Genomic DNA, 115,343 nt, shown 5'->3' with positions numbered 1-115,343 from the left:
GTGGCACCGTTGAGGTAGCGGGTAGCGGAGGTCGGGTACCCCTTGGCCAGCGTGTCGTAGACCCAGGACGCCTGTTCCTTCGTGGCGTCGGGCGTGGCCGACCAGGCGCCGCTGTACTCGGCTGTGACGCGGTTGTCCCAGTCGTAGCTATACGACATGACCTGGCCGCGGGAATCCGTGCTTTGCAACAGATTTCCGGCGATGTCGTATTTGTCGAGACTGCTCGGCCCGACGTTGGGGTCGGTCCGGGTCGTCGGGCGGCCAAGGAAGTCGTATCCGTAGGACCAGGTGTTGCCGGCGGTGTCCTTGACGGACTCGACCTGGCCGTCGGGGGTGTAGGTGTAGCGGGTGGTGGCGTCGGCAGCCCGGACGGCGTCCGCGGTTCCCTGGTGCCAGAGCGTGCCGCCTGCGCTGGAGACGACGGCCGCAGTGGAGTCGTTGCGCACCTGGAAGGTTGCGCCAGTGGTGGCGGTGAGACCGGTGGTCCACTTGGACGTGCCCGCCGTGGTGCGGACGACGAGGTTTCCGTCAGTGCCGAACTGAGCGAAGGCGCCGGGGTTGCCGCTCGTGCCGCTGGACCAGATGGTCGTCCCGGTGGCCAATGCGCTGAGGACCAGGTTTCCGTCCGCCTGCATCGTCAGCCGTACGCTGTCGGAGGTGAGCGAGGTGCCGGACGGGATGGTCTGGCCGGCGGCGAGAGTGACGGTCGCACCGGTGTTCTTCACCACGTTGCTGGTGATCTGCCCCAGCGCGTTGGTGAAGCTGGCTGTGGTGCGGCCGCCCACGGGTGCGGTGGTGTCGGTCTCGTCGGCACCGCGATAGGTGGTGGCGGTGTGCCACTGCTGGACGGCCTGGTGCCACAGCGTGCTGGTGACCGCGCGGCCTTCGCCGTCGTATTCGGTGGTGGTCTCCGAAGGGACTTCGTTCTCGTTGGCGGCCCACAGTGTGGTGCCGGGGACCGCGGTGGGTTCGGAGTACGGGGCGTACGACACCGTCGGCCAGCCGTGGGAGTCGTAGAAGGTGTCGGAGATGATCCGGCCGGAGTTGCTGTCTCCGGCAGCGGTGCTCTGCGTCTGGCGGGACTGGAGCATCCCGTCGTAGATCGCGATGGACGTTGCGTAGGTGCCGTCCTCGCGCAGCGTTTTCGTGGTCACCGTGGACGGGGCACCCGGAGAGGTGATCGTGCCCCCCGGGGCGGCCACCGCGCCCGGGTTGATCGAGTAGGCGAACGTCATGTCCGCGCTCTGTCCGCCGTCCTTGTCACGGCCTGGTAGCCAGACCGCAGTGCGTCGGCCAAGTGCGTCGTAACTGATGTCCGTGACGCGGTTGTTGGCGTCGATGTCCTCGGTCGGCACACCGCGCAGCGGATCGAGTGTGGAGACCTCCTTCCACCGTTGCGCGTTGTAGGTGGTGATGCCGACGGCGTTGGTGTTTCCGCCTGCGGAGGTCCAGGCCGGTGTGAAGTCGGTATGAGTGTCCTGGCCGGTGATGTCGAGCGCATCGACGGCGCGGCCGGCGCCGTCGTACACCGTCGCCATGTCCGTCTGCCAGTTCTCGGTACTGCCGTTGTATCCGGTGGAACTACGCACGGCCGAGATCCGGCCGACAGCCGAGGTGCCGCTCTGGTCGAGCCGCGCACCACATCGCGCCAGACGCACAGGTACGGCTCGGCCAACCACGGTCAGGCTCCGCACACCCGACAAGCAACCGCCCGCCCGCCGATAGGTCGCGACCTGCAGCTTCGCCGGCCGCGCCCCTGTGATTCCCAAGCTCAGAGCGCGGGTTCGATTCCCGTCATCCGCTCCATTACCAAAGCCCCGGGTTTACCGCCCGGGGCTTTTTCTCGTTGTCCTTCATTCCACGTCCGACCCCGGACCGCGTAGCGCGCCCTGATGAACAAGCCGCTGTTCCAGGCCGCCCATTGCATGTGCGATTCCCTCGATGAGGTCGGTGACCTCCCACATGGGCCGACCATCGCTCACTCCGAATGCCAGCAACGCCTCGTGAGCGCGCTCGACCGCGACGCGCTCCGTCGTCGGCCACTGCGTCAATTGCGCCCCAGAAGCGAGTCCGGAGGCGACGTCATGGCGGGGGCGCCGAAGTGATCCGCAGGGTGTTTTCAGTGGGGGGGCGGCCAGGTGAGGGTGTAGCCGGTGGCGCGGTCGAAGGTCACTTCGACGGCCGGGGGCGGAAAGCCGAATTCGCGGGCGCTCCATTCGGCGACGGCCGCGGCGGCGGCCTCCGGCTGGTAGTCGGTCGGCATGTAGTCGAGCGTGTTGACCTCGATGACGACGAGGTCGCTCTGGTGTGAGCCCTCGATTTGCGCGGCCACCTGACGGAGGCCGAACTCAAGCTGGGTCACGTCCTCTTCGGTGGCCGCGTCGTCGAGGACGTGCAGCCACACGTGATCGGTGACCCGGCGTGCGCCGTCGGGCGGCGTCGGCGGCGTCGAGACGGCGGCGGAGAGTTCGGCGTACAGCGCCCAGGGACCGAGGATCTTGCGGTAGACGAAGGGGCTGGGACTCAACGGAACTCCAGGCTTGTCGGATGTGCTGGTCATGACTGGTCACACGGCTGGTCGCAGCTCGTCAAGGCGGTCGGCCCCTAGTCGAATGTGAGGTGGCCGAAGACGGATTTGTCGAAGAAGTGCTCGGGGCCCATGCCGGTCGGCCGGGTGATGTACTCCAGCCCGTGGTCCGTTTTCCCGGTGTCGGACATCAGGCTGTAGCGGTCGAGGAACGCCTGCGCCTCGTCGTCGGTCATCTGTGAGATGTCGACCTTCTTGAGCTTGGCGAAGTCCTTCTCGTGGATGGTAAACCGCATGAGTTCGAGATCGGCGTTCTCCGACCTCCGGAGTTTGAGCGCCAGGTACTTCTCCGCTTCGGCACGCGACCCCCAGGAGTAGACGCCCGGACCGAAGTGAGCGCGATGCATTTCCAGCGGCCAGGGCTCACCCGTGCCGCGCAGCCGCGCCGCGTCGTCGAGTCCCTGGACGGAGAAGAACTCCAGGCATTTCAGCCCCAGGGGATCGCACCATGACAGGGGATTCGGCACGTACGCGTAATGGTTGGGTCCGGGATCGAGCCCGAGCGGATCCGGGCTGAAGTAACCGCCCACTTCCGGGTCGTAGTAGCGGAAGACGTTGTAATGGAGACCCGTCTCCGCGTCGAAGTACTGGCCGGGGAAGCGCAACGGGCACTGGACACCGTCGGCGGCGTCGGGCGGGCGGACGCCGTAGAGCGTGCCGCGGGCCCGCCAGACCACATCGCCGTCCGGGTCGACCAATTCGGTCGGTGAACCGACCAGATCGGTGACGATCGCGTAGAAACGTGCGTCGATGTCGCTCTGCGGCGAGTCGGCGGTCAGAACCCGCTCGGTCTGGCAGACCGGTTGATGACTGCCGGGCAGGGCGTCCCAGGTCGTGACGGCGACCGTGCCGTCGCCAGAGCCGGAGCCGGAGCCGGAGGCGGTGGAGACGATCTGCTCGGCCAGCTGCATACCGTCCCAGACGAAGTCAGTCCTGCTGACGACCGTGCCGTCCTCGCCGATCCCGAGCTTCGCCGTACGGCGCCCCAGGGGGTCGTACAGATACCTCCAGCGGATCCCGTCGGGCGTGCGCACCTCGACGAGCCGGTCCTCGGCGTTCCAGAGGAACCGCCAGGCGGTCGTGGTCCCCGAGAGCGTCCTGCGCACGCGGCGGATCACCCGGCCCTGCGCGTCGTGCGCGTACGAGGTCCGGCCCGCGCGCCTGATCAGCGTGCCGTCGTACACACGGTCGCCGGTCACGGCGGAGGCTTCCGCGGCACCGTTCGGGCTGCTGTCCCCGAGCCGCCCGGTGTCCCACTGACCGACCACGACGTTGCCCAGCGCGTCGTACGCGTATCGCTCGGTCCAGCTCTCGGCGGACACCGCGGTGACCCGGCCCATCGCGTCGAGGGTGAATCCGCGTCCGCCCGCCGCGTCCGTGACGCGGATGACGTGGTCGTCCGCCCCGTATGCGTACGTACGCCGGGCGGCCGGCGTCCCCGGCCCGTCCGACGAGCCCCCGCGGCTCACAGTCAGGGAGGCGAGGCGACGGTTGCTGTCCCACTCCTGCCGGATCCTCACCAGGCCGCCGTCGAGGACCCGTTCGGTCTCCACGCCGCCCACGTCATATCCGAACGTTATGTGCCGGCCGGAGGCGCGCAGGGCCGTGGGACGCATCCCCGTGTCCCACTCCCACGTGCTCACCGCGCCGCTCGGGGTGCGGCGCTCGGTCCGACGGCCGAGCCGGTCGTACGTGTTGGTCAGCGTGCGGCCGTTGACGGTCTGCCGAACCGCCCGTCCAAGGGCGTCGTGTTCGAGCAGCAGTTCCGTGTCCGCGTTGACGGCACGAGTGAGCCGGTCGATCGGGTCGTACTCCATGTACGTGACGCTGTCGCCGTCGTGCCACTCGACGGCGCGTCCGGCGGCATCCCTGACGTAACGCGTAGCCTCACCGGCGCCGTTGATCCGCTCGACGAGCTGGCCCGCGGCATCGTGGACGTACCGGACCGTCCGGCCGTTGAAGTCCGTTTCGCCGCGGAGTACACCGCGCGGATCGTAGTCGTAGGTCCACTGCCGGCCGGTGGCGTTTGTGACCGAGGTCAGCCGCAGTTCGGTGTCGTAGGCGAACCGCAGGGTCGTGCCGTCGGCGAGGGTCTTCGTCATCAGACGGTCGAAGGACCCGACGTCGAAGCGCGTCACAGTCCCCTGCGGATCGGTGTGCCGGACGAGATTGCCGTCGGCGTCGTGAATCCACTCTTCCGTCGTCCCGTCGGGACGCGTCCGGCCGCGAAGCTTGCCTTCCGGCGTCCAGTTGAGCGTCGATTCCGCGCCGAGGGCGTCGACGATCCCGATGATCCGGCCGAACGCGTCGTAGCTGTAGCCCGTCACCGCGCCGTCGACGTCGGTGGTGGCCGTCGGCAGGCCCGCGCCGTTCGGCGTCATCTCGCGAACGCCCCCCAGGGCGTCGGTGATCCGGACGAGCCGACCGCGCGTGTCGTAGTCGCGTCCGGTGACAGCGCCCAGCGGGTCGACCGTACGGATCAGATTGCCGCGCTCGTCGTATTCGTGGCGCCACTCGGCGCCGTCAGGCAGCGTGACCGTCTCCGGCAGCCCCAGCGGGCTGTACCTGACCGTGGTCACGGCGCCGTCGGGCCGGGTGAAGCGGGTCAGGCGGCCGGCCTCGTCGTGGGCGTAGCCGGTGCTGCGGCCCAGGGCGTCGGTGCGGGACAGCAGATTGTCCCGGCGGTCCCATGTCCGGACGGTGGCGTTGCCGAGGGGATCGGTCGTACGGACGAGCTGGCCCAGCTCGTTGAACTCGTACGTCGTGGTGTGCCCGAGCGAATCGGTGACGCGTGTGGTGCGGTTCGCGGTGTCGTAGGCGTAGTCGTAGGCGAGCACGTTTTCCGAGCCGGCCGTACGGACACAGCGGCCTTCCGTGTCGTACTCGTACCGGTACCTCGTGCCGCCGCGGTCCTCCCAGCCGGTGACACGATGATGGTCGTCGTAGCTCAGGCGGAACGGCAGAGTGGAGGAGTCGATGATCTCGGTGAGGTCGCCGCGCTCGTCGTATCCATAGCGGAGCACAACCGGCCGGTCGGCGTCGCTCAGCAGCCTGAGCTCGGTTATTCGCCGGTCCTGCGTCGTCAGACCGACGCGATAGCCAGCGCTGTGCCGGATCTCGTGGGGGACGCCTTCCGCCGTGTGGAGGACATCGATGACGTTCCCATTGCGGTCCGCGACGGACGTGAGCGCGAGTTCCGCCGGGGGGCCGCCCGGCAGCGCCCGGAAGCCAAGGATCTGGCCCTGACCCGGGCGCGTGATGCGCATCTCCCCGCCCGGAACACCGTCCCAACGCAGAGGCCAGCGAGGCCCCTCGGCCGGGAAGACGTCCCAATCCGGGTTCGGAATCGGGTAATAGAGGACCATTCCGTCCTCGGATGTGTACTGCGCTCCCTGATCGTCCAGGACGAGACGCTGATCCAGGCCGGAAGCCCACGACGTGCCGAACCACCGGCCCGCACGATAGGACGACACATGGTGCCGTTCCAGCACCAGCGGAAGAACTCCGGGCAACTGCATGTCCACCGCGGACATGACCATTTCGCCGGTCGCGATGTCGATCGGATCGCCGCACCTGAAGCGCCTGAACATGCGGACTGCGGTCTCGCGCATGTCCCGCAGGGCGGCGCCGCCTTTGCGGATGCTGTTGGCGATGTTCTCCAGGGCCTTGCCGGATTTGAGGAGGGCGGGGAGTTCGCGGGCCATTTTGAGGAGGCCGCCGGCGGTGGTGAGGCCCTTGAACATCGGGATGCAGTCCAGCGCCGCGAACAGGACGTCCCAGAGGCTGGCCTGGCCCTTGAGGTATTTCATGACGGTGTCGGCCAGGACCAGGACGGCGGCGGCCAGGACCAGCCAGGCCAGGGGGCCGCCGATGATCAGGACGACGATGCCCAGGACCGCGACGATGACCTTGCAGACCGCGATGATGTCGTCCCAGTGGTCCGCGACCCAGTCGACCGCCTTCTCCCACCAGTGCTTGTTCCTGATCCCCGCATCCGACGCCTCATGCAGCGCGTGCTGCGCCGTCGAGGCCGCGTCGTCCCGCAACTGGGCCGCGTCGGCCGCGAGTTGCTTGGCCGCGTCCAGCTTCGCCTGCGCATTGTGGACGGCGGTGGAGGCGGTGGTGTGGGCGCTGTTAGCGTCCGTGGCATTACGGGCCGCCGCACGCACCTCCTCCGCCGACGGCGGCGGCACGTCCGGCTTCGGGTCCTCCTGATACTGCCTGGACTTGTCCTGGGCGCGCTTCACCCACGCATCAGCGTTCGTGAGCTGCGACTTGGCGGTGTCCAGCTCCTGCCGCGCCGTGCGCCCCTGCGCCAGCGCCCGGTCCGCGTCCCCCTGCGCGGTCTCCAGCTTCGGCCAGTAATCATCCAGAGCCCCCGACGCGAGGCGGTAGGACCGCTCCAGCTTGTCCAGCTCACCGGGAAGATCCCCGAACTGCTGCCGGTACGCGTCCCCCGACAGCCCCGCCCACTCCTGCACCACGGTGTCACCGCTCAGGCCCCGCACCGACCGCAGCGCCGAGGCGACATCATCGGCGAAATCCCCCAGCTTCCGCGCGAGTTCCTTCACCTCGAACGGATCACCCGGCACCGGATCCCGGTCCAGATCCAGCACATCCCAATCCGTCGGACGCCCCGTCACCCCGCCAGCACCCCCATCGTCAGCCTCGGCGAACAGCCATTGTTCCACCCGATGTCTGTGACAGCAGAGGTACGTGAGCAACCCGCCTACGATCTGGTCCCATGCGGACCGGACCCGCAACATCTCAACCGTTCTCGCGAACAGCGATCGCCACACATCCCCTTCGCACGGAACTGGGCCATGTTCGAGATCGCTCCCTCAGAGCGCGGGTTCGATTCCCGTCATCCGCTCCATTGATAGGGCCCCAGGTCCGAATTCTGGCACGATGCGTCGGAAGCGGTCTTGTTGGAGAAGCCGGATGATCTCGGTCGCGGTGCCAGCGGCATCGAAATCTTCAAGGCCTCTTCGGCCAGCCTGTACGATCCGTTCTTCTGTCGAAGTCCTGACATTAAGAAGGGTGCTGGGCGAAGCCCATGGAGCTTGCCCGTGCAGCCATTGGACGAGTCGGGTAAGGCGTGCGGACCTCAGCGCTCCCGCTAGAGGTGACGCACCGCTCAAACTGCTCACCGACTCTCTGAGGATGAGATCGAGAGCGTTGGCCAGTCGGTGAAGGGGGAGGCCGTGCTCGCTCAACATCAGATGAAGCGCAGCATCGGGATCGACGGTACCCGTGACACCGCCGGTCCGAGGAATCGGCAACTCCGCCACGGTGCCGATCTCGATTTCGTCGCCGCCTCCGTCGAGCACCAGGTCAACACGGGAGGCTCGCTTGGGTTCATCGATTGGAACGGCGGCATAGTCTTCGACAAATCCAGTCGACCCGATGATCAGGATCGGGTGATTGAGCAGCAGGCCCACGAATCCGACCTCCACCCGACCGCACCTTACGTAAATCTCGCCCGGCCACGCATGGCCTCGACCGAGAAACCTGCAAACCGATCAGTTGTGTCGCATTCGTGAACCAGGCACGGCTTGTCCCCGCCGGCACATCATCCCTGATTCCTCCCAGTCCCGCTCTTCGAGAGCGCCAAACGGGACGTGCTCCATTCGACCACGCAGTGGCCGACCTCAAATCGGCGAGTTGCCCCTACCGGTGAGCCAAAACCAACTCATCAATGGTAATACCGATGGCGGTCGAAATATCCATCATGACAGCTCGCGCGCCCGCCTCCACGCTTTTCGTCCCGGTGACGATGTCTTCAATGATCTCCGGAACCCCACCGAAGGAGTTCGCGGAAATGGCCGGGTGCAGCCACTTCATCCATTCTTTGACGGATTCAACTCCATATCGAATACGCGCCGCCGAGACGTCTTCCGACGATGCCATGGACAGAATCCTCAACGCCGCCACGAGGCGCTCCTCCGGGTAATTATGCCCGGCAAGTACCCGGTCGATCTGCGAAATGGAGGAAACCTCGGCTGATGAAGCCACGAATCCCTCTCGACTTCTCAGGTCCGGCCAGCTCTCCTGGCTCGGATCGATGACGACCGTCACGTCCGTTGCCGCGTCCCACGCGTCGGTACCGACCGACACCAGGGTCGAGGACCCCGAGCTCACGGCCGGCCATGCGAAAAACGGCTGCTCCGAGCTCTCTCTGAACGTCAGATATCCGGTAGCGAGGAGCAGTCGACCGGTGAAGACCGGTCGGGGTGCGACTGGTGAAGTCCCACGCCACACTCCTACCCTCACCGGTGCGATCTGAGCACGAGTAGCGACCATGACATGCTTTTGATCACTCACCGGAGGAGAGTCCACCAATAGGTCGAACTCCGGATCCTCGCCTGACCCAATCACCAGAAGGCCGTGATTCAGGATCACCTCGATTTCGCCGATTTTCATATTCTTCTCCCAGTCAATTCCTTCGCCTATCCACCCGAAACGTGTGAACGCGCAAGCTCCATCAACTCTTCGTAGTTCCCCTTGGGTTCGTAGATCTGGTGGTTTCTTCCGATGCGAGCCAGAACTTGCACCGCCCTGCTCTGGATTCCGCTGCACACAGAGCAATGACTGAAAACGCGGTAGCTGAAGCCGACGGGACTGACACTGACAGGCGGCTGGTGATCGCCGATCTTCACCGGGCCGGCACCGGGCTGCGTATCGCCGCAGGTGTGGCAGACATCATCTTGAACTGCGTCTCGAATTTCTTGGGGCAAGGGGTCCGGTTCCGTCGTAGAAATTCCTTCGCCGCTCGCATGGGGTCCGACGGAAAGGGTATCCAATTGCTCCTGAGTGATCTCTACGTCGCAGTTGTGGACCAGGACTGATGTGGCCCCCGCCAGCACATAGTACGAGTGCTACGCGACCCCTCTCTACCTGCGTTTTCGCAGGTAGAGCGACTTTCGGTGTCTCGCTGGGGTACGGGGTCGGCCGGGGTTGTTCGTGGTTGTTGCCGTCACTCCTGCCGTCGGCGGTGTAGACCAGTCACGTGATCCGGGGGCCTCGGCGGCTTGGCCGTCGAGGCCCCCGTTGGGCGAACGGCTTGCCTCGCGCCCCGATGGTCGGGCAACCCGGGGCGGAGGGGTCGGGCGACGGCGGGTTGTCGGGAGCTTCGCTCCCCGCTGGAGGCAGCCTCGGCCACCGCCCTCGGTGACCGCGGCGACGGACGTGAGGGTCGGCCCCCTGGCTGGCCCTCTGTCTGCGATCCGGCCGTAGGACGGTCGCAGGCGACAACTTGCTCCGCCACGGGGCAAGGAGTCCTTACGCCACAACTTGCTGCCTGCGGGCATCGGTCGGGACCGCACCCTCGGCGCGGGCCCGGTCTCCGCCGACACCCCGCGTCGGGCGTCGGGTGCTTGCCCAGTGACGAGTCGGTCGGCGACGGTCGGCGAGCTCCGGCGGACAGGGCCCGCCTTGAACCTCGTAGAGAAAATCTGGACGCACCCCGGCCCCTGGCACGTCCTGCGGCCGACAGATCAGCAGCCTCGCTCGGTGCCGCCCGCTTCAAGGGCTTCGACGCGGGCACGCAGGGCGGTGAGCTGATCAATCGTCTCGGCCAGTGCCAGCTCCAGTGCCTCGACGCGCGCCGCCGTCCCGCCGACGGGCGTGCTCCCCGCCTCCCCGTCACCTGAGTCGCCGTCGATGCCGTCGATGCCGTCGTCGGGGTGGGCGACGAAGGCTCCCTTGCCAGGGCGGGAGATCGCGTAGCCGTCCTGCTTCAGCAGGGCCATGGCCTTCTGCACGGACAGGCTGGAGGCCCCGTACTCCGCCATCAACACGGCCTGCGTCGGCAGCGCGTCCCCGGGCTTCAGCTCCCCGGAGCGGATCCGCTCCCGCAGGGCCTCGGCGATGACCTCGAACGTCAGCAACACCGTGCCGCCAGCCGGTCTACGCCCGCGCCGCCCCACTGTCACCGCAGGTCACCCGCCCTCTCTGCGCCACTACCACCGAAATCCGGCCCGTCCAAAACGGAAGACCGGGGCCACAGTACCCGCGTCCCCACCGACCACCGAAACAGATGAGGAGGGATGTACTTGAATGCGCGCGTGAAGCGATGCTACCTTCACGCACCGCCGCAGAACAGCACCGCTGACCAGGCCAGACGTCCCCGGCCCACCATCCGCGCCCGCCATAACGCGCACCGCGCCCACGTGCGCCGACCACCCGGGTCGCCCCTCAATCGCCTCTCCTCTTCTCCCGACTCCTGCCGGAGGTCTGTCCCCATGCCCGCACAGCTCCAACTCCCCACCCCCGCAACCACCTTCACTCCCGCCAGCACGGCGTTCGCCGCACCGGCGCGCACCACCAGCCCCGACACGTCAGCGAACAGGAACTCGGCGCTGGAACGCCGGGCGCGGCTGACCGCCAGGCTGGCCAAGCTCGCCGCCGCCGGACACCTCGCACCCTGGCCCGGCAGATCGGCCCACTGGGCGGCTGCGCACGCCCGATCCGGATGACCGGTCACCGCACCCGCATGGACACCGCCACCGGCCAGATCCTCGACCACCTCGACACTCGCCGCCTCCCAGCCGGGGAACTCCTGCTGCGCTGCGGCAACCGCCGCGCCACCCGCTGCCCCTCCTGTTCGCACGTCTACCGCTACGACACCTACCAGCTCATTGCCGCCGGACTACGCGGCGGCAAGGCCGTCCCGGCCACCGTCTCCACCCACCCACGCGTCTTCGCCACCCTCACCGCCCCCGGCTTCGGCCCCGTCCACAACCAACCCGGCGCGTCCCCGTGCACCTGCGGCACCCGGCACACCGACGGCGACCCGCTGCTAGACCCGCAGCGGTACGACTACACCGGGGCGGTGCTGTGGAACGCCCACGCCCCCGCCCTGTGGGCCCGCTTCACCACCCACCTCCGGCGCGAGATCGCCCACGCCGCCGGACTCACCCAGCGCACCCTGCGCCACCACGCGACCCTGTCCTACGCCAAGGTCGCCGAGTACCAGAAGCGCGGGCAGATCCACTTCCACACCGTCATCCGCATCGACGGACCCACCGGCCCCACCAGCACCCCACCCGCCTGGGCCACCACCGGGCTCCTCGACCACGCCGTCCGCGCCGCCGCAAAGCGCAGCCGCGTTCAGCCTCAACGGCCCTCCCAGGCAGGGAGGGCCGACCTGGCACAGGGTTCGGAGCCTTCGGTGTTCCGATTCGGGCAGCAGATCGACGTCCGGGCGATCCGCAGTACCGACTTCACCGGCGACGGAACCCCCACCGACCGGCACGTCGCCGCCTATATCGCCAAGTACGCGACCAAGGGAGCCGAGACCACCACCGGCACCCTCGACCGCTAACTGCGGTTCCTGGCCGAACTCGCCCAGCACGACCTCACCGACCATGCGCGCCGCATGATCCACACCGCCTGGCACCTCGGAGCCCAGCTCCGGCATGCCCACCTGCGCCTGCGGCAGTGGGCCCACATGCTCGGATTCCGAGGCCACTTCTCCACCCGCGCCCGCCACTACTCCACCACTCTCACCCAGCTCCGAGCCGATCGCAGCGCCTGGCGCACCCGCCAAAACGATGCCCAGGAGCGGGCAGGTGAGGGCGGGCCGGTCACTGACCAGCGCAGTGACCGCGCTTACCTGACCGCCGGTCACACCGACCCCGACGCCGGTCACCCCAGCGGTCACCACGCGCAGAGCGGGCGACGCGCCGGCACGGACACCACCCTGGTGATCTCGCACTGGCAGTACACCGGCAGCGGCCTCCTGCCCGAACTCGCCCACCTCGCCGACCTCCTGGGCGCTGCCCCGAAGCCCCTACCTGAGCAAGCTGCCCGCCCCCGGCAGGCGCGACGCCCCGGTGACCGGGCCGGTCACTCCGGCGCCCCGCTGACCGCCCCTGTCCGGAGTGCGGTGACCGGGTGACCGCCGACGCCGAGCTCCTCACCGTGCCCGAGGTCATGGCGCGCCTGAAGATCAGCCGCTCCAGCGTCTACGACCTCATCCGCACCCGCCAGCTCGCCTCCCTCACCATCGGCCGCGCCCGCCGCATCCCCACCCACGCCCTTGACGCCCTCGTCCACCACCAACTCGAACAGGCAGCCTGATGACCAACCCCAACACCAACACCACCTCCACCAGCAGCACCGGCACCGGCTCGCGCAGGGTCCGCGCTAACGGCGACGGCACCGTCTACCAGCGCAAGGACGGCCGCTGGGAAGCCGCCGGATACGTCCTCGCCGCAGGCGACACCCGCAAGCGCATCCACGTCTACGGGAGCACGAGGAAGGAGGCGCTGGCTCTGCTGACGGAGAAGGTCGCCACCAGCAACCGCGGCATCGCCGCCCCCTCGGCGCAGGGCAGCGTAGGGGCGTTCCTCACCTACTGGCTGGAGACCGTCGCGGTCCACCGGCTCCGGGAGAACACCCACACCCGCTACACCGCCTGCGTGCGCCTGTACGTCATCCCCGGTCTCGGCAGGAGGAAGCTCGCCAAGCTCACCGCCAAGGACGTCCGCACCTGGCTCGACCACCTCCGCACCACCTGCAAGTGCTGCACACGCGGCCTGGACACCGCCCGCGACCAGCCCCAGTGCTGCGCGGCCGGGACCTGCTGCCGCAAGCGGCTCTCCCCGCTGACGCTGGCCTACGTGCACTCCGTGCTCAAGTCCGCCCTGGAGCACGCCGTCCGCGAAGAGGAGATCCCCCGCAACGTCCGCATGGGCACACCCCGACCCCGCCGCTTCGAACCCCTCACCACAGAGGAAGCCCGAGCGTTCCTCGCCGCCGTCGACGGACGCCGACTCAGCGCACTGTTCGAACTCGCCCTGCACACCGGACTGCGCAAGGGCGAACTCCTCGGCCTGCGCTGGGAAGACCTCGACCTTGCTGGCGGAACCGCCAGCATCCGCCGCACCTTGCAGCGCACCAACTCCGGCGGCCTGACCGCACTGCCGACCAAGACCCAGAGCTCGGAACGGCGCATCGCCCTACCCACCGAATGCCTGCACTCCCTCGAACAGCACCGCGACCGGCAGCGCCAGGAGCGCGAAGCGGCAGGGGCGGGCTGGAAGGCGAGCGGCTACGTCTTCACCCGGCCCGACGGCAGCCCGATCGAGGGCACCACCCTCACCCGCCACTTCAACGCCCTCCTTCGCCGAGCCGCCCTGCGACGCATCAGGTTCCACGACCTCCGACACTCAGCAGCCACCCTCCTCCTGGAGCAGGGCGTCGAACTCGTCGTGATCAAGGAGCTCCTCGGTCATGCCCACATCGGGGTGACCGCCACGGTATACGCCCACGTCCGGCTCCGCCTCCAGCGCGACGCCATCGACCTCCTCGGCAACGCCCTCCGCCACCCCGCCCAGCCCGCCGCTGGATGCGACGACAGCGACGAACCACCCACTTGTGCAGCACCCGTCCGCTGACGTTGCCGTCAACTACTGCCGTCAGAGACCCTCAGCGGCCCCACTGGAAAAAACAGTGGGGCCGCTGCAATTCCGCTCAGTACTATCTTGACAGTCTCGAACGCGTTCTACTCGTACACGACTGCCGCACGAAAGATTGCTGCAATCAACGCCCAGTCGGGCACCTCAGGAACCGGCTCGCCGATGACATTCTTAAAGAATCCGTCCATCGATTTAGTCCAACGCGCGGAGGCGTCCACAAAGTCCGAGGTGGATGGATTCTGCAGTTCCAATTTTCCATCGCGCAGAAGGATTGCCAGCCCTTGCAGGTATTTGGCGAGATCCTCGCGCGTGTTGACTACGTTCAATGCTGGGTCCGGCCAGTTCACGGCCACTCCACTGGGTCGAAGTGCTGAATCAAGATCGATGCCCCGTCATTTTTAGTGGTGAACTTCCACGCCTCCCCTGCGATTTCTTCGGGAGTCGCCATCCGGAACGGCATCTGAATCCCAGCCTTCTGAAATGCAACGAGCCGCCGATTGTCCAACGAGAAGAGATTTCCATCCTTGTACTGAAGTCTCACCGTGGGAAGATCTTCTGGCTTAATATATCCAGATCGCAGACCGGCCGCCGTCTGCTCAATCGTCTCTCCACTGCCGAAACGTGGGCTGACAGTATCCTGCGAAAACCTCACCAGGCTCGGGTCGATTGTCCCGTTGCAATTGTGCACCAGCACCGGCGTGCTACCGGCGAGTACATAGTACGAGTGCAGGTTCGCGACCGTGAGGTCGTACGTCACTGCCGTCGTGTGGTAATTGCGGACCGCGGTGACGACGGCGGTGGTGCCGTCCGACTGGCGGAGGTGGGCGCCGGGGGTGAGGTGGGAGGCGTCGGTCCACTGGGAGGTGGTGACGTTCCAGAAGGGGTGGTGCCAGGTGGTGGTGAGGACGGCCACCGCCGCGGTCTTCCGGGCCGCCCCCGACGCCGACTTCGGCGCGGCCGCCGGCTTCGACGGCGCGATCGTCAGGGCCGTGAAGTCGTGGTCCGTGGTCGTTTCAGCGTCCGGCCGTATTCGTCGACGGTGCTGCTGGACATGGTGACGAACGACGGCGTGGAGCCGCTGTACGAGGCGGCGTTCTGCTTCATCGTCACGGAGCCCGCCGTCGGCGCCGTGCCGAAGGCGGTTGAACCGTCGTAGTAGGTACGGGTGTCGGAGACGGCGTCGCGCGGGAGGACGGGCGTCGTGGCGCACTTGACGGCGACGGTGGTGTTCTCGTCCGGGGCGTCGAGGATCCAGGCACTGGTGCTGTCGGCGTATGTCGTGGTGACGCACTGGTCGTCGGCCGCCGTGGTCACGTCACCGAGGTCGTCGGTCCTGGTGACCCGGCCGTACGAGTCGTGGGTGTAGTCGGTCTCGGTCTCGCCGGTTCGGCCGTCGGAGTAGGGGGTGTAGACGCGTTCCCTGCTCTGACCGGTGAGATAGGAGTTCTGGGCGGGCAGCGTGTCGCCCAGGCTGTGGGTCGCCCGGGAGGCCGAGGTCCACGGGTCGGTGACGGTGTCGGTGATCACCTTGCCGCTGCCGGCGCCGTCGTACTGGACGGTTTCGTACGCCATGCCGGCGTACTGGTCGAGATCGGTGACCGCGGGGTCGCCGCGCGAGTCGGTGATCGTGGCCGAGCGGGTGCCCTTGTTCGGCAGGGTGTCACCGTCCATGCCGCGGAAGTACGTGTAGTCGCTCTCGGTCACCGGGTCGGGCGCGTTGCCGGTGGTGACCTTCATGCCCTGGAAGCCGCGGAACTGGTTCCAGGTCCCCTCGTTGGCGAGCGTCAGCGGTCCGTCGTCGTAATACCAGGTCAGGGAGAGCAGAACGCCGTTGACGCCCGCGGCCTCGGCGTCGCTGCGGGGCAGCACCCGTACACCGACAGAGACCGGTGCCGCGGAGTCCGCTCGGTCGGCCGCGGAGCAGGTGCCGGTCGCCGCTCGCTTGCCGTTTCGGCTGTCGTGTCCGCCGGGGCCGATTCACAGCGGAAGGGACCCGGCGCGCCTGGCGAACCGCGCACCTCGCGCGTGGCGGCCAGACGGTACGGTCCGTCGGCGGCGCACTCTCCACCGTGCTCGCCGGACCGGGTGCCGCTCTCATCGGCATCACCGCGGCCCTGGCTGTCCGGGGCGGACCTGCCGCACGTGAGGTGTCGGGTCCGTCGAGCCGCCGGAGGGGGTGGAGGGGTCGGAGGGGTCCGGGGGGGGTCACGGTGCCTGGGGGCCGCGGGCGGCGGCTTGGTCCAGGAGTTCGGGAAGGTCTTTGAGGCGGTCGAGGCCCTGGACGGCGCGGGCCGTGCGGTGATTGGCGGACAGCCGGGCCCGGTGGCGGTGGAGGAAGGCCCAGTAGCCGGTGCTGTAGGGGCAGGCGTGGTCGCCCACGCGGTCGGTGGGACGGTAGGCGCACGGCCCGCACAGGTCGCTCATCCTGTGGAGGTACGCGCCGCCGGAGGTGTACGGCTTGGTGGTCATCAGGCCGCCGTCGGCGTACTGCGACATGCCGACGACGTTGGGCAGCATGACCCAGTCGTAACCGTCGACGAAGCAGCGGTGGAACCAGTCGGTGACGGCCGCCGGATCCCAGCCGTCCTGGAGGGCGCGGCTGCCGAGCACCATGAGCCGGGGGATGTGGTGGGTCCACCCGGTGTCCCGGACCTGGGCGAGGACGGTGGACAGGCAGTTGGCGGTGACGGCGTCGGCGTCCAGTTCGAGGAACCAGTCGGGGAGCGGGGCGTGGTGGCGCAGCGCGTTGCGGTGCCGGTAGTCCTCGCCGAAGTGCCAGTACACCTGCCATACGTACTCCCGCCAGCCGGCGATCTGCCGGACGAAGCCCTCGACGCTGTTGAGCGGCGCGTCACCCGCGCGGTACGCGGCCTCGGCCCGCTCGACGCATTCGGCCGGGTCGAGGAGTCCGAGGTTGAGCGGTGCGGACAGCAGGCTGTGGCTCATCACCGGATCGGCGGCCAGCATGGCGTCCTCGTACCGTCCGAAGTCCGGCAGCCGGTGCGTGAGAAAGCGGCGCAGCGCCGACAGGGCTTCGCGGCGGGTGGCGGGGAAGAGCCGGGGGCTGTCGCGTCCGACGAAGGACACCTGGCCGTCGCGCTCCCACCGGTCGAGGTCGTGGCGGACCTCGTCGTCGATCTCGTCCTCCTCCGGCCGCGAGGGACCGGCCACCATCAGGGTGTCCCGGCCGCGCGGCGGCGGCTCACGGTTGTCGTGGTCGAGATTCCACCGGCCGCCCGCCGGCCCGTCCCCGTCCATGAGGAGGTCGTGCCGCTCGCGCACCCAGCGGTAGAAGCCCTCCATCCGCAGGCTGCGACCGTCTCGGCGTCCGGCCCACTCCGCGAATTCGGCCCGAGGCACCAGGAAGCCCTTCGCGGGCAGCACGTCCACCCGCTCCAGCGACGTGACCAGGGCCAGCGCAGCGCGCGAGGTGGGGTGGCAGACCGTGAGCCGATCCCTGCCGCCGCCCGGCACCTCGGCCAGCGCCTCCGTATACGTCTCGGCGCGTACGTACGTCACCCGGTCGCCCAGTTCGGCCGCGCGGTGCCGCATCGCGGACAGCACCAGATGCGCCTTGGCGCGGTGGAACCGGCGGCGGCGCAGCACCGAACGGGCCTCGATCATGATCACCGGCGCCTGGGCGTCGGGGCCGCCGTGCCGGGGATCGAGGAAGTGGGGGCCGAGGTGGTCGCCGAACAGCCAGTGCGGTCGCGGTTCCATGGGGGTCTCCTCTCGCGGCGCCCGGGTGCTCCGCGCGGCGGGTCGGTGCTCCACAGGTCGGTGCTCCACGGGGCTGCGCTTCCCGCGGCGGGTCGATGCTCCGCGCCGGACCGACGCCGAGCCGACGGGCGCGGAACTTTCGTACGCCCGGGCCGGTTCCCACGACAGCGAGCTCGGGTCAATGGGGCCGCGCCTACGCACGGACCGTCCCTTCGGCCGATGCTGGCAGCCTCCGCGCGGGTCCTGCGCGCCGACACTCCGGCGCGACCGGACTCCGGAGGGCCGAGACGTACGCCACCGGGTCGCTCCTCACCGCCCCGCCGGGCTCGGCCCTGACGACCGCCCCTGGACTCGGGCCCGTAGGCTCGGACGTGTCCGTCCGCCGCGATGTCCGCCGGACGCGCCGCCGACCACATGCGGCGCGGGCCCGCCCCCGCGCGTACCGTTCGAACGGCCGACACGGATACGGACACGGACACGGACACGGATCAGGCCGAGGGCAGGAGGAGCGCCGTGCCACAGCCCCCGGCCGACTCGTCCCACCACCGGCCGGACCTGCCGGACCGGCCCGATACGGCCGGCGCTCCCGGCCCTCCCGAGCAGCAGACCCTCTTCGGGTGGGAGGACACACCGTCCGCCGCCCCGCCCGACGACGGCGGATTCCGGGACAGCCCGCAGGCCCGACGAATGCTGGACGTACGGCAGGTGTACGCCGAGCCGGCCGCGCTCGCCTCCCCGCGTGGCCGGCAGATCATGGCGCGGCTCCCCGGCGTCCCCGTCACCGAGGTGGCGGGCCACTGGCGCATCCCCTCCCTGCACGGCAACGAGGGAAACGTCTCCCGCTGGGTGCGCGTCAAGACAGAGACACTCGTCCTGGGCGTGAAGCGCACCCTGGAGACGCGCCCCAACGGCAGATCGGCCGACTGGATCGCCCCCGGCGCCTCCAACGGGTGCGCGATGGCCTGCGCCTACTGCTACGTACCGCGCCGCAAGGGATACTCCAACCCGATCACGCTGTTCACCAACGTCGAGGCGATCATCGCCCACGTCCGGCGGCATGTGCGGACGCAGGGCCCCAAGCGGGAGCCGAACCAGTGCGACGCCCACTCGTGGGTCTACGACATCGGCGAGAACGGCGACTGCTCGGTCGATGCCCTGGTCTGCGACAACACCGCCGACTTCATCGCCGCTTTCCGCGCCCTGCCCACCGCCAAGGCGTCATTCGCCACTAAGTTCGTCAACCCCGACCTCCTGGCGCTGGACCCGCGGGGCCGTACCCGGGTGCGTTTCTCGCTGATGCCCGAACGCGACTCGCGCCTGTTGGACATCCGCACCAGCCCGGTCGCGGAACGCGTCGCCGCGGCCGCGGACTTCCTCGACGCGGGCTACGAGGTCCACTTCAACCTCTCACCGGTCGTACTGCGGCCCGGCTGGCAGCGGGACTGGGCCGATCTGCTCGCCAACCTCGACGATGTCCTGCCCGTCCGGGTGAAGCGGCAGGCTGCCGCCGAGGTCATCCTGCTGACCCACAACCAGCAGTTGCACGAGGTCAACCTCGGCTGGCACCCGCGCGCGGAGGACCTCCTGTGGCAGCCGGACGCCCAGGAGGTCAAACGCTCGGAGAACGGCGCGCTCAATGTCCGCTACGCGCGCGACGTCAAGCATGGCGCCGTCGTCCGGCTCCGGGAGCTGATCGCGACGCACGCCCCTTGGCTACGGGTCAGATACGCGTTCTGAAGGCCGACCCCTCCGCCGCCGGTCCCTCCCGGTGGAAGGTCACTTCGACGGTTGGGGGCGGAAAGCCGCATTCGCGGGCGCTCCATTCGGCGACGGCCGCAGCGGCGGCCTCCCGCTGGTAGTCAGTCGGCATGTAGTCGAGCGTGCCTCTTCGGTGGCCGCGTCGTCGAGGACGTGCAGCCATACGTGATCGGTGACCCGGCGTGCGTGAGCGCGACGCATTTCCAGCGGCCAGGGCTCACCGGTGCCGCGCAGCCGCGCCGCGCCGTCGAGTCCCTGAACACGCTCGGTCTGGCCGACCGGTCGATGACTGCCGGGCAGGGCGTCCCAGGTCGTGACGGCGACCGTGCCGTAGCCGTAGCCGTAGCCGTAGCCGGTGGAGACGATCTGCTCGGCCAGTCGCGTACGTACCGCCCCAGACGAAGTCCGTCCTGCTGACGACCGTGCCGTCCTCGCCGATCCCGAGCTTCGCCGTACGGCGCATGACCGGCGTGGCGGTCGGCCAGGACGAGGAGCAGTCCGCTCCTTTGATAAGCGCCAGGTCGAGGAGCTGGGGCCATTTGCGCTGAATCCGTCGCGGCGGGCGGCGATGGGAGCGATGAGTTCGGCCGCGGGCAGCAGTCTCAGTGGTGCAGGCAAGCGATGGGAGCAGAGATGGGCAAGCTGAAGCAGGTGGCCGACGGTGTCTGGGTGCGGCAGAGCGACTGGGTCTGGTCCAATTCGATCGTGGTGCGCGGCGAGGACGGGCTGGTCCTGATCGATCCCGGCATCGACGGTTCCGAGTTGGACCAGCTCGCCGATGATGTGGACGGGCTCGGCGTTCCGGTGGTGGCCGGGTTCTGCACTCATCCGCACTGGGACCATCTGCTGTGGCACTCCCGGTTCGGCGATGTGCCGCGCTACGCGACCACCGCCGCCGCCCGCGTTGCCGGTCAGGCCCGGGAGCGGGCGCAGGCGATGGCGGCGGAGAGCGCGTCCGGCGTACCCCTCGACCTCGTCGCGCTCGTCACCCCGCTGCCCGCCGACGGCGGAGCGGTGCCGGGCCAGGTCATCGAGCACCAGGCGCACGCTGTCGGCCACGCCTCGGTCCTGCTGGCGGACCGCGGCGTCCTGCTCGTCGGCGACATGCTCTCCGACGTCCTGATCCCGCTCTTCGACGCTCGCCAGGACGATCAGGTGGGAGCCTACGAAAGCGCTCTCGACCGGCTGGCCGAGGCTGCCGGGCAGGCCGACGTCGTGGTCCCCGGCCACGGCTCCGTTGCCGAAGGCCGCGAGGTGGCGGCCCGCTTCGCCGCCGAGCGTGCCTACATCGACGCGCTCCGGCGAGGAGACGACCCGGTCGACGCGCGCCTGGGCCCGCACGCGGACTGGCTCGCCCGTCCTCACCGGGCCAACATGGAACAGGCCCGAGGCCGATAGGACCCGAACCCCCGGCGGGCCGACCGGATCGGCACCCTGGCCAAGCGGTCGGCGCGGAACTCCCCGCCGACGTCGCCATCGCCCCGTTCGCACCGCACGCAGCGGTTAAATGGCGGGTCAGAGGAAGGTGTTGTCCGCCTGCCACCCGTCGCTGATCTTGAGGTGGGGCTTGAAGGGGGCGGCGGGGTTGCCGGTGCCTTCGTAGCACCAGAGGCCGGTGGGACCGGTGGCGATGAGGTCGTCGTGGCCGTCGAGGCGGAGGTCGCCGGTGCCCAGGAGGTGGGTGTAGGCGTTCCAGCCGGGGCCGACCAGACTGCGGGCGTCGTAGTACGCGGACGAACGGGCCCCTGGCACCGGGGATGAGCCACAGTTCGCCCTTGGCGTCCCGCCCGAAGATGCTGGGGACCGGGCCGCACGTCGGCAGTGAGGCGCAGGGTCTGCGTGGCGCCGACGTACTGCCACCCTTGAGGGTCGCGGACCTCGATCGTGCCGACGAGGCTGCCCGCGGGCAGGCCCCAGGCCGCCTTGAAGCTCAGGTACTGCGACTGGGCGATGCCGGCGCGCCAGTCGACCGGCGGAAGGTCGATGCTCAACGACCCGTCGGCACCCGGCCCCCAGGGCTTGACCGCGTAGTTCTGTCCGTCGGCGCTGAACGGACCGTAACGGCGTTCTCGAGCTGCTCGGGCGTGTATCCGGCTGCGGCGATCTGGGCTGCCGTAAAGACCACTTGGGTGCTCGTCGTATGCCCGGACGCCGGGCTCAACCAGACGATCCGGATGTTCAGCCGCTCGGTCACGGCGTGCGGCGCCCCGGTGGCGATCTGCGGGCTCGCGCTGTACGAGGTGACGCCCCCATCAGTCCAACTGGGCGTGAAATACGGCTGATTCACGATCAGGTCGCTCGTCGAGCGGTTGGTGGAGGAGTCCGCGATGTCCTTGCCGGTCGCACCGTCCACCAACTGCGCCTGCACCATGATCTGTCCGTACACCGGGTACGCGGCGCTGATGTGCAGATGCGTCGTGCCCGCCGTCATCGGCGTGCCCCGGCCCCAGTGCGCGGCGGCGCCGGGGGCCGGCTCTAGGATTGGCTGACCCGTACATGTCCGCTATCGGCGCCGGGATGGCGCGGGCGGCAGGGGTACTCGTTTTCCTTGGGGGGATACACCGAGTGAGACTTCGCGCTCTTCTGCCTGCCGTGACGGCCGGCGCACTGCTGACGGCCGCGCTCGCGCTTCCGGCGACCGCCGCCGACTCCGGGACGGCGGCGCCGTACGACGCGGTGCCGGGTGCCACCGCGAGCCCGTCCGGCGCGGCGAGCCCCGGTCCGACGGACACGCCGACCGCCACCGCGACCGGCACGCCCACCGGCACCGCCACGCCCACCGGCACCGTCGGCGACACGCCCACGGACCCGCCTGCGCCTACGGACCCGCCCACGGACGCGCCCACACCCACGCCCACGGACACCGCGAGTCCGGAGCCGTCAGGGAGCGGGACGCCCGACCCGGCCGAGACCGCCCCGCCCCCGCACCGCTTCCAGGTGTACAGAGTCGGCAACTCCTGGTCCGACCACTGGAAACTCTCGGTGTCCGTGTACAGCGACACCTCGGCGGTCGCGGGCATCACCGCGCACTACCGTCCGCACGGTGCGCCCGCGGACGCGCCGGACGCCGGTACGACATCGGCCTTCGTGACCAGTCCGTACCTCGACAACGACCGGACGGCGGCGCAGCGCATCGCCCTTCCCGCGATGGGCGTCTACGACATCTCCGTGGACATCACGGACAGCCGGGGAGAGGTCGAACACTTCCCGGACGCGGGCCAGTTCACGTACGCGGCGCAGGTGTCCGTCGGGAAGCTCTCGGCCGACCGCGGCTCGGTGGACTACGAGCACCGCTCGTACGCCGTCTCGGCCCCGGTCACCGTCACCGACCCCAGCACGGGCGCGGCGCTCGACCCGGCCGGTGTGTCGGTCGACCTGACCAACCCGGACCTCGGGGGCGGTGTGGATACGGTCGCCGTCGCCACCGCGCGGGCGGACGGGCGGGTCAGCGCGCCGGTCACGGTGAAGGGCGACGTCACCTACCGGACGGTGGGCGCCGACGGCACCGCCACCGCGGGCTACCCGTACTTCCTCGACGGCAGCGACCAGACCCCGCTCACCGTGCCGGCGAAGGCGGAGACCACCCGGATCCGCGTCCTGAGCAAGACCGACGTCAACGTCCCCCGGGGCGGCCGGACCACGATCACGGGCGTGTACGAGCGGAAGGCCGGGTCCGCGTGGGTGGGCACTCCGGGCCAGAAGATCTACACCCAGGGACCGGCGTACTTCGACGCCACGGCCAGGACCAGGGCCGACGGCACCTTCACCGTCACGACCGGCACCGCGGGCTCGTACTACTTCTGCAACTACTGGAACTACGACCCCTTCCTCCTGCCCACCGACAACAGCACGACGCCGGTCCACGTGCACATCCCCACGCCCAGCCGCGTCACCCCGTTCCGCGTCAGCGAGGACGAGTACGGCGAGGCGGTGATCGACGGCCATCTCGACCTGTACGGATCGGAGTTCGCGAACAACACGCACTCCATGACGATCCAGTACTCGTCCAACGGCAAGTCCTGGCACACCGTCGGCACCACCCGGATCGGCCGCCAGGGCCTCCCCGGCGACGAGTTCATGACCTACGCGACCTACGGCGGCCAGGCGAACGGCTACTGGCGGGCGTACTTCCCCGGCACCCCGGACTTCTCGCCCTCCTACAGCGCGGCCGTCAAGATCTACCGCACCCCCACCCGCGTCACCGGCGGCAAGCCCAGCCGCACCACGGTGCGCAAGAACACCTACGTCACCTTCGGCGGCCACCTCCAGCAGCGGAGCACCTCCGGCAAGTGGTCCGGAATCTCCCGCAGTTACGCGTACCTGGAATTCCGGCCCGCGGGCAGCAAGACCTGGCACTACGTCACCCGCGTGAAGACCGACTCCAAAGGCGCCTACCACCTGCGCGGCAAGTCGACTCGCAGCGGCACCTGGGTCGTCGTGTGGTTCACCTCCGACAGCCGCCACATCGACTCCAACGGCCCGGAGACCTACGTCCGCGTGAAGTAGGCGGCTCCGGTCCGAGCAGTTACCGCGACGGCGCCAACTGGGGTCGGCCCGCCGCGGTCCCGTACCGGTCCGCTCGATGCACCCGCAACGGTCGCGGGACGGACCGGGCCCGCTCGGACCGGCCGCGTCGGCGCAGCGGTTGGAGAACACCTGTGGTGGCGACTCCTCACTCATCCGCTTAGATCAAATGACGGGGCGGGTTCGGATGGGGTGCGCAGAGAGTGCCGGGGGACGGTGTGGGTGGCGCGGCCTTGGGTGAGGACGGGGGCGATGGGGGCGGCGGAGGGGGGCCAGTCGGTGACGGCGGGGGCGGTGAGGGGGAGGGCGGCGCCGAGGCGGGGGGCGAGGGGTTGGGCGGATTCGGCGACGGTCGGGGCGGTGCGGAGGCGTGCGGGGGTGGTCCAGCCGAGGAGGTCGGTGGGGTGGGGGGCCAGCAGGCGGCGGTCGCGGCGGTACGCGACCAGCACCACGTCGTCGTCGCCGAGGCCGTCCGCGGTGAGCCGCCGTACGGCGTCGGCCGGGTCCTCGTCCCGCTCCACCACCGGCGCCGGGGTGGCGTGGTCGCCGACGGTCGGGCCGTCGGCCGGGGCCGGGCCTCGGAAGCCGTTGGCGGTGAGCCAGTCGTCGTTGAAGTACGTCGACAGGTAGGCCCGGCCCGAGTCCGGCAGCAGGGCCACCACGGTGTCGTCCTCGGTGAGGTGTTCGGCCACCCGCAGGGCCGCCGCGAGCGCGACGCCCGACGAGCCGCCCGCGAGGATGCCCTCGGTACGGGCCAGCCGCCGCACGGCGTCGATCGCGTCCTGGTCCCCGACGGCGAGGTAGCGGTCGATCACGGCGGAGTCGAGGGCGAGCGGCCAGACGTCGGCCGTGGCCTCGGGGTGCAGGAAGTGGCCCGCGCCCTCGATGTACTTCTGGCTGCCGTCGCCGCCCGCGTACATCGAGGTGACGGGGTCCGCGCCGACCACCCGGACCCGGCCTCCGCTCACCTCCCTGAGGTAACGGCCGGTCCCGGAGATCGTGCCGCCGGTGCCGACGGTGGCGACGAAGTGGGTGACCGCGCCCTCGGTGTCCGTCCAGATCTCGGGGCCGGTGGTGGCGTAATGGGCGGCCGGATTGGCCGGGTTGTCGTACTGGTCGACGAACCAGGCGCCCGGCGTCTCGGCGGCGAACCGCGTGCCCTGCGAGCGCATGCTGTCCGGGTGGTCGCGCGGGACGAAGGCGTCGACCAGCCGCACCTCGGCTCCGTAGGCGGCGAGTTGGTCCCGCTTCTCGCGCGAGGTCGCGGAGCCGGTGAAGACCACCGTCCGGTAGCCGAGGTGGGCGGCGGCCAGCGCCAGGCCGATGCCGGTGTTGCCGCTGGTCACCTCCACCACGGTGCCTCCCGGACGCAACGAGCCGTCCGCCTCCGCCCTGCGGAGCATCGACAGCGCCGCCCGGTCCTTCACGCTGCCGCCGGGGTTGTGCCACTCCGGTTTGACGTACACGCGCGGGCGCAGTCCTTCGGCGGCGCGGGTGAGGCGGATCAACGGTGTCCCGCCGATGGCGTCGAGCACCGACTCGTATCTGGCCATGCGATCTCCTTGAGTGGTGGGCGCCGGGAGGGGGCGGGAGCGGGGTCAGCGGCACGGCCCGCACACCCGTACGCCGATCCGCTCGTACGCCGATCCGCCCGGTGCCTGCCGTCACCGCCGTGCCGTCACCGCCCCGCCGTCACAGCCGTGCCGTCACCGCCCCGCCGTCACAGCCGTGCCGTCACCGCCCCGCCGTCACAGCCGTGCCGTCACCGCCCCACCGGCACCGGCCCCGCCGCCCGCTCGGCGTCGCGCCGGGCGACCTCCGCCCGTACCAGCGGAATGACGTGGCGGCCGAAGTCGATGGCGTCGCCCAGCAGGTCGTAGCCGCGCGCGGAGATGATATCGACGCCGAGGTCGATGTAGTCGAGCAGCGCCCGCGCGACGGTCTCCGGCGTGCCGACCAGGGCGTTGGAGTTGCCCGCTCCCCCGGTGACCGCCGCGGTACGGGTCCACAGCGCGCGGTCGTAGCGCTCGCCCTGCTCCGCGATGCCGATCAGCCGCTGCGAACCGGTGTTCTGCGGGGCGTCGCCGCCGCGCCGCCGCCACGCGCCCGCCGCCCGGCGCTGCTCGATGGCGGCGACCGTGCGGTGCGCCTTCTCCCAGGCCAGTTCCTCGGTGGGCGCGATGATCGGCCGGAAGGCGACCTGGATACGCGGCGGGGTGCCGCGGCCCGCGGCCAGCGCGGCGGCCTTCACCGCCTCGATCTGCTGGGCGGTCTCGGCCAGCGGCTCGCCCCACAGCGCGTAGATGTCGGCGACGGCGCCACCGGCGGCGTACGCGGCGGCCGACGAACCGCCGAAGGAGACGTCCGGGTGCGGCTGTCGCACCGGGAACACGTCGGAGACGTAGTCGCGGAAGCGGTAGTGCGCGCCCTCGTGATCGAACGCCTCGTGCTCGGTCCACACGCGTTTGACGATCTCGATGTACTCACGAGTGCGCGCGTACCGCTCGTCCTTGCTCAGGACGTCGCCCTCGCGCTGCTGCTCGTGGTCGCTGCCCCCGGTGATGAAGTGCACGGCGAGCCGGCCGTCGCTGATCGCGTCGAGGGTCGCGAACTCCCGTGCGGCGAAGGTCGGATACGACACGTTGGGGCGGTGCGCGAGCAGGATCTCCAGGCGTTCGGTGCGCGCGGCGATGTACGCCGCGGCCGTACCGGGCTCCGGCGAGGCGGAGCTGTACGCGAACAGCACCCGGTCCCAGCCGTGGTCCTCGTGGGCGCGGGCGAGTCGCAGCGTGTAGTCCTTGTCGAAGGACGCGCCGCTGCGCGGTGTGGTCTCGGAGCCGTCGTTCGTGGCGGCGATACCGAGGAATTCGACGGGCACGGCAGGGCCTTTCGTCGGGGTGGACGGGCGGTGGCAGATGGTCAAATTCGGTGACAAGCGGTGACAGTCGGGAGGAGCGGAAGGCGAACCGGGCGTCTCACGAGGGCAGTTCGAGCCCCAAGTTCTCGCGCAGCGTCCTCCCGGCGTAGTCCTCGGCGACGACCTTCCGCTTGCGCAGTTCGTGCAGCAGGCCGTTGACGACGAAGTCGTGCTCGCGCGGGTCGGCGAGGCCGCCGAGCGTGATGACGTCCAGCACTCCGGCCCGGAAGCGCTCCTCGACCGCGTCGGCCAGTTGCTCCGGCGTGCCCGCGGCGGCCCAGTGGCCGGTGTCCTGCGCGGCGACGATCAACTCCCGCAGCGTGTAGCCCTGTCGGGCGTATCCGACGAAGATGTCGACCCGGCCGCGCCGCCGGTTCACCGACGTGACGTCCGGCAGCAGGCTGTCCGGCAGCTTCGCGTCCAGGGGCAGTTCCGAGAGGTCGACGCCGCCGCCGAGCATGTCGGCCACCTGCGCCCGGCCGCGCTCGAAGTCGATCGACTCGCGCCGCTCGCGCACCAGTCGGCGCGCTTCCTCCTCCGTCGCGCCGTAGGTGGCGTGGAAGGAGCTGAAGATCAGCGGCAGTCCGCCGGGGCGGCCGAACTCCGCCGCCTGGGCGCGGATGCGGCGGGTGAAGTCCAGCGCGACGTCCAGCGTGGGCAGCGAGGTGAACACCACCTCGGCGTACCGCGCGCCCAGTGCCCGGCCCGCTTCGGACTGCCCGGCCTGGAACTGCACCGGGCGGCGCTGCGGCAGCGGCGGGATGTTCAGCGGACCGGCCACCGAGAAGTACGGGCCGCGGTGGTCGACGGGCCGGACCTTGGCGGGGTCCAGCACCGCCGCGCCGTCCGGTCCGCGGGTCAGCGCGCCCGGTTTCCAGCTGTCCCAGAGCGCGTTGACGACCTCGAGCGTCTCCGCGGCGCGCGCGTAACGCTCCTCGGGGCTGGGCAGCGCGCCGGGGCCGAAGTTCTCCTCGCCGAGCGAGGAGGTCACCAGATTCCACGCGGCCCGCCCGTTGCTGACGTGGTCGAGCGTGCCGAACAGGCGCGCCAGGTTGTACGGGTGGTGGAAGGTGCTCGACACGGTCGCGATCAGGCCGATCCGCGACGTGACCTGGCTCAGGGCCGACACGAACACCAGCGGCTCCTGCGAGCCGATCGCGCCCTGCGCGCCGAAGCTCAGCAGGTCGGCGGTGAACAGCGCGTCGATCCGCGCCGCCTCGGCGAGCGCCGCGACCCGCACGGCGGTGTCCAGGGTGGACCGCTCCGGATCGACGGCCAGGTCGTACGTCTCCGACACACCGCCGGCCCCGGTCACGGTCTTCAGCGTCCTCGGAGGCTGCGCGCTCACAGGTCGTCCCTTCTCACCGGCGGCGACGGCACCGGTGCGTCATGTGGCTGAGGATCGGGGTCTTCTCCGGCGCGGGCCGACGGGCAGCGCGGGTGCCCGCCCCTGTGCGCGGACGTGCTGCCGCGAGGTGCGGAGGCGCGCGAAAACGCGCGGCGGTACCCGGAGAAGAGGGGGAGAAAGCCGTCGTGGACGGCGGATCGTCAGCGACAGAGCGTGGTGTGGATCCGGCACAGATCGACGTGCCGACGCTTCGTCCGGCCGGGCCGCAGAAGGGCGGCCCCGACCGATACGGCGCGCGATCCCTTCACGACGACTCCGATCGGCCCGGCCGTGAAAGCCGGGCACAGCGACGCGGCCGGGAGAACGCTTGGGCCGCGTGATGCGGGTTGACGGTGCGGAATGAACGTACGTGCCAGGTGGCGGGCCTTGTCAAGACCCCCCCCCGGGCGGCGGCGGGCGGTCGTCACCGCCGAGAACGCCGTGGGGCCCGCCGAAAAGTCGCTTCGACGGGCCCGTGCCGCGCGGCGCGCGGAGTGCTCCGCGCGGCGCGCTCCGGTTCGGGTGCCGCCCGGCGGTGACTCTCCGGGCGGTCCCGGGCTTTACACAGCCGGTGCCTGTTTTTACAGCCGGTCCCGGGCTCTACAGCCGGTGCCAGGTTTTACAGGCGGTCCCAGGCTCTACGAGCGGTCCTGGCCTCTACAGGGCGACGATTCCCTCGCCGCCGACGGCGTCCGGGACGATGACGGTGCCGACCTTGTGGAGCGAGCCGTCCCGCTCGACGCGGAAGGCGTCGACACCGCCCGTACCGCCGGTCTGGACGTACAGGAAGTGCTCGTCGGGGGTGACGGCGGAGTCCGTGGAACCCGCGCCGGTCGCGGTGGTGCCGAGCGGTTGGAGCGTCGCCCGGCGGGTCTGCCGGAAGCCGGAGACCGCGTTGCTGCCGGCGTTGGAGGCGTAGAAGCGGTCCCCGGCGCGGGAGATCCAGCAGGTGGCCTGCTCGCCGGTGAGCGCCTTGTCGAGCCGGACGACGTGGCCGTCCTCGCGGACCGCGAAGGTCAGCACGGCGTTGGTCCCCGCGTCGGTGACGACCAGGCGGCCACGGCTGTCGAAGGTGAAGCCGAAGGGGACCGCCCCGTTCTCCACGTTCACGACGGGACGGGCGGACGGGGCGCCGGACGGGCTCACGCGGAAGACGTCGACGCTGCTGCCGCCGGCCTTCGTGGTGACGATCAGTCGGGACCCGTCGGGGGTGAAGGACACCTGGCCGGGGGTGTGGGTGAACTCCGGCGCCGTCGTGGTGTCGAGGCGGAGCTCCCGCCTCCACCCGCCGACGCGCTCCAGCCTCTTGCCCCCGGCGATCCGGTAGCCCTGGACGGAGCCGCCGTCGCGGGCGTTGAGGACGTAGACCCGGTCGTTGTGGACGGTGAGGCTGACGGGGAAACGTCCGCCGGAGGTGATGACCTGCTCGCGGTGGAGCCTCTCGCCGTCGACCGAGAAGACGGTGACGGTGTCGCTGCCCGCGTTGACGGCGAAGAGGAGGTGGTGCGCGCAGTCGTGGACGAGCGAGCCCTGCGAGGCGAGGTGGTCGACCACCGAGCCGTCGAGGACACCGCCCTTGCCGCCGGTGGCGAAGGTGCCGCGTCGGCTGAGGGAGCCGTCGGGGGCGCGGTGGTAGGCGACGATCTCGTTGTGGGCGGTGTTGTCCGTCTGGACGAACACCGGACCCTCGGAACCGCTGGGATACGGGGCGGGCGACGCCGCCGCCGACGCGGACGGGAGGGCGAACACCGCCATGGAGCCCGCCACTGCTGCGGCGGTCCAGGCGGCGTGAGTGAGCGAGAGAATGCGCTTCATCGTTCCCCTTCGGGAGCTGGGTCGGCGAGATGGCCCCCTGCCCACGGCCTGGGCAGATGCGGTCCGCCGCCAGGATCGGGCCGGCGGCGGACACGAACCGTGACCGACGGGGCCAGGTTCGGCCGTTGTGGTGAGCGGCCCAGTCGAACGGCCCCAGGCCCGTAAAAGTCCAGGTGGACGGGGTGGGGCGGGGCCGCCCCCGAGCCCCGGGCGGGGCCGTCCGTGAGCGCCGGGCGGGGCCTGTCACACGGGGGCGGCGGCGGTGGCGGAGGTGTTAGCTTCCTTCGCGTGGCGGAACACCAGGACGGGACCAGGGCGGCCTACGACGGGGTCGTCGAGCTGTACGCGTCGTTGTTCGCCGACCGGCTGGAGACGCAGCCGTTCGCTCGGGGCATGCTCGGCACCTTCGCCGAGTTGGTGCGCGGGACGGGGAACGTGCGGACGGCCGACCTCGGGTGCGGGCCGGGGCACATGACGGCCATGCTGCACGACCTGGGGCTGGACGCCTTCGGGCTCGACCTCTCGCCCGGCATGGTCGGCCACGCCCGGCGCGCTCATCCGGCGCTGCGGTTCGACGAGGCGCGGATGGAGGCGCTGCCGGTCGAGGACGGGGCACTGGGCGGCGTGCTGGCGCACTACTCGATGATCCACACCCCGCCGGAGGAAGTGCCCGCGCTCCTCGCGGAACAGGTACGCGTCCTGGCCCCGGGCGGCCTGCTCATGGCCTCCTTCTTCGCCACCGAAGGGCCGGAGCCGGTCCGCTTCGACCACAAGGTCACGCCCGCCTACAGCTGGCCGGTGGACCGCTTCGCCGAACTCCTCGCCGGGGCGGGGCTGTTCAACCTCGCCCGGCTGGTCCACGACCCGTCCTCCGAACGGGGCTTCCTCGACGCCCACTTGCTGGGCCGCCGCCTCTAACGGCTGTTTCCGGCAGGGGCGGTTGCCCCGGCGGAGGCGGCGCGGTGGGAGGCCCGCGCCGACTTCGCCGGGTCAGCGGGGAGGTGCCGAGTCCAGGATCCGCAGGGCGAACGGCGCGATGGGGGCCATACGGCGGCGGCGGAGGTCGAGGGTGGGGGCGGGGGCGGACAGGCCGTGGGCGGCGAGGAGGGTCATCAGGGGCCAGATGAGGTCGGGGCGGCCGGTGAGGGGGAGTTCGGCCGAGTCGGGGGTGATGACCTTGGCGGGGGTGACGCCCGCGAGGAGGTTGGTGCGGGGCCAGTCGACGACGTAGGACGTGCCGCGCGGGGCGACGCACAGGACGACGTCCCGGGTGCGGTGGAGGACGGCGAGGTAGTTCATCGGGAGGGTCAGGCGGCGGGCGGCGTCGAACGGCGGTGTGCCGTCCTCCGGTTGGACGCGGACGACGGTGTCGAGGACCGGGCCGTGGTCCTGGAAGGTGGTCGTGCCGCGCAGTTCGACGAAGCGGGCGCGGATCAGGTGGCCGCCACGGCGGGACCAGCGGCGGCCCGAGGAGCCGAACTCGCCCGTGGCGCCGGGCAGTTCGTCCACAATCCAGCGGAACTCCTCCCCCGGTTCCGTGACCGGTGCGCGGTCCTCGGGGTGGGCGCGGATTCGCTCGGCCAGGGCGGTGTAGCGACCGCCCGTGTGCGGGTCCAGTCGCCGGAGGTCGATGGTGTCGCCGGTCATCACGACTCCTCCGGCCGCCCGTGAGATCCGCATCTGCTCCAGCAGGCGGCCGGGGCGCCGGGTGACGTCGGTGCGATGGCCGTCGAGGTCGAGCAGCCGACTGGTCCTCGTCCCCGCGAGCAGCAGGCTGCGCGGCCATTGGGCGGTGATCTCACCGGGGGTGGCCGGGGCGGCGTCCGAGGCTGTGCCGGGGACGGCGTCCGAGGAGCCGGGAGGCCCGGCGGCAGGCCCGGCGGCAGGTCCGGCGGAAGGCCCGGTGGCAGGGGCCGGGTGGACGAGGACGACCAGGCGCCCGGCCGTCACGGCGGACAGGCACATGGACGGCACCCGCCACTCCCGCGTGACCTCGAACGGGTCGGCGCCCTCGACGCCGTGCACCCGCAGCCTCAGCCGGATCAGCGGCGTGAACTCGTCGGGCGTGTAGTTGCCGAAGTGCTTCGTGAAGGTGGCCTCGCCGTCGGGGCTGTAGCGCACCAATGACGCCTCCAGGACGTCGGCCCGCGCCAGCCACGCCCGCGCCGGGCCCTTGGGGGACTCCGGCGTCAGCATCACGAGAGTGTCGTCGTCGTAGCGGACACTCGCGTCCTTCGCCCGGTCCCGGCGCGTGATCCGGGGGAACCCCTGCCGCGTGGACGTGTAGGCCGCGACGGGAATCGTGACCGTGCCGGCCAGGCCGACGCCGAGGCAGACCAGCGCGGCGCCCCGGTCGGTCCCGCTGTGCCATATCTGGAGCCCCATCAGCAGGAAGAACGGGCCCGCGATGCAGCAGATCGCGGTGAAGAGGAGATTGCCGATGAACGCACCGGCGTAGCTCCGCATGTGACCCTCCCCGGAGAGTTTCCTACGCGGACGCGGACGCGGATGCTGGCGCGGACGCGGACGTCGGCGGGCGCATCGGCGTCGGGACCGGGACCCGCGCCGGAGTACGGGCGGCCCTCACGGCGTGACCCCGTCCCCGGCGTACAGGTAGCCGCCGGGCCGGGCGGGGTCCGCCACCAGCAGCACCTGGTCCCCGGCGCGCGGAATCCGCAGCTTGGAGACGATGGTCTGGAGCGCGATCCGGTCGGCGGTCCCGTTCGGCTGGAGGACCAGGTCGACCACCGGGTCGAAGTTGACGAGCCTGCCGGTGTCGGTGATCGACACGACCACGGCGGGGGTGGTCGGCGCCCCGGCCGCGAGCAACTGCTGTACGTCGAGGCCGGAGTTGTACGCCCCGATGGACTGCTGGACCCGGCTGAAGTCCTCCTCGCCGAGGAACGCGCGGGTGGTACGGCCGTAGAAGCCCTTGCCGCTGGCCACCTTGCCGGCGATCTCGGCCGCCCGCTCCTCGCGGCTCTGGCGGCGCTTCCTGAAGATTCCCATGACGGCTGCTCCTTCTGGTGATGCCCGGTCCCGTGCCGCCCGGCGCACGCCCTGTGCACGGCCTGTGCACGCCCGACGCGCACCCGGTGCGGTACGGAGACGGGGGTCGACGGGCTGACGACAGGGACGCTAGGGGGCCGGGAACACCTACCGATCCCAGGTTCGCCAGCCCGATTCCGTACGACGTACGCTCCTCACATGCCGCCTGCCAGCCAGCCGACCGGCGCCCCGGCCCGAGCGCGCGCCATGGTCATCGACCGGGCGTGGCGTGCCCTCGGGCCCGGGCTGGAATCGCTGAGCGGCCCCGGCGGGGCGCCGTTGACCAGGACGGTCAAGCTGATCGTGCTGCCGCTGATCGTCCGGCCGGCGCTGCACCCCGAATTCGCGGCGGACTTCCTCGTGCCGGAGCAGGCCGCGCGGCTGGAGGCGCTGATCCGGGAGTCCGGCGGGCGGCTGGAGGCGACGGCGCGGTGGTTCACGCTGCTCAAGAGGACCCGCAGAGCGCTGGGCGTCGTGGCCGGCAACCCCCAGGACCTGTACTTCCAGCGCTGCTTCGAACTGGCCACGGAACACGGGCCGCCCGCGGCCGCTGCGGACACGGTGGCCAGGGATGTCGTGGAGGACGTGGCCGACACGGCCGGCGGACGCACGGTGGAGGCGCTGAAGGAGCACCTGGCGGACGGCGTCCGACGCGCGCGGCTCGAAAGGGAGTTGGCCGCCCGCTGGAAGAGCCGTCAACCGGCCCCCGCCGCCGACGCGTTCGCGGCGGCCGTCGCGGCGGCCGAGGTGCTGGAGTCCTGCGGCATCGGCAACGGCAGCAGCAACGCCCCTGACCGGTCGCGGATTTCGGCGCGGTACGCGGCCATGGTCGAGGCGGGCCACGGCGCGTCCTTCGGCCGGGCGCTGTGGGCGGCGGACGCGGGCGGCGGGGTGTGGGGCCGGGCCGATCTGCCGCCTCATCTCGGGCTCACCGCACGGCAGTCGCCGCCGTGTCCCGAGGTCGGACGGAGCGCTTCGACGGCCACGCTTCCCGCGCCGCTGGACCGTACGCTCTTCGAACGGCTCTTCGTCGTCCTCCAGTCGTCGGCCCGGCGCGACGAACTGCCCGCTGTGCCGGACCTCGTGGACCGGGAGGTCGGCCGCGGTTGCGCCCCGCTCGGTCTGTACGACGAGAGCCTGCGGGTCGCCGCGGTCCTCGGCGCGCGGCTCGCCGTCGGCCTCGACCCGCTGGGCAGCGGCGAATCCGCGCTGGGGCGGACGGCCGCGCACCGGGCCGTCAACAGCCGCTGGCGGCGCGAGGCTTCGGTCCTGCGCGCCCGCAGGATGACGGTTTCCCCTCGGCCCGACCCGGACGGCGGGGTCCTGGACGCCCTCGCGCACGACCTCCGCGCGCCGTGGGCCGCGTACATGCGGCGGCTGTGGGTGCGGCTGCACGGCCGGGACGTCCACGGGGCGCCGCTGGCGGACGCCGGGGCGGCCTGGGCGGTGCTCGACGGGGTCGCGCGCTCGGTGATGATGGACCACCGCGCGAGGGTCAGGTCGGCGCTGCGGAGCCTGTCGGCGGGCGCCGCCGCGGAAGCGGCCGAGCCGAGGAGCGCGTGATGGCGGCAGGCGCGGACCTCTACGTCACGCGGGGCGAGGACGGGGTGGTACGGATCACCGCCGGTCCCGGCCCTTCCCCCGGCTCCCCTGCCGGCAACGGCGGCGACCCGCTCGGCCCGGACCTCAGCCCCAGCCCTGGCCCCAGCCCTGGCCCCGGCTCCGGCCCCGGCCCCGGCTTCACCGAAGCCGTCCTCGACGTCGCGGGCGCGGTCCTGGTCTGGCCCGTCCTCGGGGACCCGGTCCTGCCGGTGGCCGAGGTGCACGACGTGGAGCGTGCGCAGCAGTGGCTGTGGGCGGTGTACGGCGAGCGCGCCGCCGCTGCCGTGCGGTCCTGCGCGGGCGGACAGGGGGCCGGAGACACGACAGGAGAGGCGGCCGGGGACGCGGTCGCGGGCCCGGCACCAGCGCGGGTGACCGGCGACGGAACCGCTCTGGCGGACGCCGCCGCCCGCCTCGCCTTCGGGCACTGGGCCTCCCGGTGGTGGCCGGCGTCGTACGCGGACGGGATTCCGGCGCTCGAACCGGACGTTCTCGGGCTGGAGTTGGCCGCGCTCACCCACCGGTGCCAGGAGCTGTTCGACGACCGCGGGGACCAGCCGGACGACTGCGTGGCGGAACTGATCGAGGACCATCAGGCCGCTCTCGACCCGCTCGTGCGGTGGTGGCGCGCGGAGCCGCGGTCCGGGCACACCGCGCGTCACCTGGAGAGCGTGCTGCGGCTGATCGACGGCGCGGCCGACGCCGCCGGTCTCGACGGACCGGAGCTGCGCCGCCTCCGCGCGGAGCTGGATGCGGACCAGGACCAGGACCAGGTTGCGGACCAGGTTGCGGACCTGGACGCGGACCGTACGGCACCCGCGCCCCTCACCCCCGGCGCGCTCTTCGCCTCCCGCCTCGGCTACACCCTCGCGGCGGGCGAACCCCTCGCCGTCGGCGGCCGGGTGATCGCCCGGGGCACCGGGACCAACGACTGGCGCCGCTACCCGCCCGGGTTCGTGGACGCCGCCGAGTCGGCGGTGTCCTGGACGGCGCGCGCGCTCGGCGGGCGGCGCCGGATCGAGGTCGAGGTCGTCGCGCACATCGCGGCGCCCGTCGGCGGCGCGCCCCTCGTCGCGGAGGTACGGGTCAACGGCGGCCTCCCGGTCCGCGCGCCCCTCACCCGGCGGGACGACGTGTGGACCGGCCGCGCGGATCTGGAACCGGGCCTGTCCGCAGGGGAGTTGACGCCGCGCTTCGAGGTCGCCGTACTGCTGCCGGGCTTCGACCCCGGTCCGGGCCCGGAAGGCCACGCCGACCGTGAGGCGGTCCGCGCGCTGGTCCGGGACCGCCTCGTGAGCGCGGCGGCCCGACCGGCCGAGGGCACGGCGCCGTACGACGCGTCGGCCCGCGCCACGCACTCGGCCCCCTTCCTCGCCGAGATCGTCGCCGCCACCACCACGGGTGAGGACTACTGACGCATGACGACAGGTGACGAGGGGAGCGCCGGGCCGGACGCGGAGGTGATACAGCTCTACGGGGAGCCGTTCGACTCCGGCTTCGCCCTGGCGCAGGAGCACCAACTGGCCGCGGATCACGGGGCCGCGTCCGCCGTGTACGAGCAACTGCTCGCGCTGGCCGAGTCCGTCGAGGACTCGCCCGACGTGCGGTTCCTCCGGGCGCATCTGCTCTCCGACCTCGCGAGCGTCCGGCTCACCGCCACCGACCTGACCGGTGCGCAGGACGCCGTCGATCGGTCCCGCCGCCTCCTGGACGGCATCGCGTCCGAGCCGATGGGACCGCGCGGCCGTCAACTGTGGCTGGAGGTGCTGCTGAAGACGCTGCTCTGCGGGGCCGACCTGCTGCGCAGGTCCGGGCGCCTGGACGAGGCGCTGGCGTCTCTGGACGAAGCGGCGCTCCGGCTGCCCGAATTCGAGGACGTCGAGGGGCTGCGCGCGTCCGAACTCGGCCTGAACCGAGTCCACTTGCTGATGGAGCGCGGCGAGTGGGGAAGAGCCGAGGAGCACGCCTCGGCCCTGCTGTCCACGATGCCGGAGACCGTGGCGGAGACCGCTAAGGAGGCCGCGAAGGAAGCCGGGGCGGAACCCGGAGCGGAGGCCGCGACCGAACCCGGAACGGAGAGCGCGACGGAACCCGGAGCGCAGGCCGCCGCACGTCCCGTACTGGAAACCGTGCCCCGCCTCCTGACCGCCCTCGGTCTGATCTGCTCCTCGACCGGGCGGTACGACCTGGCCGAGGACTACTTCACCCGCGCGGAGGACGATTTCCGCGCGCTGGGGGACGTCGGCGAGCAGCGGACGCTGGTCGTCCACCGCGCGTACACCGCGATGCACCGGGGCGAACCGGACCTCGCGGAACGGCTGTTCGCCGAGGCGGCGGCGGTCTTCGCCCAACAGGAGCGCTTCGGTGACCTGGCGGTCTGCGAACAGGCCCGCGGGTACCTCGCCGGTCTGCGGGGCGACGCCACCCGCGCCGCCGGCCTGCTGGAGTCGAGCCTGGCCCGCTTCGAACGCCTCGGTGCCGTCATCGCCGCCGCCGACACCATGCTGCTGGTCGCCCAACAGGCGTACGACCGGGGCGACATCACCGAGATGAAGCGGCTGGCCCAGCAGGCCCGCGACGCGTACCAGGCGCGGGAGGTGTACGAGCGGTGCGCGCAGGTCGACCTCCTGCTCGCGAAGACCCTGGAGCACAATCTGAACGTCACGGACCACGGCGCCCGCGAGCCGGAGTCCGTCGGCACCGCGCTCTCCCTCGCGCTTCCCGCCGCACTCGCCCTGGAGGCCGCGCGCTACGACTTCGCCACCGCCCACGCCCGCAGCCAGTGGCTCCAACTCGCCGACGACGCCATGGCGTTGGCCTTCCGGCTCGCCGTACGACGCCAGGACCAGGGGCTCCTGTTCGAGCTGGTGGAGCACCGCTGCGCGGGCGCCTCCCTGGCCCTGGACCGTACGACGGCGTCGGCCACGCGCACCGGGGCCGCCGGGCCCGCCGTCTTCCCCGGCGCGGCCGTGAAGGTCTACGGGCCCGGCGGGCGCGACGGCTCCGCGCCCACGCTCGGCGGTGTGGCGGCGGACGCCGCCGCCTCCGCGGGACTGCGCGTCGCGCCGCCGCCGAAGGTGCGGATGTCGGCGGAGTCAGGCCGCGTCGCGCTCCAGGAGTACGTCGCCGCAGCCGAGTTCCGCTATCAGCGGCGGATCGTGGACGAGGAGGAGGTGCCGTTCTGGGTCACCGACGACCTCACGGCCCGCCCGGTGGTCCAGATCCGGCTGGCCGACGCCGACGACCTGTTCATGGCCTGGACGTGGGCCGGCGGAGTGCGCGGTTTCGGCACGGGCCACGGGCCCGCCGACGAAGTCGACCGCGCGGTGGGCGCGTTGGCCGCCGCGCTGCCGGGGGCGGGCGACGGGGCGGAGGGAATGCGGCGCGCCTTCGCCACGGGCGCGCTGACCGACCGCGAGGCCGAGCACCGGCTCGCGCGGGAGCTGGCCCGGGCGCTGTGGCCCGAGGGGCTGACGGAGCAGATCCGGCAGGTCGCGGCGCGGGCGGGCCGTCCGCTGATCCGTATCCAGCCGTCGCCGAGGGTGGCGCAGGTCCCCTGGGAACTGCTGGCCGTCGACGACACCGGCGACGTACGGCTCATCGAGCTGGCGGACGTCGTGACGACCGCACCGGCGTCGTTGCGGCGGACGCGGGTCACCGGCGCGGGCGCCGACGCTCGGGACGACGACGCTCGGGACGCCGACGCCCCCGTCGCCGTGCCCCACGGCGAAACCGGCGCCGTCGTCCTCGTCCTCGACCCCCGCGTGCCCGGCTTCCGGGCCGACTCCCCGCTCGGCTCGGTCCTCGGACCGCCCGGCTCCGACCCGGAGTTGCTGTCCCTCGTCCGGCGCCGCCTCGACGCGGGCGCGGTCGTACCGTCCGTGGCCGCGCCCGCCGAGGCGTTCCGCCGTACCGACCTCGACCGGGACTGGCTGAGCGGGGCGCTGCGGAAGCGGCCACGGCGGCTGATGTACGTCGGGCACGTGAGCGGCGCGCCGGTCGAGGGCGGGCAGAGCGAGGACGGCACCCTGCATCTGTGCTGCGGGCCCGGCACCGACGGCCTCGCCGAGCCGGTCCGCACCCACCGGCCGCTGTCCGCCAAGGACCTGCTGCTCGGCACGCTCCCCCTGCGCGCGGACGGCGAGCCGGGCGCCCGCATCTGGCCCGCGCCGCCGCGCGTCGCCCTCATCGGCTGCGAGAGCGGCGGCGACCTGCGCTTCGCCGAGTCGTTCGGGCTGGCGACCGCGATGCTCCACAACGGCGCGGAGCTGGTCACCGCCGCGCGCTGGCCGCTCCCGACCAGCTTCGCCTTCCACCGCCTCGGCGGCCTGCCGGAGGCCGTACGTCCCCTGACCGACGCGGTCCTCGCCGTGGACGCCGCCCACGAAGACCCGGACCCCGTACGCCACTTCACCGGCTGGCAGCGCGAACGGCTCAGCCGCTGGCGTGCCACCGGCCGCGTCGAGCACTCGCCCCTGCTGTGGGCCGCCATGACCTCCATCGTCGTCTGACCGCCGCTGCGGCCCGGCGCGGGCCGCGGCCGTAGCGCTTACCGGCGCGTGGCGCCGGGCGGCCCGAGGAGACTGCCCATGCCCGCCACGACGGACGGCGCGACCTTGTAGTACACCCAGGTCCCGCGCCGCTCGGAGGTGAGCAGTCCGGCCTCGCGGAGCTTCTTGAGGTGGTGGGAGACCGTGGGCTGGGAGACGCCGACGTCGGAGATGTCGCACACGCACGCCTCGCCGCCGTCGTGCGAGGCGATGAGCGAGAAGAGCCGCAGCCGTACGGGGTCGCCGAGCGCCTTGAACATCGCCGCGGTCCGCTCGGCCTCCTCGGCCGTCAGGGCGCGCTCGCTCAGCGGCGGGCAGCAGGGCGCGGTGTCCGCCGCAGGCGCGGGGAGCGGCTCGGTTTTCGACATGCGTCTATGTTGACACATGTCGAATCAGGGCGGCGGCCAGGACGTCGGGAGCGACGGATTCGACGGACATCTAATTTGACGGTCATCGATTCAGGTGCCACGCTGGCGGCACAGGACATCGACAGATGTCGAATCAGAGAGTCCGGGCGTCCGAGACTCCCGAGCGTCCGAGCGTCCGAGAGTCCGGGACTCCGAGACTCCGAGAGCCAGAGACCTCAGAGGGGAAGCACCGTGAGCGCGTCCACCACCGCCCCGCCCGCCGTCGTGATCGGAGCCGGTCCGACCGGCCTCGCCGCCGCCGCCCACCTGACCGCGCGCGGTCAGGCCGTCCTGGTGCTGGAGACCGGGCCCCGCGCCGCCCACGCCGTACGCGGCTGGGCGCACGTACGGCTCTTCTCCACCTGGGCCGAGCTGACCGACCCCGCCGCCGAGGAGCTGCTCGCCCCCACCGGCTGGACCAGGCCCGACCCGGCGGCGTACCCGACCGGCGGCGACTGGGCCGAGCGCTACCTCCAGCCGCTCGCCGACGTCCTCGGCGACGCCGTCCGCTACGGCGCCACGGTGACCGGCGTGTCCCGCGTCGGCCGGGACCGGATCGTGGACGCCGACCGCGAGCGGCAGCCCTTCACCGTCGACTACGTCCTCGCCGACGGACGTGAGGAGCGCGTCCTCGCCTCCGCCGTCATCGACGCCTCCGGCACCTGGACCCTGCCCTCCCCCGCGGGCGCCAACGGGCTCCCGGCCCTCGGCGAGCGCGCGGCGGCCGACCGTGTCGCCTACCGCGTCCCGGACCTCGACGACCCTTCCGTACGGGCCCGTTACGCCGGGAAACGCACCGCCGTCATCGGCTCCGGCGCCTCCGCCTTCACCGCGCTCGCCACCCTGGCCGACCTGGCCGAGGCCGACGGCGGTACGGGCACGCACGCGGTGTGGGTGCTGCGCCGCGGCCTGTCCGGCTCGACCTTCGGCGGCGGGACCGCCGACCAGCTCCCCGCGCGCGGCGCCCTCGGCCTCGCCGCGAAGGCCGCCGTGGACGACGGGCACGCGGACGCCGTCACCGGCTTCCGCACCGACGCCGTCGAGCGCGCCGCCGACGGCCGCGTCGTCCTGGTCGGCGACGACGGCCGCCGCCTGGACCCGGTCGACGAGGTCGTCGTGCTCACCGGCCTGCGCCCCGACCTGTCGTTCCTGTCCGAACTCCGCCTCGGCCTGGACGAACGCCTCCAGGCACCGGTCGCGCTCGCCCCGCTCATCGACCCCAACCAGCACTCCTGCGGCACGATCTACCCCCACGGGCACCGCGAACTGGCCCACCCCGAGAGCGGCGTCTACCTCGTCGGCATGAAGTCCTACGGCCGCGCGCCCACCTTCCTCGCCATGACCGGCTACGAGCAGGTCCGCTCGGTGGCCGCCGCCGTCGCCGGAGACCTCGAAGCCGCCGACCGCGTCGAACTCACCCTCCCCGACACCGGAGTCTGCGGCGGCGCGGGCCTCTACGACGAAGCCGACATCGACGCCGACGCCGACGCCAACGCCGGTCAGGGCGGCGGCTGTTGCGCCCCGACGCCGCGACTCGTCCAGCTCGGCGCCGGGGCACCGGCGGCAGTGGCGCAGGAGGGCCCGGCGGGCTGCTGCTGAGCGGGCCGCGCCACGGGGGTCCGGGCGCGGGGTCCGGTCGCGGGTCCAGCCACAGGTCCGGTCGCGGGGGTCCGGCCGCGCCATCAAGGAGTGCGGCCGAACGGTCAAGCCGCGGCGGGCCGCGCCCGTGAGACTGGGCGCATGACCTCAGAGAGCTATGCGACCAGTACCGAGCCGGCGGCGGTCCGCGGCACGGACGACCCGTCCGTGGAGGCCGCCGCGGGCGGCGGACCCGGCGCGGCCTCCTGGGCCCCGGTCGCGGCGCTCACGCTGGGGATCGGGGCCCTGGTCGGCAGCGAATTCCTGCCCGCGAGCGTGCTGCCCGCCATGGCGTCGGACGTCGGCGTCAGCGAGGGCACGGCGGGGCTGGCCGTCGCGGCCACGGCGATCGCGGGCGCGCTCACCGCGCCCACCATCGCCGTGCTGCTGCCGCGCACCGACCGCAGGACCGTACTGATCGGCCTGCTCGCCGCCGCCGTGCTGTCCAACGCGGTGGTGGCGGTGACGCCGAACTTCCCGCTGCTGCTCGCGGGCCGCCTGCTGCTGGGCGTGGCCATCGCGGGCTTCTGGTCGTTCGCGCTCGGGGCGGGGACGAGCGCGGCGCCGGGGCGCGACCACGTCGTGTCCACCAGCCTGGCGCTGGGCGTGAGCGCGGCCACCATCGTCGGCGTACCGCTCTCCTCGGTCCTCGGCGACGCGGTGGGCTGGCGGCCGGTGTTCTGGGCCGCCGCGGGCCTGAGCCTGCTGGCGCTGGCCGCCGTGGTGGCGACGCTGCCGCCGGTGCCCGCCCAGCCGGGGGCGGGGCTCGGCATGCTCCGGCAGGCGCTGGCCAACCGGCGGCTGATGGCCGGGGTGGGCTGCATCGTGCTGCTGGCCTTCGGCAACTTCGCCGCCTACCCGTACATCCGGCTCGCGATCGAACGGGTCACCTCGGGTACGACGGTCTGGCTGCTGCTCGGCTGGGGTGTGGGCGGCCTCGCGGGCAACCTCGCCGCCGGAGCGCTCTCCCGCCGTCTCGGGCTCGCCGTCGTCGTCGCGCCCGTCCTGCTCGGCGCGAGCCTGCTCGTGCTGGGCACGACCTCCGGGCTCCCCGTCGCGGTCGTGGCGATCGTCGTCTGGGGCTTCGGCTTCAACATGGTCCCGGTCGCCACCCAGTTGTGGGTCACCCGCGCCGAGCCGAAGCGCGTCGAATCCGCCCTCTCCTTGCAGGTGACCGCGTTCCAGGTGGCCATCACGGCCGGCTCCGCGATCGGCGGCGCCGTGGTCGACAACGGCGGCGTACGCGGCGCCCTCCTGGTCGGAGCCGCCGCCGCACTCGCGGGCAGCATCGGCTTCGGCCTCCTCGCCAGACCCCGGGCCTGAACGACCGGTACGCGACCCGCCGCTACTCCACGGAGCCGCCGCCGCAGGCCGTACCGGCTTCGGCCTCCTCGCCAAGCCCCCGGCCTGAACAGCCGGTACGCGACCCGCGCTACTCCACGGAGCCGCCGCCGCAGGCGGCATCGGCTTCGGGGGGCCGCCCGGACCCCGGGTGGGAGCGCCAGGACTGGGGCGGTCGGCCGTGGTCGGCGGAGAAGGCGCGGCTGAAGGCGGCGGCGGAGCCGTAGCCCACGGTGAGGGCGATCCGTTCGACCGGCTTGTCCGTACCGGCGAGGAGTTCGCGGGCGTGCCGCATGCGTACCTCGCGGAGCACCTGCGCGGGGCTGCGGCCCAGCTCGCGGCGGAAGCGCTCGCTCAGGGACGAGCGGGACAGGTGCGCGAAGCGCGCCATGCTGTCCACCGTCCAGGCCCGCCCGGGATGCGCGTCGAGCGCCGACACCAGCGCGGTCAGGCGCGGGTCCGAGCGCTGCCGCGCGCTCTCCTCGACGGCCTGCACCATGGCGGCCTGGATCAGCCCGCCGTAGCTCGCGGCGAAGAGCGGATGCCCGTGCCTCGGGTCCAGCGGGCACATCCGCACCAGCTCCACGATGCCCCGGTTGCGCCCCGCGAAGTCCCGCGCCACCAGCGGGCTCGGCATCGGCGGCACCGCCCGCAGAGTGCCGACGGCCACCTCCGCGCGGGTCGGCGCGACGAGCCGGTACGTGGTCCTGGCGTCCACGTGGAAGGCGTCCCCGGCACACAGCGCCTCGGCGCCCGCCGCCGTCTCCAGCCGCGCGTCGCCGTCCAGGACCAGCGCCCAGATCGCGCCGTCGCCGCCGTCCAGCCGCTCTCCCGGGCCCAGTCGGCGGACCGTCACGGCCACCATGTCCCACGTCGGCACACCGCGCACACCGCCGAGGGGCGCGGCCGACCCATCCACCAGCGTCATGCACCGGCAAGCGCTCGGGCCGCCCGCCCTATTCCTCGGCGGCCCGGTACGGCTACGGGGTCCGGCGGACCGGCGGCGGTCCGAGGCGGGCGAAGGAGCGGGTGAGGCCGCGCTTGAGGAGCGCGGACAGCGGGCGTTCCACCAGCCGGTGCACGAGGTAGCTCAGCAGCAGCATGGCGCCGATGAGCGCGACGACCAGCAGGCGCGGGTCGGCGCGGTCGCGCAGGTAGTGGATGGCGGTGGTGCCCGCGGCGTAGTGGACCAGGTAGAAGGGGTAGGTCAGGGAGCCCGCGGTGGCGAGCCACTTCCACTGGAGGCGGTCGGTGAGACCGACGGCGACGCCGACCATGAGGAGCAGGAAGACGGTGTAGAGCAGGAGCGCGCCGCGCCAACTGGAGACGTGCTCGACGGTGTCGACGCGCTGGGCGATCTCGCTCTGGGCCATCAGCCAGGACATCCCGAGGATGCCCCACAGCAGCAGGTCCTGGCCGAAGCGGTGCATCAGGTACAGGGCGAGGCCCGCGATGAAGTACCAGGCGGCGTCCGGGTTGGCGAGCAGCGTCAGCGCGGGCGTCCCGGCGACGGGGGCGAGGGCGGCGGCGACGCCCCACACGCAGCAGAAGACGACGACCTTGCGGTAGGTCAGACCGGTGGCCACGACGAGCAGGAAGATCAGGTAGAAGCGCAGCTCCGACCAGAGGGTCCAGTAGACGCCGTCGACGTCGGCGATGCGCGAACCCTGTTGCAGCATCGAGAGGTTGAAGAGCGTGTCGCGCGCGGAGGCGGGCGCCTTGAAGACCGCGGGCCACAGCGTGAGCACGGCGGCGGTGAACAGCACGCCGAACCAGTACGCGGGGTAGAGCCGGATCACCCGGGAGACGAAGAAGTCCCGCGGTCCGCGCCCCCAGCACGACATGCAGATCACGAATCCGCTGATGACGAAGAAGATCTCGACGCCGATCCAGCCGTAGGACGACACGCGGAAGACGGCCGGGAAAACGTGGGAGGCCGGGCGGTCCCAGACCGGATTGTGCGGCTGGTTCACGCGGTTGGTGCCCACGTAGTGGTGGAGCGCGACCATCAGCGCGGCGCACAGCCGCAGCGCGTCGATCACGTACAGCCGCGGGCGGCGCGCGGGCGGGGCCGGTACGGCCAGGGGTCCCGGCGCGGGCAGCCCCTCGGCGGCGGGGCGTTCCTCGGTCCGCAGCACCCCGCCGCCCGCCGGGCCGCCGCCGCCCGCCGGGCCGCCGCGGCCCCCCGGCCAGTCGTCGCCGGAGCCGCCGCCCGCATGCCTCATGTGCTGATTCCGCCAGTTCGGGTCCGTGGTCAGGGCTTCCGTCCGCGCTCTCCCGCGCGCTCCGGAGCACTTCAACGTAGGGCGGTCGCTCGGCGCGAAACCAGGCCCGCGGGCCGGGATCGGGAACGGTTCAGCAGGTTGTCATCCAGCGCTGGGCAGCCCGCAAGGAGATGACCGTACGAAATTCACCCCGGCTGCATCAGGGCCCCTCGGCCGACACCCGCGCCGCCGTACTTCTGCGTGCTGTTCTGCGTGGTCCCGGCCGCTCCCGAGGACTTGACTCGGCGGTGGGGCAGCGGCCGTCGGGGCCGCGGACCACCAGGTCAGGAGAGGTCATGACGGCGATCGGGAATGTCGTGCTGGTGCACGGCGGATTCGTGGACGGGGCGGGCTGGCAGGGGGTGTACGACCATCTGACGGCCGACGGCTACCGGGTGGCGGTCGTGCAGAATCCGACGCTGTCGCTCGCCGACGACGTGGCGGTCACGCGGCGGGTGCTGGACGGTCTGGACGGTCCCGCGGTGCTCGTGGGGCACTCGTACGGCGGCGCCGTCATCACCGAGGCGGGCAACCACCCCAACGTGGCCGCGCTCGCGTACATCACGGCCTTCGCGCCGGACGCGGGTGAGTCCGTCAACACGCTGATCGCCGACCCGCCGCCCGGTGCGCCGGTGCCGCCGATCCTGCCGCCGCAGGACGGGTTCCTCTTCCTCGACCGGGAGAAGTTCGCGGCGTCCTTCGCGGCCGACGTGCCCGCGAACGTGGCCGCCTTCATGGCCGACGCGCAGGTCCCGTGGGGTGTGGAGGCCCTGGCCGGTACGGTCTCCGAGCCCGCGTGGCGGACGAAGCCGTCGTGGTACCTGGTCGCGACCGACGACCGGATGATCCCGCCGCCCGCGCAGCGCGCCATGTCCGAGCGGGCCAAGGCCACCGTCTCCGAGACGCCCGGCAGCCACGCCGTGTACGTGTCCCGGCCCGCCGTCGTGGCCGCCGTCATCGCGCAGGCCGCCCAGGGCGCCAACGGCGGCTTCTGACCCCGGCCCGCCCCGCCGCCCGGCCCGCCGTGAGGCGGGTCAGGGCTGCGCGGACAGCGGGCGGCAGCGGTCGGCCGCCTCCGTGTCCCCGACCTCCGCGAACACCTCGGCGGCCCGTGCGTAGGCGCGCCGGCTCCCGTCGGTCCTGCCTTCGTCGGCCAGCAGGGCGCCCAGCGTCTCCAGTCCCTCGGCGAGCCGGAAGCCGGTCAGGCGCTGCGCGTCCAGGGAGGCGATCGCCGCGGTGAGCGCGGCGATCGCCTCAGGACGGCGGCCGAGGTGCCCCAGGCACTGGCCGATGCGGATCAGGCCCAGCGGGCGGCAGTGCGCCACGACGGTCGGCGCCATCCGCGGCTCCTCGTCGTCGATGACGGCGAGAGCGGTACGGAACTGCCGCAGCGCCTCGGTGTAACGGCCCTCCTCACGCAGCGAGTTGCCGATCGAGGCGAGGGACTGCACATAGGAGTCCATGTCGCCGAGGGCCCGGAACGTCTCCGCCGCCCGGGACGCGGACGCGATCGCCTCGCCGGGGCGGCCGAGCAGGCGCGCGGCCCCGGCGGCGTACTGGTGGGACCAGGCGATCTGCGCGGTGGCGCCGCCGCGTTCGGCCAGCTCCAGCGCCTCACGCGCGTACCGCAGCACCGCCCGCGGGTCGCGGGACGGCACCCAGTGGACCCAGGCCAGATAGTTGAGCTGGGCCGCCTGCTGGGCCAGGTCGCCGAGGGCCGCGGCGGCCTCGGCGCCGAGCGTGAACACCTCGCGCCAGTGCGGGCCGTGTGCCCACCGGTCGGAGAACCAGTGCATGGACTCGGCGCAGTCCAGCACGGGCGCGTACCGGCCGCGGGCCGCGGCGGCCCGCATCGCGCCGAGCCAGTTGTCCACGTTCGCCCGCAGCCAGCGTTCGGCCTCTTCTTCCGAGGCCAGCCTCGGAAGTTCGGGGTCGGGCCGGTCGGGACGGCCGTAGCCGGGTTCGAACCACCGCCCGGCCAGGGTGGCCGTCCGCAGCAGCCAGGCCGTCACCCGGTCCGCCAACTCCGCGCGCCGCGCCGGGCTCTCCTCCTCCCGCAGCCGCTCGCGCGCGAAGAGGCGGACCAGGTCGTGGAAGCGGTAGCGCCCGGCGGTGCTGTCCTGGAGCAGGCCGAGGTCGACGAGGTCGTCGAGCGCGTCCCAGGTCTCCTTGACCGGCATCCGGCCCGCGACGGCCGCCAGGTCCGCGTCGACGTCCGGCCCCGGCACGGCGGCCAGCCGCCGGAACAACGCCCGCGCGGGCGCGGCGAGTTGTTCGTACGACATCCCGAAGGCGTTGGCGATCTTGAGGTCACCGGCCGTGAGCTGGTCCAGCCGCCGCTCCTCGTCCGCGAGCCGGGCGGCGAGTTCACCGGCCGCCCAACCGGGCCTGCTGGCCAGCCGGTTCCCGATGATCCGCAGCGCGAGCGGGAGACCGCCGCACAGCTCGGCGAGCCTGGTCAGGTCGGACTCCTCGTCGGTGGCCGCGCGTTCGCCGATGATCCCGGTCAGCAGGTGCGTGGCCTCCGGGAGCGGCAGCGGGCCGAGCACCAGCCTGCGGACGCCTTCGAGTCCTGCCAGCAGCCGCCGGGTGGTGATCATGGCCCGGCCCGCTCCCCCGGCCGGGAGCAGCGGGCGCACCTGCTCCTCCGACGCGGCGTTGTCGAGGACGACCAGGACGCGCCGGTCGCGCAGGACCGACCGGTACAGGGAGGCGCGGCCCTCGGTGGCGGCCGGGATGTCCTGGTCGCCGACGCCCAGCGCGCGCAGGACGTGCCGCAGCGCCTCGTCCGCGGTCACGGGCCGCTGCGACATGCCGAGCAGGTCCAGGAAGTACACCCCTTCGGGGAAGCTCGGCCGTACGGCGTGGGCGGCCCGGACGGCGAAGGTGGTCTTGCCCAGACCCGCGGCGCCGGTGACGAGACCGACCACCCCGACGCCCGGCGCGCTCTCGGCGTACACCAGCTCGCTCATCCAGACCAGTTCGGCGGCGCGGCCGGTGAAGTCCGGTACGGCGCCCGGCAGTTCGCACAGGCCGCTCGGACGCGTCCAGTGGCCGCGCAGGCGGCCGTCCCGCGCCAGGTCGAGCAACTCCGCGCGCGCGGCGCCTTCCAGGGCGAGCGCGTCGGCCAGCGCGGTCACGGTCCGCTGCTGGGGTCCGCGGCTCCGGCCGCGCTCCATGTCCGACAGCGTCCGGGCACTGACACCGGACGCCTCCGCCAGTCGCTCGAGGGTCAGCCGCGCCGCGCGGCGATGGCCGCGCAGCACCTCGCCGAAGCCCGTACGTCCGGTGATGGCGCACCACTCCCCTCAGCTGCGGAGCCGAGGTGTCCCTCCCCGGCCGCCGGCCGGCGTCGTCCGAGGGTGCGGCGTTCCGCGTGCTCCCCGTCACCCGGCGGGTTTCCTCCGCCACCTGCCGGTTCCCTCGGACGGACGAGGTCGTGGGATGCACACTAGGAGCCTGGCGGGCCTGCCCGATTCCGTCATATGACGTAGTCGGGTGACGGCGGTCGGCCGGGGCGCGGCAGGGGGCAGTGATGAGCGACGGAGCCGGCGACGCGAGGGACGGGCTGCTGGTCGGCAGGGACGCCGACCTCGGCAGGCTCGGCGCGTTCCTGGCCGAAGTCCCGCGCCGCGGAGGGTCGTTGGCGCTGGTGGGCGAGCCGGGCGTCGGCAAGTCGGCGCTGCTCGCCGCCGTCGCCGGGAGCGCCGAGGCCGCCGGGATGCGGGTGCTGCGCGCGGACGGTGTGCAGTACCGGGCGCAGTTGAGTTACGGCGCGCTGCGGCAGTTGCTGACGTCGGTGCCCGAGGTCCGCGCCCGCGCGGCCGAACTGCCGTCCCTGGCCGGTGTCCTGGGCCTGGAGCACGACGCGGCGCCCGGCCACCGGACGGTCGTGGAGGCCGCGGCGGCGCTGGCCGCCGCGCTGTCCCGCGACCGCCCCGCCCTGCTGGTGCTGGACGACGCGCAGTGGCTTGACCGGTCGAGTGCCGTCGTCCTCGGGCACGTCGCCCGTCGCCTGCCGGGCACGGCCACCGGTCTGGTGTGCGCGGTCAGGCTCGGCGAGGAGAGCTTCTTCGACCACAACGGCCTTCCCCTGCACGAGTTGGGGCCGCTCCCGGAGGCCGCCGCCGACGAGCTGCTGCGCCGCCGCTTCCCGACGCTCGCCTCGCGGGTGCGGCGGCGCGTAATCGCCGAGGCCGAGGGCAACCCCCTGGCGCTGCTGGAACTGCCCGCCGCCCTCACCGAGCCCCAGCGGCGCGCCTCCCAGGCCCTGCCCAAGCGGCTGCCGCTGCCGCAGCGGCTCCAGTCGACCTTCGCCTCGCGCATCAGGACGCTGCCACCGGCCACCCGGCACCTGCTGCTCGTCGCCGCGCTGGAGGGCAGCGGCACCATGATGATCGTGCGCCGCGCGGTGGCCGGCCGGTGCGATCCGAAGCACCTGGCCCCGGCGGAGCGCCTGCGACTCGTGCGCGTGGACGACGACATGGGGCGCGTGCACTTCCGGCACTCCCTCATCCGCTCCGCCGTCGTGGAGCTGTCGACCAGCGACCAGCGCCGGGGCGTCCACCGCGCGCTCGCGGCGGCGTGGGCCGCGGTCCCCGAGCGGCGCGCCTGGCACCTGGCCCAGGCCGCCGACGAGCCGGACGAGTCGATCGCCGCGCTCCTGGAGGAGGCCGCCGACGTCGGCACACGCCGCGGCGACGGGCCCAACGCCGTTGCCGCGCTGGTCCGTTCGGCCGAGCTGAGCCCCGCGGGCGACGCGTACGCCCGGCGGCTGGCCAAGGCGGCGTACGTCGGCGCGAATCTCACCGGCGACGTACGCGACGTACCGCGTCTCCTGCACGACGCGCGGCAGGCGTCGCCGGACGCGGACTCCCCGGCCGTCGCGGTGGCCGCCGCGCTGTACCTGCTCAACAGCTACGGGGACATCGACACCGCGCACCGCCTGCTGTCCGGCGCCGTCGCGCTCCAGCCCGAGCCGTACGACCTCACGGACGCCACGCTCGTGGAGGCCCTGACCACGCTGCTGATGGTGTGCGTGCACGGCGGCCGGCGCGAGCTGTGGTCGGAGCTCGACGCGGCGCTGGCGAAGTGCGCCGCCGTCCCCGACACCCTGCACCTGCTGCGGACCACCTTCGGCGACCCGGCCCGCGCCCGCCCGGCCGACTGGGCGCGGCTCGACACCGCGATCCGGACCGTGCCCGGCACGGCGGACCCGGTGCGGATCGTCCGGATCGCCACCGCCGCCGCGTACGGCGACCGCCTGCACGCGATGGAGGCGCCGCTGCGGCTCACCGCCCGCGGCGGCCTGGACGGGCAGAACGTCTTCCCCGCCATCCAGGCGTCGTTCCTGTGGAGCAGCCACGCCTGGTTCACCGGCCAGTGGGCCGAGGCGCGGCAGGTCGCGGAGCAGGGTCTGCGGTGGTGCGAGGAGATGGCCTATCCGCTGCGCTCCTGGACCGGCACATTCGTCCTCGCCTGCCTGCACGCGGCCTGCGGCGAGTACGCGCGGGCCCGGCGGCTCGCGGACCGGATGGACCAGTGGGCGGGTTCCCGCAGGGGCTACGCCGTCGGCTGCTACGCCGCCCACGCGCGGACGCTGACCGCCCTGGCGCTCGGCGACTTCGACGAGGCGTACCGCCACGCCTCCCGGATCACGCCGCCCGGGACCTTCGCGCCGTTCGCCGGGCACGCGGTGTGGGCGGTCCTCGACCAGGTCGAGGCGACGGTACGGACCGGGCGGCGGGACGAGGCCGCCGCGCACGTACGGGCCGCGCGCGAGGCCGGACTGGAGGCGGTGTCACCGCGGTTGGCGATGGTGCTGCTCGCGTCGGCCGCGCTGACGGCGGACCGCGACGACGAGGCCGTACGGGGTTTCGGCCAGGCGCTGGCCGTCGAGGGCGCCGAGCGCTGGCCCTTCGACCACGCCCGCGTCCAGCTCTACCTGGGTGAACGCCTGCGCCGGAGCAAGGCGCCCGGCCGGGCCGGGCACCTGCTCGGCGCCGCCGCGGCCGGCTTCGAACGGCTCGGCGCCCGCCCCTGGGCCGACCGGGCCAACAAGGAGCTGCGCGCCTGCGGCATCCCGGTCGCCGCGCGCTTCCCGCCCGAGGGCCCGGCCCTGACACCGCAGCAGTGGGAGGTCGCCCGGCTGGCCGCCACCGGCCTGACCAACAAGCAGATCGGGGAGCGGCTGCTGCTGTCGCCGCGGACCGTCTCGACCCATCTCCACCAGCTCTTCCCGAAGTTGGGCATCACCTCGCGGGCGGCGCTGCGGGACGCGCTGGACCGGACGGAAGAGCGGCGAGCCTGAACTTTTATCGTACGAACACCAATCCGCGGGCACCTCGGCTCCGAACTACCTCACGTATGAGGCCAGTCCGCGAGAGGAGTGCCATGGGACTCCTGACCGTCGACGTCCGCGCCACCCCCGCGGGCGCGGTCGTCGCACTCGCCGGAGCGCTCGACTACTCCACCGCGCCGCAGGTCCGCGAGGCCGTCGAACGCCTCGCCCTCGGGCCCGGCCGACAGCTCGTCGTGGACATGGGCGGGCTGGACTTCATCGACTCCAGCGGTCTCAGCACGCTGCTCGCCGCCCACCACCGGGCGGAAGAGGCCCACGCCCACACCGTCCTGGCCGCGGTCCCCGACCGGTTCGACCGGGTCTTCCGCGTCACGGGACTCGACCAGGTCTTCACCGCGGCGCCGAGCGCGGACGCGGCGGTCGAGGCGTGGACGGCGGAGCGCGGGACCGCGGGTGACGGGTGGGCGGCGGACCGAGGGCACCGCGGGTGACGGGTGGGCGGCGGACCGGGGGCACGGTGGGTGACGGGTGGGGGCCGGAAAAGAAATTCCTGAGTCTTCGTGCGTGCGACGCGTGAGAGGGGGTACGTGCCTGGGGTCACAGCCGACGACGTTGGGCGAACACATGACGGCGATCACGCACGACGCGGGAACCACCGCACTGCCGACCGGAGTCGGCCGGAGCGTTCCGGCCGTGGGTGAGGTGCCGCAGGTCGCGGACCCGGCGAAGGTCTCGCCGAAGGACGCCCGCGAGCTGTCGAAGCTGTACTTCGACCGCCTCCAGTCGCTGGAGGAGGGCACCGAGGAGTACAGCCGCGCGCGCGGCACGCTGATCGAGATGAACATGTCCCTCGTCCGCTTCTCCGCCCGCAGGTTCCGCAGCCGCGGCCCGCAGGAGTGGGAGGACATCGTCCAGGTCGGCACGATCGGCCTGATCAAGGCGATAGACCGGTTCGACCTGTCGCGGGAGACGGAGTTCACCACCTTCGCCATCCCGTACATCGTCGGCGAGATGAAGCGGTTCTTCCGCGACACGTCCTGGGCCGTCCACGTACCGCGCCGCCTCCAGGAGCTGCGGGTCGAGCTGGCCAAGGCCCGCGACCACCTGACCGCCGTCCTGGACGCGCCGCCGACCCTCGCCGAGCTGGCCGCCTACCTGGAGATCACCGAGGACGAGGTCGTCGAGGGCCTGGTGGCCGCCAACGGCTACACCGCGGGCTCCATCGACCTGCCCGCCGGTGACGACGGCGAGGACGCCGGACGCTCGTACGCCGACACCATCGGCGCGGCCGACCCGGCGATGGAACTCGTCGAGGACTTCCAGGCGCTGGCGCCGCTGCTGGCGAAGCTGGACGACCGCGAGCGCAGCATCCTGCGGATGCGCTTCGGACAGGAGCTGACCCAGGCCGACATCGGCGCGGAGCTCGGCTACTCCCAGATGCACGTGTCCCGGCTGCTCAGCCGGACCCTGGCCAAGCTGCGGGCCGGGATGCTCACCGACAAGTAGCCGCCGACCGGCCAGCAGGACAGCCCCACGGCACGGAGCACCACGGCCGCCGACCGGACAGCGATCCGCTCGGCGGCCGAGCTGTGCGCGGCTCGGCTCAGCCCGGCTCAGCCCGGCTCAGCGCCCGGGCAGCCAGTCCCGCAGCCGGATCAGGCCGTCGCGCAGATCGACCGGCCGTCTCGTGGCCGCCGGACCGGCCTGGTCGACGGCCGCCGCGGGACAGGCGTGTCCGCCGAGGCCCGCCAGGACCACCGCCTCGCGCTGCCGGGGCGTCAGCCGCTTGAGGTCCGTCCGTACCCGCGGGTCGGCGCGGATCTCCCGCAGCCGCCCGAGGATCGCGTCCAGGGTCGGGCCGACGTCGGTCCGTACGGCCTCCGTGTCCCGCCCGGACCTGAGCAGGCCGACCAGGCTTCGGTGGACGCGGGTGACCGCCCAGGTCAGGGCGTCGGCGTGGGCGGGGTCGAAGCGGGGCGCCGTGCGCCAGACGTCGACCAGCGCCTCGCGGGACAGCTCCTCGGCCCGCACCGCGTCGCCCGTCATGCAGTGCGCCAGGCCGTAGGCGGCGGGCGCCAGCAGCGGATAGAGCCGGTCGAAGGCGTCGCGGTCGCCCTTGCCCGCGCGGATGAGGAGTTCCCGCACGTCCGCGCCTTGACCCGGGTCACCGCTCGTATCGCCGCCCCCCGTACCGCCGACCGCGCTGCCGCTCGTACCGCCGACCGCGCTGCCACCCGTACCGCCGCTCGTACCGCCACCCGTACCGTTCATAAATGGTGAGCTTCCCTCGCAGACCGTTCCCATACGCGGCCAAGGCTCCCACGCCACCGCAGACCGCACCCACGAAAGCCGCCGGGACCCGGTCGTCGGCGCCGAACGGGCCGTTCGCCCGCGCGACCCGGGGGGCAGGCCCTCATACTGGATCAGGGACAGGTGTTCGGATCGTTGCGGCGGGAAGCTGGCAGGGGTCCGGAACGCGTGGTTGGCTGGCGCGCGAAAAACGCCGTCTGACGGAACGGGCAAGGGTTGTGGCGGGAGCGATGGAGTACCCGGGCGGCGTGCGGGCGGACGGGTTGCCGGCCGTGCTGTCCGACCCCGGTCGGCTGGCGGCGCTCGACGCCAGCGGCATGGTCGGCTCCGCTCCGGAGCGGGTCTTCGACGATCTGACCAGGCTGGCGGTGTCGGTGACCGGCGCCGCGATCTCCGCGATCACCTTCGTCGGCGAGACGCGTACGTACTGGAAGTCGGTACCGCACCTGCCCTACGGGGACGTGGAGAGCTGGCAGAACGCGGTGGGCGACAGCTTCTGCTACTTCGCCGTCGGTGAGAACGGGCCGTTCGTGGTGGAGGACGCGGAGAAGGACCCGCGGACGGCGGGGCATCCGGCGATCGGGCCGTGGGGCGTGGGCGCGTGGGCCGGATTCCCGATCGTGACCACGGACGGGCAGCCGATCGGCACCATGTGCGTGATCGACGCCAACCCTCGGGTGTGGACACCGCAGGAACTGGAGACGATGTCGGTCCTGGCGCGGGCGGTGTCCAACGAGATCAACGTGCGGATGTCGCTCGACCGTGTGCACACCGCCCTCCAGACCGCCGAGAACGCGCTGTCGACCGCGCAGGGCGCGCTGGCCGCCTCCCGCGAACTGGCCCGCAGCCTCCAGGACAGCCTGCTGCCCCCGGCCCTGCGCCCCGTGCCGGGTGTGGACGCCGCCGCCCTGTACATCCCGGCGAGCGGCGACATCAGCGTGGTGGGCGACTTCTACGACCTGTTCCAGGCCCGCGGGGCCTGGTGGACCGCGGTCATGGGCGATGTGTGCGGCAAGGGGACCGAGGCGGCCAAGGTGACCGCGCTGGCCCGCTACACCCTGCGCGCGGACGCCGGTGAGCACCTGTCGCCCGCGGCGGTGCTCGACCGGCTGAACACCGCCATGCTCGCGCAGGGCGCCCCCCGTTTCCTGACCGCCGTCCAGACCACCTTCCGCGCCAGCGGGTCCGGGGTGTCGGGGCGGCTGTGCCTGGCGGGACACCCGCCCGCCCTGATCCGCCGCGCCGACGGCCGCGTCCGGCAGGCCGGCACCCCCGGCACCCTCCTCGGCGTGGTCGACCCGGTACACCTCTCCGACGTCCGCTTCCGGCTGACCCCCGGCGACCTGCTGCTGCTCTACACCGACGGCGCCTGCGAGGCGCGGCCCGACCCGCGCGGCGCGGAGCCGCGCCGGCCGATGTTCGACGAGGCCGCCCTCGCCCGTACCCTCGGCGACACCCACACCATGGGCGCCGCCGACACCATCGAGTACATCGCCGACACGCTCAGCGACTACCACGGCGGCTGGGCCAGCGACGACACCGCGCTGCTCGCGCTGCGGGTCCCGCCGCGCGCCTGACCCGGCCGGGTTCTCGTTCCGCATACGCGTTCCGGTGCGGTGACGTGCCGGAGCGGTGGCGTGCCGGGCGTTCCCCAGCGGTGTCCACAGCCTGTGGACCGGCCGCGGCGGGGTTCGGGGAAGCGCGGGGCGCGGGGCGGGGTGTGCGGTGTGCGTACGGGGAAGCGCGGGGCAGGCGTGGGTGGTGTGCGTACGATGATGCCGTTCCGGTGCGACATCCGGGCGGCCGTCTGCTGGGAGGGCGAGATCGACCTCTACGCGGTTCCCCCTGCCCGTGGGGCGCCGGTCGTACGACGGCCGTCGAGCGGTGCCGCGTGATCAGCGACCGCATGGCGGAGATCCTGCGGGCGCTCCAGACCTCGGACTGGCCGGACGTCGCCGGTGGAGTCGCCGAGACGCTCGGCGTGGACGGCATCGCGATCAGCGCGGGCAGCCGGCCCGGCGCGTCGGAGGTCCTGTGGTCCTCCGGTGCCGGAGCGCGCGCCTTCGAGGATCTCCAGCTCACGGTCGGTCAGGGCCCGGGACCCGACTGCCTGGCCGGCGGCACCGCGGTACGCGTCCCCGACCTGGGGCTCACGCCGGCCGGCCGCTGGCCCGCCCTGCTGCGGGAGACGCCCGCGCTCAGCGTACGGGCGGTGTTCTGTTTCGCGTTGCGCGTCGGCGCGATCACGCTGGGCGTGCTGACGCTGGTCAGGGACGCGCCCGGCCGCCTGACCCCCGAACAGGACGGTGACGCGGGTGTCCTCGCGGGCCTGCTGACCCGGCGTTTCCTCGACCCCGGGGACGCGTGGACGCCGTCCAGCGGCCGTCCCGCTCTGTCCGCTCCCGGTATGCCCGGCCCCGCTCTGCCCGCCCCCGCCCTGCACCAGGCCGTGCTGCACCAGGCGACCGGCATGGTCAGCGTCCAGCTCGCCGTGCCGCTGGCGGAAGCGCTGCTGCGGCTGCGCGCCTACGCGTACGGCAACGAGCGTCCTCTGGCCGACGTGGCCCGGGACGTCGTGGCCAGACGGCTGAGGATGGTCCCCAACCCGAGCCCCGGTCAGAGCCCAGGTACGAGGACCGAACCGAGCCCCGATCCGAACCCGCCTTCACCCGCAGCAGACGAGGACTGATCTCCATGACGACCCGCGAACAGCAAGTCACCGAGGTCTTCGTCGAGGTGGCCGACTTCCTGATCGACGACTTCGACGTCATCGACTTCCTCCAGAAGCTGTCGGTGCGCTGCATGGAGCTGCTGGACGTCGCCGCCGTCGGCGTCCTGCTCGCCGACGAGAACGGTGTCCTGCACGTACTCGCGGCCTCCGACGAACACACCAGGCTGCTGGAGCTGTTCGCGCTCCAGCACGACCAGGGTCCCTGCGTCGACTGCTACCACGACGGCGAGCCGCGGACCAACGTCGACCTCGGCGCTCCCGAAGTGGCCGCCGCCTGGCCCCAGTTCACCGCCGGGGCCGAGGCCACCGGATTCGTCGCCACCAACGCGCTGCCGCTGCGGCTGCGCGGCCGGGTGATCGGCGCGCTGAGCCTCTTCCAGACCGACCCGGAGCCGCTGACGGACCAGGACGTGACCCTCGCCCAGGCCCTCGCCGACGTCGCCACCATCGCGATCCTCCAACAGCGCACGCTCGCCCACGCCGAGGCCGAACGCGACCAGCTCCAGTACGCCCTCAACGCCCGCATCACCATCGAACAGGTCAAGGGCATCCTCGCCGAGCGCTGGCACCTGGGCGTCGACGAGGCGTTCAGCGTCTTCCGCTCCTACGCCCACGCCCACGGCCGCAAACTCTCCGACCTGGCCCGCGAGATCGCCGACGGCACGCAGGCCACGGAGACCATCCGCACCTTTCCGACGCGCGCGCCGCGGACGGGCGCGTAGGAGCGGGGCACTCAGGCGCCGGGACGCCCGGGCACTGGGGCGCTCAGGCACCGGGACGCCCAGGCCCTGGGGTGCTCAGGCCGGTGTGAACACGACCTCGAAGTCCCGGACGTGGTGGGCGATTTCGCCGGGCGGCAGGACGGCCGCGTCATCCGGCGAGCTGCCGAGGGACCTGGCCTGGCTGACGAACCGCTGGACAGCGGCCCGCTTACGGGCGGCCACCTCTTCCGGCAGCCGGACGAGGGACGCCGACGCCCACGGCACGCGGGGGTCGTCTGGGCGGGCCCAGTGCCACATCCACACGGGATAGAGCAGGCAGGGCACCGACGCCTTACGGGCGGCGGTCAGCGCGGCGCGGCCCGCGGCCTCGTGGTCGCTGTGGACGTCACCGGTCCACGGCGCCAGGCACAGGTCGGCGTCGGACAGCAGCGGCACCAGGGCCGCGGCGACCTCGTCCTCATGGCCCGCCACCTCGGTGTCCGCCACTCTCAGCCGGACGATGTCCTGTGCGTCGGCGCCGAGTTCGGCCAGGGCCTCGCGCAATTCCGCGGCCCGGATGCCGACGAGCTGATGGGACGTGATGGCCGTGCTGTCGGCGTGGGACAGTTCGCCGTCGGTCACCGACACGACGGTGACCGCCACACCGGCCGCGGCGAGCAGCGCGATGCTGCCGCCCACCCCCAGCACCTCGTCGTCGGGGTGCGCGGCCACGACCACCACCCGTCCGGCGGTGGGCAGTTCGGTGTCGGCCAGGTGCGCCCAGCCGTCCCAGGCGCGCCACTGCTCCTCGTCGGTGCCGGGCGCCTGGAGCGGATCGGCGTGCTCGGGACTCTCGGTGTGCGGGATGTCGGTGTGCTGCTCGTCGGTGTGCGGGTCATCGGTGTGCTGCTCGGGGTTGTGCGGGGTGTCGTGCTGGTCCATCAGGATGTCTCCCTACCGGCCACGGGGCCGCCCGGTTCCGCGCGATTGGTTTCCTTGACGCCGTGCGCGATGACGTCGGTGTCGAAGCCGCCCTCGGTGATCAGGCGGGCCAGGTGCGAGATCTTGTGCTGACGCGCTCGGGCGAAGGAGCGCAAGGTAGCGAAGGCCTGGTCGAGGGACATGTTCCAGCGCTCGGCGAGGATGCCCTTGGCCTGTTCGACGATGATCCGGCTGTGGAGCGCGTACTGGAGCTGGTCGCGTTCCGCCTCGGCGTGCGCGAGGGTCCGCTGTTGGAGGATCGCGATGGTGGCCACGACGTCGTGGGACACGTCCGTCACGGTGCGCCCGCTGCCGTACGCGTGGGCCCGCAGCCGCAGCAGGGCGTCGGCGAGGGAGACGGCGAGCTGGACGCTGACCATGCCGGTCGCCTGGTGGACCACGGCGTGATGGAGGAAGGGGAGGGGGTCCGGCGGGTCCGCGGGGTCCGGCGGGTTCATCGGGCCCGGCGGGTTCATTTGGCCCTGCGGGATCACAGGGTCCTGAGGCCGCACACGATCCGCCTCTTGGCGTGCCCGACCGGCACCCTCCAGGAAGTACCTGGTCAGGGCGGCGGCCAGGATCGCCGCGTCGGCGCTCTGCCCGCTGGTCAACGGCCCCGGCGCGCGCCGCACCGCGGTCAGCACCCCGAGTCCGATCCCGCCCATGCGCAGCGGGAAGCAGAAGACCGCGCGCGCCGCCAGGCCGGGCGCCTCCATGACCAGCTCGGGCCAGCGGTCGTGGCGGACGCGGGCCAGATCCGGCACCCGTACCGTCGTACCGCCCACCATGCAGTCGGGTCCCGGGCCCTGCCCCAGTGTGAGCTGGAGGTCTTCGAAGCCGCGCGACACGTCGTCGGAACACCACAGCACCTCGGTCCTGCCCGGCTCGTTCCCCAGCGAGACGGCGACGCCGTCCACCTCGAGGGCCGCGGCGCCCGCCACGGCCACCGCGGGCGACCCCTGGCCGTCCTGGAGCAGACGCAGTGCCTCCGCCAGGCGCTCAGCCGCCATCGGGCACCACCGCATACGGCCTCACATGGCCTCGATTCCCCGAGCGCGGAAGGAACGACGGACGGAGACCGGTCACGCGGTCATCGCGTTCGCGTAAGGGTGAACGGTCATCCGTTCAGCGGTTGTGGGTTCCGCCCGTCACGGCGAGGTGATCCGCGGGAGATCCGCGGCCCCGGTGGCGGCATCGCACTCAACCGACTGCGCCAGGGGCAGGGACGCTCCTTCCACCCTACCTCCCGGGTGTCCGCGGGCACCCTGACGTCACACCGTGCGCCCGGCCGGGAGGTCGGCGGCACGGCGCAGTACCGACCGCAGTTCCCCGGCCGCCGCGGACGCCGGCCCCCCGGTGCGACAGCGCCACCGCCGCCGCGACCGCGTCGACCGCCCGCTCCGGATCGCGGCACAGCGACAGCGCCAGCGAGAACAGCGCGTCCGCGTGCCGTTCGTACCCGCCCAGCTCGTACGCGCCCAGCGCGCCGCTCGCCGGATTCCGCCCATGGGGGTGCTGCGTCAAAGCCCTCACCTGCTCAAACCGTACGTTCGGACAACCGCCGGGGGCAGGGGCGCACCCCGTACGCCATCCCCCTCCCCCCGCCCCCGCCAGCACCCCGAACCGGGACCGGTGGGGGTTATTCGAAGAACTTCAGGCTGAAGCCGGTGTCGGAGGTGGGGCCGGGGACGTTGGCGCGGGAGTAGGTGGTGTTGCCCCACCAGCAGAAGGTGCCGGTGAACCAGTAGCGGTTGGACCAGGAGTAGGGGGTGCCCTTGGGGACGGCGGTGAACATGAGGGGGAAGCGGGGGCCGGCGGGCGGGCTGGTGCCGATGTCGCCGTTGAGGAGGACGAAGCTGTGGGAGCCGGGGCCGTTGACGTAGAGGGTGGGGTCCCAGCCGGACATCATGGTGGCGGCGTGCGCGCCGAACAGGCAGCCGTTGGACTTGTACCAGTCCCAGACGTACGTCGGGTCACCGCCGGAGCGCAGCCGCAGATCGGCCATGCAGTACTGGTCGCTCCAGCTCCCGTTGGCCGAATAGACGATGTGGAGCTGCCCGTTGGGGTCCTTGACGGCGGCGGGCGCCTCGTTGATGTACGGGTTGCCGACGACGCGCTCCCAGCTCTCGCGCGGCTGGGAGATGATGTAGCGCGCGCCGGTCGGCGTGGTGGGGCTGCTCATCCGGACGATGTACAGGTTCTGTTCAACGTTCGTGTCGCCCGCCCAGCCCGACCAGACGAACCAGCGCTGCCCGTTGAAGGTGAAGAGGTTCCCGTCGATGGCCCATTTGTCGTTGGGCAGGGCCAGTTGGGTCTCGGCGCCGTAGCCGCTGTCGGCGGTCGCCGAGCTGATGACGTACATCCGGTGCGCGGCTCCGGCGCCCGACGTGAAGTAGATGTAGTACCGGCCGCCGTCCACCACGATCTCCGGGGCCCACACCTCACCGCGGCCCTTGGTGTCCGACCAGACCTTGCGGGAGGCCGCCGCGCCGAGGGCGTCGGGCGACGACGCCTTCCGTACGGCGATGCCGCCGCCCGACGTCTCGGCCGAGATGTACGTGCTGCCGACCCGGATCACGCTCGGGTCGGCGTTGTGGATGGTGGTCTGGGACGCCTGGGCGGGCGCGGAACACAGCACGGCCAGCAGGGCGAGTACGGCCGCGAGGGCTGCGCACACTGTGCCGGCCAGGGCACCCCTGCCGGTGCCGGACGAACCGGCCGGGCCGCTGCCGGACGAACCGGCCGGGTCACCCCCGGACCAACCGCCCAGACCGGTGCCGGACGAACCGCCCCGGCCGCCGCCTGCCAAGGCACTGTGGAGACTTCGCAGAAGCTTCATAGTCCCGTTCCATGGTCGGGCCTCCGCTTCGACGCCGGGCGGGCGGTGGAGCGCCCGCCGAGGGACGACGTCCGGTCAGAACCGCATCGGAGGGGGGAACTTGGCGCTCTGACCGCTTGAATCCCACCGTTTCCACCGCTCCCGCACAAGGGTCAACACCGGTGGTAGCACGTTCCAACAGCATCGCGAGTGACCGTGGGCATGTCAATCACCCAAGGCGGTACGACTCGGCCGGTCAACCCGTACTCCCCCGCGCCCCATTGACACCATCCGCCCCGGATCACCATCATGTGCACGCCACACGTGTTCGCGTATGCCGCAAATGCCCCCTCCGCACGCACCACCGCGCAGCCGGACCCGCCCTGCCGGGGCACCGCCAGAGCACGCCCCGAGCGCCACCGGCAGCACGGCCCGCCCCCACCGGACCGTCAGGAGAAGCCCCGTGCCCAACGTCGACCGCCGAAGGTTCCTGCAACTCGCCGGAGCCACCGCCGCCGCGTCCGTCCTCACCGGCGGCATCGCCAAGGCCGCCTCGATCCCGGCCGCCGCGGGAACCGGCACCCTCCAGGACGTCGAGCACATCGTCGTCCTGATGCAGGAGAACCGCTCCTTCGACCACTACTTCGGCACCCTGCGCGGCGTGCGCGGCTTCGGCGACCCCCGCCCGGCCACCCTCCCCAGCGGCAAGTCCGTCTTCCACCAGGCGGACGCCGCCGGGCACGAGACGCTCCCCTTCCGGCCGAACATCGACAACCTCGGCCTCCAGTTCCTCCGCGACCTCGACCACAGTTGGTACGGCACCCACCAGGCGTGGAACGGCGGCAACTACGACCGCTGGATCCCGGCCAAGTCCACCACGACGATGGCGCACCTCACCCGCCAGGACATCCCGTACCACTACGCGCTCGCCGACGCGTTCACCATCTGCGACGCCTACCACTGCTCAATGCTCAGCTCCACCGACCCCAACCGGTACTACATGTACACCGGTTACTCGGGCAACGACGGCAAGGGCGGCGGCCCGGTGCTGGGCAACGAGGAGGCCGGGTACGGCTGGACCACCTTCCCCGAGATCCTGGAGCGGGCGGGCGTCTCCTGGAAGGTCTACCAGGACACCGGCACCGGCCTGAACTCCGGCGGCGGCTGGGGCTGGACGAGCGACCCCTTCATCGGCAACTACGGCGACAACTCCCTGCTGTACTTCAACCAGTACCGCAACGCCCAGTCCGGCAGCGCCCTGTACGACAAGGCCCGCACCGGCACCTCGGCCCGCAACGGCGACGGCTACTTCGACCGGCTCAGGGCCGACGTCGTGGGCGGCAAACTCCCCCAGGTCTCCTGGATCGCCGCCCCCGAGGCGTTCTGCGAACACCCCAACTGGCCCGCCAATTACGGCGCTTGGTACATCTCCCAGGTGCTGGACGCGCTCACCGCCGACCCCGACGTGTGGAGCCGTACCGCCGTCTTCCTCACGTACGACGAGAACGACGGCTTCTTCGACCACGTCGTGCCGCCCTTCCCGCCCGCCTCCGCCGCGCGCGGGCTGTCCACCGCCGACGTCACCCAGGACCTCTACACCGGCGGGCTCTCCGGTTACGCGGCCGGGCCGTACGGGCTCGGGCCGCGCGTGCCGATGCTGGTGCTCTCGCCCTGGAGCACGGGCGGCTGGGTCTGCTCGCAGACCTTCGACCACACCTCGATCGTGCAGTTCATCGAGAAGCGCTTCGGTGTGCGCAACCCGAACGTCTCACCCTGGCGCCGCGCGGTCTGCGGCGACCTCACCGCCGCCTTCGACTTCACCCGCAGCAACGCCGCCGCGCCCGCGCTCCCCGGCACCGGCGGCTACGTACCGCCGAACCACAACAACCCCGGCGACTACGTCCCCACCCCGCCCGCCACCGGCGCCGTCCCGCGCCAGGAACCGGGCCTGCGCAACGCCCGCCCGCTGCCGTACGACCTGGCCGCCGACACCCAACCCGCGGGCGGACGCTTCCAGTTCACCTTCCGCAACTTCGGCACGGCGGGCGCCGCCTTCCTCGTCACCTCCGCGGTCCGCTCCGACGGCCCCTGGCCGTACACCGTCGAGGCGGGCAAATCCCTGGTCGACACCTGGCTGATGCCCGCCGCCTCCGACCGCTACGACTTCTCCGTCCACGGCCCCAACGGCTTCCTGCGCCGCATGGCCGGCACCGCGGGCTCCATCGGCCCCGAGGTGACCGCCCGCCACACCCCCGCCACCGGCCAGGTCACCCTCGTCTTCAGCAACCCCACCGGCGCCCCCGTCACCTTCAACGCCACCGACGCCTACGCCCCCACCGCCCACTACACCTACACCGTGGCCGCCGGCGCCTCCCGCACCGTCCCCGCCTGGGGCGTCCCGGCCGGCAACCACTGGTACGACATCACCGTCACCACCACCACCGACCCCGCCTACCTCCGCCGCTTCGCCGCCCACGTGGAAACCGGCACCCCCAGCACCAGCGACCCGGCAACATCAACAACCTGAGGACCCCGCGGCGGCGCGAGTCCGTCCGGATCCCGCGCATCCCGGTCCGCCGGACGAGCCATGGATCTGGTCCGCCCGGCTGAACCGCCCGCCGCGGACGGTCAGTTGTTGATGGTCTGGATCTCCCGGACCGTCACCTCTCGCGGGTCGCCGACCCTGCCGTCGGGCAGGGCGTAGGGGCCGCCGCTCGAACCCGTCCAGCTCACATGCCAGTTGACGGAGACATCGAGCTGGTACGGCGGGGTGTTCTGCGTCGAGCGCAGGTACGTCACGCCGCAGGGAGGGGCTGCCTTCGGGTCGCCGTTGTAGGCGGCGCCGACCTTGCCGTCGGGTCCGATCGGGCAGTCGCCGGAGGACGGGAAGACGGTGGCGTCGGAGGTGCCGGGGGTGATGTGCACGGCGGACGGCTCCGCGGTGGTCTCGGCCCAGATCTCCCGGCCGCCGCCCAGGTCCACCGACGCCCGCACCTTCACCGGCGTGTACGCCTGTCGCAGGGTCACCCAGGTGGGGATGTTGACCGTCTGCGGGCCCGCGGGATTGGTCACGATCCTCACGCCGGGTACGTGGGTGTGGGCGAAGGCGAGCTTGGAGAGCATTTCCGGGGTGATCACATGCCCGGTCCCGGCAGGCGGCATCTGGCCGTTGGGCACCCACCTCGGCGTCTGGTCGTTGCAGCCCATCTGCGCCGACGGGTCGGCGTCCGGATTGACAGTCACCAGCCACCACATTCCCTTGCCGGCCTCGGCGCTGTTGAAGTCCTTGTAGCCCTTGTCCCCGCCGGGGTAGTCCAGCCCGTTCTGGTAGTGGTCCCGGTCCATCCCCATGGCGGTACGGAAAGTGCCGTGCACCTGGGGCAGTTCGTCGTTGAAGTTCTTCGTGTACTCCGCCTTGAACTGCTCGGGGGTGTACTTCGGCCCGAACCAGCAAGGCGGCGGCGTCCAGTTGACGTTGACCGACGCCAACGGTCGGCTCGCGCCGCTCGGCCTGCCCGTGGGATACGTCAGCCGGTACCCCTGGGCGATGGCCTCCAGGTTTCCGCCGCTGTCACCCGATCCCTTTCCACCCGAACCCTTTCCACCCGACGGCGGCAAACCGGTGTCGTCGAAGGCGTAACCCGGTGCCGCCGTGAGTAACACGATGAGCGCCGCGAGGGGCAGCGCGCGGCGGAGTGACCCCGTACCCGTCATTGCTTGCACTCCAACGCCCTTTCCTTGGTGGTGATCGACTGTGCTCGCCAGAGCTGCGTGCCGGGCCGGAACAGGCTGAGCACCAGTTGGTACGACACGTAGTTGCGGTCGTCAGCGCCGGTGACGTGCACCTTCCCGGTCCCGATCTCCTTGCTGAACAGCTTCGACTGGTCCTCGCAGAAGGTGACTTCGGCCGCCGAGTTCTTGGCGAGGAGCTTGACGGCGGGCCGGAAGAAGCGGTCGGTACCGGTCACCGTCTTCTTCGCGTCGATGTGCATCTGGACGTACTGCTTCGCGTAGCTGTACGCGTCGCCCTCCGCGTACGTGTTCAGGGCCCCGCCCTTCACGCTCTGCTCGACCACGCCGTGCGTCATCGACTGCATGAAGTCGGCCGACGCGGTCAGGACCCCGGCCTCGGCGTCGTCCGCCGGAAGCCGCCAGTCGAAGTCGAGCTTCAGGTCCGCGGGGAGCGCGAGCGCCGGGTCGACGGTCAACACCCCACCCGTCGCCGTAGGTTGCGCCGATGTCGCGGTCGCCGTCGCTGTGGCCGAGGGCGCCGTGGTCGGGGAAATCTTGCTGTCGCCGCCACCTGAGCCGCCGCCGCAGGCGGAGAGCGTCAACGCGGCGGTCGCCGCGAGAGCCGCGACGGGAAATGCTGAGCGGGCTCGCATGGTCGAAGTCTCCCGATCGGTTGTCCGTGGGCACCGTTCGGGGCGTCGGCGAAAAGGCCCCCTCGGACCCCGCACGCCTGACCCCCCGTATCCGCCACCCACGGTAGCGAAGAGAACGCGTGAGGTTCGAGAGTGCTCCCGCGCTCAGCGCGTCACGATCGCGTCACTGCGCGGGGAACACGACGGCTGCGGTGCCGGCATCCGGAGTCACAGGGCGATCAGGCCCGCTGGGGTGGGGCGGAAGCCGCACGTGTCGAGGTAGAAGGGGCGGAGGTGGGGCTCGAAGTCGACGTGGAGCCATTCGCAGTGGGCGGCGCGGGCGTGGTGGGCGGCGGTGGCGACGAGGTGGGCGCCGACGCCCTTCGAGCGGTGGGGCCGGGAGACGACGGTGTCCAGGAGGAAGGCGTGGGCGCCGCCGTCCCAGATGACGTTGACGAAGCCGATGAGGCGGGTGTCGTCGTGGGCGCAGACCCAGCCGAGGCTGTGGCGTTCGAGGCGGGCGCGCCAGTCGGTGCGGGCGGGCGGGCCGCCGAAGCCGTCGGCGTGAAGGGAGTTGAGGGCTTCGTTGTCGACGTGGCCGCGCCACTCGTAGGTGATCGTCACGCCGCGATCGTACGGTCGGCGCGGGCGAAGGTGACGGTGACGGCCAGGCCGCCGGGGTGGGTGGGGCGGGCGGTGAGCGTGGCGTGGTGGGCGGTGGCGATGGAGCGGACGATCGCGAGGCCGAGTCCGTGGCCGGACGCGGGTGAGCCGCTGGTGCGGTCGGGGGCGAGACGGCGGAAGGGCTCGAAGAGGTCGGGCACGCGGTCGGCGGGCACCGGTTCGCCGGTGTTGGTGACCGTGAGGGTGTCGTCGGCGAGGTCGAGGGAGACGGCGCCGCCGGGGTGGTTGTACTGGACGGCGTTGCGGATCAGGTTGAACAGGAGGTGCCGCAGCAGGACCGGGTCGCCCTCGACGCGCAGCGGCCGGTCGGCGGTCACGGTGAGCCGGACGTCCTTCTCCTGCGCCAAGTGGCGCAGCTCGCCGGTCAGTTGACGCGCCAGCGGTACGAGGTCGACCTGCTCGGTACGTTCGAGGCCGCGGTCGCTGCGGGCGAGCAGCAGCAGCGCGTCGATCAGCCGCTCGGCGTCGCGGTTGACGGTGAGGAGGTCGTCGCGCACGTCCGCGAGGCCGTCGGGGAGCGGGTCGGCGAGGCCGACTTCGAGGCAGGCGCGCTGGACGGCCAGCGGGGTGCGCAGTTCGTGGGAGGCGTTGGCCACGAAGCGGCGCTGGCCCTCGAAGGACTTCTCCAGCCGGTCGAGCATCGTGTCGAACGTGTCGGCCAGGCGCTGGAGTTCGTCGGCCGGGCCGCTCAACGCGAGGCGTTCGTGCAGGTTCTGCTCGCTGATCCGGCGGGCGGCGTCCGTCACGGCCGCGACCGGGCGCAGCGCCCGCCCCGCGAGCCACCAGCCGGTGGCGGCGGCCAGCACCGTCACGAGCACCAGGCCGATCGCCGACCACAGGATCATCTGGTGCAGCGCCGCGTCCTGCACGGCGCCCACGGTCCAGTGCAGCGCGCGGATCGAGATGCCGTCGCCGGTGCCGCCCGTGCCGCCCGCGCCATCGATGGCGCCCGTGCCGCCGGAGCCGCCGTGGGGTACGACGGGTCCGGTGCGGCCGGTGGGGGCGTACGTCGCCGCGTCCGTCGGTCCCCCGGTGGCGCGGCTGACCCCGATGCCCTGCACCTGCCGTGTCGTCCCGTAGCGCGCCAGCACCACGACGAACGCCAGCAGCGCCGTCCCCGAGAGGAGGAAGAGCCCGGCGAAGGCGGCGGCCAGCCGGGCCCGGAACGTCAGGTGCGGGCGCGGGGGCCTGATCAGCGGCACAGCCGGTACCCCTCTCCGGCGTCCGCCACGATCACGTCGGGCGGGCCGAGCTTGCCGCGCAGGCGGCTGACGGTGGCGCGCACGGCGCTGGTCCGCGGGTCCAGGTGCTCGTCCCACACGGACCGCACCAACTCCTCCTGCGTGACGGCCTCGCCGCCCGCGCCGACCAGCGCGTGCAGCACCGCGAACTCCTTCGGCGTCAGCTCGACCGCCCGCCCGTCGATCCGCGCCTCGCGCCTGGCGGCGTCCACCGTGATGCCCTCGTACGCCACCACGACCGGCGGCGCCTTCAGCGCCCGGCGGCTCAACGCCCTGATCCGCGCGACCAGTTCGGCGAAGTCGAACGGCTTGGCCAGGTAGTCGTCCGCCCCCAGCCGCTCCAGCCCGTACACCCTGTCCTCGACCCCGCCCGCCGCCGTCAGCATCAAGATCCGCGGCGGCGCCGCCATCCCCCGCACCCTCCGGCACACCTCGTCCCCGCTCAGCACCGGCAGATCCCGGTCGAGCACGAGCACGTCGTACTCCGTGACCCCGCACATCCGCTCGGCCGCGTCCCCCGACACCGCCAGGTCCACCGCCATCGACTGCCGCCGCAGCCCGATCACGATCGTCCGCCCCAACACGTGATGATCCTCGGCCACCAGAACTCTCATGCGGGCCAGGGAAACACGGGGGGCCGTACGCGGAGATAAGCGTGCGTCCTCCGGACGGGTCGCCGAAGAACCGGCGGGCGCCGGAGCCGGGGCTCGACCGGCGGTGCCGGTACGCGGCCGGCGGTGCCGGTACGCGGCCGGCGGCGGCCCGCCGGGCGCGGGAGCCGTAAGCGCTACGCGGTACGAGCGGCCGGTGGCCGCCTGCCGGACGAGGGCCTGCGCGTCCTGCCGAAGGCGGCCAGCCGGGCAACCGCTGCGCCCGACCGGCCGGACGACGGGAGTCGGCAGTCGCCGTACGCCGTGCGCGCGGCGGTCGGCGACGCAGGGCCGAAGGCGATACGGGGCCAGGTCCGCCGCCTGCCGGACGGGGCATGCGGGACCCCCGCCGTAGACGGCCCGCCGGGCCATTGCTACGCCCGCCTGCCGGACGTCGGCAGACGGCCGCCGACGTGGGGCGGGGGCGGGAGCGCCCCAGGTGGGGATCTTGTACGGCTGCGGCTCTGGGGGTCTTGGCCGGGGGCTTATGGGAACGTAACCGGGTTTATGCCGCTGCGCGGGGGCGGCTGGTGTGCTCGGCGCATGAACTTCGTCAAGCGGGCAGCGTTCAGTCTGGTGGCACGGGCGGGAAAGGCCGCGCTGTTGCTGGGCGTGTTCGGGGTGATCTGCGCGCTGCTGCTCGGGGGGTTCCTGCTCAGGGGGGCGACGCAGCGACGGGAGGCGGAGACGCAGCGGCGGGTGGGGGTGGACGTCACCGTGCGCGGGGACGGGCTGACCTCGGCGGTGGTCGGGCGGCTGGGGACGTATCCGCTGGTCGAGCGGTACAACGAGCTGCTGCGCGCGGTGACGGTCCCGCCGCCGGGCCTGGCGGCCGTGGTGCCGGAGGGGGCTCCGGGCGGCGGCGGCAAGGACGGGCTCACGCTGAACGGCGTCCGCGCGTCGGACACGCTCCTCGACTTCGCCACCGGCCGGGTCCGTGTCGTCGCGGGCCGGGGCATCACCGTGGCGGACGCCCGCCGCAAGGTGATCCTCCTCGAACGGCGGCTGGCCGCGAAGCACGGGCTCGCGGTGGGCGACACCGTCGAGCTGGGCGGCGCGGGCGGGCGGCGGGAGCCGTTCGAGGTCGTGGGGCTCTACCGGGACACGCGCCAGGACCCGCCGCAGTGGACGTCCGCCGCCGACCTGGGCGCGAACCAGGTGTACGTGCCGGTCGCCGCCGTCACCGCGCTGGGGCTCGGGGCGAAGCCCACGGAGGCGGTCTTCACGATCGGTTCGCCCGACCGGGCGGAACCGCTCCACGCGGAGGCGGTACGGCTGCTGGGCCCGAAGGGCTTCCGCTTCGACGTCAACGACAAGGCGTACCGCGACCAGGTGCTGCCGCTGCGGCGGGTCGGGGCGTTCGCGGGGGCGCTGGTCTGGCTGATCGCGCTGTGCGGCGCGGCGATCCTCGGGCTGGTCGTCCTGCTGACGGTCAAGGAGCGGCGGGCCGAACTGGGCATGCTGCTGGCGCTGGGCGAGCGGAAGTGGAAGCTCATCGGCCAGCACACCGTCGAGGTGACCGTGCTGCTGGTGCCCGCGCTCGGGGTGGCCGCGCTGGCCGGGCAGTCCCTCGCGCACCGGGCGGGCGAGACGCTGCTGGCCCGCGAGCAGTACGGCGGCGCCGCGTCCCGCCCCGGCGGCTCCGCGTCCGACGAAGCCGACGCGTCCAGTGAATCCGACGCGTCCCGCCCCGGCACCCCGTCCCGCCCCGGTACCGCGCCCCACGAAGCCGCCGCCCCCGACGACACCCCCGCCGTACCCGACATCCGCGTGAGCGCGGGCGACCTCGGCAAGGTCGCCGGAATCGGCCTCGGCATCGCGCTCGTCTCCACGGTCCTGCCCGGCGTCGGAATCCTGCGCCTGCACCCCCGCTCGATCCTCACCGACACCGAATAGCCGCACCGCGAAATCCCGACGCCCACGCCCCCGCCCATGCCCACGCCCTCACCCATGCGCACCACCACCGACCCCCCAAGAGGCCGACTGTCATGAACTTCGTCAAACGCGCGGGCCTGAGCCTGTGGTCCCGCAAAGGCAAGACCCTGATCACCCTGGGCACCTTCCTCGTCGTGTCCGCCATGGTGCTCGGCGGCGTCCTCATCAAGTCCGGCACGGCTCGGGCGACAGAAGCCGCCAGGCAGCGGCTCGGCGCCGAGGTCACGCTCGGGGCGGACATGGACGCGCCGTTCACCGGACAGGCACCGACCATCGGCGCGGACGTCGTGGACCGGATCGGCGCGTCCCCCCTGGTGGAGAAGTACACGTACAACTCCTTCGACGGCACACGGCTGTTGAACGGCGCGAGAACCGCCACCGGCAAGCCCCTCGCCCCGGACTACCCCGCGAACTCGACACTCGCCTTCGGCGTCCTGGACTCGACGCTGATGCCGCACTTCAGCGACGGCACCTGGACGTTGCTGTCGGGGGAGCCGATCACGGCGGCCGACCGCGAGGACGACAGCGTCCTCGTCGAGGAGCGCCTGGCGAAGAAGAACGGCCTCGCGCCCGGCGGCACGCTCACGCTCGGCGAGAACGACCCGAAGGGCAAGCGCAAGGCCGTCTTCACCGTGAAGGGCGTCTACCGCGACCCGTCCGACACCGTCGACAGCGAGTACGGCATCGCGCCCGGCGACCGGCTGATCGTCCCGGCCGCCGCGCTGAGCAGGCTCAACTCCGACGGCAGCGGCGGAGCGCCGCAACTCCAGGGCGCCACCTTCCGGTTGAAGGACCCGGCGACGTACGACGCCTTCCGTGCGCAGGCGGAGCGGACGGCGGGCGACGCGCTGCACGGCCTCGCCTTCGACCTCAACGACAAGGCGCTGCGGCAGATGACCGGCCCGCTGCGGAGCATCACGTCCTCCGCGACGGCGGCGATGTGGCTGATCGGGGTGGCCGGGGCGCTCGTCCTCGGCCTGCTCGCCACCCTCGCGGTCCGGCAGCGGCAACGGGAGTTCGGCGTGCTGCTCGCGATGGGCGAGAGGAAGTGGAAGCTCGTCGCCCAGCAGGCCGTGGAGATCACCGTGGCCGCCGCGCTCGCCGTCGGGCTCAGCGCGCTGTTCGCCCAGAGCCTGACGCAGAAGGCGGGCGACTCGCTGCTCAGCGGCGAAGCGGCCTCCGCCCAGCGGAAGATCGACGCCTGGCAGCCGCCGCCCCCCGGCTCCACCGGCCTCGAGGAAGGCATCGACATGAACGACAAGCCGGTCGAGGGCGCCGTCCCCATCGACTCGATCACGGTACGGCTGTCGCCGTCCGACCTCGCCACCGTCGCGGGCGTCGGCCTCGGCATCGGCCTGCTCGCCACCGCCGTCCCCGGCGCCGCCGTACTCCGGCTCACCCCGCGCACGATCCTCACGAAGGGCAAGTGACCTCATATGAAACGGAATTCGGGCACCTCACGGACTCCGCGCGAGTCCCGGGACGCCGCTACGGCGGCAGGCGCGACCCCCGACGCCGCCCCCGAGGCCGCCTCCGGCGCCACCTCCGACGCCGTCCCCGCCGCTCCCCCCGTCCTCCAACTCTCCGCCGTCAGCCACACCTACCAGGGCCAGCGGCGCAAGACCACCGTGCTCCGGCAGATCGACGTGTCCTTCGAGCGGGGCACGTTCTCCACCATCCTCGGCCCCTCGGGCAGCGGCAAGACCACCCTGCTCAGCCTGGCCAGCGGCCTGGACAGCCCCACCACGGGCACCGTCCGCTTCGACGGGCGGGACATCGCGTCCATCGGCCTCGGCCGCTACCGCAACAAGCACGCCGCCACGGTCTTCCAGCAGTACAACCTGCTGCCGTACATGACGGCCCTTCAGAACGTCGTCACCGCGATGGAGATCACCGGCGCCAGGCCCGCCACCGGGCGGCGCAAAGCCCGCGCGCTCGACATCCTGGCCGGCGTCGGCCTCGACCCCGACGCCGCGCACCGCAATGTGCTCAAGCTCTCCGGCGGGCAGCAGCAGCGCGTCGCCATCGCCCGGGCCCTGGCCTGCGACGTCGACATCCTCTTCGCCGACGAACCCACGGGCAACCTCGACGAGGACACCGCCGACAGCATCATCGACATCTTCCGCGACCTGGCGCACATCCAGCACAAGTGCGTCATCGTCGTGACCCACAGCCAGACCCTCGCCGCCCGCTCCGACCGCACCCTCACCCTCCGCAAGGGCAAAGTCACCACGACGCGGGCCGCCTGAGCCTGTCAGTGGCTCCCTATAGCGTCAGCCCATGACCGAAACCTCGACGCTGGACCCGCTCACGTTCTTCGAGTACGACCACGACCCGGGCAACTACTGCCTGCTGCTCAGCGACACCGACATGGTCCCCTTCATGGACGTCTTCGAGGAGTGCGAGCAGTACGGCAGCGGCTACGGCTGGACGGGCGTCGCCCGCTCGGCCATCCGCTCCCGCGCGCCCGAACTCCTCGACCGCGTCTCCTTCGACCCCGAAGCGGGCATGTTCGTCGCCTACGGCACGGACCCCGAAGCGCTCCAGGCCCTGGGCGCCCTTCTCAAGGAGGCCCTGACCGACAAGGCGGTCCTCAAGCACCTGATAGAGACCGGCGATCCGGCCTGGTTCGACTGAACTCGGCCGCCGCGGGGCCCCGTTCCCCCGCCGACCGCCCACGCCCACCGCCCACCGCCCTCCGCCCGTGACGGACCCCCGAACCCCCGGACCCCCGGAATCACCGCATCCGCGTCAAGAAGTCGTATGAGACGTGTAAATTGGTCGCTGGTGTGCCGGGAAGTCTGGTCGGCGAATACGAGAGAACTCTCTTCGCTGATCGGGGGCACCGTCCGTGGTAGTCGTGACGTGGATACGGGCGAAACACGCGGTGCCGGATGAGTGACTGGCACGCGTGGGCGGCCGTCGCCGTCTTCTTCGGGACGTACGCGCTGATCATCAGCGAACGCGTCCACCGGGTGGCTGCGGCGCTCGGCGGCGCCGGACTGATGCTCGCGATCGGCGCGACCGACGACGTCTCCGCCTTCTACTCCGAAGACTCCGGCATCGACTGGAACGTCATCTTCCTGCTGCTGGGCATGATGATGATCGTCGGCGTGCTCAAGCGCACCGGCCTCTTCGAGTACCTGGCGATCTGGTCGGTGAAGCGGGCGCGGGCCAAACCGTTCCGCGTGATGGTGATGCTCATCGTCGTCACCGCCACCGCCTCCGCGCTGCTGGACAACGTGACGACGGTGCTGCTCGTCGCGCCCGTCACCCTGCTGGTCTGCGAACGCCTCGCCCTGCCGTCCGCGCCGTTCCTGATCGCGGAGGTCTTCGCCGCGAACATCGGCGGGGTCGCGACGCTCGTCGGCGACCCGCCCAACATCATCATCGCCAGCCGCGCGGGCCTGACCTTCAACGACTTCCTCGTCCATCTGGCGCCGCTGGCCGTGGTGTTGGTGCTCGTGCTGATCGGCCTGTCACGCGTGATGTTCCGCTCGGCGTTCGACGGGGACGCCGACCGCGCGCTGGCGGTCATGGCGCTGGACGAGCGCGAGGCGATACGCGACCCGCGGATGCTCCGGCAGGGCCTGGCCGTACTCGCGCTCGTCATCGCCGGTTTCGTCCTGCACCCGGTGCTGCACCTCGAACCGAGCGTCGTGGCCCTGCTCGGCGCGGGACTGCTCGTCGCGGTGTCCCGGGCGAACACCGGCGAGGTGCTGACCGAGGTCGAGTGGCCCACCCTCGCCTTCTTCGCCGGGCTGTTCGTCATGATCGGCGGCCTGATCGACACCGGCGTCATCGGCCAGGTCTCCGACGCCCTCGCCAACGCCGTCGGCGAGCGGGAACTCGGCGGCTCCATGCTGATGCTCGGCGCGTCCGCCGTCCTGTCCGGCGTCGTCGACAACATCCCGTACGTCGCCACGATGGCGCCCGTCGCCGCCGACCTCGTCCGTCACCTGGGCGGCGACCCCGACCACGTCATGTGGTGGGCGCTGACCCTCGGCGCCGACCTCGGCGGCAATGCCACCGCGATCGGCGCCTCGGCCAACGTCGTCGTGCTCGGCATCGCCGAACGCGCCCGACAGCCCATCTCCTTCTGGCAGTTCACCCGCTACGGCCTCGTCGTCACCGCCGCCACCGTCGCCGTATCGGCCCTCTATCTGTGGCTGCGCTACTTCGCGCTGGCGTGACGGCAAGCTGTACCGGAAGCCGTAGCGGAAGCCGTACGGGACCGGGAGCTCACGTCGTCGTGCAGACCGTGCCGTTGAGGGTGAAGACGGTCGGCGGGGGCGCCGCGCCGTCGTTGGCCCCGGTGAAGCCGAAGGAGGCGGAGTTGCCGCCGTTGGCGGCGAGCGTCGCGTTCCAGTCGACCGGAGTGGCCACGACCTGCCTGCCGGTCTGCGTGACCTTGGAGTTCCAGAAGCCGGACACGGACTCGCCCGCGCTGGGGAAGGCGAAGGCGAGCGTCCAGCCGGTGATCGGGCTCGGGCCGGTGTTGGTGACGGTCACCTCGGCGTTGAAGCCGTTGCCCCAGCCCGCGGTGGTGCGGTAGCCGACCTGGCAGGTCGAGTGCGCGGGGGTGCCGGTGCGTACGGTCACCGGGTCGGACGGCGGCGACAGCCGGCCGTTGGCGTCCCGCGCCAGGACGTTCCAGGTGAAGGTCGTACCGGGCGTGAGGTTGTGGACGGTCGCGGAGGTGCCCGTGCTGTCGGCCAGCAGCTCGCTGACCGTGCCGACCTGCCGGTAGACCTCGTAACGGGTCACCGCGCCGCCGGTCGACGGCGTCCAGCTCACGGTGGCGGTGGTGTCCCCGGCCGCGGTCACCCTCGGCGCGCCGGGCGCGGTCAGGGCCGAGCCCGTACCGGCCTTGGGGTGCAGGGTGACGGTGGTCAACGAGTAGGGCGGCAGCGTCTGTTGGGCGCTGTAGGCCGACGTGACGGTGTCGATCGCGGCGGCCTGGTCGCGGTAGGTATCCACGGTCACCCCTGCCGACGTGTCGGGGGTGAAGCCGGTGTAGTGCAGGGCCACGGTCCGCGCCGCCGACGGGTCCTTGTTGATCAGCAGCACGCTCAGGTCGCCGTTCGCGCGGCGCACGGCGTGTGCCGCGACCGTCGCGGCACCGCTGCCCGCGCCGACCATCCGGTCCCCCGGCCGCCCGAGCCGGCTCAGCATCTGGATCGCGTAGTACGGCGGGAACGGCGTGTTGAGCGCGGGCTCGCACACCGTGCCGACGCAGTTGGCGCTGGACAGCACACCCCAATCGCCGTAATCGGTCGCGCCGTTGGGCGACGTCGAGATCTGCTGGGCGCCGTTGTGCGTGTCCCACCAGTCGACGGTGAACACCCCGTTCTGAAGGGCGGTCAGATACGCGTCGGCGCCGAACAGCGCGTTCGGCTGCGTGTCCACGTCCCGGCCGCCGTTGACCTCGGTGAGCGCGATGGGGGTGTCGCCCGCGCCCGCCGCGGTCAACTGGTCCTTCAACTGGCCGAGTTCACCGGCGAGCTGCGAGGGCGTGTTGAGCATCTGCGCGGTGTCCGACGTGCTCGGGTACCAGTGGACGATCACGAAGTCGGCCTTGCCCGCGATCAGCGGGATGACCGTGTGGTTCCAGTCGGCGCTCTCGCCGTCGGCCATCACCCCGTCCGGCCAGTTGCCCGGCATGGTCAGCACCGCCCCGACCTTCACCGTCGGGTCCACGGCCTTCATCGCCGACACGTACTGGAGCACGTTGTTCGCGTACGCGGCGGGCGACTTGTCGGCGTGGTCGTCCTGCTCCCAGCCGGAGCCGTAATGCCCGTTCCCGTACAGCTCGTTGCCCACCTCCCAGAACTTCGCGCCGTACCCCTTGGTGACGTTGGCGTACCGCACCCAGTCCGCGGCCTCCTGCGGTGTGCCGGAGCCGTAGTTGGCGATGAGCATCGGCTGGGCGCCGATCTTCTTGACCGTGCCCATGAACGCGTCGAAGTCCGTGCCGGGCGCCACGTATCCGCCGGGCGCGGTGTTCGTCCGCCAGTGGTAGATGTCGCCGTACGAGCCGCCGGGGTAGCGCAGCATTCCGACGTCGGCGGCCTGGAGCAGGTCCTGGACCTGCGGCTCGTTCATCTGCGCGTCCCACACGGCGCTGTTGAGGCCGTACGCCGTGCCGGGGATCGTCCCCAGGCCCTCGTTGGCGTTGACGGTGACGTCCGCGGGCGCCGCGGGCGGGTCGTCGGCCCGCGCGGTGGCGCCGCCGAGCAGCAGCGTGCCGAGGAGCGCGGCGGCGGAGGCCGCCGCCACGAGCGGGCGGCGGCGCCCGCGTAAGGGCTGGGGGCCGGGGGGCATGACAAGACGCACGGCGTACTCACCTTCGGGAGGCGGGATGTGGGGGGTCGTGCCGCGTACGCGTGGGAGCGCTCCCACAATGCGGGCGACCGCCTCCACTGTCAATGGTTCGCACGCCCCACCCCGTCCGGGGCGGTGGCCGGGCGCGACGCGGGCCGCGCGGCGGTTCATGCACGCGGGGAATTTCGTCTCGCACGGCGACCGGCGCGTCGAGCACCTCAGCGACGACGGCACCGTCCGCGCCACGGACGCCTTCGCGCCGGGCGAGGCGCCCGTCACCCTCCACGGCTACGCCCCCCGCAAGCCCGCCGTGGCCGCCACCACCGGCTCCGTCGGCCCCGTCGGCTCCGTCGGCTGCGTCGGCTGCGTCGGCTGCGTCGGCTGCGTCAGCGCAGTCGGCTACGACACCGGCACCCAGCTCTTCCGCTTCACCGCCATCGCCGACCCCGGCGCGTCGGGCGGCAACCGCGCGGCGCTCTCCGTCACGGCTCTCCGTCACGGCTCTCCGTCACGGCTCTCCATCACGCCCTGATTCCCGGGGACCGGCCCGCGCGGACAACGCGTATTCGGCGGGGCCGACCGGCCGGTCGGCCCCGCTCTCGCGTCCGCGCGCGAGATCTTCCGTGGGTACGCATGTTTGAAAGGCGCGGGCCGGTAAAGGCGGTTGTCGACAGGGACTATCCGGGGGACAGAAGGGGAAGAGGGCGTCGTGGGAATTCTCGCATGGATCATCATCGGATTGCTGGCCGGGGCTATCGCCAAGGCACTGATGCCGGGGCGCGACCCGGGCGGTGTCATCGTGACGATGGTCATCGGCATTCTCGGAGGACTGCTCGGCGGCTGGCTGGGCAAGGTCATCTTCCACGTCCACTCGATCAAGGGCTTCTTCCATCTGTCCACGTGGATCGCGGCCATCGTCGGCTCGCTGATCCTGCTGGTGATCTACCGCGTCGTGACGGATCGACGCCGCGCCTGAGCCCCAGGCGCTCGCGGCCCGCTGACTGATTGGCCGCTGAATCCGGGGGCAGAAGACACTTCAGGAGGTTGATCGTCATGGCAGCGTTGCTCATCGTTCTTCTACTGGCGCTGGTTCTCATCGGCGCAGGCTTCGCCGTGAAACTGCTTTTGTGGATCGGTATCGTGGTACTGGTCCTGTGGGCGCTGGGATTCCTGCTGCGCTCGACCGGCCCGAGCGGCACTCGTGGCCGCTGGTACCGCTGGTAAACGGCCAGGAAGCCAAGCGAAACAGGAAAAGCACCCAGAAAAAACGGCACGGCACAGAGCCAGGAAAGAGGAATTCATCATGAGCGACAGCGACAAGGCGAAGGCCAAGGTCGACCAGGTGAAGGGCAAGGCCAAGGAGACCGTCGGTCACGCCGTCGGCAACGAGAGCCTTGAGGCCGAGGGCCGTGCCGACCAGGCCAAGGGCGATGTCCGTCAGGCCGGCGAGAAGGTCAAGGACGCCGCCAAGGACGTCTTCCACAGCAACAAGAGCGACGACTGAGGGCTGAAGCCCCCGCCTCGCCCCTCGCGCCCCCCAGGAGGATCACCTCCCGGGGGGCGCGCGTGTGTCCGCGTACACCCGTCCGCGTACGCCCGTCCGTGTACACCCACCCGGGTGGTCTCCGTACGCGCGCGGGCGGGTCGGCGCACATCCCCCTCGCGGCTCCCCCGCGCACCCTTCCGCGCGCACTCCCTCGATTGGCCCCGCGCACGCTCCTTCGCACGGCGCACGGTCACGGCCCGTCGCCCCACGCGCACCACCAGCCACTCACATTCGGCTGAAGATGCCATGGACACGACACTCTCGCGGAGTTAGCGTGGCACCCGCTCACGTTTCGGCGACGTTACGCAGGTGCAGTTGGACAACGTTGTCGAGGCGGGATTCGGGTCGATTCCGGCACCACCGGCCCCACCACGCACTCCCCCCTTCCCCCAAAAGGACTTGGAGTTGTCGCTATGAAGCGATCGGCTGCTCTCCTCGGCGCGTTAGCACTCGCCGCGACCGCCTGGACGGCGGGCACGGCGCACGCCGCGCCGGCCTCGCCCGCGGGCGTCCGTCAGACGTCCGTCTCCGCCGCGCAGCAGAGCGCGGCGGAGCGTTTCTGGACACCCGAGCGCCTGCGCGGCGCGAAGGACGTGACCGATCTGCCCGCCGCCACGGGCACGGCCGCCACCCGTACGACGGCGGCGCCCGCCGCCGCGGGTTCCCGCGTGGCGGTCCCGCCGGTCGCGGGGCCGCGCACGACGGCGGGCGGCCGGGTCACCCCGATGTCCTCGCCCGCCGCGTGGAACGGCGGCGGCCTGATCAGCACGACCGCGGGCAAGGTGTTCTTCCAGAACTCCTCGGGCGGCACCTTCGCCTGTTCCGCGACCGTCGCCAACGCCGACAACAAGTCGGTGGTCCTCACCGCGGGCCACTGCATCGTCAACGCGGGCACCGGCGAGTCCTACCAGAACTGGGTCTTCATCCCCGGCTACAACCACGGCAACCGCCCGTTCGGCACCTTCTCCGCCCGCGTCCTGTACTGGTGGTCCGGCTATGTCTCGACGGCGGGCAACGCCAACTGGGACTTCGCCTACGCGGTGGTGAACACCGTCAACGGCCGTTCGCTGGTGGACACCGTGGGCGCCGAGGGCATCGCCTTCAACTCGCCGACCGGCCAGCACGTGCACTCCTTCGGCTACGGCGGCTCGGACGCCGAGGGCAACGGCGAGCAGCTCAACCACTGCGAGGGCACGGAGTATCCGGACGCCGGGCGCGGCGACTCCACGATGTGGGGCATCGACTGCGTGCAGACCGGCGGCTCCAGCGGCGGCGGTTTCCTGTCCAACTTCGACACGGGCGCGGGCACGGGGTACCTGGTCGGCAACATCAGCGTCAGCTCGGGCAACAACGAGTACCACCCGTATTTGGGCGACGAGGCCCTGACGACGTATCAGGCGGCGGGCGCGGCGTGACGCTGCCGCGGCACGGTCCCCGCGCGGCCTGACGCCGGGGCGGCCTGACGCTGGGGCGGCCTGACGCTGGGGCGGTCTGTCTCTGGTGCCGCCTGACGCGGGCGCGGCCCGGCACGGAAGTGGCTCCTGATGTGCGGGCGTTCGCGCCGGGCGGGGACCTCCCGTCCGGCGCGAGCGCGCACCGAGGCGTGAACCGGGCATTCACCTGACGTCGGCGCGCAGTTCACCGGTGACCGACAGGTTCAGGACCATGACATCACGCACTTCAGGACGCTTCTCCCGCAAGCGCACCCGGATCGTCGTCGCGATCGGCGCCACGCTCGTCGTGGTGGGTACGGGCACGGCCGCCGCCCACACCGCGGGCTGGATCTCGGCTCCCTCGCACGACTTCGGCGCGACCGCCGACACCTTCTCCGGCCACGGCCAGGTCACCGGCAATGTGCTGCGGAACGACGTCGGCGCGACCGCGGTCGTACGGCACACGGACCCGAAGGACGGTACGGCGACGGTCGACGCGGACGGCTCGTTCACGTACACCCCGCGCCCCGGCTTCACGGGCACGGACACCTTCACGTACACGACGACCGACGCCGTGCGGCTCTTCAAGGACACGCGGCGCGACGGGTCGGCGCTGCCGCCGCTCGCCACGGTCGCGGGGCCCGGCGGCACGACCACGCGCATCTCCGGTGAGGGCTACGGCTCCTCGCTCGCGCCGGTGCCGGGCAGGCCCGGCCACTTCTACGGCCTGACCGACCGCGGTCCGAACGCCGACGCCCCCGACGGCAACAAGTCCGAGATGCTGCTCGACTTCACGCCGCAGATCGGCGAGTTCCAGCTCGTGGACGGCAAGGCGAAGCTCCTCAAGCAGGTCACGCTGAAGGGCCCGAAGAGCCGGGGCGGCGTCCCCTACAGCGGGCGTCCGCCGCACGACACGAGCGAGACGATCGACGACGTCAACGCGACGAACGCCAACGGCGGCAAGCCCGTTCCCGTCACCAGGGACCCGTACGGCTACGACTCCGAGGGCCTGGTCGCGCTGCGCGACGGCACCTTCTGGGTCTCCGACGAGTACGGCCCGTACATCACCCACTTCGACGCCGACGGCTACGAGTTGGGGCGGCTGACCCCGTACCGCGACAGCGCCGACAACGCGTTCCACAAGATCGTCGGCTACCTGCCGGCCGAACTCGCGTACCGCGTCAAGAACAAGGGCATGGAGGGGCTGACGGTCACGCCGGACGGCTCGACGCTGGTGGGCGTCATGCAGTCCGCGCTCCAGCAGCCCGACCTCGGCGGTACCAAGGCCGGGAATGTGGCGGCGACCCGGATCATCACCGTCGACCTCCGTACGTACAAGACCAAGCAGTACCTCTACCTGCTCGACAACCCGGCGACGACCGGCGCCGCGAACAGCGAGATCACCGCGCTGTCGAACACCACGTTCCTCGTCGACGAACGGGACGGCAACTACGAGCCGTTCGCCTCCAAGACGCTCTTCCAGGTCGACATCAACGGGGCCACCGACGTCAGCGGCCTGACCGTCGGCGGCAAGTCCCCCGAGGCGCTGGTCGGTACGGGCGGCACCAACGCGGCCCTCACCGCGCTCACGGCCGCGGGCGTCAACGTCGCCCAGAAGCAGCCCTATCTCAACGTCGGCACCCTGGTCAGCCAACTCGACCCCACCGGTGCCTTCTTCGCCCACGACAAGGTCGAGGGCGTCGCCACCGCCGACGCCGGCCGGACCCTCTACCTCTCCAACGACGACGACTTCGGCATCGACACCATCGCCGTGGACCCGGACGGCACCTGGACCGTCCACCAGAAGGTCCTCCCGCCCACGTCCAAGCCCGACAACGGCGAGATCCTGAAGGTCGACACCACCAAGCTCCCCGCGGTCCTCAAGACCGTGACGGTGACCGTCCGCGTGCGCTGACCCGCACCGGCATACGCCATACGCCCTCGGGCCGCCCGCTCGGGCAGAGCGGGCGGCCCGGCGGCCGGACGAACGGTCGGCGGTCGGCGGTCGGCGGTCGGCGGTCGGCGGTCGGCGGTCGGACGAACGGCCCAAGCGGAGCCCGGCGTTCTCCCTTGGCCGAACGGGATGTGCCGATACGATGACGGTCCGTGAGGCAGCCGGGGTCGGTGGGGGGCGGGCGGGGTGGATCCGTTGGTGTTGGCGGCGGGAACGACGCTGGTGAGTGCGATGGCCAGTGACGCCTGGGAGGACGCGCGGGCGACCGCGCTGGCGCTGTGGCGGCGCGTGCATCCCGAGCGAGTGGCCACCGTGGAGGCCGAGTTGGCCGAGGTCCGGACGGATGTGCTGGCCGCGCGGGACAGCGGGGACGCCGAGACGGAGACGCAGCTCGCCGCGGACTGGCAACGCAGATTGCAGCGCATGCTGGACGCGGACCCGGCGCTGGCCGCCGAACTGCGCCGCGTGCTGGACGAGTTGAGCCCGGCCGCGGCCCCGACGACTCCCGGGGCGACGGTCACCCAGCGCGCCACCGTCTCCGGCCGCGGCAACCGCGTCTTCCAGGCGGGCGGCAGCATCCACCTCACCGATGCCCCCGACGCCTGACCCGGCCCGACCGGCCGGCACTCCCGCGGTCGGCGGCCGAGCGGACGCCCGTTCGCTGGAACAGACCGCGACGGCGTCCGGCGACAGCCGGATCAACCAGGCGGGCGGCGATATCTACTACGCCGCCCGCGACTTGTTCATGTACGGCGCCCGCGGCCGGACCGACCGGCGCGCCGACGGGCCCGCGGGCGACGACGACCGGTGCCCGTACCCCGGCCTGGCCCCCTTCGGCGTCGACCAGGCGCAGTGGTACTTCGGGCGCGATCCCCTGATCACCGAGGTCGTCGCGCAACTGGAGGCGGGCGGACCGCTGGCGGTGGTCGGCCCTTCGGGGTCGGGCAAGTCGTCGCTGCTCATGGCGGGTCTACGGCCCGCGCTGAGCGGCAACCGCTTTCCGGTGGAGGGTTCGCGGGACTGGCCGCAGCTCGTCCTGACGCCCACGGCGCACCCGCTCGCGGCACTGGCCGGACAGCTGGCCGCCGCGACCGGCGAAGAGGCCGCCGCCGTACAGCAGGCGTTACGGACCGACCCCGGCGGCTACACCGACCGGCTCAGCGTCGCCCTGGCCGCGCGGGCCGGGGCGACCGGCGCACCGGCGCCCCGCCTCGTCGTGATCGTGGACCAGCTCGAAGAGCTGTTCACCCTTTGCACCGACGACACCGAGCGCCGCGCCTTCATCGACGCCGTCAGCCGTATGGCGCAGGAGCCCGCGCCGAGCCACGTGCCGGGCCCCGTGCCGAGCCCTGAGCCGGGCCCCGCGCCCCACGGGACGCCGCCCCCGGTCCTGCTCGTCCTCGGCCTCCGCGCCGATTTCTACGGCCACGCCATCGCCCACCCGCGACTGCGCGCGGTGCTCAGGGGCCGCCAGGTCCTGGTCGGGCCGATGACCGAGGACGAGTTGCGCGCCGCGATCGTCGCGCCCGCCGAGGCGACCGGGCTGACGATGGAACCGGGCCTGGAAGAGCTGCTGTTGCGGGACCTCGGCGTCTTCCCCGACGACCCGACGGTCGGTGACCCCGACCCCGACGCGTGGTTCACCGCGGGCCGACTGCCGCTGCTGGCCCACGCGTTGCACATGACGTGGATACGGCGCAGCCGCAGTGCGCTGACCGTGGCGGACTACCAGGCCACCGGCGGAATCCGGCAGGCGATCTCCACGTCGGCCGAACGCGCCTACGCCGGACTGGACATGGCCGCCCGACAGGCGGCGGAGGCGCTGTTCCTGCGGCTCGTGCGCATCGGGCACGGCGCCGAGGACACCCGGCGGCGCGCGTCACTGGGCGAGTTGGCCACCGACGGCTCCGCGGCCTCGGCCACGGCCGCCGCGCTGACCGCGTTCAGCCGGGCCCGGCTGCTCACCCTGGACGGCGCCCCGGAAGGCGGCGAGCCGCACGGCGACGGGCCGCACGGCGACGGGCCCGAGGACGAGAGCCGCGCCGCGGCCCGCGTCACCGTCCAGATCACCCACGAGGCGCTGATCCGCGCCTGGCCCCGCCTGCGCCGCTGGATCGACCGCGGCCGGGCGGACATCCTGGTGCGCCAGGAGCTGGAAGAGGCGGCACGGGCGTGGAGCGAGCACGGCGGCTCCGACAACGCCCTGCTGTTCCGGGGCAGTCGGCTGGAGCGCGCGACCACCGCCGCGACCTCCGCCCCCGACCATCTGAGCCCGGCGGCACGGAACTTCCTCGCCGCCTCGACCCAACAGGCCGCGCGGGCGGCGCGATTACGGCGCAATGTCATCGCCGTGCTCACCGCCCTGGTGCTGATCGCCTCCGGCACCGCCGTCTTCGCCTTCCAGCAGCGCGCGACCGCGCAGACGCAGCGGGACACCGCGCGCAAGGAGCGGGACACCGCCATCGCGGGCCAGGTCGCGATCGAGGCCGACCGCGTCCGCACCAGCGACCCGTCGCTCGCCGCCCTGCTCGACCTGGCCTCGTACCGGATGCGGCCGGACGACGACAAGTACACCAACCTCCTGTCCTGGGCGAACGGCCCGCTGGCGGCCCTGGTGCCGGGGGCGACGGGCGCGCCGGCCTTCAGCGGGGACGGCAGGCGGATGGCGACCAGGGCCGCGGACGGCTCGGTGACGGTGTGGGACAGCCGCGACCCCTCGCACCCGCGCCGCGTCGGGCGGCCCGTACCGGGCCTGAAGAGCGCCGCCGACGTGCGGTTGAGCCGGGACGGGCGACGGCTGGCGGTGTACGCGCCGCTCGCCCGCGACGCGACCGAGGGCTCGGACGGGACGACGGCCGACAGCTCCGCCCCGCACCCCGTACTCGACCTGTGGGACGTGTCCGACCCGGCGCACTTCCGCCGCACCGGCAGCATGACGGGCACCGAGGACACCCGCATGGTCGCGTTCACCCCGGACGGACGGGAGTTCATCACCGCCGACGTGGGCGTGAACGGCGGGACCACGACGCTGTGGAACCTCACCGACCCCGCCCACCCGAAGCCCGGCGCCGAACGGCCGGGCGCGGCCGTCGCGTTGAGCCACGACGGACGCACCCTCGCGGTGTGGGAGGACGGCAACACCCTGCAACTCGTCGACGTCTCCGCGCCCGGCCGCTTCGAGGAACTGCTGCCGCAGGGCCTGCAAGTGGGCGCCACGCTGACGCCCGACGTCGCCTTCTCCGCGGACGGCCGGTGGCTGGCCACCGCGGGCGACCCCGGCGGCAACGGGGAGCCGAGCACCCTGTCCCCGGAGACGCTGCGCGTCTGGGACCTGACCGTCCGGACCCGGCCCGCTCTGCACAACGAGCACCAACTCCCGCGCGGGGCGGCTCTGTCCATGGCCATGCGGCCGGACGGCCAGGTGCTCGCGACCGCAGGGGACGACCGTACGGTCACGCTCTGGCGCGTCGCCGACACCGGCCTGGCGTCGTCCTCGCTGGAGGAGGAGTTCCCGCATCCGCTCGTCGCGATGTACGCGCCGCTGGGCGGACACACCGAGACCGTGGACGCCTTGGCGTTCTCCCCGGACGGGTCCGCCCTGGCCAGCGGCGACGGCTCCACCGTCCGGGTCTGGGACCTTCCGCCCGCGGTCGCGACCCCGGGCGGCGCCGTCGACTCGATCACCGTCCTGCCCGGCGACAGGACGCTGGTCGCCGGAGTCGACGACAACTCCTCCGTCCCGCACTCCGCCGTCGGGCTGTGGAATCTGACGACCGCCCGCGGTCCGACGCCGACCGGCCGGCCGACGCCCGGACCCGACGGCCGGACCTCGGTCTTCGCCGTCAGCCCCGACGGGCGCACCCTGGCGACGGCCGTGGGCGACATGGACGTCGCCGCGGACGGGACCACGATCGCGCTGTGGAGCCTCGCCGACCCGGCCCGCCCCGCGCCGCTGGGCGAGCCCTTCGGCGAGCCCTCCGGAGCGTCGATCCGCAAGCTGTCGTTCACGGCGGACGGCAAGCGCCTGTGGTCCACCACCGCGCTCCACAGCAGCCTCTGGGACATCTCGGGCCCGGCCGGCCCCCGCCCCCTGGTCGCCGACTCACCGCTCCGGGGGAACCTGCTGGCCCTCGGCGCCGACGGGCGCCTCACCCTGACCGAGAACACCCCCGAGCCGTACCAGCTCTGGGACACCCGCGACGCCACCCGCCCGGCCGCGCTCGCCGCCATCCCCACCAGCGCCTACGGGGACTCCCGCTACGGCGCGTCGGCCGCCGCCTTCTCCGCCGACGGCCGCACGCTCGCCCTCTCCCACGACCGCACGCTGCGCCTGTGGGACGTCTCCGACCCGCGCAGGCCCGCCGCCCTCGGCGGCCCGATGACCGGACACGGCGACCGGATCGAGTCCCTGGCCTTCGTCCCCCACACCTCGCTGCTGGCCAGCGCGAGCGCCGACAACACCGTCCGCCTCTGGGACGTCTCCGACCTCCACCACCCCGCGCCCAAGGGCCGCCCCCTGCCCGCCCCCGGCGCGGGCCCCCTCGCCCCCACCCACGACGGCCGCACCCTCATCACCTCCTCCGTCGCGGGCACCCTCCGCCTCTGGCCCCTCGCCCCCGACACCGCCGCGGCCCGCGTCTGCGCCGCCACCGCCAACGTCCTCACCGACGCGGTGTGGACCGCCCACTTCCCCGGCATTCCCTACCAACGGCCGTGCTCGTAACGTCCGTTGGCCCGAACTTCGGTGCGCTCACCGCGTCAGCAGCAGCCCGCAGCCGTACGCGCGCGCGTGGCCGATGCCTTGGGCCATCGCGTCGACCAGGGCGGCCGGGTCGGTGACGGTCAGGGTGCCGCGGATCTCCGCGCGGGCGATGCGAAGGCCCTTGTGAGGTGCGGGACTTGTGACCGTGGGAAGCATGCGGACGGCCAGGGACTCCTCCTCAGCGGTGGCGCCGATCCGGGCGACGCCGTCGGGGGCCCTGCGGGGTTCGCCCGGCTGCTGGAACCGCCGGGCGAACCAGTGCCGTACGTGGTCGGGCCGGGTGTGGGCGGTGCGTTGACCTCGGCGGCGCTCGGGGGTGGGCGGCCCGGTCGGACGACTCTGAGTGGGGTTGACGACGGTGCGGAAGGTCAGGGAGTCCCCGGCGCGGATGGTGCGGTCGACGGTGATCACCCGCGGTGTCCCGGTGAGCGCGTCGCGGGGCACGCCCGCCCAGTCCCCCGGGACCCTGGACTGCACCACCAGCACGAGCGCCGCTGCCTTGAGATCGACGGACCAGGTCGACAACACCCCTGTCTGGGCGCGGGCGTCGGGGTCGCCGTCCGCGACCCAGCCGCGGAAGCCGCTCATCACGGTGCGGTGCATGTCCTGGGCGTCCACCAGCGACTTGGCGGTGTACGGGTGCCGGGCGTCCATGGTCAGGACGCTGTGCGTGGCGACGAATCGGGCGGCGGCGGGCGGATTGGTCACGGGATGACGTCCCATTCGGTGGCGTTCTCGTCGATGGTGACGCGGGTACGGGTCTCCCACCGCGTGGTGTGCGCGCGACGGTCCGCGTCGAAGGTGACCGGCTGGTCCTGTACGGGAGTCGCCGTACCGTCCGGGTCCACCGCCTCGATCCATGCCCAGGGCCGCGGCGACGGCGGCGCCCCGACGCCCTGCGAAGGCAGCAGCGCGACGGACGCGAAGGCCTCCTCGACGGTCCCGGCGAGCAGCGGCCCGGCCAGTGTGCCGGACGGCGGGCACGACTTGCGGCCCAGCCACAGCAGGCGTTCCGGGCTCTCCAGCGCCGTCGCGACCGTCGCGAGGAAGGCCCGGTCGTGATGCTGGAGCGCGGCCACGAAAGCGGCGTCCGACACGTACCAGCGCTCGGTGACGAGCGCGCCCCGGGAGAGCTGCCGGGAGACCAGGGCACCCGATGACGGATCGGTGGTGACGTATTTCGGCGCCCCGTACCAGTCGGCGAGTTCGTGGTGGCCGAAGGCGGTGCCCCCGGCCTCCGCCATGGAGGGCGACAGCGCGGCGGCCCTGCGGTGGTCGGTGATGACGTCCCGCGGGCGGACGGGGTACCGGCCGGATCCGACGACGTGGTAGTCGCGTACCGGGGTGCCGGGGTGATCGGCGCGGACGCCGAACCGGACGGCGTGGAACTCGCCCAGGTCGTCGGCGCGTTCGTGGCCGAGGGCCGCGGCGCACAGACCGATCACGCCGGACTTCGTGGGGCGGCTGTGGGTGTCACGCCGGGAGAACCAGGAGACCACTCCCCAGGACTGGAGCGGAGCCGCGAGGCGGATGAGCAGGACGTGGCCGCTCACCCCGGCAGCTCCGCCGACTGCGACTGCGCCGACGACTTCGCCGACGACCCCGTCAGCTCCGTCAGCTCCGTCAGCTTCTCGACGGAGTCGACATCCGTGACGCCCAGCTCCTGGAGCACGGCGTGGACGGCCGGGTCGTACGTCAGGACGCGGCCCGCCGTGATGTCGTCGCGCCGCCGGAGGACGAACGCGTGGTGGGCGAGGAGGCGGCGTACGGCCAGTTCCCCGGCGGGCCCGCCCTCGGCGAGTTCGTCGACGGGCCGCTGGAAGGCCGACGCGTAGTTGAACGGCCGGTCGCCGTCGAAGGCGAGCACCAGGGCGGGCAACGACCCGGTGGACGCGGTCGAGTTCTTCTTGGCCTGCGGGAAGGCGTTGACGAAGGCGCTGACGAACTCCGCTTCCGCGGCGACGGACGCGGTCTCCGCGTCCTGCTCCGACATGCCCGCCGCGCGCAGGTTCTGCCGCAGTCTGCGCCGGTCGAGGACGGCGTGCCGGTAGAACGTGCCCGAGATCAGCGACTGGTAGCCGGTCATGCCCGCCCCCGAGTCGTCCGCCGAGTCGAGGAAGTCGAGCGCGTTGCTCTTGCGGGCGAGCTTGGCGTCGTCGGCGGCGGCGTAGAAGTCGTCGGTCAACTCGGCTTCGTGGACGGTAAAGGCGTGGCCGCTCTGGATCGCGCCGTCGACGTTCGGCGAGTCCGGGATCTCGGCCAGGAAGCGGCCGTAGAGCGCGATGTCGATCGCGTCGCGGGGGGCCAGCGCGGTCAGGACCGCGGTCCTGGTGGCCTTGGGAAGCGCGGGCAGCTTGCCTCCGGCGGCGCCCGCCTCGTCAGGAGCCGTCCCGTCCGTGCCCGCTTCGTCCGCGCCCGCCTCCTCCGGCTGACCGCTCCCGCGCCGTCCCTTGGGCTTCTTGGCCGCTGCCGCCTGAGACTGGGCGAGGTACCGCTCCGCCCACGCGCCGACCGCCGCCCGGTCGGTGTGGATGTGGTCGGCGATCCGGTCACCCGCGTCAGCGGGCGCGAAGAGCAGCACCTTGGTCAGGTCGGCGACCGTGGGCTTGGCGGGATCGCCGAAGTTGAGGCCGACGGCCTGGAGGACGGCCCGCGCCGTGGGCAGCGCCTCCTCCCTCGTCCAGCCGTGCCGGGACTCCAGGGCTCGGGCGGTCACCAGGGCCCATTCGCGGGTACGGACGCCCATGGCGTGCCCGGCGAGCGGCCCTTCCTGGGCGTTCGCCCGGTCGCGGGAGTACACCCGCTCGGCGCGGCGGCGCGCCTGACTGGTGATCATGTGCCGTTCCACACCGCCGTAGACGATCGACTTGGGCGCGCCGTTCTCGTCCCTGACCGGGAGGACCGCGACCAGCGTCTCCAGCAGGTGCAGGGAGAGGAATTGGCGCCCGGTGAGGGCGACGGGGTTACTCACGTGGGCAGTTCCTTCGTCGTGACGGTCCTGGTGGTTCTGCTGCTCCTGGCGGCGGTGCCGGGCGACGGCGCGTGGAAGTCGACGGCCCAGTGGTACCGGATACGGGCCTGCCGGTCGGACCAGCGGGCGAGGTCGTCCGCGAGCTGTGCCCAGGACGGCGGCGGCTTGCCGCACGAGCGCAGCCGGGCGACGGTGTGCTGAAGGTGCCGCAGAGGGGGCCGGCGGCTGGAGACGACGCGGTCCATCAGCCTGCCGGCGCCCGCGTCGTCCGGCCCGTACCCGAGGCTGGTGCCGATCCTGCGGGCCGCGGTGCCCAGGCTCCCGTATCCCCACGACGGTTCGACGGCGCCCCGGTGGTAGACGGCGAAGAGGAAGGCCACCTGCTCGAACACCGCGCGGCGCGACGGGTCGAACCAGCCCGCCTCGATGTGGGCGTTCTGGCTGACCGTGGGGCGGCGCAGTTCGGCGAGCGTGCCGTTGTCGCGGCTCCGCACCAGGCCGACCAGCCAGCGGGCGAGCTGTTCGCTCCGCGCGCGGTCGCGCGCCTCCGTACCGGCGGCGCGCTCGGCGCCGTCGCGGTACGCGGTGCCCGGTATGTCGGCGGTCACTCGCGGTCCTCCTTCAGTTCGTCGGGGGCGGTGCGTCCGGTCAGGCCGCTCTCCAGGCACCGGACCGCCTGCGCCCGTGCCCGCATCCCGCGCGAGTTGGCGGGCAGCGAGTCGAGGCGGTTGCCCAGGAACCGCCGTGCGCAGTCCGCGAGTTCGGCCGCGTAGGCGACGAGCGCCGCGTCGACCCGCTCCTCGGTCCCGGCCGCCGTCGTCTCGTCCAGCAGCGTGTGGAAGGGCTCGGCCGTGTGGGCCCAGTGCTCCGGCCGCGCGTCGAACCGGGCGATCTGACGGTCCTTGTCGCCCGGTTTCGGGTTGGGGTACGTCACCGTCCAGGCGACGTAAGCCGCTTTGAAGAGCCAGGCCGCCACATGGTCGGCGATGAGCGAACCCCGCTCGGCCGCGTATCTCATGTCCCGCTCGCGGCCCGGCACGAAGGGGAACGTGTCCGACACCCAGGTGACGACCGTGGTCTGCTTCGCTATCAACCCGACGGCCCAGAGGCTGAGTCGACGGCCCCGCAGCAGGGCGAGGCGGTCGTAGAGGTCGGGTCCGTGCGTCCGGTCGGCGACGGCCGCGTACAGGGCGTGCGCCTCGCGCCACAACGCCTTGGTCGCGGAGGGCCGCAGCGGCTTGGCGTCGGCGCTCCCCGCGCCCTCCCCGTCGTAGACCGCGTCCTGCGTGCGGTGGTGGGCCAGTGGTTCGAGGAGTTCACCGGCCGCCATCAGGACGCGGTCGACAGCGGGAGTCCCGTCCTCGGTGACGGTCGGCCGCAGGAGGATCGAGCGTCCCAGAACGGTGTTCAGGTCGGCCGGTCCGTCGACCCGCCGCCCCGACGGCTTGGTCAGGAAGCCCCGCCGGGGCTCCGGCGCCACCGTCCAGGTCCGGTTGAAGCGGCCGGGGTCCTCGGCGGTCGGCACGAGATTGAGCCGCAGGGTGTCGCCGAGCGTCGTCCCCAGCGCGACGACCCGGATACGGGTGCTGAGGCGTCCTGCGGCCAGGTTGGTGAGCGTGGGACCGAGGGTTTCCTTGCCGGGCATACGGGCCCGGCCGCCGGGTCCGTACGCGTGCTGGGTGAGCATCGCGCGGAAGGCGGCGTCGGCGGGGAGCGGAGTGGGGTGTTCGAGGTGGTGGTGGTCGAAGAACTGGTTGTAGTCCCCCGCGTGCTCAATCACCAACTGGGCCGGTCCCGCGCCGTGTTCGTCGAGGTACGGGGCGAGGAGGGCGTTCTGCCCCAGCGGTTCTGTCGGGTGGAAGAGGTCCCAGTGCTCGTCGGGGCGGCCGTCCAGCCAGTCGGCGGCCCCGGTCAGCGGCGTGCCGTCGCGGACCCAGCCGAGCCACTCGTCACGGGTCGTCGGGCAGCGGGTGGAGGCGTAGCAGACGGCGAGGAGGTACTCCAGCAGGGCGACGGTCTCCCCTGCGGTCTTCGCCGAGACGGCGCGCAGACCGTCCGCGTGCCGCAGTGCGTGGACGAGGGTGACGCGAGTGCCGTGCCCCCGGGCGGTCAGCACCGGTACGCACGCCTGCCTTCTGGGGTCCCAGCGAGGACGTGACGGCCCCGGGGACGGTCGTAATTCGGCCAACGACACCTGATCCGTGCTCCGCTCTCCGCTGTGTCTGATGAGATGCGGCAGGACGCTAGCACGCTGAATGAGGGCAACGTGGGCCAACCAGGAGAACTCAACAACATTGCACATCAATGGTGTTGGGGCACGGTCGATCTCTCGGAGCCGCACGGGTGGAATCCGCTCGTCGCCGAACTGGCCACCGCGGCCTGCGTGATGCTCGAACTCTGGGACCGGGTACTGAGCGAGCGCCAACGGGCCGAGCTCACGGACGCGTTCGCGGCCGACGACGCGCGGAGCGCCCGTACGGCCGCCGCCTTCCTGGCGGGGGTGAGCCGCCTCGGTCACGCCAACCCTTCACGGATGACCTCGTTCGGCGCGGGGCAGCGGCCCTCGGCGGCCCTCGACGCGGCGCGCGCGGCCTGGCGGACCCGGGCCCTGGAGGCGGGACTTCCCCTGCCGCCGCCCGGGGCCCCGAGCCGCCGGGCCGATCCGGAGCACGTCACGGCGGCGGTGCTGCCCCGGCTGACCGGCTGCGACTGCGCCGATCACGTCGACGGCGAGCAGTGCCGCGACCGCGACCACCAGGGCCTGTACGTGGCCGCGTACGCGCTGAACCGGCACGGCGCCGACGTCCTGCACTCCGACACCGTCGCCAAGGCGTACCGGGCGACCGGCGGACCCGCCTGGGACACGGTCAGGTGCGCGCTGGCGGACGACGTCGCCCGCGATGCGGGCCTCGGCGCGCGGACGGAGCTGGCGCGGCTGATCCGGCCGGCCGATCCCGTGCGCCTGACGGCTTTCGGCCGCCTGGTCTCGCAGAGCAACGCCCTTGCCCTCAGCGACACTTGCGGCGGCTTCGGGTCGCCCCACGACAGTCGGGAGGTGCTGTCGGAGCGGGCCCGGCGCCGCGCGCGCGAGGCGGTCGCCCGTATGCGGGTGGCCTGAACGGCACGTGCTGCGACTACCCCTCGGGCCGCGCCGCGCTCGGCGTCACCGCGCCGATTCCGGCCGGGCCGCCGAAGACGATCACGGGCTGGCGAGGGGCCGGGCTGTCGGTGGACGGCACGACGCCGAGGGACGTCAGGGCCGCCGCGGTGACCAGGCGCGTGACCTCTTCCCCGGCGGCCGGGTCCCAGAGCCGCACGGTCGTGTCCGTGCGGCCGGTGCTCACCAGCAGGCGGCGGGAGCCGGGCGACCGTACGGCGTGGAGGGCGGATACGGGACCGTCGTGCCGGGTCGGCAGCGTGAACGGTTCCCGCTCCGGATCACCCGTCCACAGCCGTACGCAGCCGTCGGAACCACCGGCCGCCAGCAGCAACTCCCCTTCCCCGTATGCCGGAAGGACCGCCAGGGACTCCACGGTGCCGATGTCTCCCGGCCATTCGGCGTGCGGTTCGCTGAACGGGCGGCACAGGCGCACGCCGCCGTCCTCGGAGGCCAGGGCGAGGACGCCGCCCGACAGCAGCGGCACGTACGTCAACGCGTGGACGGACCCAGTGTCTTCGCCGATGTGGAGCCACCCCAGCACCTGTCCGTTCGCCGGGTCGCAGTACACGACCGACCCATGGCGCGTCCCCACGGCCAGCACGGTCCGCCCGCTGTCGGCGAAGGCGGCGAAGGCGGTGGCGTGGTCGTCCCCGAAGATCCACGCGTTCATCATGCTCCAACTGCCCTCGCTCCAGACGCCGATGGCACCGTCCGGCAGTCCGGCGAAGACCATCGGGGAACCGCCGGGCGGCGCGTGGACGGCCAGGGCCGTCACCGGACCGTCAAGTCCCGTTCGGGGAAGGTCGATCGACCGGATGACCGCCCCCGTGGCCGCCGATCTCACGGTCAGGTTCCGGTCCGGGCCGACCTCGACGGTCTCGGGAGCGTCGCCGGGGCCGGGCAGTACCGCGAGGAGTGTCCCGTCGGCGCGCCGGACGGACCGCGCGAACCGCTCCGGGTGCCGCGCCCACACCTCGGGGTTCCACACGCGCACGGTCCGGTCACCGGAGGCGGAGACCAGAAGCGGCACGCCGTCCCGACCGGGCACGACGGCCAGGCCCGTCACCCCGTCCGTGTGGTCGGCGGGGAACCGGCGTGCCTCCTCCCCCGTCTCGGGATTCCACAGGTGGACGGCGCCGTCGTCGGTGCCGAGCGCGAGCAGCGGCTCCGAGCCGGCGCGGAGGTACGGCGCGAGCACGGTCGCGGAGCGTCTGACCGTGCGGTCCCCGAATCCGGCGCCGGTCAGCGCGTCCCACAAGCCGACCGTCCCGCGCGTCCGGGAGGCCAGTGCCAGGAAGGGGCTCTCGCCCGTCCGGTCCCCGATCAGGGCCAGCGCGGCGATCTCGTCGTCATCCACCCGCACGGTGCACACCGGGCGGGTGGGGAAGCCCTGCGCGGCGGCCTGGACGATCTCGACGCGGCCCGCCCGTTGAACGGCCAGGAGTGTGGTGCCATCGGTGAGCGCCAAGGCCGCGAGCCCGAGCACCGAGGTCAACGAGTCGTCCCCGTACGCCCATTCGCCGCCGCGCGGCCCTCCGGTGAGCGGATCGCACAGCACGAGCCCCCTGGCCGTACCGATCGCCAGTCGGGGCGACCCGTACACGTCGCTGAAGGACACCATGGCCTGGACGGCCGAGGTGACCGGAAGTTGTCGCGTGGTGCCGCTCAACGGGTCACAGATCCAGACGCCTTCATCGCAGCCGACCGCCAATTGCGGCTCGGCTGATGGCTCTTCGGTATCGCTCACGACGGTCAGCGCCCGCGCGAAGCGGCCGTGTCCCGGGATCGGCGGACCGACCGGGGTCACCGTGGCCGGGTCCCAGACCCGTATGGCCCCGTCGGCGTCGCCCACGGCGATCAGCGGTGTCCCGTCCCGGAGGGTGAAGGACACCAGGGAGCAGAGGTCCGCGTCCTGCCTCGCCAAGACGTTGCCCGGCACCGCGAGGTGGTTCCACACTGGCACGAGACGGCCGGCGGCCGGGCCGCCGCTGTCCCGTACCGCCGCCGGTTCCCTGCCCTCCAGCAGGGAGAAGCGCAGGCTGTCCGCGCGCGCGAGCGGAGGCGCGTCGGCCAGGAACGGCTCGATCCGTGCCCACGCGAACAGCCGCTCGGTGTCCGGGGCGTGCTCCGCGAGCAGCCCGAGAGCGCCCCGTACGTTCCCGCTCGTCTCGTGCGGCAGAAAGCCGTCGGTGACGACCCGGTCGTTCAGTACGCCTCCGGCCGCCGCGTGTTGCACCAGGTGGCGGCACACGTACGGGTACGGCAGCCCGGTCTTCCGCGCGTGAAGCGCGCTGAAGGCGGTGGCCAGTTGGCGGTGGGCCGCCCTGACGCCCGCCTCCGCCTCCTCGGACGTGCCGGGTTCCGCTTCCCCGGAGAGCAGCAGGCGCGGGTCCCCGCGCAGCACCTCGCTGATGCGCTCGTGGACCGGCCGGTAGACGTACTTGCCGTCCTCCACCCCCTTGGCCAGATGTCCCTGGAGCGGACCTTCCTGCACCCGCCTGACCAGCGCCTCGGGCGCCGCGACCTCGCCTCGCGCCAACGCCTGTACGGCGCACGGCCACACCTCGCCCCACGGAAGGCCGTCCCCTTGGGCGAACGCGGTCGCGCGCAGGACGTGCACGGCGGACCGGGCCGGTACGCCCGTGGCGCGCTCGACCGCCCTAAGATCCTGTCGCAGCAGCTCCTGGGTGCCCCGGCGCAGACCGCGCCGCCAGTCGGCGTCGTCGGGGCGGGGCAGCCGGTCCGGCACCGCGAGCAGGGCTTCGGCGGCGAGGCGCGCGTCCAGGAAGGAGGGCGTCACTTCCTCCGCGACCGCGAGGGCGAGCCGTTCCAGGGCGCGGGGGTCCGGAGCACGGGGGGCCGGAGCACGGGGGGCCGGGGGCGCCGAGGGGCCGGGACCTGTGGTGAACCGGGCCTTCAACAGCGCGCCCACGTACGCCGCGATGTCCTCGACGGTGTCGGCGTCGGTGTCCGTCCGCAGCGGTTCCCCGGCGTCCGTGGACCGAACGAGCAGACTCAGCAGATCCGCCGACCGGTCCACCGGCGGCCGGGGGCCGTCGCCGCCCGTGTCGGGGCGCGCGCTGCGCACGCCCAAGAGCAGTCGTACCGCGGGCAGTTCGTCGTCGGTCCACTGATGCGCCAGGCGGCGGACGAGGTCGGTGACGATCCTCGCGGGGTGCTTGGCCTCGTCGATGCCGTCGATGACGATCGTCAGCGGACGGCCCTCCCGACGGGCGGTGACCAGTACGTGATCCAGCAGGTCGTCCAGGACGCCGACCCCCGGACCCCCGGTCGGCACCGTGCCGGTGAGCGCCGCGTAGAGCGCCGCCGCCAACTCGTCGGCGTCCGCGTTCCGCGCGAGCACCGCCGCGTCGACCGCCCCCACGGGCACCAGGAGACCGGGCGGAATGTCCTCGATGAGGGGCGCGTACGCCGGGTCCGCCCGGAACCCTGGGTCGCTGAGCGTCACGGCCCGGGCGAGCAGCGCGGACTTCCCCGATCCGGCCTCTCCGGTGACGACGAGCGTGCTCGCGTCTCCCGTCAGGCACCGGTTCAAGCGCCGTACGAGCCCGCTTCTGCCCGTGAAGTGCCAGCCGGGGCCGCCGTCCGACGGCCGGCCGGAGGCGCGGGAGAGCCAGTACGCGTCGAGGTCGGCGGCGCTCCAGGCGACGGCGCCGCGCGCGGGGCCGACGACGACGCGTTCGGGCGCGTAACCGGGGTTCGGGAGGCAGGGGCTGAGGTCCTGATGGTCGTCGCTGCTGATCAGCGCGTAGTTGGGCCAGAGGAACTGCACATCGAGCGAGACATCCCGCTTGCGCAGAACGCGCATCGCTTCGAAGAACTCCGCGAAGCTCAGGTGCGCGTTCGCGAACCCCGCCTCCTTTTCCTTGAAGTACGAGGAGACGGCTTGCAGGAGGCGCGTGAACTGCTGCGGACGCGGGGTCCCCGTCTCGTTGGCGGACGAGATGACCACGAGGGAGTTCAGGTTCCTCCGTGCGCTGTTCAAGGCTTCGAGCCGGCGTTGCAGGTCTTTGCGGAGGACACCGGAGTAGCAGGAGTCGACCATCACCAGGATGTGGTCGGAGTCGGAGTCCAGGACGCGCGCGATCAGGTCGCCGGTCTGGAACGCGGTCGCCGGGAGACGTCTCTCGTCGGAGTCGCGCAGCAGGAGGAAGTGGTCGTGCGACGGTCGGGTGACCCCGTGGCCGGTGACGTAGACCACGAGCGCGTGATCGTGGGCGGCCTCCTCCGGCCGCGCGTCGTCCAGGAATTCGCGCAGGTCGTAAACCGTGTCGAGCCGTTTCGGGCCGCGCCGTTCGAAGCGGCTCTCGCTCGGCGGTCTCTCGGCCCACCACTCCCGTACGACGGCGACTTGGGCGGCGATCCCTTCACGGAATTCGGGATCGTCGTCCCGCTCCGATTCGGCGATCTCGATCAGCGATCGCCGGGCCGTTCGCGGAGCCGCGCCCCGGTTCACCGGCAACCGTCCGCGATCACGCGTGCCACGGGGCCGGATTGGAGGTAGCGGGCGGCGCTGTGCGGGTCTCCGATGCCGTTGTTCACCCTTTCGTCGGTGATCCCGGGCCCCAGACCACCGAGTCCGCCGCCGCCGGTGACCACGTCCCCCGGGTCGAAGACATTGACCCACCCCGTACCGGCGGGCAGCCCCATGGGCTCACCGTCGGCGATGCCCAGTCCGCGCCGTACCGAGGGAACGGCCAAGGGGGAGCCGCACGTCAGGAGCGTACGCACCCCGGACGCGCGGTCGGGTGCGATCTCCTCCCGGCGCAGCAGGTCGTAGGCGATCACGCTGCCCAGCGAGTGCCCCACGACCACGGCGGTGTCCGCGTCGAACGCTTCCGCGACCAGGGCCCGGACCCGGGCCGCGAGACCGGGCTCGTACAGGTAGAAGCGCACCTCGCGCATCGCGCTCACGAAGAGCCTGCCGCCGCCTCGGGGGAAGCGCAGGTCGTACGCCATCACCAGGCGGGTGAGGCGCGCGGGCCAGAGCTGCGGCGGCCCGAGCGTCTGCGACTCCGACTCCCCGATCCGGTCGAGGTCTTCGCGGGGAACGACGTCCTCCAGCGCCCGGGTGACGAAGTCGGCCTCGCCGTCGCCCAGAGGGACTTCGCTGTCGAAGGGATCGTCGTCCGGGCCGAGGTGCTTGCCCGGACGGGCCAGGAGCCGTGTCCAGTGCGGCAGTTCGAGGGTGCCGGGCGACAGTGTGGGCGCGCCCGCCGCGCCGAGGCCACGGTCGAGCGCCCCCGACCAGTCGCGCGCCAACTGCTCCTTGGACGTCCTGGACTGCCCGATCCCGTGCACCCCGACGATGCGCTTCACGCCCGTGACCCCCGCCCCAGTGCCTCTCGGTCAGGCGACGAGCGTAGTGCGGGGAGCGCCCTCGGGGAGGGCCGTCGCTGTCGCACCACGCGATGCTGCACCAGTGGCAACTGGCTTGACGCGTCGGGGATTCGGCCCGTCGCGCGGTGCGGGGTGCGGTGTCGGGTCATGACCTGCGGATGTCCTCAACGGCCGTGTGCCGCGCTCCTGTTACCGTCCCTGGGTGTACTCCCTTCATGAGCCTGCCCTGTTCACGCGGCTGCGCGACGCGCGGCGCGTGCTCGTCGCCGGCGCGGGCGGCGGCTTCGACGTCTACGCCGGACTGCCGCTGGCGCTCGCGCTGCGCGCCGAGGGCAAGGAAGTGCACCTGGCGAATCTGTCGTTCGCCGATCTGCACGGCCTGGACCTGGGCGTGTGGCTGGACCACGACGTGGCCGTCATCAGGCCCGACACCGTGGCCAGGGGTGACTACTTCCCCGAGCGGACGCTGGCGCGCTGGCTGGAGGGTCAGGGCCTCCCGTCCACCGTCCACGCCTTCGACCGGACGGGAGTCCAGCCGCTGCGAGCCGCGTACCGCGCGCTGATCGCCCACCTCGGCGGCGTCGACGCGATCGTCCTCGTCGACGGCGGCACCGACATCCTCATGCGCGGCGACGAGAGCGGACTCGGCACCCCCGAGGAGGACATGGCCAGCCTCGCCGCCGTCAGCGCGCTGGACGAGGTCCCCCAACGGCTCGTCGCCTGCCTCGGCTTCGGCGTGGACGCGTACCACGGGGTCAACCACGCCCTCGTACTGGAGAATCTGGCCGCTCTGGAGCGCGACGGCGCCTACCTCGGGGCCTTCTCCCTCTCCCCCGCCAGCCGCGAGGGCGCCCTGTACCTCGACGCCGTCGCCCACGCCCAGGCGTCCACGCCCGAGTACCCGAGCATCGTCCACGGCTCCATCGCCGCCGCCACCCGCGGCGACTTCGGCGACGTCCAGTTCACCGCCCGCACCAAGCGCAGCGAACTCTTCATCAACCCCCTCATGTCCCTCTACTTCTGCGTCGACGCCGTCGGCCTCGCCCGCCGCAACCTCTACCTCGACCGCATCGAGGACACCCACCTCACCCGCCAGATCAGCTCCGCCATCGAGCAGTTCCGCGACACCCTCCCCCGTCAACGCCCGCCCCGCACGTACCCCCACTGACCGGCATCCCGCCGGATCAAGACCCAGACCGTCCGCCCGCACCCGGGTCCTGCCACCCTCCGAGGGTGCCTCTCGTCCTCGATCATCGAGCCGGACGAGCACCGCGTCCCTGCGCGCCGGGTAGTCGATCTCCGGGCCGAGGTCGTCGGCGCGGGTCCCCGCGAGCGCGTCAGTCGAGGCAGAACTCGTTGCCCTCGATGTCCTGCATCACGATGCACGAGTCGCTGCCGCCGTCGTACAGCAGCCGTACGCGCACCGCGCCGAGCGGGATCAGCCGCGCGCACTCGGCCTCCAGGGCGGCCAGCCGCTCCTCCCCCGCCAGGCCGGTGCCCACCCGTACGTCGAGGTGCACCCGGTTCTTGACGGCCTTCCCTTCGGGGACGCGCTGGAAGTACAGCCGGGGCCCCGCCCCCGAGGGGTCCACGCACGCGAACCACGACCCCCGCTCCTCCGGAGGCTGCGCGGCGTCGTACTCCCCCCACGTCCCGAATCCCTCCGGCGGCGCCGGCACCACGTACCCCAACACCTCGCACCAGAACCGCGCGACCCGCTCGGGCTCCGCGCAGTCGAAGGTCACCTGGATCTGCCGAATCGCCGCCATCACCCCACCCTAGCCGGGCCCCGCCCGACCCCTGGCCGCCCGCCAACCCGGCGCGGCAGGCCAGGGCCCTTCGGGCCAGAGCCACCCGGGGACGGGAGGTCAGCCGGTGGCTTTCCAGTGGGTGTAAGGGGTGAGCATCTGGAAGGTGCGGGTGGGGCAGTAGAAGGAGCCGGCGGGGGAGTCGTAGTGGGTGTCGGCGTTGGCGGTGGAGGCGGGGGACCATGTGCCGTTGGTGCGGACGGCGATGTTGGCGGACTCGAAGGTGAGGTTGGCCATGTCGGCGCAGGAGGACGCCTGTCCGGAGGTGCCGACCGTGGAGTAGAGCTCTTCGATGTCCCAGCCGTCGGTGCGGCCGGACTGGTTGGTGCCGGACTGGGCGAAGAGGGTGTCCCACTTGCCGGTCGAGTAGTTGTAGAGGTCCGCGGACCAGGTGTTGGAGGCGGGGGAGGTCTTGACGACGCGGCCGGTGTAGGAGCCGGTGCCGCCGGTGTAGGTGGTGAGGAAGGAGCTGTTGATGGTGACGGAGGCGGCGAAGTTGACGCTGCGGCACCAGTCCCAGGCGGAGACCGAGCGGACGGTCCGCGTGTAGACGGTGACGAGTTCGACGCAGGAGCCGCCCGCCGGGTACATCGTCGGGGTGTAGATGGTGGTGCCGCTGTCGTGCACCGTGAGCTGGGTCGAGACGGACTGGGTGGCGCACGAACCGTCCGAGCCGGACAGCGACTTGAACGCCGTGCCCTGCGCCGGGTGGATGTCGAGCAGCGGCCGTACGACGGTGCCCGTGGCCGGGGAGGCCGTACCGAGCGGGCCCTTGGCCGCGATCCCGGACGGCGTCCCGTACTGCGAACGGTGCTGCCGCGTCAGTGAGTTGAGCTGGCGGTGGACCTCGGCCGCGGGCAGCGCCCCGCTGACGGTACGGCCGGAGACCGTCGCCGAGCCGCACGCGGGGGCGGCCACGGGGGACGGCGCGAGGGACGGCGCGGGGGACGAAGGGGCCGCCGCGGCCGTGCCCAGGCCGCAGCCCAGGGCCAGCGCCGCCGCGGTCACGAAAACGGTCGCCGTCGATTTCGGCTTCAGACTGCTCACGAGGCTTCTCGGACTTCTCACGCTGATGCGATCCTCTCGGAGGGCCGGGTGGTGCATGGGGCTCGCGTTACGCATGAGGTCATGCCCATGACAACCTGACCCGACCCGAAAGCGCCGTCTTCGGCCGGTAGTTGACCGTACGGTGGCGGGAAAGAGCCCGCCCCCGTACAGCCGAGCCACCGCGTGGCCGTACCCGTACGCCCCCCGTCCGGCCGTACCGCCCCCTCAGTCCCCCCTCAGTCCCCCGTCGGCACCAAGTCCCGCTCCACGGAAGGGGATTCACGCCCCGCCGCCCCGGTCCGCCGCAGCACCGTCAGGGCGACGGCCACGGCCGCGACCAGCAGCGCCGCGCCCAGCGTCAGGCCGAACCCGTACCCGTCGGAGAGCGCACCGAGCGTCGCGCGTCCGCCCGTGCGGTGCTGCGCGGCGGTGCCCAGGGCGGCGAGGCCGAGGGAGGCGCCGATCTGGCGGGAGCTGTTGAGCAGGCCGGAGGCGGTGCCGGTCTCGTGGGGCGCGACGCCCGCCGTGGCGGTGGAGACGACCGGGCCGAGACAGAGGCCGAAGCCGACGCTGGCGACGATCGAGGGGCCGAGGATGTCGGCGGCGAAGGACCCGTCGGCGCTGATCATGCCGAACCAGCCGAGCCCGACGGCCGTCAGGATGCCGCCGGTGACGAGCAGGGTGCGCGGCGGGAAGCGGTAGCCCAACTTGATGGCGAGCACGGAGCCGCCGATCAGGCCGAAGGTGAAGGGCAGGAACATCGCTCCGGTCAGCGCGGGCCCCTTGCCGAGGATGTCCTGGAGGTAGAGGGAGACGAAGTAGAAGGACGGCGTCATGGCGGCGCCGACCAGGAGGTTGAACGCGTTCGCGCCGGAGACCGAGCGGTTGGCGAACAGGCCGAGCCGGATGAGGGGTTCGCGGGCCGTGGTCCGCTCGACGGAGAGGAAGGCGGCCAGCAGGACGACGGCGACGGCGAGCGTCGAGAGGGTGGCGCCCGAGGTCCAGCCGTGCCGGTCGGTGCGGACGACGCCGAAGACCAGGAGCGTCATGCCCGCGGTGGCGAGTACGGCGCCGAGCACGTCGGGGCGGCCGGCGCGCTGGTTCGGCGCGGTCGCGGTGACCCCGCGCCAGGCAAGTGCCAGTGCGCACGCGGCCATTGGCACGTTGACCAGCATGACCCAGCGCCAGCTCGCGTACTGCGTGAGGACACCGCCGATCACGACGCCGAAGGCGCCGCCCGCCGCGTTGACCGCGCTCCAGATGCCGAACGCCCTGACGCGCGCCCGGCCTTCGGGGAACGTCCCGGTCAGCAGCGCCAGCGCGGCGGGGGCGAGGGCTGCGGCGCCGATGCCCTGGATCGTGCGGGCGGCGACGAGTTGGGCGGGGTTCTGGGCGAGGCTGCCACCGAGGGAGGCCAGGCCGAACAGGGCGAGACCGAGCAGCAGCACCCGCTTGCGGCCGTAGCGGTCGGCCGCCTTGCCGCCGAGCAGGAGCAGACCGCCGTACGTGAGGGCGTACGCGTGGATCACCCAGGTCAGGCCGACCGGGCCGAAGCCGAGGCCGGACGCGATCTGGGGCAGTCCGACGTTCGCGACGGACACGTCGAGCGACACCATGAACTGGACGACGGCGACGACCGCGAGGGTCAGCCCCGGGCGGACAGCCGCCGGGGCCCCGCTCGGCGGGGCTGTCGGGGGCGCCGGGATGCCAGTGCCTCCGCCGGTGCCTCCGCCCGGACCCCCTGCCGGACCTCCGCCCGGACCCCGGCCCGGACCCCCCGGTTCGATCGGGCTGCTGCTCGGACTCTTCCTCAGCCTCTTCCGCATCGCGGACTCCCCGTTCTCGGCGCCGGCGCGCGCCGCCGCTCTCTGCCGTCCCGACTTTAGGAACGTGTTCCGAAAGTAGCACCGGATGGACCGGATGGGAATCGGGAGGGGGGCGGACGGGGACGGACGGGGGGTGGACGGAGGCGGACGGGGGTACGCCGGGCGGCCGGGGGCGGGCACGGCGGCCGTACGCGGCCGGGGCGCGCTTCAGGGGTACGGACGGACCCTCGCGCAGGTCACGGCGTACGTCGTACGGCCCGCGCGCGGCGGCGCGGCATGATGGGCCCATGCCCCGACCGCCCACACAGCCCGCGTCGCCCCAGCCGTCCGAGCAGCCCGCGCCGTCCAAGGCGTCCAAGCCGTCCAAGCGCGTAAGCGCCGCCCCCGCGCCGAACGGCCGCACCGGCCGCCCGCCCGTGACCTCCCGCGCGGAGATCCTCACGGCGACCCGTCGGCTCATCGACCGCGACGGCTGGGAGAAGCTGACGATCCGGCGGCTGGCCGCCGAGCTGGGCATCGGGGCGACGACGCTCTACCACCACATCCGGGACAAGGAAGACCTGCTCGTCCAGTTGCTCGAACACCACATCAGCCAGCTCGAACGCCCCGAACTCCCCGCCGATCCGCGGGACCGCGTCATCGCGTCCGCCACCGCGCTGCACGACGCGCTCGCCGCCTGGCCGTGGGCGGCGGAGGTGCTGACCACGGACGGTTTCGTCGGGCTGCTCGACGAATCGGCGCTGTGGATGGTCGAGGGCATCGTGTCCGGGGCGGACGAACACGGCTGTACGCAGGAGCAGTCCGTGCACGTCTTCCGCAGCATCTGGTACTACACGGTCGGCGAGATCCTGGTGCGCGCGCACTCCGTACGGTGGCCGAGCGGCGGCGAACCGCCCGTGTTCCGCGAGACGTTCGACGCGGAGAAGGTGCCGCACCTGGCGGCCGTCAGCGGCCGGTGGCACGAACTGGCCCTACGGGACACGTATCGCGACGGGCTGCGGACGTTCGTGGACGGGCTGCTCGCGGCGGGCGCGCCGGGGGCTCGGGAGCCGGGCGGGGGCGCGTGACCCGTGCCCGGTGGGAGGGCATGACAACGACGTCCTGAACCGTTCGGTGTGCCGCCGCCTCGCCACCGTACGGCGGCTTGTTCGCGTACTGTCAGCCCCGTACGCCCCGTACGCCAAGTACGCCCCGTGCTCAACGCCTTGCTCAGGCTCCCCCCACTCTGAACAGACGTAGAGGAGAGGTACATTGCGCGCTCCGCGAGGTGTCAGGCGAGGTATCAGGCGAAGCGTCAGGCGACGGGTCGGCCGACGGGTCACGCGCCGTGTCACGCCCTGGCTCGGCGCCCTGGCGGGCGCCTCGGCGCTCGTGCTGCTCGCCGGCGGACCGGCCGTGGCCGCCGTGCCGGTCGGGCAGCCGATGAGCGGGTCGATGACGTACTACAACGACGTCGGTTACGGCGCGTGCGGGACGCGGATCGACGCGTCCACGCAGTATCTGGTCGCGGTGTCGTACCAGTGGTGGACCTCGGCCAACCCCAACAACGACCCTCTGTGCGGCGGGATTTCGGTCCAGGTCACGTACAACGGCAAGACGCTCACGGTGCCGGTGGCCGACAAGTGCCCGACGTGCGACGCGACGCACATCGACCTGAGCCAGCCCGCGTTCGCGGAGTTCGCGCCGCTCGGGACGGGTGTCGTCACCGGCATCACCTGGCAGTTCGTCTCCTCGAACAGCACTCCCCCGCCGCTCGCCGCGCCCACCGGCCTGCACGCGACCGCCACCACCGACACCTCGGTCGCCCTGTCCTGGACCGGCGTCTCCGGCGCGGCCTCGTACACCGTCTACCGCGGCGGCGCCCAGGTCGGCACCACCGGCGGCACGTCCTTCACCGACACCGGCCTCACCGCGGGCACCGCCTACACCTACACGGTCGCTGCCGCCACCGCCTCCGGCACCGTCAGCCCCGCCTCGGCCCCCCTGTCCGCCACCACCACCGGCGGCGGCAGCGGCACCCCCGCCTGCCCCGCCCCCTGGAGCCCGTCCACCTCCTACGTCCCCGGCAACGCCGTCTCCTACAACGGCCACAAATTCACGGCGACTTACTACTCCACCAACGCCGTCCCCACCGACCCCTCCTCCTGGGCCGTCTGGACCGACAACGGCCCCTGCTGACATCCCAGTTGCCAGGCCCCTACGCCAGACGCCCGGCCAACCCCCCCGGATCCGCCGCCCGAAGCACCCTCCCGGGAACGTCCGCCTTGGGGTCAGTCCTGGATCAGGCCCCCGGTCAGGACCGGGGGCACGTGGCCTGTTGGGGGCGGAGGCGGCCGCTGGTGACGCGGACGCGGTAGAAGACGCCGACGCGTCCCCGTACCTCCCGGCCGAAGGCTGGTCGGGAAATGGTTCGGCGTCCGGCGGCTGGCTTCCTATGCTCGACGGATGAATTGGGGCGGGGAGTTGCTGAATGTCGTGGATGTCGAGGCGACGTGCTGGGACGGGCCGCCGCCGCCGGGGGCGGTGAGCGAGATCATCGAGATCGGGCTGACCGTGGTGGACCTGGCGGCCGGGGAGCGGGTGGGGCGGCACCGGTGGGTGGTGCGGCCGGTGCGGTCGCGGGTGAGCGCGTTCTGCACGGAGTTGACGGGGCTGACGCAGGCGGAGGTGGACCGCGGGGTGTCGTTCGCCTACGCCTGCGGGGAGTTGGCGCGGGAGCACCTGGCGGGGGCGCGGGTGTGGGCGAGTTGGGGGGACTACGACCGGCACCAGTTCACGCGGCAGTGCCGGGCGACGCAGGTCACGTACCCCTTCGGCAGGTCGCATGTGAACGCGAAGGCGGTGTTCACGCAAGGGTACGGGCTGCGCAAGCGGCCGGGGATGGCGGAGGCGCTGCGCGTGGCCGGGCTGCCGCTCGAAGGGCGGCACCACCGGGGCGAGGACGACGCCTGGAACATCGCCGCCCTCGTCCTCGACCTCGCGCGCGCCGACGCGTGGCCGACGCGCGAGGAGACGTACGGACCGCAACAGCCGTAGACCAAGGGCGCGTTCAAGCCGTGCCTACGCGGTGCGGACCAGGTCGCTCTCCCCGTCCGTGAGGAAGGCCGCCAGGGCCCGGCCCTCGTCCATGACCGCGTCGCGCTCCGCCCGCCGCAGCGGCCGGAGCGGGGTGACGGCGACGCCCCGCGCCTCCGCCGTCCACGTGGCGGCGACGCGGCCGTCGACCAGGACGACGCGCTGACCGGCGACGGACAGGCCGCGGTGGGCGTCGTCCACGATCCTGGTCCGGTCGGCGTAGCCGAGAAGGGCGTTGTCGAAGGCGGGCAGGAAGCGTACGGGCGCGGGGGTGCCGGGGTCGGGGCGCGGGGCGTCGGGGAGGTCGAGCAGTTCACGGCCCTGGGTGTCGCGGAAGGCGACGAGTTCGGGGCGTACGGCGGCGACCGCGGCGGGGAGCCCCGCGAGGCCGGACCAGGCGCGCAGGTCGGCGGTGGCGGCGGGGCCGTACGCGGCGAGGTAGCGGCGTACGAGCGCCTGTCCGACGAGGTCCTCCGCCGCGTCGTCGGCGGGCGGCGGGTCGATGTCGCGGCCCAGCCACGACGAGAGCAGGACGTTGCGGACGCCCGCCTTCGTACGCCACAGGCCGCGCGGGGGCCGCTGCGCCATGGGGAGCAGGGCGGCGACGACGAGTTCGCCGAGGACGCGCCGGGGCGGCCCCGGCCAGCGGTCCGCGAGCGCCGCGACGATCTCGGCCATCGTGCGGGCCTCGCCGTCGGCCACGACGGCGCGGGCCGCCGCCGCCAGCGCGGCCAGGTCGATCCCGGCCAACTCCTTGCGGTACGTGCCCAGGACGCGCTGCCGCAGCATCGGATCGTGGCGGGCCCGCCAGGCGAGCGCGTCCTCGGCGGTGACGAGATGGACGGTACGGCGCATCAGATGGGTGCGCACCACCTCGCGCCCGGTCAACAGGCCGTCCAGCGCGGCGGGTTGGAAGCCGCGCAGCCGTGACCAGAGCCCGGTGAACGGCTCCTGCGGTTCCTGCGCCTGGACGCCGCCGAGGTGCGCGACGGCGTCCAGGACCGGCAGGTCCGAGCGCTCCAGCAGGAGTTGGCGGGCCAGGGTCGCCCGGTTCAGGGCGCGGCTGTCGAGCGGCGGCGTCACGTACGGCATCACGTGCGGCATGACGCGGCGTCAGCCGCCGTACGGGGCAGTGACGTCCAGGACCCACACGACCCCGAAGCGGTCGGTGAGCATGCCGTACAGCGGCGCCCACTGCGCGGGCGCGAGCGGCTGCGCGACCGTCGAGCCGTCCGCCAGCTTCTCCCAGAGCGCGGTGATCTCCTCGGCGCTGTCGCCGCGCACCGAGACGAAGAAGGCGTTACGGCCCTGGTCCCAGGGCAGGTGCGACGGGACGTCGTACGCCATGACGTGGAAGCCGTCGTCGGACACGACCTCGCCCCACATGATCCAGTCGGCCTCGCTCTCGGCCTGTACGGCGCCGGCGTCCTTGTACGTGACGGCGGTGAGACGCCCGCCGAAGACGGACGCGTAGAAGTCGAGCGCCGCGCGGGCCTCGCCCCGGAAATTCAGGTGGGTGGCGGTCGTGACGGACATGGGTGGCTCCTTGCGCTGTCGGGTTCGAACCTTCGTGACCTGCGTGTTTCCCGGTCTGTGACCCACCCTCGCACCCGTACAGGACAGATTCTGTCCGCTACTCGGGAGAGAATCGGACGCATGCAGAAAACGTCGGCCCGGCTGCTCTCCCTCCTGTCCCTGCTCCAGACCCGCAGGGACTGGCCGGGCGGCGAGCTGGCGGAACGCCTGGACGTCAGCGCCCGTACGGTCCGCCGGGACGTGGACCGGCTGCGCGAGCTGGGCTATCCCATCGCGGCCTCCAAGGGCCCCGACGGCGGGTACCGGCTCGACTCCGGGGCGCGGCTGCCGCCGCTGCTCTTCGACGACGACCAGGCCGTGGCCCTGGCCATCGCCCTGCGGATGGCCACGGGGGCGGGCGCGGGCATCGAGGAGGCAGCCGCCCGCGCGCTGACGACCGTACGGCAGGTGATGCCGGCGCGGCTGCGGCACCGGATCGACGCCCTGGAGGTGACGGCCGTCCCGCCGCCCGGCGCCGCGACCGCCGACAGCGGCGTCCTGACCGCGCTGGGCGCCGCCGTCCACGCCCGCGAGGTGCTGCGCTTCGACTACGCGAGCCCGCCGGAGCCCGAGGCCGGAGCCCCTGCGGCTCCCGCCGCGCAGGAGCCCGATTCCGCCGCGGAGCCCCGCGCGCAGGAGCCCGATTCCGCCGCTGCACCCCGCCGCGTCGAGCCGCACCACCTCGTCGCGCGCGGCGGGCGCTGGTACCTCCTGGCCTGGGACCTCGACCGCGCCGACTGGCGCACCTTCCGCGCCGACCGGATTCGCCCCCGCACCCCCACGGGGCCCCGCTTCACCCCCCGCGACCTGCCCGGCGGCGACGTGGCCGCCTTCGTCACCGCCCGTTTCCGCGGCGCCGAGGCCCCCGCGCGGGGCGCGGCCGACTGGCCCTGCCGCGGTGTCGTCGTGCTCGACCTGCCCGCCTCCGCCGTCGCCCCCTACGCCCGCGACGGCCTCGTCGAACCCCTCACCGCCGACCGCTGCCGCCTCACCCTCGGCTCCTGGTCCTGGCCCGCGCTGGCCGCCGCCCTCGCCCAGTTCGACACCGCCGTCGAGGTCATCGGCCCGCCCGCGCTCAAGGACGCCTTCGCGACCCTCGCCCGGCGCTTCGCCGCCACCGCCGGTCAGTAGGCCCCCGGCGGCCGGAAAACCGGAGGCGGACTCGGGCGCGGGCCGCGACACTGGACGGCTGTCCGCATCCCCGCCCGCACCCGCACCCCCGGAGCCCGCCACGTCAGCCGAGCAACCCGCCACACCGGCCGAGCAACCCGCCACGCCCGCCGAGCAACCCCCCGCACCGGCCGAGCAACCCGCCACGCCCGCCGAGCAGCCCGCGCCACCGCCCCCGTACCGCGTCCCCACCTGGCCAGAACTCGACCCGGAGCGCCACCCGTTCGCCTGGGACGACGCCGAGAAGGCGCGAGTCGAGGCGCTGGTCAGGGAGTTGGTGCCGCAGGTGCGGTCCGGCATGGCGGGCAAGTGGGCGCGGGAGCGCCGCTGCGTGCCGCGGATCACCGCGCTCTTCGTCGAGCGGTACGGATCCTGGGCGCGGGAGTGGAACTGGAGCGTCGGCGAGGGCGACAACGACGGCGGTGTGGTCGGCAGTTGGTGCTGCGGGGCGCACTCGGTGACGACACCGGACGCGACCGCGGCCAAGGCCGTCGCCGCGCTGACCGAGTGGCGGGACTGGCTGGAGGAACTGGCCGAGCGCTTCCGGGAGTTGGCCCCGGCACCGGACGCCTCCCCCGAGCAGCGCAGTTGGCACCTGGAACGCGCGGCGGTCCGGCTGGTCACGCGCGTCGTGGACCGTACGCAGGCGGAGAGCGGCTGGTACGGAACGTGCCGACTGGTGCTGGGGTGGTACCTCACCTCCTGCGGAATGGGCGACGCCGAGGCCACGGCCGTGGTCGACAGCGCCATCGGCGGACGCTTCACGAGCTGGGTCGCCCCGCCGTCCACGCTCGTCGACTCGGTCGGCGAGGATCTGGCCGTCGCCCTGACCGGCCGCCTCCCCTACCGCGACCACCGCGAGTACAGCCACCTCGAAGAGCGGCACGACGGCGGATGACGTCCACCGCGCCGCAGCCGCGCGGGGACCCGGCCGTTCCCGCGAGCGCGTACGGGACCGGCCCCGACGCGCTGGCGGCCTGGTGCCGCGTACGGCGGCGGGTCGACTGGACGGCCACCGGCGCCGACGACGCGACGGCAGGCCGGACCACCCCGGCTGTCGACGGCTTCGCCGCCTGGTGCGCGGGCCCCGTCCGGCGCCGCGACCCCGTCCGCGCCCGCCGCCTGCTGGCCGCGTACGAGGCGGCCCGCGCCGACGCCGTACGCGAAGTGCCCCTGACGTTCGGCCTGTTGGCCGGGTGGCAGCGGACCGTGCTCGGTGCGGACGAGGCGGCGTTCAGGACCGGGGACGCGTACGCGAAGGGCGGCCGGGAACGGTACGGGCTGAACTCGCGCACCCCGGCGGACTTCGCGGAGTGCCTGGCCCAAAGCGCGGACACCGCCGTGCCGTTGGCCGCGCGCGCCGCCCGGACGTATCTGGACGTGGCCTTCTTCCACCCCTTCGCCGACGGCAACGCCCGTTCCGCGCTGCTGGCGTTGACGTATGTGCTCGCCCGCGAAGGCGTCGTCCTGCGCGAGGTGGGTCCGCTCACGATCGCGCGTTACGCGGACGACGCGGCGGGAGCCGCCGATCTCGCCGTGCTCGTCGCGGTCCTCGCGCGACCGTCGGCGAGCCGGAGAACGGTCTGACCCCAGCCGTACATCCCCCGTACACCGCACGTTCGCCGCGATGACATCGCGCGGCCATCTCTTCGCGGCTCCTCGTGTGTGTTGCGGCACGTTCGGCTGCGCCGGCCGGGCGTCGGCGGGCGGGGCGGAAGGGGCGGTCGCCGCGCAGGTCAGAGGGGGCGCGAGAGGGGGCGGAAACGCGTTCCAAACGCGGGTGGGCGCGGGGTCGCTCGGGAGGCGGCGCGGAAAGGCCGCCCGTAAGATTGGTCGGCTTGTCTTGCTTTGTACGCCTGAGCAGGGTGCCGGGCCCCCGGACGGGGGACGAGGGACGAGGAGCGCATGGATCTGAGCGTGGAGAGCGACCCGCTGCGGGATGTGGACCTGCTGCTGGGAGTGCTGGACACGGCCGAACGGCCGAGCGTTCCGCACGCCCACTTCGCGGGAGGTACGGCCGCCGGGGCGCGGACGCTGCTGGACGTGCTCGACGCGACCGTCCTCGCGCACCCGCAGGAGCCCGCGCTGGACGACGGGCGCACCGCGCTGACGTACCGCGCGCTGGCCGCCGAGGTCGAGACGCTGCGGCGCGGGCTCGCGGCGGCCGGGATCGGGCGGGGCGACCGGGTCGGCGTGCGGGTGCCCTCGGGCAGCAACGACCTGTACGTCAGCATCCTGGCCGTGCTCGCGGCGGGCGCCGCCTACGTCCCGGTGGACGCCGAGGACCCGAACGAGCGGGCCGAGCTGGTCTTCGGCGAGGCGCGGGTGGCCGCCGTACTGGGCGCGGACCGCGCCCTCACCCTGACCGGCACCACTCACGCGCCGACAGGCACCCCTCACGCCACCGCCCGGACCGGCACCCCTCACACCACCGCCCGCCCCGGCACTCCTCCCGCCACCACCCTGACCGGCACCCGTCACGCGCCGAATGACCCGCCCGCGTCGAAAGCCCCGCGCCGCCCCTCCCCCGACGACGACGCCTGGATCATCTTCACCTCGGGCTCGACCGGCCGCCCCAAGGGCGTCGCGGTCACGCACCGCAACGCGGCGGCGTTCGTGGACGCCGAGGCCGCGCTGTTCCTCCAGGACGAGCCGATCGGTCCCGGCGACCGCGTGATGGCGAGCCTGTCGGTGGCCTTCGACGCCTCGTGCGAGGAGATGTGGCTGGCCTGGCGCAACGGCGCCTGCCTGGTCCCGGTCCCCCGCTCGCAGGTGCGCGGCGGCAGCGACCTCGGGCCGTGGCTGGCCGAGCAGGAGATCACGGTGGTCTCGACGGTGCCGACGCTGGCCGCGCTGTGGCCCGCCGAGGCGCTGAACGAGGTGCGGCTGCTGATCTTCGGCGGCGAGGCGTGCCCGCCGGAGCTGGTCGAGCGGCTGGTCACCGAGGGGCGCGAGGTCTGGAACACCTACGGCCCGACCGAGGCCACCGTCGTCGCCTGCGCGGCGCTGCTGACCGGCGAGGGCCCGGTACGGATCGGGCTGCCGCTGGACGGCTGGGAACTGGCCGTGGTGGACGAGGCGGGCGAGCCGGTGCCGATGGGCGGCAGCGGCCAGCTCATCATCGGCGGCGTCGGCCTGGCCCGGTATCTCGACGCCGAGAAGGACGCGGAGAAGTACGCGCCGCTGGAGTCGATGGGCTGGGCGCGCGCGTACCGCAGCGGGGACCTCGTGCGCGCCGAGCCCGAGGGGCTGCTGTTCCTGGGCCGCGCCGACGAGCAGGTCAAGCTCGGCGGGCGCCGGATCGAGCTGGGCGAGGTGGACGCGGCGCTCCAGGCGCTGCCGGGCGTGGCGGGGGCAGCCGCCGCCGTACGCACGACCAGGCGCGGCAATCAGCTGCTGGTCGGTTACGTGGTGGCGGGCGAGGGCTGGGACCGGGCCGCGGCCGTCGCGGAGCTGTCCACGAAGCTGCCCGCCGCCCTCGTACCGCTGCTGGCGACCGTCCCCGGCCTGCCGACCCGCACCTCGGGGAAGGTGGACAGGGCCGCGCTGCCCTGGCCGCTGCCGGAGTCGGCGGGCCCCGCGCCCGGCGAGGAGGCCGCCGAGCCGCTGCGCGGCACCGAGGCGTGGGTCGCCGAGCAGTGGACCGAAGTCCTCGGCGTGCCGGTGGTCGAGGCGCGCGACGACTTCTTCGCGATCGGCGGCGGCAGTCTGGCCGCGGCCCAGCTCACGACGCTGCTGCGGACCCGCTTCCCGTCGGTGGCCGTCGTCGACATCTACCAGGCGCCGACCGTGCGCAAGCTGGCCAGGATGCTGGACCGTTCCGTACGGGACGACCGCCCGGCCCGCGAGATCGCGCCGGTGCCCGGCCGCGCCAAGGCCGTCCAACTGCTCGCGCTGCTGCCGCTGTTCGCGCTGACCGGGCTGCGCTGGACGACCGGGCTGCTGGCGCTGGGCAACACGCTGGCCTGGACCGGCCACTACCCGTGGGCGCCCACCGCGTCCTGGTGGCTGGTCGCCGCCGGGGCCGTCCTGCTCTTCAGCCCGCCCGGCCGCCTCGCGCTGGCCGCGGCCGGTGCCCGGCTGCTGCTGCGCGGGCTGACCCCCGGCAGCTATCCGCGCGGCGGCGGCGTCCACCTGCGGCTGTGGGCGGCCGAGCGGCTGGCCGAGGCGACCGGCGCGACCTCGCTGTCCGGGGCCTGGCTGATCCGGTACGGCCGGGCGCTCGGCGCGCGGATCGGCCCGGACGTGGACCTGCACTCGCTGCCGCCGGTCACCGGCATGCTCAAGCTCGGCCGGGGCTGCGCGGTCGAGGCCGAGGTCGACCTCGCCGGGTACTGGCTGGACGGCGACCGGCTCGAGGTCGGCCCGGTGAAGGTCGGCTCCGGCGCCGTCGTCGGCACCCGCAGCACACTCCTGCCCGGCGCCAGGATCGGCAAGCGCGCGCAGATCACGGCCGGGTCCAGCGTCACCGGGCAGGTGCCGACCGGGCAGAGCTGGGCGGGCGCGCCCGCCGTCAAGGTCGGCAAGGCCGAGCGGCGCTGGCCCAAGCAGCGGCCCGCGCGCCGGGCCCGCTGGGCGGCGGCGTACGGCGCGAGCGGCGTCGGCGTGACGCTGCTGCCGCTGATCGCCGGGCTCGCGGCGCTGGCCGTCGCGGCCTGCCTGGTGCCCGCCCACAGCGGTCTCGGCGCCGCCGCGCGGGGCGCGCTCATCGCGCTCGTCCCCGCCACCCTCGCCTTCGCGCTGGTGTACGCGGCGCTGCTGATCGCCGCCGTCCGGCTGCTGAGCCTGGGCCTGCGGCCCGGCTGGCACCCGCTGCACAGCCGCGTCGGCTGGCAGTCCTGGACGGTCATCCAGCTCATGGACGCCGCCCGCGACAAGCTCTTCCCGCTGTACGCGGGCCTGATCACGCCCGTGTGGCTGCGGGCGCTCGGCATGAAGGTCGGCAGCGGCGCCGAGGTCTCCACGGTGCTGGCGATGCCGAGCCTCACCACCGTCGGCGACGGCGCGTTCCTCGCCGACGACGTCCTCGTCGCCCCGTACCAGCTCGGCGGCGGCTGGCTGCGGATCGGCGCGGCCGAGATCGGCGAGCGCGCGTTCCTCGGCAATTCGGGGATGACGGCGCCGGGGCGCGCCGTCCCGGACCGCGGCCTGGTCGGGGTGCTGTCGGCGACGCCGAAGAAGGCCAAGGAGGGCCGCTCGTACCTGGGCATGCCGCCGGTACGGCTGCCGCGCACGGCTGACGACGCCGACCAGAGCCTGACGTACGCGCCGCCGGTACGGCTGGTGTGGGCGCGCGGGCTGGTCGAGGTCTGCCGCCTGGTGCCGGTGCTGGCCTCCGCCGCGCTGGCCGTACTCGTCCTGGCCGTGCTGGCCCGGCTGGCCCGCGACGCGGGCGTCCTGGCGGTCGCGCTGCTGTCGGGGCCGGTGCTGCTGGCCGCGGGCGGCGCCGCCGCGCTGGTGTCGATCGCCGCGAAGTGGCTGCTCGTGGGCCGCTTCCGGGCGGTCGAGCGCCCGCTGTGGAGCGGTTTCGTGTGGCGCAACGAGCTGGCCGACACCTTCGTGGAGGTGCTGGCCGTGCCGTGGCTGGTCGGCGCGGTGCCCGGCACCGCCGTGATGAGCCTGTGGCTGCGCGGGCTCGGCGCGCACATCGGCCGGGGCGTGTGGTGCGAGAGCTACTGGCTGCCCGAGGCCGACCTCGTCACCCTGGAGGACGGCGTCAGCGTCAACCGCGGCTGCGTCCTTCAGACCCACCTCTTCCACGACCGGATCATGCGCATGGATACGGTGGTGCTCCGCACGGGCGCGACCCTCGGTCCCGGTGGCATCGTGCTGCCCGGCAGCGAGATCGGCGCCCGCAGCACCCTGGGGCCCGCGTCCCTGGTGATGCGCGCCGAGTCCATCCCCGCGGACAGCCGCTGGCTGGGGAATCCGGCCGAGGTGTGGTTCGAGGAGGAGCCGCCCGCGCGGCGGGGCGAGGCGTGAGCGGTCGCCCGCGGCCGGCCGGGGGCGGACGCGGTCCGTCGGGCCGCACGCCACGTGCCGGCGCGCCGGCACGTGTGCCCGGCCCGTCCGGGGGAACGACCAGGCCGTACGGGGGTGCGGCCCGGTGGGAACGATGAGCGAGGAACCGTTGAGCCAGAAGCGAGCAGCCGGGCCGGGGGCGGCGGACCCGTACTTCCCCGCGCACGGCGACAGCCGTTACGGCGTCCACCGGTACGAACTGGCCCTGGACTACCGGCCCGCGTCCAACCGGCTGCGCGGCACGGCGCGGCTCAGCGCGGTCGCGGGCGGCGCGCCGCTGCGTGAATTCGCCCTGGACCTGGCCGACTTCAGGCTCCAGCGGGTCGTGGTCGACGGTCGGCCCGCGCACTACACGCACCGGGCGGGACGGCTGCGCGTACGGCCCGCGAAGCCGGTCGAGGCGGGCGCGGCCTTCACCGTCGAGGTGGCCTACACCGGCAACCCGCAGCCCATCAACAGCCAGTGGGGCGGCCTGGGCTGGGAGGAGCTGACCGACGGCGCGCTGGTCGCGAGCCAGCCGGTCGGCGCGCCGTCCTGGTACCCGTGCAACGACCGGCCCGCGGACAAGGCGTCGTACCAGATCGCGGTCACCGCGCCGTCCGCGTACACCGTGGTCGTCGGCGGGCGGCTGCTGTCCAGGACCACCAAGGCCAGCAGCACCACGTGGGTCTACGAGCAGGCGGCGCCCACGTCCAGCTATCTGGTGACGGTGTCGATCGGCCGCTACGAGACGGTCCAGCTCACCGGCGGCGCCTCGCTGTTCGCACCGCGCCGCCCGGTACCGCAGACCGGTTACGTACCGGCGGGGCTGCGCGGCGAATTCGCCGTCGACTTCGAGCGGCAGACCCGCATGATGGACTTCTTCGAGGACGTCTTCGGTCCGTATCCGTTCGGCGAGTACGCGGTGGTCGTCGCCGACGAGGAGCTGGACGTGCCGGTGGAGGCGCAGGGCATGGCCACCTTCGGCACCAACCACCTGGGCGGCAGGAGGCATTGGGAACGGCTGGTCGCCCACGAGCTGGCCCACCAGTGGTTCGGCAACAGCCTGTCCATCGGCGACTGGCGGCACATCTGGCTCAATGAGGGCTTCGCCAAATACGCCGAGTGGCTGTGGTCGGAGCACACCGGCGGCCCGCTCGCCGCCGCGCACGCCGCCACCGCCCACGACCGCCTCTCCCGGCTCCCGCAGGATCTGCGCCTGGGCGACCCGGGACGCCGTCTGATGTTCGACGACCGCCTCTACCAGCGCGGCGGCCTCACCGTCCACGCCCTGCGACTGGCCCTCGGCGAGGGCGCGTTCTTCCGGATGCTCAAGGCGTGGGCGACCATAAACCGCCACTCGACGGTGGTCACGGCCGACCTCGCCGCGCACGCGGCGCGCTACAGCGCCGACTCGCTCGACCCGCTCTTCACGGCCTGGGTCCACCGCACACCGCTGCCCCGGCTCTAGGGCGTGTCCGCCGGGGGGCCGGGCGCGAGCGGGGAGCAGGGAGCGGCGGTCGTGGCCCGGGGGGGGGGGGGGGGGGGGGGGGGGGGGGGGGGGGGGGGGGGGGGGGGGGGGGGAGGAAGGGGAGGGGGGCGGCGGACGGCCTCTCGTCTCCCGTAGCGGGTTC

At 72.7% G+C, this 115,343-nt stretch carries 88 protein-coding genes and 1 pseudogene (1 of these 89 only partly in view); 45 read left to right on the top strand and 44 right to left on the bottom strand.

The window, feature by feature from the left end; translation table 11 throughout:
- The 5 genes from ACZ37P_RS20725 to ACZ37P_RS20705 all read right to left on the bottom strand — a co-directional run.
- Positions 1-1,589: the 5' end (the start) of a ricin-type beta-trefoil lectin domain protein gene (locus ACZ37P_RS20725; protein ID WP_467347937.1), read on the bottom strand. It extends 3,058 nt beyond the left edge of the window; only the first 1,589 of its 4,647 coding nucleotides appear in the window; its start codon is at positions 1,587-1,589; its stop codon lies off the left edge, out of view.
- Positions 1,590-2,119: 530 nt separating this feature from the next.
- Positions 2,120-2,527: a hypothetical protein gene (locus ACZ37P_RS20720; RefSeq protein ID WP_401717332.1), complete on the bottom strand. Its 408-nt coding sequence runs from the start codon at positions 2,525-2,527 to the stop codon at positions 2,120-2,122.
- A 77-nt stretch (positions 2,528-2,604) separates the two neighbouring features.
- Positions 2,605-7,203, bottom strand: a complete 4,599-nt coding sequence (locus ACZ37P_RS20715; RefSeq protein ID WP_467347935.1) for a DUF6531 domain-containing protein — start codon at positions 7,201-7,203, stop codon at positions 2,605-2,607.
- 225 nt (positions 7,204-7,428) lie between these two features.
- Complete coding sequence (locus ACZ37P_RS20710) at positions 7,429-8,043, bottom strand: hypothetical protein (RefSeq protein ID WP_467347933.1); 615 nt, start codon at positions 8,041-8,043, stop codon at positions 7,429-7,431.
- 214 nt (positions 8,044-8,257) lie between these two features.
- Positions 8,258-9,010, bottom strand: a complete 753-nt coding sequence (locus ACZ37P_RS20705) for a hypothetical protein (RefSeq protein ID WP_467347931.1) — start codon at positions 9,008-9,010, stop codon at positions 8,258-8,260.
- Between the two features lie 164 nt (positions 9,011-9,174).
- Between ACZ37P_RS20705 and ACZ37P_RS20700 the strand changes: the two genes are divergently transcribed.
- Positions 9,175-9,435 carry a hypothetical protein gene (locus tag ACZ37P_RS20700; protein WP_467347929.1) on the top strand — a complete coding sequence of 87 codons (261 nt, stop codon included), beginning with the start codon at positions 9,175-9,177 and terminating at the stop codon, positions 9,433-9,435.
- Positions 9,436-10,083: 648 nt separating this feature from the next.
- Here the strand turns inward: ACZ37P_RS20700 and ACZ37P_RS20695 are convergent.
- Positions 10,084-10,479 carry a winged helix-turn-helix domain-containing protein gene (locus ACZ37P_RS20695; protein WP_467347927.1) on the bottom strand — a complete coding sequence of 132 codons (396 nt, stop codon included), beginning with the start codon at positions 10,477-10,479 and terminating at the stop codon, positions 10,084-10,086.
- A 351-nt stretch (positions 10,480-10,830) separates the two neighbouring features.
- Here ACZ37P_RS20695 and ACZ37P_RS20690 point away from each other — a divergent pair, with 351 nt between their 5' ends.
- The 4 genes and pseudogenes from ACZ37P_RS20690 to ACZ37P_RS20675 all read left to right on the top strand — a co-directional run bounded on the left by ACZ37P_RS20690 (position 10,831) and on the right by ACZ37P_RS20675 (position 13,989).
- Complete coding sequence (locus ACZ37P_RS20690; RefSeq protein ID WP_467347925.1) at positions 10,831-11,064, top strand: hypothetical protein; 234 nt, start codon at positions 10,831-10,833, stop codon at positions 11,062-11,064.
- A pseudogene (locus ACZ37P_RS20685) lies at positions 11,061-12,488 on the top strand (replication initiator). The gene ACZ37P_RS20690 and the pseudogene ACZ37P_RS20685 overlap by 4 nt, the downstream one beginning before the upstream one ends.
- Positions 12,485-12,670 (top strand): helix-turn-helix domain-containing protein, encoded by a 186-nt coding sequence (locus tag ACZ37P_RS20680; RefSeq protein ID WP_467347923.1) that lies wholly within the window; start codon positions 12,485-12,487, stop codon positions 12,668-12,670. Before ACZ37P_RS20685 ends, ACZ37P_RS20680 begins: the two are co-directional and overlap by 4 nt.
- On the top strand, positions 12,670-13,989 hold the full coding sequence (locus ACZ37P_RS20675; RefSeq protein WP_467347921.1) for a tyrosine-type recombinase/integrase: 1,320 nt from the start codon (positions 12,670-12,672) through the stop codon (positions 13,987-13,989). The genes ACZ37P_RS20680 and ACZ37P_RS20675 overlap by 1 nt, the downstream gene beginning before the upstream one ends.
- 107 nt (positions 13,990-14,096) lie before the next feature.
- On the opposite strand, the gene ACZ37P_RS20670 is transcribed toward ACZ37P_RS20675, so the two are convergent.
- The 4 genes from ACZ37P_RS20670 to ACZ37P_RS20655 form a co-directional block, all read right to left on the bottom strand.
- The gene (locus tag ACZ37P_RS20670; protein WP_402712795.1) at positions 14,097-14,357 is read right to left on the bottom strand and encodes a DUF7660 family protein; all 261 of its coding nucleotides are present in this window, start codon (positions 14,355-14,357) and stop codon (positions 14,097-14,099) included.
- On the bottom strand, positions 14,354-14,923 hold the full coding sequence (locus ACZ37P_RS20665; protein WP_467347919.1) for a polymorphic toxin-type HINT domain-containing protein: 570 nt from the start codon (positions 14,921-14,923) through the stop codon (positions 14,354-14,356). The genes ACZ37P_RS20670 and ACZ37P_RS20665 overlap by 4 nt, the downstream gene beginning before the upstream one ends.
- A 68-nt stretch (positions 14,924-14,991) precedes the next feature.
- Entirely contained in the window at positions 14,992-15,879 is an 888-nt protein-coding gene (locus ACZ37P_RS20660) for a hypothetical protein (protein WP_467347917.1), read from the bottom strand.
- A 336-nt stretch (positions 15,880-16,215) separates the two neighbouring features.
- On the bottom strand, positions 16,216-17,730 hold the full coding sequence (locus ACZ37P_RS20655; RefSeq protein ID WP_467347916.1) for a cryptochrome/photolyase family protein: 1,515 nt from the start codon (positions 17,728-17,730) through the stop codon (positions 16,216-16,218).
- 555 nt (positions 17,731-18,285) lie between these two features.
- Here ACZ37P_RS20655 and ACZ37P_RS20650 point away from each other — a divergent pair.
- Both ACZ37P_RS20650 and ACZ37P_RS20645 read left to right on the top strand, forming a co-directional pair.
- Positions 18,286-19,467, top strand: a complete 1,182-nt coding sequence (locus ACZ37P_RS20650) for a spore photoproduct lyase family protein (protein ID WP_467348116.1) — start codon at positions 18,286-18,288, stop codon at positions 19,465-19,467.
- Positions 19,468-20,121: 654 nt separating this feature from the next.
- Positions 20,122-20,886, top strand: coding sequence for an MBL fold metallo-hydrolase (locus tag ACZ37P_RS20645; protein ID WP_467347915.1), 765 nt, complete (start codon positions 20,122-20,124; stop codon positions 20,884-20,886).
- 117 nt (positions 20,887-21,003) lie between these two features.
- On the opposite strand, the gene ACZ37P_RS20640 is transcribed toward ACZ37P_RS20645, so the two are convergent.
- Together ACZ37P_RS20640 and ACZ37P_RS20635 are read right to left on the bottom strand one after the other, a co-directional pair.
- Positions 21,004-21,240 carry a hypothetical protein gene (locus ACZ37P_RS20640; protein ID WP_467347914.1) on the bottom strand — a complete coding sequence of 79 codons (237 nt, stop codon included), beginning with the start codon at positions 21,238-21,240 and terminating at the stop codon, positions 21,004-21,006.
- Between the two features lie 235 nt (positions 21,241-21,475).
- Positions 21,476-21,919: a hypothetical protein gene (locus ACZ37P_RS20635; RefSeq protein WP_467347912.1), complete on the bottom strand. Its 444-nt coding sequence runs from the start codon at positions 21,917-21,919 to the stop codon at positions 21,476-21,478.
- 161 nt (positions 21,920-22,080) lie between these two features.
- Between ACZ37P_RS20635 and ACZ37P_RS20630 the strand changes: the two genes are divergently transcribed.
- Entirely contained in the window at positions 22,081-23,994 is a 1,914-nt protein-coding gene (locus tag ACZ37P_RS20630; protein ID WP_467347910.1) for a hypothetical protein, read from the top strand.
- 170 nt (positions 23,995-24,164) lie between these two features.
- Here the strand turns inward: ACZ37P_RS20630 and ACZ37P_RS20625 are convergent, their stop codons facing one another.
- From ACZ37P_RS20625 to ACZ37P_RS20610, 4 genes are all read right to left on the bottom strand, one after another.
- Positions 24,165-25,565 (bottom strand): PLP-dependent cysteine synthase family protein, encoded by a 1,401-nt coding sequence (locus ACZ37P_RS20625; RefSeq protein WP_402712802.1) that lies wholly within the window; start codon positions 25,563-25,565, stop codon positions 24,165-24,167.
- A gap of 209 nt (positions 25,566-25,774) precedes the next feature.
- Complete coding sequence (locus ACZ37P_RS20620) at positions 25,775-26,890, bottom strand: LLM class flavin-dependent oxidoreductase (RefSeq protein WP_467347909.1); 1,116 nt, start codon at positions 26,888-26,890, stop codon at positions 25,775-25,777.
- A 97-nt stretch (positions 26,891-26,987) separates the two neighbouring features.
- Positions 26,988-28,277, bottom strand: coding sequence for an NtaA/DmoA family FMN-dependent monooxygenase (locus ACZ37P_RS20615; protein WP_401717380.1), 1,290 nt, complete (start codon positions 28,275-28,277; stop codon positions 26,988-26,990).
- A 696-nt stretch (positions 28,278-28,973) separates the two neighbouring features.
- Complete coding sequence (locus tag ACZ37P_RS20610) at positions 28,974-30,131, bottom strand: lactonase family protein (protein WP_467347907.1); 1,158 nt, start codon at positions 30,129-30,131, stop codon at positions 28,974-28,976.
- A 288-nt stretch (positions 30,132-30,419) separates the two neighbouring features.
- Here ACZ37P_RS20610 and ACZ37P_RS20605 point away from each other — a divergent pair, with 288 nt between their 5' ends.
- Positions 30,420-31,049, top strand: coding sequence for a class I SAM-dependent methyltransferase (locus tag ACZ37P_RS20605; RefSeq protein ID WP_467347905.1), 630 nt, complete (start codon positions 30,420-30,422; stop codon positions 31,047-31,049).
- 72 nt (positions 31,050-31,121) lie between these two features.
- Here the strand turns inward: ACZ37P_RS20605 and ACZ37P_RS20600 are convergent, their stop codons facing one another.
- Together ACZ37P_RS20600 and ACZ37P_RS20595 are read right to left on the bottom strand one after the other, a co-directional pair.
- Complete coding sequence (locus tag ACZ37P_RS20600) at positions 31,122-32,597, bottom strand: hypothetical protein (RefSeq protein ID WP_467347903.1); 1,476 nt, start codon at positions 32,595-32,597, stop codon at positions 31,122-31,124.
- A gap of 117 nt (positions 32,598-32,714) precedes the next feature.
- A complete protein-coding gene (locus ACZ37P_RS20595) occupies positions 32,715-33,140 on the bottom strand; it encodes a hypothetical protein (RefSeq protein ID WP_355340088.1) in 426 nt (141 codons plus the stop codon).
- Positions 33,141-33,338: 198 nt separating this feature from the next.
- Here ACZ37P_RS20595 and ACZ37P_RS20590 point away from each other — a divergent pair, with 198 nt between their 5' ends.
- Genes ACZ37P_RS20590 through ACZ37P_RS20580 form a run of 3 tightly spaced genes read left to right on the top strand, consistent with a single transcriptional unit; the run spans position 33,339 to position 39,292 of the window.
- The gene (locus ACZ37P_RS20590; protein WP_467347901.1) at positions 33,339-34,742 is read left to right on the top strand and encodes a hypothetical protein; all 1,404 of its coding nucleotides are present in this window, start codon (positions 33,339-33,341) and stop codon (positions 34,740-34,742) included.
- A complete protein-coding gene (locus ACZ37P_RS20585; RefSeq protein ID WP_467347899.1) occupies positions 34,742-36,196 on the top strand; it encodes a hypothetical protein in 1,455 nt (484 codons plus the stop codon). The genes ACZ37P_RS20590 and ACZ37P_RS20585 overlap by 1 nt, the downstream gene beginning before the upstream one ends.
- 3 nt (positions 36,197-36,199) lie before the next feature.
- Positions 36,200-39,292, top strand: coding sequence for an ATP-binding protein (locus ACZ37P_RS20580; RefSeq protein WP_467347897.1), 3,093 nt, complete (start codon positions 36,200-36,202; stop codon positions 39,290-39,292).
- A 38-nt stretch (positions 39,293-39,330) separates the two neighbouring features.
- Here ACZ37P_RS20580 and ACZ37P_RS20575 read toward each other — a convergent pair whose 3' ends face one another.
- Complete coding sequence (locus ACZ37P_RS20575) at positions 39,331-39,699, bottom strand: ArsR/SmtB family transcription factor (RefSeq protein WP_355340076.1); 369 nt, start codon at positions 39,697-39,699, stop codon at positions 39,331-39,333.
- Between the two features lie 231 nt (positions 39,700-39,930).
- Between ACZ37P_RS20575 and ACZ37P_RS20570 the strand changes: the two genes are divergently transcribed.
- Positions 39,931-41,337 (top strand): NAD(P)-binding domain-containing protein, encoded by a 1,407-nt coding sequence (locus ACZ37P_RS20570; protein WP_467347894.1) that lies wholly within the window; start codon positions 39,931-39,933, stop codon positions 41,335-41,337.
- A gap of 141 nt (positions 41,338-41,478) precedes the next feature.
- Positions 41,479-42,699: an MFS transporter gene (locus tag ACZ37P_RS20565; protein WP_355340070.1), complete on the top strand. Its 1,221-nt coding sequence runs from the start codon at positions 41,479-41,481 to the stop codon at positions 42,697-42,699.
- A 109-nt stretch (positions 42,700-42,808) separates the two neighbouring features.
- Here ACZ37P_RS20565 and ACZ37P_RS20560 read toward each other — a convergent pair whose 3' ends face one another.
- Complete coding sequence (locus ACZ37P_RS20560; protein WP_355340067.1) at positions 42,809-43,645, bottom strand: helix-turn-helix transcriptional regulator; 837 nt, start codon at positions 43,643-43,645, stop codon at positions 42,809-42,811.
- 52 nt (positions 43,646-43,697) lie between these two features.
- The gene (locus ACZ37P_RS20555; protein ID WP_467347891.1) at positions 43,698-44,942 is read right to left on the bottom strand and encodes an acyltransferase family protein; all 1,245 of its coding nucleotides are present in this window, start codon (positions 44,940-44,942) and stop codon (positions 43,698-43,700) included.
- A 335-nt stretch (positions 44,943-45,277) separates the two neighbouring features.
- Between ACZ37P_RS20555 and ACZ37P_RS20550 the strand changes: the two genes are divergently transcribed.
- Positions 45,278-45,976: an alpha/beta fold hydrolase gene (locus ACZ37P_RS20550; RefSeq protein ID WP_355340061.1), complete on the top strand. Its 699-nt coding sequence runs from the start codon at positions 45,278-45,280 to the stop codon at positions 45,974-45,976.
- 39 nt (positions 45,977-46,015) lie between these two features.
- On the opposite strand, the gene ACZ37P_RS20545 is transcribed toward ACZ37P_RS20550, so the two are convergent.
- A complete protein-coding gene (locus ACZ37P_RS20545; RefSeq protein WP_467347890.1) occupies positions 46,016-48,247 on the bottom strand; it encodes a helix-turn-helix domain-containing protein in 2,232 nt (743 codons plus the stop codon).
- Positions 48,248-48,516: 269 nt separating this feature from the next.
- On the opposite strand from ACZ37P_RS20545, the gene ACZ37P_RS20540 reads away from it, so the two are divergent.
- The 3 genes from ACZ37P_RS20540 to ACZ37P_RS20530 all read left to right on the top strand — a co-directional run bounded on the left by ACZ37P_RS20540 (position 48,517) and on the right by ACZ37P_RS20530 (position 52,788).
- Positions 48,517-51,291 (top strand): AAA family ATPase, encoded by a 2,775-nt coding sequence (locus ACZ37P_RS20540; protein ID WP_467347888.1) that lies wholly within the window; start codon positions 48,517-48,519, stop codon positions 51,289-51,291.
- Positions 51,292-51,374: 83 nt separating this feature from the next.
- Positions 51,375-51,773, top strand: a complete 399-nt coding sequence (locus ACZ37P_RS20535; RefSeq protein WP_467347886.1) for an STAS domain-containing protein — start codon at positions 51,375-51,377, stop codon at positions 51,771-51,773.
- Positions 51,774-51,906: 133 nt separating this feature from the next.
- Positions 51,907-52,788 carry a SigB/SigF/SigG family RNA polymerase sigma factor gene (locus tag ACZ37P_RS20530; protein ID WP_355340050.1) on the top strand — a complete coding sequence of 294 codons (882 nt, stop codon included), beginning with the start codon at positions 51,907-51,909 and terminating at the stop codon, positions 52,786-52,788.
- Positions 52,789-52,905: 117 nt separating this feature from the next.
- Here the strand turns inward: ACZ37P_RS20530 and ACZ37P_RS20525 are convergent, their stop codons facing one another.
- Entirely contained in the window at positions 52,906-53,553 is a 648-nt protein-coding gene (locus ACZ37P_RS20525; RefSeq protein ID WP_401851678.1) for a sigma factor, read from the bottom strand.
- A gap of 269 nt (positions 53,554-53,822) precedes the next feature.
- On the opposite strand from ACZ37P_RS20525, the gene ACZ37P_RS20520 reads away from it, so the two are divergent.
- From ACZ37P_RS20520 to ACZ37P_RS20510, 3 genes are all read left to right on the top strand, one after another.
- Positions 53,823-55,169 (top strand): GAF domain-containing SpoIIE family protein phosphatase, encoded by a 1,347-nt coding sequence (locus tag ACZ37P_RS20520; protein WP_355340044.1) that lies wholly within the window; start codon positions 53,823-53,825, stop codon positions 55,167-55,169.
- A gap of 314 nt (positions 55,170-55,483) precedes the next feature.
- Entirely contained in the window at positions 55,484-56,281 is a 798-nt protein-coding gene (locus ACZ37P_RS20515; RefSeq protein WP_467347883.1) for a GAF and ANTAR domain-containing protein, read from the top strand.
- A 5-nt stretch (positions 56,282-56,286) separates the two neighbouring features.
- Positions 56,287-57,045: a GAF and ANTAR domain-containing protein gene (locus tag ACZ37P_RS20510; protein ID WP_355340038.1), complete on the top strand. Its 759-nt coding sequence runs from the start codon at positions 56,287-56,289 to the stop codon at positions 57,043-57,045.
- A 75-nt stretch (positions 57,046-57,120) separates the two neighbouring features.
- Here ACZ37P_RS20510 and ACZ37P_RS20505 read toward each other — a convergent pair whose 3' ends face one another.
- From ACZ37P_RS20505 to ACZ37P_RS20495, 3 genes are all read right to left on the bottom strand, one after another.
- Positions 57,121-57,966 (bottom strand): PIG-L deacetylase family protein, encoded by an 846-nt coding sequence (locus ACZ37P_RS20505; protein WP_467347881.1) that lies wholly within the window; start codon positions 57,964-57,966, stop codon positions 57,121-57,123.
- Positions 57,966-59,015 carry an ANTAR domain-containing protein gene (locus tag ACZ37P_RS20500; RefSeq protein ID WP_467347880.1) on the bottom strand — a complete coding sequence of 350 codons (1,050 nt, stop codon included), beginning with the start codon at positions 59,013-59,015 and terminating at the stop codon, positions 57,966-57,968. Before ACZ37P_RS20500 ends, ACZ37P_RS20505 begins: the two co-directional genes overlap by 1 nt.
- Before the next feature lie 629 nt (positions 59,016-59,644).
- Positions 59,645-60,844, bottom strand: a complete 1,200-nt coding sequence (locus ACZ37P_RS20495) for a glycoside hydrolase family 43 protein (RefSeq protein ID WP_467347878.1) — start codon at positions 60,842-60,844, stop codon at positions 59,645-59,647.
- 442 nt (positions 60,845-61,286) lie between these two features.
- On the opposite strand from ACZ37P_RS20495, the gene ACZ37P_RS20490 reads away from it, so the two are divergent.
- Positions 61,287-63,350, top strand: coding sequence for a phosphocholine-specific phospholipase C (locus ACZ37P_RS20490; protein ID WP_467347877.1), 2,064 nt, complete (start codon positions 61,287-61,289; stop codon positions 63,348-63,350).
- Positions 63,351-63,451: 101 nt separating this feature from the next.
- Here ACZ37P_RS20490 and ACZ37P_RS20485 read toward each other — a convergent pair whose 3' ends face one another.
- From ACZ37P_RS20485 to ACZ37P_RS20465, 5 genes are all read right to left on the bottom strand, one after another.
- Positions 63,452-64,537 (bottom strand): hypothetical protein, encoded by a 1,086-nt coding sequence (locus ACZ37P_RS20485; protein WP_467347875.1) that lies wholly within the window; start codon positions 64,535-64,537, stop codon positions 63,452-63,454.
- On the bottom strand, positions 64,534-65,208 hold the full coding sequence (locus ACZ37P_RS20480; protein WP_355340015.1) for a hypothetical protein: 675 nt from the start codon (positions 65,206-65,208) through the stop codon (positions 64,534-64,536). The genes ACZ37P_RS20485 and ACZ37P_RS20480 overlap by 4 nt, the downstream gene beginning before the upstream one ends.
- A 207-nt stretch (positions 65,209-65,415) precedes the next feature.
- A complete protein-coding gene (locus ACZ37P_RS20475) occupies positions 65,416-65,811 on the bottom strand; it encodes a GNAT family N-acetyltransferase (RefSeq protein ID WP_355340012.1) in 396 nt (131 codons plus the stop codon).
- On the bottom strand, positions 65,808-67,073 hold the full coding sequence (locus ACZ37P_RS20470; protein ID WP_467347874.1) for a sensor histidine kinase: 1,266 nt from the start codon (positions 67,071-67,073) through the stop codon (positions 65,808-65,810). The genes ACZ37P_RS20475 and ACZ37P_RS20470 overlap by 4 nt, the downstream gene beginning before the upstream one ends.
- Positions 67,064-67,726 carry a response regulator transcription factor gene (locus ACZ37P_RS20465; RefSeq protein ID WP_401851653.1) on the bottom strand — a complete coding sequence of 221 codons (663 nt, stop codon included), beginning with the start codon at positions 67,724-67,726 and terminating at the stop codon, positions 67,064-67,066. The genes ACZ37P_RS20470 and ACZ37P_RS20465 overlap by 10 nt, the downstream gene beginning before the upstream one ends.
- A 579-nt stretch (positions 67,727-68,305) precedes the next feature.
- Here ACZ37P_RS20465 and ACZ37P_RS20460 point away from each other — a divergent pair.
- The 5 genes from ACZ37P_RS20460 to ACZ37P_RS20440 all read left to right on the top strand — a co-directional run bounded on the left by ACZ37P_RS20460 (position 68,306) and on the right by ACZ37P_RS20440 (position 73,890).
- Positions 68,306-69,658: an ABC transporter permease gene (locus ACZ37P_RS20460; RefSeq protein WP_467347873.1), complete on the top strand. Its 1,353-nt coding sequence runs from the start codon at positions 68,306-68,308 to the stop codon at positions 69,656-69,658.
- A gap of 92 nt (positions 69,659-69,750) precedes the next feature.
- Positions 69,751-71,127: an ABC transporter permease gene (locus ACZ37P_RS20455; RefSeq protein WP_467347872.1), complete on the top strand. Its 1,377-nt coding sequence runs from the start codon at positions 69,751-69,753 to the stop codon at positions 71,125-71,127.
- Positions 71,128-71,133: 6 nt separating this feature from the next.
- Positions 71,134-71,946, top strand: a complete 813-nt coding sequence (locus tag ACZ37P_RS20450) for an ABC transporter ATP-binding protein (RefSeq protein ID WP_467347871.1) — start codon at positions 71,134-71,136, stop codon at positions 71,944-71,946.
- A 31-nt stretch (positions 71,947-71,977) separates the two neighbouring features.
- Complete coding sequence (locus tag ACZ37P_RS20445; protein WP_391041687.1) at positions 71,978-72,334, top strand: immunity 51 family protein; 357 nt, start codon at positions 71,978-71,980, stop codon at positions 72,332-72,334.
- A 257-nt stretch (positions 72,335-72,591) separates the two neighbouring features.
- Positions 72,592-73,890 (top strand): ArsB/NhaD family transporter, encoded by a 1,299-nt coding sequence (locus ACZ37P_RS20440; RefSeq protein ID WP_355339992.1) that lies wholly within the window; start codon positions 72,592-72,594, stop codon positions 73,888-73,890.
- A gap of 49 nt (positions 73,891-73,939) precedes the next feature.
- On the opposite strand, the gene ACZ37P_RS20435 is transcribed toward ACZ37P_RS20440, so the two are convergent.
- Positions 73,940-76,033, bottom strand: a complete 2,094-nt coding sequence (locus tag ACZ37P_RS20435; protein ID WP_467347868.1) for a cellulose binding domain-containing protein — start codon at positions 76,031-76,033, stop codon at positions 73,940-73,942.
- A gap of 157 nt (positions 76,034-76,190) precedes the next feature.
- On the opposite strand from ACZ37P_RS20435, the gene ACZ37P_RS20430 reads away from it, so the two are divergent.
- The 8 genes from ACZ37P_RS20430 (at position 76,191) to ACZ37P_RS20395 (ending at position 85,677) form a co-directional block, all read left to right on the top strand.
- Positions 76,191-76,553 (top strand): hypothetical protein, encoded by a 363-nt coding sequence (locus ACZ37P_RS20430; protein WP_467347866.1) that lies wholly within the window; start codon positions 76,191-76,193, stop codon positions 76,551-76,553.
- A gap of 177 nt (positions 76,554-76,730) precedes the next feature.
- Positions 76,731-76,997, top strand: a complete 267-nt coding sequence (locus ACZ37P_RS20425) for a GlsB/YeaQ/YmgE family stress response membrane protein (RefSeq protein WP_355339983.1) — start codon at positions 76,731-76,733, stop codon at positions 76,995-76,997.
- A gap of 77 nt (positions 76,998-77,074) precedes the next feature.
- The gene (locus tag ACZ37P_RS20420) at positions 77,075-77,245 is read left to right on the top strand and encodes a hydrophobic protein (protein ID WP_355339981.1); all 171 of its coding nucleotides are present in this window, start codon (positions 77,075-77,077) and stop codon (positions 77,243-77,245) included.
- 79 nt (positions 77,246-77,324) lie between these two features.
- Positions 77,325-77,525 carry a CsbD family protein gene (locus ACZ37P_RS20415; RefSeq protein ID WP_355339978.1) on the top strand — a complete coding sequence of 67 codons (201 nt, stop codon included), beginning with the start codon at positions 77,325-77,327 and terminating at the stop codon, positions 77,523-77,525.
- Positions 77,526-77,980: 455 nt separating this feature from the next.
- Complete coding sequence (locus tag ACZ37P_RS20410) at positions 77,981-78,982, top strand: trypsin-like serine peptidase (RefSeq protein WP_467347863.1); 1,002 nt, start codon at positions 77,981-77,983, stop codon at positions 78,980-78,982.
- Positions 78,983-79,232: 250 nt separating this feature from the next.
- Entirely contained in the window at positions 79,233-80,915 is a 1,683-nt protein-coding gene (locus tag ACZ37P_RS20405; protein ID WP_467347861.1) for an esterase-like activity of phytase family protein, read from the top strand.
- Between the two features lie 270 nt (positions 80,916-81,185).
- Positions 81,186-81,560, top strand: coding sequence for a hypothetical protein (locus ACZ37P_RS20400; RefSeq protein WP_467347859.1), 375 nt, complete (start codon positions 81,186-81,188; stop codon positions 81,558-81,560).
- Positions 81,544-85,677, top strand: coding sequence for an nSTAND1 domain-containing NTPase (locus tag ACZ37P_RS20395; protein ID WP_467347857.1), 4,134 nt, complete (start codon positions 81,544-81,546; stop codon positions 85,675-85,677). Before ACZ37P_RS20400 ends, ACZ37P_RS20395 begins: the two co-directional genes overlap by 17 nt.
- Positions 85,678-85,704: 27 nt before the next feature.
- Here the strand turns inward: ACZ37P_RS20395 and cas6e are convergent, their stop codons facing one another.
- The 5 genes from cas6e to ACZ37P_RS20370 are packed head-to-tail and all read right to left on the bottom strand — an operon-like array spanning position 85,705 to position 90,803.
- Positions 85,705-86,424 carry a type I-E CRISPR-associated protein Cas6/Cse3/CasE gene (gene cas6e, locus ACZ37P_RS20390; protein WP_467347855.1) on the bottom strand — a complete coding sequence of 240 codons (720 nt, stop codon included), beginning with the start codon at positions 86,422-86,424 and terminating at the stop codon, positions 85,705-85,707.
- Positions 86,421-87,269, bottom strand: coding sequence for a type I-E CRISPR-associated protein Cas5/CasD (gene cas5e, locus ACZ37P_RS20385; RefSeq protein WP_467347853.1), 849 nt, complete (start codon positions 87,267-87,269; stop codon positions 86,421-86,423). The genes cas6e and cas5e overlap by 4 nt, the downstream gene beginning before the upstream one ends.
- Positions 87,266-88,687, bottom strand: coding sequence for a type I-E CRISPR-associated protein Cas7/Cse4/CasC (locus tag ACZ37P_RS20380; RefSeq protein ID WP_402712836.1), 1,422 nt, complete (start codon positions 88,685-88,687; stop codon positions 87,266-87,268). Before ACZ37P_RS20380 ends, cas5e begins: the two co-directional genes overlap by 4 nt.
- A complete protein-coding gene (casB, locus tag ACZ37P_RS20375) occupies positions 88,684-89,295 on the bottom strand; it encodes a type I-E CRISPR-associated protein Cse2/CasB (protein ID WP_402712837.1) in 612 nt (203 codons plus the stop codon). Before casB ends, ACZ37P_RS20380 begins: the two co-directional genes overlap by 4 nt.
- On the bottom strand, positions 89,292-90,803 hold the full coding sequence (locus ACZ37P_RS20370) for a type I-E CRISPR-associated protein Cse1/CasA (protein WP_391041707.1): 1,512 nt from the start codon (positions 90,801-90,803) through the stop codon (positions 89,292-89,294). Before ACZ37P_RS20370 ends, casB begins: the two co-directional genes overlap by 4 nt.
- Positions 90,804-90,953: 150 nt before the next feature.
- Between ACZ37P_RS20370 and ACZ37P_RS20365 the strand changes: the two genes are divergently transcribed.
- Entirely contained in the window at positions 90,954-91,805 is an 852-nt protein-coding gene (locus tag ACZ37P_RS20365; RefSeq protein ID WP_467347850.1) for an HD domain-containing protein, read from the top strand.
- A gap of 16 nt (positions 91,806-91,821) precedes the next feature.
- On the opposite strand, the gene ACZ37P_RS20360 is transcribed toward ACZ37P_RS20365, so the two are convergent.
- Both ACZ37P_RS20360 and ACZ37P_RS20355 read right to left on the bottom strand, forming a co-directional pair.
- Positions 91,822-96,324, bottom strand: a complete 4,503-nt coding sequence (locus ACZ37P_RS20360; RefSeq protein ID WP_467347849.1) for an AAA family ATPase — start codon at positions 96,322-96,324, stop codon at positions 91,822-91,824.
- A complete protein-coding gene (locus tag ACZ37P_RS20355; RefSeq protein WP_467347847.1) occupies positions 96,321-97,187 on the bottom strand; it encodes an alpha/beta fold hydrolase in 867 nt (288 codons plus the stop codon). The genes ACZ37P_RS20360 and ACZ37P_RS20355 overlap by 4 nt, the downstream gene beginning before the upstream one ends.
- Positions 97,188-97,410: 223 nt before the next feature.
- Between ACZ37P_RS20355 and ACZ37P_RS20350 the strand changes: the two genes are divergently transcribed.
- Positions 97,411-98,376 carry a DUF1152 domain-containing protein gene (locus ACZ37P_RS20350; protein ID WP_467347845.1) on the top strand — a complete coding sequence of 322 codons (966 nt, stop codon included), beginning with the start codon at positions 97,411-97,413 and terminating at the stop codon, positions 98,374-98,376.
- Between the two features lie 169 nt (positions 98,377-98,545).
- On the opposite strand, the gene ACZ37P_RS20345 is transcribed toward ACZ37P_RS20350, so the two are convergent.
- The 3 genes from ACZ37P_RS20345 to ACZ37P_RS20335 form a co-directional block, all read right to left on the bottom strand.
- A complete protein-coding gene (locus ACZ37P_RS20345) occupies positions 98,546-98,977 on the bottom strand; it encodes a VOC family protein (RefSeq protein WP_355339936.1) in 432 nt (143 codons plus the stop codon).
- Positions 98,978-99,076: 99 nt separating this feature from the next.
- On the bottom strand, positions 99,077-100,063 hold the full coding sequence (locus ACZ37P_RS20340) for a hypothetical protein (RefSeq protein WP_467347843.1): 987 nt from the start codon (positions 100,061-100,063) through the stop codon (positions 99,077-99,079).
- A gap of 236 nt (positions 100,064-100,299) precedes the next feature.
- Positions 100,300-101,712 carry an MFS transporter gene (locus tag ACZ37P_RS20335; protein ID WP_467348114.1) on the bottom strand — a complete coding sequence of 471 codons (1,413 nt, stop codon included), beginning with the start codon at positions 101,710-101,712 and terminating at the stop codon, positions 100,300-100,302.
- A gap of 464 nt (positions 101,713-102,176) precedes the next feature.
- Between ACZ37P_RS20335 and ACZ37P_RS20330 the strand changes: the two genes are divergently transcribed.
- The 3 genes from ACZ37P_RS20330 to ACZ37P_RS20320 all read left to right on the top strand — a co-directional run bounded on the left by ACZ37P_RS20330 (position 102,177) and on the right by ACZ37P_RS20320 (position 104,925).
- Positions 102,177-102,956 (top strand): TetR/AcrR family transcriptional regulator, encoded by a 780-nt coding sequence (locus ACZ37P_RS20330; RefSeq protein ID WP_467347842.1) that lies wholly within the window; start codon positions 102,177-102,179, stop codon positions 102,954-102,956.
- Positions 102,957-103,140: 184 nt separating this feature from the next.
- Positions 103,141-104,067 (top strand): cysteine/serine endopeptidase inhibitor, encoded by a 927-nt coding sequence (locus ACZ37P_RS20325; protein ID WP_467347840.1) that lies wholly within the window; start codon positions 103,141-103,143, stop codon positions 104,065-104,067.
- Positions 104,068-104,334: 267 nt separating this feature from the next.
- Positions 104,335-104,925, top strand: a complete 591-nt coding sequence (locus tag ACZ37P_RS20320; protein ID WP_467347838.1) for a 3'-5' exonuclease — start codon at positions 104,335-104,337, stop codon at positions 104,923-104,925.
- A gap of 24 nt (positions 104,926-104,949) precedes the next feature.
- Here ACZ37P_RS20320 and ACZ37P_RS20315 read toward each other — a convergent pair whose 3' ends face one another.
- Together ACZ37P_RS20315 and ACZ37P_RS20310 are read right to left on the bottom strand one after the other, a co-directional pair.
- The gene (locus ACZ37P_RS20315; protein ID WP_467347836.1) at positions 104,950-106,056 is read right to left on the bottom strand and encodes a winged helix DNA-binding domain-containing protein; all 1,107 of its coding nucleotides are present in this window, start codon (positions 106,054-106,056) and stop codon (positions 104,950-104,952) included.
- Positions 106,057-106,077: 21 nt separating this feature from the next.
- Entirely contained in the window at positions 106,078-106,500 is a 423-nt protein-coding gene (locus ACZ37P_RS20310; RefSeq protein ID WP_355339918.1) for a VOC family protein, read from the bottom strand.
- Positions 106,501-106,620: 120 nt separating this feature from the next.
- Between ACZ37P_RS20310 and ACZ37P_RS20305 the strand changes: the two genes are divergently transcribed.
- From ACZ37P_RS20305 to ACZ37P_RS20285, 5 genes are all read left to right on the top strand, one after another.
- Entirely contained in the window at positions 106,621-107,670 is a 1,050-nt protein-coding gene (locus ACZ37P_RS20305) for a helix-turn-helix transcriptional regulator (protein WP_467347834.1), read from the top strand.
- Between the two features lie 337 nt (positions 107,671-108,007).
- Positions 108,008-108,607 carry a hypothetical protein gene (locus ACZ37P_RS20300; RefSeq protein WP_355339912.1) on the top strand — a complete coding sequence of 200 codons (600 nt, stop codon included), beginning with the start codon at positions 108,008-108,010 and terminating at the stop codon, positions 108,605-108,607.
- The gene (locus ACZ37P_RS20295) at positions 108,604-109,296 is read left to right on the top strand and encodes a Fic family protein (RefSeq protein ID WP_467347832.1); all 693 of its coding nucleotides are present in this window, start codon (positions 108,604-108,606) and stop codon (positions 109,294-109,296) included. The genes ACZ37P_RS20300 and ACZ37P_RS20295 overlap by 4 nt, the downstream gene beginning before the upstream one ends.
- A 318-nt stretch (positions 109,297-109,614) precedes the next feature.
- On the top strand, positions 109,615-113,691 hold the full coding sequence (locus ACZ37P_RS20290; RefSeq protein ID WP_467347830.1) for a Pls/PosA family non-ribosomal peptide synthetase: 4,077 nt from the start codon (positions 109,615-109,617) through the stop codon (positions 113,689-113,691).
- 133 nt (positions 113,692-113,824) lie between these two features.
- Positions 113,825-115,180 (top strand): M1 family metallopeptidase, encoded by a 1,356-nt coding sequence (locus ACZ37P_RS20285; protein ID WP_391041734.1) that lies wholly within the window; start codon positions 113,825-113,827, stop codon positions 115,178-115,180.
- The last annotated feature ends 163 nt before the right edge of the window (positions 115,181-115,343 follow it).

Source organism: Streptomyces sp. NPDC024632 (assembly GCF_055559175.1).
Note: the sequence above shows the minus strand (reverse complement) of the source record. Positions and strands in the feature narration are given on the sequence as shown.

Coding starts and splice junctions, on each gene's coding strand:
- ACZ37P_RS20705 (WP_467347931.1), bottom strand. CDS start 9,010: ATGAAAATCGGCGAAATCGAGGTGATCCTGAATCACGGCCTTCTGGTG.
- ACZ37P_RS20700 (WP_467347929.1), top strand. CDS start 9,175: ATGACTGAAAACGCGGTAGCTGAAGCCGACGGGACTGACACTGACAGG.
- ACZ37P_RS20690 (WP_467347925.1), top strand. CDS start 10,831: ATGCCCGCACAGCTCCAACTCCCCACCCCCGCAACCACCTTCACTCCC.
- ACZ37P_RS20675 (WP_467347921.1), top strand. CDS start 12,670: ATGACCAACCCCAACACCAACACCACCTCCACCAGCAGCACCGGCACC.
- ACZ37P_RS20655 (WP_467347916.1), bottom strand. CDS start 17,730: ATGGAACCGCGACCGCACTGGCTGTTCGGCGACCACCTCGGCCCCCAC.
- ACZ37P_RS20645 (WP_467347915.1), top strand. CDS start 20,122: ATGGGCAAGCTGAAGCAGGTGGCCGACGGTGTCTGGGTGCGGCAGAGC.
- ACZ37P_RS20635 (WP_467347912.1), bottom strand. CDS start 21,919: ATGACGGCGGGCACGACGCATCTGCACATCAGCGCCGCGTACCCGGTG.
- ACZ37P_RS20625 (WP_402712802.1), bottom strand. CDS start 25,565: ATGGCCAGATACGAGTCGGTGCTCGACGCCATCGGCGGGACACCGTTG.
- ACZ37P_RS20610 (WP_467347907.1), bottom strand. CDS start 30,131: ATGAAGCGCATTCTCTCGCTCACTCACGCCGCCTGGACCGCCGCAGCA.
- ACZ37P_RS20600 (WP_467347903.1), bottom strand. CDS start 32,597: ATGCGGAGCTACGCCGGTGCGTTCATCGGCAATCTCCTCTTCACCGCG.
- ACZ37P_RS20595 (WP_355340088.1), bottom strand. CDS start 33,140: ATGGGAATCTTCAGGAAGCGCCGCCAGAGCCGCGAGGAGCGGGCGGCC.
- ACZ37P_RS20590 (WP_467347901.1), top strand. CDS start 33,339: ATGCCGCCTGCCAGCCAGCCGACCGGCGCCCCGGCCCGAGCGCGCGCC.
- ACZ37P_RS20585 (WP_467347899.1), top strand. CDS start 34,742: ATGGCGGCAGGCGCGGACCTCTACGTCACGCGGGGCGAGGACGGGGTG.
- ACZ37P_RS20580 (WP_467347897.1), top strand. CDS start 36,200: ATGACGACAGGTGACGAGGGGAGCGCCGGGCCGGACGCGGAGGTGATA.
- ACZ37P_RS20575 (WP_355340076.1), bottom strand. CDS start 39,699: ATGTCGAAAACCGAGCCGCTCCCCGCGCCTGCGGCGGACACCGCGCCC.
- ACZ37P_RS20565 (WP_355340070.1), top strand. CDS start 41,479: ATGACCTCAGAGAGCTATGCGACCAGTACCGAGCCGGCGGCGGTCCGC.
- ACZ37P_RS20560 (WP_355340067.1), bottom strand. CDS start 43,645: ATGACGCTGGTGGATGGGTCGGCCGCGCCCCTCGGCGGTGTGCGCGGT.
- ACZ37P_RS20555 (WP_467347891.1), bottom strand. CDS start 44,942: ATGAGGCATGCGGGCGGCGGCTCCGGCGACGACTGGCCGGGGGGCCGC.
- ACZ37P_RS20550 (WP_355340061.1), top strand. CDS start 45,278: ATGACGGCGATCGGGAATGTCGTGCTGGTGCACGGCGGATTCGTGGAC.
- ACZ37P_RS20540 (WP_467347888.1), top strand. CDS start 48,517: ATGAGCGACGGAGCCGGCGACGCGAGGGACGGGCTGCTGGTCGGCAGG.
- ACZ37P_RS20535 (WP_467347886.1), top strand. CDS start 51,375: ATGGGACTCCTGACCGTCGACGTCCGCGCCACCCCCGCGGGCGCGGTC.
- ACZ37P_RS20530 (WP_355340050.1), top strand. CDS start 51,907: ATGACGGCGATCACGCACGACGCGGGAACCACCGCACTGCCGACCGGA.
- ACZ37P_RS20525 (WP_401851678.1), bottom strand. CDS start 53,553: ATGAACGGTACGGGTGGCGGTACGAGCGGCGGTACGGGTGGCAGCGCG.
- ACZ37P_RS20520 (WP_355340044.1), top strand. CDS start 53,823: ATGGAGTACCCGGGCGGCGTGCGGGCGGACGGGTTGCCGGCCGTGCTG.
- ACZ37P_RS20510 (WP_355340038.1), top strand. CDS start 56,287: ATGACGACCCGCGAACAGCAAGTCACCGAGGTCTTCGTCGAGGTGGCC.
- ACZ37P_RS20505 (WP_467347881.1), bottom strand. CDS start 57,966: ATGGACCAGCACGACACCCCGCACAACCCCGAGCAGCACACCGATGAC.
- ACZ37P_RS20500 (WP_467347880.1), bottom strand. CDS start 59,015: ATGGCGGCTGAGCGCCTGGCGGAGGCACTGCGTCTGCTCCAGGACGGC.
- ACZ37P_RS20495 (WP_467347878.1), bottom strand. CDS start 60,844: ATGAAGCTTCTGCGAAGTCTCCACAGTGCCTTGGCAGGCGGCGGCCGG.
- ACZ37P_RS20485 (WP_467347875.1), bottom strand. CDS start 64,537: ATGACGGGTACGGGGTCACTCCGCCGCGCGCTGCCCCTCGCGGCGCTC.
- ACZ37P_RS20480 (WP_355340015.1), bottom strand. CDS start 65,208: ATGCGAGCCCGCTCAGCATTTCCCGTCGCGGCTCTCGCGGCGACCGCC.
- ACZ37P_RS20465 (WP_401851653.1), bottom strand. CDS start 67,726: ATGAGAGTTCTGGTGGCCGAGGATCATCACGTGTTGGGGCGGACGATC.
- ACZ37P_RS20460 (WP_467347873.1), top strand. CDS start 68,306: ATGAACTTCGTCAAGCGGGCAGCGTTCAGTCTGGTGGCACGGGCGGGA.
- ACZ37P_RS20455 (WP_467347872.1), top strand. CDS start 69,751: ATGAACTTCGTCAAACGCGCGGGCCTGAGCCTGTGGTCCCGCAAAGGC.
- ACZ37P_RS20450 (WP_467347871.1), top strand. CDS start 71,134: ATGAAACGGAATTCGGGCACCTCACGGACTCCGCGCGAGTCCCGGGAC.
- ACZ37P_RS20445 (WP_391041687.1), top strand. CDS start 71,978: ATGACCGAAACCTCGACGCTGGACCCGCTCACGTTCTTCGAGTACGAC.
- ACZ37P_RS20440 (WP_355339992.1), top strand. CDS start 72,592: ATGAGTGACTGGCACGCGTGGGCGGCCGTCGCCGTCTTCTTCGGGACG.
- ACZ37P_RS20430 (WP_467347866.1), top strand. CDS start 76,191: ATGCACGCGGGGAATTTCGTCTCGCACGGCGACCGGCGCGTCGAGCAC.
- ACZ37P_RS20420 (WP_355339981.1), top strand. CDS start 77,075: ATGGCAGCGTTGCTCATCGTTCTTCTACTGGCGCTGGTTCTCATCGGC.
- ACZ37P_RS20415 (WP_355339978.1), top strand. CDS start 77,325: ATGAGCGACAGCGACAAGGCGAAGGCCAAGGTCGACCAGGTGAAGGGC.
- ACZ37P_RS20410 (WP_467347863.1), top strand. CDS start 77,981: ATGAAGCGATCGGCTGCTCTCCTCGGCGCGTTAGCACTCGCCGCGACC.
- ACZ37P_RS20405 (WP_467347861.1), top strand. CDS start 79,233: ATGACATCACGCACTTCAGGACGCTTCTCCCGCAAGCGCACCCGGATC.
- ACZ37P_RS20400 (WP_467347859.1), top strand. CDS start 81,186: ATGGCCAGTGACGCCTGGGAGGACGCGCGGGCGACCGCGCTGGCGCTG.
- ACZ37P_RS20395 (WP_467347857.1), top strand. CDS start 81,544: ATGCCCCCGACGCCTGACCCGGCCCGACCGGCCGGCACTCCCGCGGTC.
- ACZ37P_RS20345 (WP_355339936.1), bottom strand. CDS start 98,977: ATGGCGGCGATTCGGCAGATCCAGGTGACCTTCGACTGCGCGGAGCCC.
- ACZ37P_RS20330 (WP_467347842.1), top strand. CDS start 102,177: ATGCCCCGACCGCCCACACAGCCCGCGTCGCCCCAGCCGTCCGAGCAG.
- ACZ37P_RS20320 (WP_467347838.1), top strand. CDS start 104,335: ATGAATTGGGGCGGGGAGTTGCTGAATGTCGTGGATGTCGAGGCGACG.
- ACZ37P_RS20315 (WP_467347836.1), bottom strand. CDS start 106,056: ATGCCGTACGTGACGCCGCCGCTCGACAGCCGCGCCCTGAACCGGGCG.
- ACZ37P_RS20310 (WP_355339918.1), bottom strand. CDS start 106,500: ATGTCCGTCACGACCGCCACCCACCTGAATTTCCGGGGCGAGGCCCGC.
- ACZ37P_RS20305 (WP_467347834.1), top strand. CDS start 106,621: ATGCAGAAAACGTCGGCCCGGCTGCTCTCCCTCCTGTCCCTGCTCCAG.
- ACZ37P_RS20300 (WP_355339912.1), top strand. CDS start 108,008: ATGGCGGGCAAGTGGGCGCGGGAGCGCCGCTGCGTGCCGCGGATCACC.
- ACZ37P_RS20295 (WP_467347832.1), top strand. CDS start 108,604: ATGACGTCCACCGCGCCGCAGCCGCGCGGGGACCCGGCCGTTCCCGCG.
- ACZ37P_RS20290 (WP_467347830.1), top strand. CDS start 109,615: ATGGATCTGAGCGTGGAGAGCGACCCGCTGCGGGATGTGGACCTGCTG.
- ACZ37P_RS20285 (WP_391041734.1), top strand. CDS start 113,825: ATGAGCGAGGAACCGTTGAGCCAGAAGCGAGCAGCCGGGCCGGGGGCG.